The organism is Pseudomonas entomophila (assembly GCF_018417595.1).
Taxonomy (GTDB): domain Bacteria; phylum Pseudomonadota; class Gammaproteobacteria; order Pseudomonadales; family Pseudomonadaceae; genus Aquipseudomonas; species Aquipseudomonas entomophila_C.
On the sequence record NZ_CP070982.1, the window covers coordinates 611062 to 702500 of the forward strand.

The following is a 91439-nucleotide window of genomic DNA, read 5'->3' on the forward strand; positions in this document are numbered from 1 at the left end:
CAGCAGCTCGTGGCTGGCGGCCATCTCCAGCACCAGCGCCTCGTCCAGCGGTTTGACGAAACGCATGTCGACCACGGTGGCGTCGATCTGCTCGGCCACTTGCAGGGCTTCAGTCAATTGCACGCCGAACACCAGCAGGGCGACCTTGCCACCCTGGCGACGGACCACGCCCTTGCCGATTTCCAACGGCTCCAGGTCGCCACTGATCGGCGCATTCGGGCCGGTGCCGCGTGGGTAGCGCACGGCGGCCGGGCCTTTGTAGTGGTGGCCGGTGCTGAGCATCTTGCGCAGCTCGTTTTCGTCACTCGGGGTCATCACCAGCATGCCGGGGATGCAACGCAGGTACGACAGGTCGTAGGCGCCGGCATGGGTCGGGCCGTCCTCGCCGACCAGGCCGGCGCGGTCGATGGCGAACAGCACGTCGAGGTCCTGCACCGCCACGTCGTGGATCAGCTGGTCGTAGGCGCGCTGCAGGAAGGTGGAGTAGATCGCCACCACCGGCTTTGCGCCCTCGCAGGCCATGCCCGCGGCGAAGGTGACTGCGTGCTGTTCGGCGATGGCGACGTCGAAGTAGCGCTCGGGGTAGCGTTCGCTGAAGTCGACCAGGTCCGAGCCTTCCTTCATCGCCGGGGTGATGCCCACCAGGCGGTTGTCGGCGGCGGCCATGTCGCACAGCCACTGGCCGAACACGGCGGAGTATTTCGGGCCGCTCGGTTTTTTCGGTGTGACCGGTTTGTCGGCCGGCTCCAGCTTGGTGATGGCGTGGTAGCCGATCGGGTCGACCTCGGCTGGGGCGAAGCCCTTGCCTTTCTTGGTGACCACATGCAGGAACTGCGGGCCCTTGAGGTCGCGCATGTTGCGCAGCGTGGCGATCAACGTGGGCAGGTCGTGGCCGTCGATCGGGCCGATGTAGTTCCAGCCCAGCTCTTCGAACAGGGTGCCGGGTACCAGCATGCCCTTGGCGTATTCTTCGGTGCGGCGGGCGATCTCCCAGGCACCGGGCAGGCGCGACAGCACTTTCTTGCTGCCTTCGCGCATGCTCGCGTAGGTGCGGCTGGAGAGGATCTTGGCCAGGTAGTTCGACAGGCCGCCGACGTTGCGCGAGATCGACATGTCGTTGTCGTTGAGGATGACCAGCATGTTGGCATCCACTTCCTGCGCATGGTTCAGCGCCTCGAAGGCCATGCCGGCGGTCAGCGCGCCATCGCCGATCACGGCGATCGACTTGCGCGGGTCGTTCTGCAGGCGGGCGGCGATGGCCATCCCCAGGGCGGCGCTGATCGAGGTGCTGGAGTGGCCGACACCGAAGGTGTCGTACTCGCTCTCGCTGCGCCGCGGGAAGGCGGCGATGCCGTCCTTCTGGCGCAGGCTGAGCATGCGGTCGCGGCGGCCCGTCAGGATTTTGTGCGGGTAGGCCTGGTGGCCGACGTCCCACACCAGCCGGTCATCCGGGGTGTCGAAGACGTAGTGCAGGGCGATCGTCAGCTCGATGACGCCCAGGCCCGCGCCGAAATGCCCACCGGTCTGCCCCACGGTATAGAGCAGGTCCTGGCGCAGTTCGTCGGCCAGGGTCTCCAGGTCGGCTTCGGCCAGGCGGCGCAGGCCGGCGGGCGTGTCGGCGCGGTCCAGCAACGGCGTGACCGGGCGTTCGCGGGGGATCTCTTGAAACGTCGTGGGCATCAGGCGTGTCGTTATAGGTGTGAAGACGCGGCAGTTTACCCCATTGTGGGAAAAGCTGCCCATTCGGACGGGTGTGGCGAAGGTACTGGCTTACCTGTGGGAGCAGGCTTGCCCGCGAACACCGGCAGAGCCGGTGCCATGCACCGAGTCGCTTGCTTCGCGGGCAAGCCCGCTCCCACAGGTCAGGTGTTGTCGGGTCTTAATGGCGGCGTTCGACGATATAGCGGGCCAGGGCCCGCAGCGGCTCGGCATTCTCGCCAAAGCCTTGCAGCGCCGCCAGTGCCTGGTCGCGCAGTTCCAGGGCATAGCCCTTGGCCGTTTCCAGCCCAAGCAACGCCGGGTAGGTTGGTTTGTCGCGGGCGATGTCGGCGCCCTGGCGTTTGCCCAGGGTGGCGGTGTCGCTCTCCACGTCGAGGATATCGTCCTGCACCTGGAACGCCAGGCCGATGGCCTGTGCATAGACCTGCAGGGCATCGAGCTGGGCCGGCTCGGCGCGGGCGCTGGCCAGGGCGCCAAGGCGCACGCTGGCTTCGATCAGCGCGCCGGTCTTGTGCCGGTGCATGTATTCCAGGGCTTGTTGGTCGAGCTTGACGCCCACCGAACCCAGGTCGATGGCCTGGCCGCCGACCATGCCGGCGGGGCCGGCGGCCTTGGCCAGGGCCTGGACCATCTGCAGGCGGATACCGTCGGCTTGCGAACTCAGGCGCGGGTCGAGCAGGGCACTGAAGGCCAGGCTCTGCAAGCCGTCGCCGGCAAGGATGGCGCAAGCTTCGTCGAAGGCTTTGTGGGTGGTCGGCTGGCCACGGCGCAGGTCATCGTCGTCCATGGCCGGCAGGTCGTCGTGGACCAGCGAGTAGGCGTGGATCAGTTCCACCGCGCAGGCGGCGCCGTTGGCCTGTTCGGCCGGGGCGCCCAGCGCTTCGCAGGCAGCGTAGGCCAGCAGCGGGCGCACACGCTTGCCGCCGTTCATCACGCTGTAGCGCATGGCGGCGTAAAGGCGTTCGAGTTCTTTCGACGGGGCCTGGAACAGCGGTTCGAGGGCAGCGTCGACCCGCGCCTGGGCGCTTTGCTGGTACTGGGCGATCATGCCTCGGGCTCCGCGTCGAACGGCTGGGCGGCCAGTTCGCCGTCGCGTTCCAGCAGGATCTGCACCTTCTGCTCGGCCTGGGCCAGGGCGCCCTGGCAATCGCGGGTCAGGGCGATGCCTTGCTCGAAGGCGGCCAGCGACTCTTCCAGCGACAACTCGCCGTTCTCCAGGCGCTCGACCAGGGCTTGCAGGTCGGCGAGGGACTGTTCGAAATCGATGGAGGCTTTTTTGCGGGCCATGGCGACGGTCTCGGTGGTGTTCAGAACGGCGCGACACTAGCAGAGCGGGGCAGGGGGAGCAAATTGCCCGGGCCTATCGTTCGTCGCATTTTGTTGCACTTGCCTGTAGCGAACCCTCTTGCATTCTGTGCGATAGCCGCATTGTGAGGGGGCAGGCCCTCTGCCATAATCCGCGCGCTCTGGCCTGCGGGTCAGCGGCCCTCCCTTCTTGATGTCACGTAACGGACTACGTTGTGAGCTTCCTTTCGATCGAATTCGGCCTCTGTTTCACGCTGTTCTTCATGCTTTATTGGTGCCTGTGCTGGAGCGTGCGGTTGCAGAACCTGCTGCTGCTGGCGGCGAGTTATGGCCTGGTGGCGAGTTTCAGCCTGCAATCGCTGTACATCCTGCTGGGCTACAGCACGCTGGTGTACCTGCTCGGGTTGTTGGCGGGGCGCCACCCCGGGCGCGGGTTCAATGGCGTCTTGCTGCTGACCCTGGTGCTGGGCTGCTTCTACCTGTTCAAGTACCAGGAGTTCTTCGTCGGCGGGATCCAGGGCGCGCTGGCCAGTGCTGGGTTCGAGGTGTCGCTGCCGCTGCTGGAAGTGCTGGTGCCGATTGGTCTGTCGTTCTATGCCTTCCATTCAGTCAGCTACCTGGTGTCGATCAGCCGTCGCGAGCTGGCGCCCGCCGCGCCGCTGGACCTGGCCCTGTACCTGGCGTTCTTCCCAAGCCTGGTGGCCGGCCCGGTCAACCGCGCCCTGCACATGCTGCCGCAGATCCGCCCGCAGGTCATGCGCCAGGTGCTGGAGCCGCAGCGCGCCCTGGGGCTGATCGCCATGGCGGTGGTCAAGTTGTTCTTCCTCAGTGCCTGGCTGGGCAGCGAATGGGTCGACCCGGTGTTCGACACGCCCGGCAGCGCCACGCCCGAGCAGGTGCTGCTGAGCGTCTATGGCTACAGCTTCCTGATCTACTTCAACTTCAGCGGCTATACCAACCTGGTGACCGGTATCGCCCTGTTGCTGGGCTTCCGCCTGCCGGACAACTTCGACGCACCCTATGCCGCGCGCAACCTCAAGGAGTTCTGGGGGCGCTGGCACATCAGTCTGTCGCGCTTCATCCGTGACTACGTCTACATCCCGCTGGGCGGCAACCGCAAGGGCGTGTGGCGCGGCAACCTGAACATGCTGCTGGCGATGCTGGTGTCCGGTCTGTGGCATGGGGCGAGCGTGAATTTCATCATCTGGGGCGCGCTGCATGGCGTGGGCCTGGCCATCTCCAAGCTGTTCAATCAATTGCTGCCGGGCTTCGAGCGTTTGCCCGGCGCCGATCTGCTGGCGCGCTTGATGACTTTCCACTACGTGGCGTTCGCCTGGATCTTCTTCCGCAGCCCTACGTTGGACGGCGCGGTCGAGATGCTCGGTGACATCACACAGCTGAGCCTGGCTGGCCTGAACAGTGCCACCGGCGTGATGCTGTTGGCCTGCGTGCTGTTCGTGGCTTGCTATCCGTTGTTGCTGGTGCTGTTGCGTCAGAGCGGCGCTGTATTCCAGCGCTTGCCGTGGCAGCTGTACCCGATCCCGCTCGGGGTTGGTGTGTCGCTGGTGATTTTTGCTTCGCAGTCGGGCGTGCCGGGGTTCATCTATGCAAGCTTCTGATAGCCGTCAGTTGTTCCAGGTACAGATGGGCGCCGCTCGCGCGCTGTATGCGATCGTGGTCACCACCGTGCTGTTGTTCTGGCTGAACCAGGACTCGATCAAGCTCTATTGCCAGCAGAAGTACCACGAGAGTTGCGAGATCCCGCTGCTGGGGCAGATGCCGGCCTGGCGTTTCGGGGCCCAGTTGACCCTGGCGCTGGAAGAGCAACGTGACCGCCTGATCGAACAATGGCAGCCGGCCGAGCAGGTGGCCGAGGCCCCCGCTGCCGAGGTATTGCCTGAATCGGTGCCGGTAGTGACGGTCAATCTGGAGACCCCGGCGGCCTTGGCCAAGCCGTTGCCGCCTGCGGTCGCCCACCTGCCCGCGCACAACACTCCAGCGCCAGTGCATACCCCGGCACCTGTCCCGGTCGCGCAGCCGGTGGTTGCCGCGCCGGCACCTGTGCCGACCGTGTTGCAGCCTGGCAAGGTCGCGGCCCTGGCCGCAGGCGACGATGTGTTCCTCGTGGGTGATTCGCTGATGCAGGGCGTGGCGCCGCACCTGGCCAACACCCTGCGCAAGCGCTACCAGATCCGCACTGTCAACCTCAGCAAGCAGAGCACTGGGCTGGCCTATCCCGGCTTCTTCAATTGGCCCAGGACCGTGGCCGAGACCCTCGACCATGAGCCGAACATCCGCCTGATGGTGGTGTTCCTTGGCCCCAACGACCCCTGGGACATGCCCCAGGGCAAGGGCAAGCCGTTCCTGCGCTTCAAGTCGCCGGAGTGGGAGGTCGCCTACCGTGCCCGTATCGACGCGATCCTCGAACAGGCCCGCGCGCACAATGTGCAGGTGCTGTGGGTCGGCCCGCCTAATATGGAGAAGGCGCGGCTGTCCACGGCCATGAATTACCTCAGCGGGCTGTATCAGGAGCAGACCGCGCTGTTCGGCCAGCACTATGTATCGGCCAACCCGATCCTTGGCTATACCGACGATAGTTTCTCGTACACGGTGCGGACGTCGGAGGGCAAGCGGGTCAAGGTGCGGGTCGACGACGGCATTCATTTCACCATCACAGGCCAGAAGATGATCGCCGAACAGGTGTTGTCGCTGATCAGCTTCCCGGGCCTGACCGTTACAGGACATTGAGATGCGCCAATGGCATCACCTGCTGGGCCTGGCCCTGCTGATCAGCGCCGTGCCGGGTTGCAGCACCGGCGCCAACAGTGTGGCCGCCCAGCCCGTGGCACGGCCCGCTGCCGCGCCGGTCGCACGCCAGGAGGGCAACGTTGCCTTGCTCGCCGGCAAGCTGCGCAACGCCGGCCGGGCGCCGGTTTCCATCGTCCAGCTGGGCGACTCGCACACCGCCGCCGACCTGTTCAGCGGTGAACTGCGTCGCCTGCTGCAGGCGCGCTACGGCGACGGCGGCATCGGTTTGGTGCCGGCTTCGCCGGTGCCGGGGATTCGCAACGACCGGGTGATCATCAAGAGCGAGAAGCGCCAGTGGGAGTTGGTGTCGGCGCGCAACCAGCAGAGCAGCCAGTTCCCGCTCGGAGGGTACCTGTCGCTGCCCCAGGCCAAGCGCTCCAGCGTGGTGATCCAGGCGCGTGACCAGGACAGCCACCGCTACAAGATATCGGCGCTGTACCAGGCCAGTGGCACGGCCTCGCTGCTGGCCAACGGCGGCCAGCGCCGGGTGCTGCCGGCGAGCAATGGGCAGTGGCGGTTCAGCCCGGCGTTCACCAATGTCGGCTTGCCAGTGCAGTTGGCGGTGGAGGGCGGCAACGTCGCGCTGGGGGGCTGGTATATCCAGGGGCAGAAGAATGCCGGCGTGACCTATTCGAGCCTGGGTATCAATGGTGCGCGCCTTGAGGTGGTGGACAAGTGGCAGCCCGGTTGGCGCGACAGCCTCAAGGCGGTGGCGCCGGACCTGGTGATCCTCGCCTATGGCACCAACGAGGCGTTCGACGACACGCTTGACCTGGGGCTTTACCAGGCACAGCTGGATGCAACGCTCAGCAACCTGCGCAAGGACCTGCCACGGGCGGCGATCCTGCTGGTTGGGCCGCCGGATTCGATCAAGCAGCGCAAGGCGGGCAGTTGCACGGCGCGCCAGCCACGGCCGCTGGCGTCGGTGATTCGTATCCAGAAGCAGATGGCGCAGCGGCACAAGGCGCTGTTCTGGGACTGGCAGGGGTTCATGGGCGGGCCGTGCGCGATTGCCGGGTGGCAGGCGAGTGGGTTGGCGCGGCCGGATCTGGTGCACCTGACGGCGGATGGCTATCGCAAGAGTGCGGCGGGGTTGTATGAGTTTTTGAAAGGGCCGTTGGGGTTGCGTTGAGGTTCGGGCGCAGGGCGATAGCCTTGCAGTGTTCTCTGGATCGAGCGCCGCCCGCGCGGCGCTCGATCTCATGGTCGCTGCAACTCTCCCGGCGAGCACCTCGAAAGGCCGACGCCTAACCTCTGTCAGACATTTCCGAATCTGAAACAAAATCCTTCAGCCGGTTAGCGCTTGGGACCTATCCTACGCGCTTGCCGGAAGGCTCTGAATTGGCTGGGAAATGCCCCGGGGGTAACGTCGCTGGGTCGTCATATTTGGCGACCGGGTGTGAGAAGCCTGTTGTGTTTCTAGATTCAGGTTGCCTGTAATGGTAGCCGTGCGCGTGCAGGCTTCGGTCTGGCCGTGGTGTCTGGAACACGGTCTTCTCACCTCGCGTACGGCTGCCACCCTTGTCTGTGAGAAGGATGCCGGTGGTTGCTCTAGAATCCATTTCCAGAGTGACAACAATGAAAAAGATCATTCCAGATCCACCTTACCCAATTCCTTTCGTCACCATCATCAGCGACCTCGACCCTGAGGAAGCCATGGCCCACGCCAACAAGCTGATGCACACCCTCAGCGACACCATTAGCGCCTACACCCACTGCCCACGTGACGAACGCCTGGACGTGATGATGGACAGCGCCGAAATCCTCGCTCAACTGGTCATCGCGTTGGTCCGCCACGCCCGGGCCAAGGGGGCGCCGGTATGAGCGACGACCATAAGCCCGGCCCAACCCAGGGCACGACCACCTGCCTCGAGATCTTCCGTATCCAGCCGGGCATTCCTTTCGATCACGCTTTCAGCGACCTGTCGGTGCTGCTTGGCTGCGTGGCGCATTTCACCACCGAAGCGGAGATGGAGGGGGATCTCATGGCCGCCAGCGCCGCGCGGATTCTCAGCGGGCTGGCCAAGGGGCTGATCGATGACATGGAGTTGGGGTTGAATCGGTAGTTCATCGCGGGAATAGCCCTGTGTGTTCAGGGTGTTCGGCGGAAAAGTTGTAGCGCTCTTTAGATCGCGCGCCGCGCGGGCGGCGCTCGATTTCGAGGCCGCCACAAGGCTGCCGCCTAGCGCCTGGCCGTCGTTACGCGATCAAAAAAACCAACAGGGATCAAGCCGGTTCTACATCCAGCTCAACCATCGCCTCGCGATACCGCGCCAGCTCTTCGATGGTCAGCACCGGCAGGTTGTACTGGCGCGCATACACCGCCACCTCCTCGCCCCGGGCCATGCTGCCATCGGGGTTCATCAGCTCGCACAGCACCGCCGCCGGGCGCAGGCCGGCCAGCCGAGCCAGGTCCACCGAGCCTTCGGTGTGGCCACGACGGGTCAGCACGCCGCCATCACGGGCGCGCAGCGGGAACACATGGCCCGGGCTGACGATATGGCGCTCCTGCGCGGTGGAGCGCAGCGCGGCTTCGATGGTGGTGATGCGGTCCTGGGCCGACACGCCGGTGCTGACCCCTTCGGCCGCCTCGATGGTGACGGTGAAACCGGTGCCATGGCGGGCCTGGTTGTTCTGCACCATCGGCGCAAGTTGCAGGGCGTCGACGGTGGCTTCGTCCAGGCACAGGCAAACGATACCGCTGCAGTCGCGGATCATCATGGCCATGGTCTGCAACGACAGGTTCTCGGCGGCGGCGACGATGTCGGCTTCGTCCTCGCGGTCGTCGTCGTCGAGCAGCAGCACGGGGCGCCCGGCCTGGAAGGCGGCGATGGCGGCGCTGACGTTGGGGAATTGCTGGTTGAGCAAGGTGGACATGAAACGCTCCTCGTGAATGATCGATGAACGTCTCGGGGCGAACAAAATGCGCGCGCAAGGGCGCCTGGATGGCCCCTGCCAAACGCCTTCTTTCATCCGGACTATGACCGTCGGCCCTGGAATCTCACCAGATCTGCTGACCCCCGGCATGGCCGGGGCGCTCGCGGGCTCATCTTTCGATTTACCGCCGGTGGGGACTTTCACCCCGCCCTGAAGACCGGCCAAGCATACAGCACGCTGCCAGCATGCTGGCAAGCCCTACGACTTTAGTTGCTGCCAGTCCAGCCCGAAGCGCGCCAGGTACTTGCGCAGGCGGTCGGCGTCGTTGGGGTTGGCCTTTTCCTGGCGCGACACCGCGAACAGCTGGCGCCCGGCCTCGGACAGGCTCGGGGCGCGGCGGCACACGTCCAGCACCGCCTGTAGCTGCACCTGGTCGAACAGGTCCAGTTCGCGGCCGGCCAGCAGTGGCTCCGCCGCCGGTTCCAGGCCCCAGGCATAACTCAACCGACCAATCTCTTCCTCGACCAGTGCTTCGTCGATGCGTCCGCTGTCGGCCAGGGTCGCCATGCGCGTGATCGATGCCGACAGCTCGCGGAAGTTGCCGGCCCAGCGCGCTTCACTGGCGTGGGCGAAGGCCAGGTAGCGGCGCTTGGCCTCAAGGTTGAAACGCACCTGGCGCCCTTGTTCGCGGGCATGGCGCTGCAACTCGAAATCGAGGTTGGGTTCGATGTCCTCGCGGCGTTCGGCCAGGCCCGGCAGGGCGAAGGTCCACAGGTTGATGCGGGCGAACAGGTCCTCGCGGAACGAGCCGTCGGCGACCTTGGCGCGCAGGTCGCGGTGGGTGCCGGCGATCAGCTGGAAGTCGCTCTCCACCTCGCGATCGGCGCCCAGCGGGAAGAAGCGCTTTTCTTCGATGGCCTTGAGCAGCATGGCCTGTTCGTCGGCACCCAGTTCGCCGATCTCGTCGAGGAACAACATGCCGCCGTCGGCGGCGCGCAGCAGGCCGTCGCGGGCGTTCTGCGCGCCGGTGAAGGCGCCCTTGGCGTGGCCGAACAGGGTCGACATGGCACCGTCGCCACGCAGGGTGGCGCAGTTCACTTCGATGAAGCGCCCGCCGAGTTGGTGGCGGCCGCGCTTGAGTTCATGGACGCGGCGGGCCAGGAACGATTTGCCGGCGCCGGTCGGGCCGACCAGCAGCATCGGCGCCTTCGAGCGCAGGGCGACCCGCTCGATCTGCTCGATGGTGCGGTTGAAGCCCGGGTTGCGTGTGGCGATGCCGGACTTGAGCAGCGACTGCCCCTCGACCTGCTCGCGGCGAAAGCGCGAGGCGATCGGGTCGTAGCGCGACAGGTCGAGGTCGATCAGGGTGGCGATGCCGGCCGGGTCGCTGTTTTCGTCCTGCTTGCGCGAGGGCGAGGTCTGTACCAGGCGCGCCGGCAAGTAGCGCGCCTCGGTGAGCAGGAACCAGCAGATCTGCGCGACGTGGGTGCCGGTGGTGATGTGCACGAGGTAGTCCTCGTGCTCAGTGTCGAAGCTGTAGTCGCTGGCGAAGTCGTGCAGGGCGCCGTAGACCTCCTCGAAGTCCCACGGGTTGCGCAGCGCCAGCGGGTGCAGGCGCACCTCGGTGCCGGGCGAGACCTGCTGGATGTCGCCGCGGATGCGGTCGGCCAGGCTCTGGTCGCGGGCGCTCGGGCCGTGGATCAGCTCCAGGCGGTCGATGGGCAGGTCGGGTTGCTGGCACAGGCCGATGGTCGGCCGCCACTTGTTCCAGCGCGCCGCACCCTTGCCGTTGCGGTCGAGGGTGGTGCCGAGAAAGCCGATGGCGACGAGGGGCTTGGTCATCCGTGATTATCCAAAAAGATAAATGTGTATCGCAGGATATACGAAAAATGTAATCGATATGTCCGTTGCAGTGCGCTAGTGAATTCGCCAGATAAAAATAAATCGTTATAAATCAGATAGTTAAAAAATATTTTAAGACTTGAGTGAAAACCTGGCACGCCGCTCGCTATATCCCTCCCGACCGCATCGCCAGGCAGGCCCTCGGGTCAGGGGATCAACCCCCGCCGGTGCACGTACCCACCTTCAGGTGTCGGTGTCGTGCATGCCGCCGCCGCAACGACCGGTCTTTGCGGCGCAAGCCTTGAACAGGCTTGCGAGGCGCTCGTCGGGCCCTGTCCCGACACTACCCTTCCACGGTAGCTACAAACGCAACACCCGCAGGTGGGGCACAGGCAACGCAACCAGGGCCAGGATGGTCCGCTTTTGCGAAGGACGCCTGGGCCACCGCTGGCCCACCCGGCCCGCCGGCCGGGCCTGGCGCAACGATGGCGGCCACCGGAGCAAACGCTCCCGGCCCCGGACTCCGCCAGGCTTCGCCCACGGCGCTCGGTGAGTCGGCGACCACCCGCAACCAAGGATATTGATAAAAGGATGAGCAAGATGAAACTGTTGAAACGCTTTGTGGTGAAGAAAAACGAACGCGGCCTGTTGATGAGCGAAGGCGACTTCGTGTCGATCCTCGAGCCTGGCCAGTACCAGCGTTTCGACTGGCAAGACCGGCTGACGGTGACCACCTTCAGCCTCCAATCCCCGCTGTTCGACCACCCGCTGGCGCAGTACCTGCGTGGGCATGAGCCGGCACTGGTCGAACAGCATTTCGAAGCCATGGACCTGGCGCAGCACGAGGTTGGCCTGCGTTTCGAGAACGGCCGCCTGGTCGAGCTGCTGGCCCCTGATAGCCGCCGCCTGTACTGGAAAGGCCAGGTCGAGCATGGTTTGCAGCGCATCGACTTGAATCAGGGCCGGCGCCTGGACGATGAACTGGTGGTTCGCCTGAACCGCCCCGGTGTGGTCGGCACGGACCTGGTCCTGCTGGCGCTGGTGCCGGCCTTCCATGTCGGCGTACTGAAGATCGACGGCGTGGTGGCCGGGTTGCTCGAGCCGGGCCGGCATGGTTACTGGCGCTGCGGCAGCCAGGTAGCGGTGGAGATGGTCGACACCCGCCTGCAGGCGCTGGAGGTGAACGGCCAGGAGATCCTCACCCGCGACAAGGTCAGCCTGCGCCTGAGCCTGGTGGCCAACTGGCGCTACACCGATGTGCTCGGTGCCCACGGGCAGATGAGCAAACCGGTGGAGCATCTGTACCGCGAGCTGCAGTTCGGCTTGCGTGCGGCGGTGGGTACCCGCACCCTCGACGAGCTGCTGGAGGACAAGCAGTCCATCGACGGTAGCGTCGCCGAGCACCTGCTGGCACAGCTGCAAGGCAGTGGCCTGGAAGTCAGCAGCCTGGGGGTGCGCGACATCATCCTGCCGGGCGAGATGAAGACCCTGCTGGCGCAGGTGGTGGAGGCGGAGAAGGCCGCCCAGGCCAACGTGATCCGGCGCCGCGAGGAAACTCAGGCGACTCGCTCGCTGCTCAACACCGCCAAGGTGATGGAAGGCAACCCGACGGCCCTGCGCCTGAAGGAGCTGGAAACCCTGGAGCGGGTGGCCGAGCGCATCGACCGGATTTCGGTGTTCGGTGGCCTGGATCAGGTATTGAATGGAATGGTCAGCCTCAAGGCGGGTTGACCCTTTGCGACATGACGTAGCGCAACAAGGAACAAGGCAATGAACATACTCGAAGTGGCGGGCGGCAAGCCGATCAAACTGTGGACCGACGGCGTGCCGGTCGAGGACGACGCCCGCAAGCAACTGATGAACACGGCGAAGATGCCGTTCATCTTCAAGCACCTGGCGGTGATGCCGGACGTGCACCTGGGCAAGGGCTCGACCATCGGCAGTGTGATCCCCACCGTGGGCGCGATCATCCCGGCAGCGGTGGGCGTGGACATCGGTTGCGGCATGATCGCCGCGCGCACCTCGCTGCACGCCCGCGACCTGCCGGACAACCTGCACGGCCTGCGCACGGCCATCGAGAAGGCCGTACCCCACGGCAAGACCTTCGGCCAGCGTGACCAGGGCGCCTGGGACAACGTACCGAGCCAGGCCGACCAGGTGTGGAGCGGACTTGCCGGGCGCTTCAAGGCGATCACCGACAAGCACCCGCGGCTGGAGAAGACCAACAACCGCCAGCACCTGGGAACGCTGGGGGGCGGCAACCACTTCATCGAAGTCTGCCTGGACGAGGCCGACCGCGTCTGGTTCATGCTGCACAGCGGGTCGCGCGGTGTGGGTAATGCCATTGGCAACCTGTTCATCGAACTGGCCCAGGCCGACATGCGCCAGCACATGGTCAACCTGCCGGACCGTGACCTGGCGTACTTCGAGGAAGGCAGCCGCCACTTCGCCGACTACGTCGAGGCGGTGGAATGGGCGCAGGACTTCGCCCGGCACAACCGCGAGCTGATGATGCTGGCGGTGGTCGCCGCCACCCGCAAGGTGTTGGGAAGGCCGTTCGAGGCCAGCCTCGAAGCGGTCAACTGTCACCACAACTACGTGCAGAAGGAGCAGCACTTCGGCCGCGAGGTATTGGTGACCCGCAAGGGCGCGGTGTCGGCGCAGAAGGGCCAGCTGGGCATCATCCCAGGCTCGATGGGCGCCAAGAGCTTCATCGTCCGCGGCCTGGGCAACGAGGAATCGTTCTGCTCGTGCAGCCACGGTGCGGGCCGGGTGATGAGCCGCACCAAGGCCAAGAGCCGCTTCACCGTCGAGGACCAGCAGCGCGCCACCGCCCATGTGGAGTGCCGCAAGGACAAGGACGTGATCGATGAGATTCCAATGGCCTACAAGGATATCGATGCGGTCATGCACGCCCAGCGCGAGCTGGTCGAAGTTGTGCACACCCTGCGTCAGGTGGTGTGCGTGAAAGGTTGAACCCCTGCACAAGGATCGGGGCCATGAATCAGGAAGCATTGCATCCACTGTCTACTGCCATGCGTGAGCGGGTGCTGGATGAATTGCAACGTATCGAGCGCGAGCACCAGGTGACGGTGCTCTACGCCTGCGAGTCCGGCAGCCGGGCCTGGGGCTTCGCCTCGCCGGACAGTGACTACGATGTGCGTTTCATTTACGTACCGCGTGCCGATTGGTACCTGCGCGTGGATGAGCCGCGTGATGTGATCGAGCGGCCCTTGAGCGATGAGCTGGACGTCAGCGGCTGGGAGCTGCGCAAGGCCTTGCGCCTGATGCGCGGCGCCAACCCCAGCCTGCTCGAGTGGCTGGGCTCACCGCTGGTGTACCGCGCCGACGCCGAGGCTGCGCGAGGCTTGCGGGCGTTGGGTGATGAATGCTATTCGCCGCGGGCGGTGCGTCATCATTACCTGTCGATGGCGCGCAAGAACCTGCGCGGCTATCTGCTGGGCGAGACGGTGCGCTACAAGAAGTACCTCTACGTGATCCGACCGTTGCTGGCGGTGCGCTGGATCGACCGCGGGCTGGGCATGCCGCCGACGGCATTTCCGGCATTGATGGCGCGTACCGTCGACGAGCCGGGGTTGCAGGTGGCGATCGATGCGTTGCTTGAGGTGAAGCGGCGCTCGGGCGAGGCTGAGCAGGGGCCGCGTGATGAAGTGCTGCATGCGTTCATCGAGGCAGAGCTCGAACGGGCCGACGGGGCGCAGGAGGTTCCAGTGGCGCGCGGGGATACTGGCAGGTTGGATGTGTTCCTGCGCGAGACCGTTTGGCGGTTTACGCAACCCGTACCTCTTTGATTTGGCGCGAGCCCTGTAGGAGCGGCTTCAGCCGCGATCACCCGCAATGCGGGTGCCAGGCACCGCGTTGCCTGGATCGCGGCTGAAGCCGCTCCTACAGGGATCGCGCAGAGCTCTGGCTCAGCACGTAGTGCAACGACGCCGGCAGCATCGGGCCGTGCCCCAGGCCCTCAAAGCGCTGGAAGGTCAACTGCAAGCCTTCCACCTGTTCCAGATCGCCGACCAAACCACGCATCGGCCGTTCGGCGTCACCCTCCACAGGCCCCCGTGGATTCGCAGGCTCTTGCGAACCACGCATCAGCAACAGCCGCGGGCGGCTTTCGGCTAACCGCTGCTGCAACCCCGTTGCTTCGCGCAGGATGGCGCCGTCGTTCCACCACAGCGAAGGGCTGGCCGCCGCGTAGTCGCTGAACATGCCGGGGCGGGTGAACAGCGCATGCAGCACCGCAAGGCCTCCGTAGGAGTGCCCCCACAGTGTCTGCCGGTGCGGGTCGATGGCGGCGACGCCGGCGACCATTGGGCGCATGCGTTGTTCCAGCAGGTCGAGGAACGCATCGACGCCACCACTGGGCTGGCCGGTCAGGGGATCGCGCTGTTCGGCCAGCCCAGGCACGTTGGGTGTGTAGTCAAAGGTGCGGGCGTTGCGCTCGATGCGCTGGTCGGTCTGGTAGCCGACGGCGACCAGCACCGGGGCTTGCCCGGCGGCGAGCTGCTCCAGCTGCCGCGCCTGCAGGGCGCCGAGGGCGGCGTTGCCGTCGAGCATCCACAGGACCGGATGGCCGGTCGCGGGGGCCGGGCGCTTGGGTTCGCCGATCCACAGGCGGTAGTGGCGCTGGCCGTCCTGCGAGTCCAGGTCGAGGTGGCTGAAGCGGTAGGCGAGGTCCTGGCGTTGCAGCAGGGTGCTGTCCATCAGTTGCTCGGGCTGCGCCTGGGCGAAGGCCGGGGTGCTCATCGCCAGGGCCAGGAAAAGGGGAAGAAGCTTCATGTCGGTGTTCCTGATCTTTGCGAAACCCATGCAGGCTGACCGGTTCAGCGGCTGATGACCACCTGCGTCTTGTCGTCGTTCACCTGTAGCCCGTAGGTCTGGGTGAGCATGGCCAGGGCCAGGGGCAAGTCATCGACGGGGAAGGTGCCAGAGACGCGCAATGTTCCCACACCCGGATCACAAGCCAATGGCCGTGTGGTGTAACGCATCATCTCCTGTGCCCACTGCGCCAGCGGCATGTCGTCCACCAGCAACAGCCCGTTGCGCCACGCGATCAAGGCTTCGCTGGTCGCCTCGATGGGCCCCAGGCGCTCGTGGCTGAAGCGCACCTGCTGCCCGGCGCGGACGATGGCCTCATGGGGCGCGACGTGAACGGCGCCTTCGTAGACCGCGAGCAGGGTTTCCCCGGGCAGCTGGCGTACGCTGAAGCGGGTGCCCAGTGCGTGCAGGATGCCTTGTTCGGCCTGCACCTTGAAGGGTCTCGCGGGTACCTGCGGGTCGCTGGCGGTGACGATGTACAGCTCGCCGCGTTGCAACTGCAGCAGGCGCAGGTCCCTCGTGAAACGCACATCCATGGCCGTGTCGCTGTTGAGCGAGACACTGCCGCCGTCTGCCAGGCGCACGTCTCGGCGCTCGCCCACGACGGTCTGGTAGTGGCTGTCGGGCGCGCCGCGCCGCCAGGCCCACCAGCCCAGCGGCGCGGCGCCGATCAACAGCAGCAACCCGCGCAGCACGGTGCGCCGGTCGTGGCTCGTTGGCCGCGCCAGACTATGCCTGGCCAGGGTCGGGGGCAGGGTGCCGAGGCGATCGAGCAGGCGCTGGGCGCGGTTCCACGCCCGTTCGTGTTCCGGATCGGCTTGCCGCCACTGCGCCAGACGAGCCTTCTGTTCCGCGGTCAGCGGCCCTTCCTGCATCAGCAGCAACCACGAGGCGGCCTGGGCGAGCACTGGGCGAGCGATCGATGTATCAGTCATCAGGCATCTGGCTCAAGCAGGTCAGGTAGCCTTCGTGGATGTACTTCTTCACCGTCGGCAGGGCGATGTTCAGGGCCTGGGCGATGTCCTTCTGTTTCATGCCATCGAGGGTCGCCATCAGGAACGCCTGGCGCACGCGCGGGCGCAGGGTGTCGAGCACGGCGTCGATCTCGTGCAGGGTCTCGAGGATCACGCTTTGCTGCTCCGGGGAGGGATGCTCTGGCGCCGGGACCTGCGCCAGCGCTTCGAGCCAGGCCTGTTCGAGGGAGTGACGACGGCGCCAGCTGACCAGCACGCAGTTGGCGATGCGGGCCAGGTAGGCGCGGGGTTGGCGCAGGGTGTCCGGCTGCGTGGCGTCGCGGCTGGTGAGCACGCGCAGGAAGATGTCCTGGGCCAGGTCGTCGGCCACGCCATGCCCCCACGAGCGCAGCCGATACGCCAGCCAGCCGCGCAACCAGGCGTGGTTCTCGAGGTACAGCGTCGTGACGGCGCAGGGATCGGTGCGCAGGGGAGGGTTTTCGAAGGCGGTCATGGTGGGCTGAATCGGAGTTGTGATTGCGCAAATGAAAACCATTATCACTGGTTTCCTTTGATTCACAAGCCTCCGATGAAAATACGAATCGAGTGCATATACCTTTTTCGATCTCGTGCGACAGAAAGGGTAGAAGCCCGCATCGAGTGCCGGGCGCAAACCCTACGAGCGAGAAAAGCATGCCCGCAGCACGTCGGTTTCCCCCTGTTTCGCGCCCTTTGCCGCGCCCGTCCCCGATCAGTTTCGCCGTACGCTGCGCGATGCTCGGCTGCCTGATGGCAGGCGGCGCTTCCCTGGCCCAGGCCGCTGGCGCGGCAACCAGCGTGGCCACGCGCCTGGACGACGCCACACTGCGCGACTACGACATCGGCCAAGGCCCATTGGGGACTTCGCTGGGGGTGTTCGCCAACCAGTCCGGCCTGCTGCTCTCCTATGACCCCGAGCTGACCCGGGGGCGTGCGGCGCCCTCGCTCAAAGGGCGCTACACGGTGCTGGAAGGGGCGCGTCGCCTGTTGGCGAACACCGGGCTGCAACTGCTGGCGAGCGCGTCGGGCACCTACCTCCTGGCGCCGCAGACCCAGGCATCTTCCACCGCCACCGAGTTGAGCGCGACCGTGGTCGATTCCACCGAACTGCTCGATCCGCAGCAGGACACCTACCGCGCGCCTCGTTCAACGGTGCATCTGTCGCGGGAAGACCTTGACCGCTTCGGCACGGTGTCGGTGGGCGACATGCTCAAGGGCGTGGCGGGCGTGCAGGTGGGCGACAGCCGCAATGGCGGTGCACTCGACGTCAATATCCGGGGCATCCAGGGGCAGAGCCGGGTGGCCGTTCGGGTCGATGGTTCGGAGCAGGCGCTGGATGTTTATCGCGGCTACGGCGGCACCCAGCAGCGCAGCTACATCGACCCGGACCTGCTCAGCAGCGTCACCGTCAACAAAGGCCCGAGCACCCGCTCGGGCGCAATCGGCGGCTCGGTGGAGATGAAGACCCTGGGCGTCGACGACATCCTGGTGGACGGCAAGGACGTGGGCTTACGCCTGACCGGCAACCTCTGGAACAACGGCGTCGAGCCCGACCATCGCAACAGCCATTCCCGGGACGAGGACCTGAGCGCCGCACCCCGTGACAAGCGCAACGGCCTGTTCGGTTCGAAGGCCGAATCTGGCAGCGCGGCCTTCGCCTACAGCAACGAGCGCGTAGACCTCGTGGCGGCCTATGCGCACCGCAACCAGGGCAACTACTTCTCGGGCAAGAAAGGCCAGGACCGCTACCGCCTCTACGATCGCGATGGTGACGAGCAGTCCAGCGTGGCCACCACCTACAACGCCGGCGAGGAGGTGCTCAACTCGTCGGCGCAGACCGACTCCTACCTGCTCAAGAGCACCTGGCGGCTGGCGGACGACCACACCCTGGAGCTGGGCTACCGTCGTTTCGAAGGGCGCATGGGCGAGATCATGCCGTCGGACATCTTCCGCTTCGGCACGGCCGGCATCTATCAGTACCCCCAGTCCGAAATCGACATCGACACCTACACCGCGCGCTACCACTACCTGCCCGAAGGCAACCCGTGGGTGGACCTCACCGGCAACCTGTGGATGACCGACTCGAAGACCAGCACACTGAGCGCGGCCTGGATGGCGCCCAAGTCGCAGCTGTTTCGCACCGACCGCAGCTGGTCGCGCCAGGACGACCGGCGTATCGGTGGCGACTTGAACAACGTGTCGCGCTTCACCACAGGCTACGGCGACTTCAAGCTCGACTTGGGTGGCACCTTCCAGGTCGAGGACTTGCAACCGCAGAAAAACGTGGTCGCCACCCAGCACGACATCAACGCCAACCGCATGCTGCGCGATGCATCACGCCAGGAGTTCAGTTTCAACGGCAAGCTGGAGTACCAGCCCATCGAGCAGGTGACGCTGTGGGGCGGCGGCCGCTACGCCCACTACCGTACCAAGGACAACACCGTGCTGGCCGAGGCCCGCCGCGAGGAGCGCGAGATGCGCTGGCTCACCGCGAGCAGCCCGGGGCATTGGGGCAGCATGATGTGGTTCCCCGACCAGAACGGGCAGTACACCGATGCCACCGACCCACGCCTGAACAACGGCATCGTCTTCGAGAACAGCAACGAGCCGTTCAATGGCGTGCCGTTCAACGAGTCTGGCGCGGTCGACGTGACGGTGTATCCGGAAGACATCAGCAGCGTCGTCACCGGTTACGACTACACCCCGCAGGGCAAGAGCAGCGGTGGCGGCTTCGCGCCGGCCTTCGGCATCAACGTCGAGTTCCTGCCCGACACCTTCGTCTATGCCTCGTACACCCAGGGCCTGCGCCTGCCTTCGTTGTTCGAGACCAGCCAGGGCACCCAGCAGGTCACCCCGGGCAAGCACCTCGAGCCCGAGCGTTCGCGCAGCTGGGAAGTCGGGGTCAGTGCCTTGCGCAGCAACCTGCTGACCGCGGGCGACGAGGCCTCGGCGAAGCTGGCGTTCTTCGACAACGACATCAAAAACTACATCACCCGCTACTACGACCCGAGCCCGGGCAAGTGGGGGCAGATGACCTTCAGCAACACCGACCGTTTCCGCACCCGTGGCCTGGAGCTGCAGTCGCACTACGATGCCGGGCGCGTGTTCGCCGACCTGTCGGCCACCTACTACCTGAAGACCGAAACCTGCGACGCGGCCTTCGCCGCCAAGCTGCGGGCCAGCGCCAATCGTTACCAGCCCACCCACAACACCCCGGACTGCACGCCGGGCAGCTACATGGGCTCGTACACCAACACCCAGAACCCGCCGAAGTTCTCGGCCAACCTCACCACCGGCCTGCGCTTCTTCGACGAGGCGCTGACCGTGGGTGGGCGCATGACCTACACCTCCGGCCCCACCGCGCAGATGGACAAGCCATGGCAGACTGGCGCCACCACGCCGCAGATCGACTATCGCTCGGTGGTATTGTTCGACCTGTTCCTCAAGTACAAGGTGCTGGAGCACACCGAACTGAACCTGTCGGTGCAGAACCTGACGGACCGCTATTACCTGGACCCGCTGGCGCAGAGTTTCATGCCAGCACCGGGGCGGACAGTGCGGGTGGGGATGCAGACACGGTTCTAGCCCCCCCTGCGAATCCGAAAAGCCATCAGTGGGCCCGATGCTGCGCAAGTGTCCGGGCCTGCAACGCCTCCTGTTATTTCCCACGTTTCTTGGTGTTTGTGCTGACACAGATCCGCACACCTGCCCCATATCGCTTGTCGAAATCACGCACATAACGTACGGATTTTCCCTGCCAACTTTCCATACGCTTCGACTTAGAGTTTTTCGCAGCAACGCTCGGATCGCCTGAACGAGCCGCTGACCGTCAGCGGCGCTTTAGACGCTCCCGATGTTTCAACCGTGTCGCAATTCGGAGGTGGCGGGCAGTTCCCACGCCTGCTTGCGAATTGGCCACGGTTGTTTCTCAGTTCATGGCTCGGAGCTCGATCGATGAATCTCGTACACGTTGAAGCACTCTGTGCGCTGGATGACCCCTACCTGGTCGGTGAGCACGCCGATCATCTGTTTGATGCCGCGATGCGTGAAATCACGGCTTACCACCAACAGCATTCACCGGGCTATGCCGAGTGGTTGCGCCAACAGCAATTCGATCCTTCTGCCCCGGGTCTGGAGACGTGGGGGCAGTTGCCACCGATATTCGCCAACTACCTGAAGAAGCACCTGCTGCTCAGCGAGACAGGGTTGGATGCCCTGGAGCTGACCTCGTCAGGCACCACGGGCCAGAAAAGCCGAATGCGCTATGACGCTCGCAGCCTGGGGGCCGCGCAAGGTATGGTCGACCGGATCTATCGGCGGTATGGCTGGGACACGCCGCAAGTGCCCTGCAACTACCTGAAGCTGGGCTACGAGCCCGTCGGGCACAGCGCGCTTGGCACCGCCTATACCGACGATTTCCTTGGCAAGTACGCGCCCGTCAAACAGGCGTTCTATGCCCTGCGTCATAACGGTAGGCAAACAGAGTTCGACCCCTTCGGTGTCATCGAGGCATTGCGGCGGTTCGCGCAGGATGATGCGCCTCTGCGCATCCTGGGATTCCCGGCATTCATGTGGTTCGTCCTCGAACGAATGCGTGAAATGAAGATTGCGCCGCTGGAGTTTGCCGCCGAATCGTTGGCCATGTTCGGCGGTGGCTGGAAAACCCATGCCGACCAGCAGATCCCCAAGGCCCAGCTGTATGCGCGAATGAACGAACAGCTGGGTATACCGACCTCGCGCTGCCGCGACGGTTATGGCTCCGTCGAGCATTGCGTGCCCTATGTCGAGTGCGCGAACCACCGCCACCACGTGCCCACCTACTCCCGTGCCTACACCCGCCACACCGGGACGTTCGCCTTGCAGGGTTACGGGCAGCCGGGGCTCATCCAGTTCGTGTCGCCGTACATCACCTCCAGCCCCGCCCACAGCATCGTGATGAGTGACCTGGCGGTGCTGCATCGCGGTGACGAGTGTGGCTGCGGCATTGCCACCGACTGGTTCGAGATTCTTGGGCGTGCGGGTACCGGCAAGAGCCGCAGTTGTGCGTTGGCCGCCTCCGAACTGATAAGGGAGAACTGATATGTACCTCATTCAAGGGCACTACCTGGCGGACCTGACGCTGGACCAGGCATTGGTGCGGTTGACGGGCGAACTGGCGCACACGTTGAGCCATCCCTGCGGGATCGAGACCGTGCTGGCCTGCGCCGGTCGGTTTGCCGAGAAACTGCTGGACGGTGAGTTCCTGGCCGAGCTCGACGCCGCTTTGCGGGAGCAGCTGCGAGCGTTCTGCCAGCCTGACGTTCTGCGCGCCAAGCTGGAAAACGAATTGGGCGTCAATCCATTCTCCCTGCGTCGTCGCGATTATCGGGTCCCCCGCTTCGAAAGCTGGCGGCCGCTGGGGCTCATCCTGCATATCACCCCCGGCAATGCGCCGCTGCTGCCATTCTTTGCCGTGCTGGAAAGCTTGCTGGTGGGCAACGTCAACTGGCTGCGCCCCAGCGCACGCGACCAGGGCTTGAACACCCGGTTGCTGCAGGCCTTCCTGCAGTGCGACCGATCCGGCGAACTGGCCAACCATGTGGCGGTATTGCCGGTGGCCAAGGCCGAGCTCGCGAGGTTGATGCCCTATGCCGATGGTGTTTCGGCCTGGGGGGGAAGCGAGGCATTGAAGACCATTCGCGACCAGATGCCAGACGGCTGTCGATGGATTCCCTGGGGGCACAAGGTCAGTTTTGCCTGGCTGGTGCCGGAGGCGGTTGATGAGTGTGCGCTCGATGCGCTGGCCGACGAGGTCTGCCGCCTGGACCAGCAGGCATGTTCCAGCCCGCAGGTGGTGTTCGTCGACAGCGACGATGCGGACACGCTGCGAGCGTTGGGCGGGCAACTGGCCGCGGCGATGCGGCGCCGCCATGCCCTCTGGCCTGCGTTATCGCCCGGTGTGCAGGAGGCTGCGCAGGTCACCACCAAACTTGCATTGGCCGAGTTGGACCATGCGTTCGTCGATGGCCGAGGCCAGGTCTGGAGGGGCCAGGGCTGGCAGATTATCCTTGAGCACGTGATGGCGCTTGAGCCCTCGCCACTGTTTCGCACGATCCTGCTTCGACCGTTGCCGCGCCGGGCGGTGATGCATGCCCTTCGCCCTTGGCGCACCCGGTTGCAGACCTGCGGCCTGGTCAGCGCGGGCCACGACATTGCCCACCTCAGCCAGTTGCTCCTGGCTGCCGGGGTCGATCGGGTCACGTCGGTGCAGACAATGCACGACGGCTATAGCGGTGAACCTCACGATGGCGTGTATGCCCTGGGCATGTTGGCTCGCCGGGTTTCCGTGAGCCTGGCGCAGGGCTGCCTGCCCAGGCAGGCGACCTTGGATGCCTGTGGCCAGGCGCCTGCCGGCCTGGAAGGGCAACCGATCATGAGCCGCAGCGCATTCCTGGACAGCTCGATGAGTGCGCAGGCACAGCTGTTCTTCCGGACGGGTGGGACCACGGGAACGCCAAGCCTTGCCGGATATACCTACCGCGATTATCACCGGCAGATGCAGGCTGCGGCCGACGGACTGTTTGCCGCCGGCCTGGAGCCTGGCAAGGATCGGGTCATCAACCTGCTGTACGGGGGCAATCTATACGGCGGCCTGCTCAGTTTCTTCACGGTCCTGGACAAGCTTGGCGCCTGTCACTATCCGATGGCTGGACCCCAAGGTGACGATTACCAGGCGATAGCCCAGCTCATCGTCTCTGAACGTATCGACACTGTGATCGGCATGCCGACCACGGTGCATCAACTGTTCTTCCGCGAGGCCGCAACATTGCGAGCCTATGGCGGGATCCGCAAGGTACTGCTGGGCGGTGAACACCTTGCCCCGGTACAGCGCTCGTTCATCCAGGGCTTTGGCGTCGAGACCATCCGTTCCGCGCTCTATGGCTCCGTCGATGCCGGCCCCCTGGGCTACACCTGCGCGTCCAGCCCGGATGGGGTCTTCCACCTGATGGGCGATACCCAATGGCTGGAAATCGTCGACCCTGACCGCGATGAGCCGGTTGCCCCGGGTGAGGCGGGGCGCTTGCTGTTCACCTCGAAGGCCCGGGAGGGGCAGGACGTTGCCCGTTACGACATCGGCGACATGGGGCGTTGGGTGAGTGGCCAGTGCCCATGCGGCGTGCCGGAGCCACGTTTCGAGCTGCTGGGGCGTCACGGTGCGCGGGTGCGCATTGGTTCGCTGTTCATCCGGCCGCAACGGCTGGCCGCGCTGGCCGAAGCCCCGGTGCAACTGCACCTGGAGCACAACCCTGACAATGGTCTGGAACGTATTCGCCTGCTGGCGGAGGCTGAGCCCGAGGTGGTCAGGGCCAGGGTGTGTGCCGATGCCGAGTTGAGCAAGGCAGTGACACTTGGGTTGTTGGAGCTGGAGGTGTGCCAACGGGCGCAGCAGCACTTCGAGAACCACCCGCAGACTGGGAAGACACCATTGCTTATCGACAAACGTCGCTGACCCACGGTGCCTTTAGAGGAGGCAGCAACATGGATTACTACAGCAAATGCCCGCTTGCACTGGCATGGCTCGTCGATCATGTCCGAGCTCATTCCCCTTACTATGCGCAGCTGTATCGGGGGCTCCCGAAAACGGGCTGGACACTGGCCGACCTGCCGATGGTCGATCCCCACCAGTATTGGGCACGCGGGGCGGTGCTCGAAGGCTGGCCTGTTCTGACAGGGCCGGTAACGGACGCGATCGTCTACAAGACCGGTGGCACGACCGGCGCGGCCAAGCACTCGGTCTACACCCAAGCGGAGTGGGATCGGTTCGTCACGACGTTCGGGCGCAGTCTCTGCGCCTGGCTCGAGCCTGGGGATCGCGTGGCCAATCTGTTCTTCGCGGGTGACCTGTACGCCAGTTTCCTGTTCATTCAAGGGGCGCTGGCCAAGACTCAGGTGCCGATCTGCGTGTTCCCCTTCACCGGGACGGTCGATCCACAGGCACTGGCGACGCAGGTCGGGCAGCACGGGATCAACGTTCTGGCGGGCGTACCGGGAAAACTCCTGCACGCCATCGCCCGTCTCGAACAGGACGGTGTCCAGCTGCCAGGGGTGAGGACGGTCCTGTATGGCGGGGAAAGCGTGTTTGCCGAACAACGCGCGTTGTTCAAGGCAGTGCTGCCCAACGCCAAGGTAGTATCGATCGGCTGTGCCAGCGTGGACGCGGGCCTGATCGGCGCCAGCACGGTCGACTGTGCGCCGGGTGAGCATCGCGTCTTCGAGCCCGACACCCTCGTCGAAATCGTCGATGAAGCCACGGGCGAGCCAATCCACGAGGCCAACCGTACCGGCCTGTTACTGGTGACCAACCTGACGCGCGCCTTGATGCCCGTCATTCGCTACCCCGTCGGTGACCTGGCGCAATGGACCGAAGCCCCCGGGAGCGCCAGCCGCAAGTTCAAGCTCGCAGGGCGCAGCAGCCTCGGTCACCGGGTGCGGGTCGGTTATGCGACGCTCTTCCCGGACGAACTGGCGGTGGCTATCGAGGAACGCCTGGGGCAATGCCAGTGGCAACTGGTGATCGACAGGAAGAACGGCACCGACTTCATCGTGCTTCGTATTGCCCACCCTGGCGACGGCGGATGCGCCGAGGCCTTGCTGCAGTCTCTGAAAGCAGGGGACGCGGCTGTGGTCGAGCTCATGGAGAAGGGGGCGCTGGTGGTGTCGGTCGGTTGGTGCCAACCCTTGGATCTGGTGACGAATCAGCGAACCGGCAAGTTGCTGCGGGTTGTCGACAGGCGAGACTATCAGCCCCTTCCCGAGGAGGCTGCCCGATGATAGTCGTCCGTGGGTTCGAGGAGCACGACGCGGCGCAGGTCAGTGCGTTGTTCAACAGGGTCTATGGCGAAGACTATTTCTACCCGCAGATATACCTGCCCTCCGTCATCTGTCACCACAACCGGACGCGGCACTGGCAATCCGTGGTCGCGTTGCAGGGGGGGCAGATTGTCGGTCATGCCCTGCTGTGGCGCTCATCGGAGGATGACCGTCGTGCCGAGCTGGCCATGATCGTCGTCGATCCCCAGGCGAGGGGGCAGGGCGTCGCCACCCGCTTGGGCCGGCACTTGTGTGACCTGGCCCGTCGGCAACATATGGCTGTGTTGACGATCAAGATGGTCGCCAGCCACGTGTGGACACAGCGACTGGGGGCTGCCCTGGGGTTCCAGGCCACGGGGCTGCTGCTCGATTACGTCGATTCGCCGATCTGCCATCCAGCGCGGGAAACCGCCATCCTGGGTGTGTTGCCTTTGCAGGCGCTACCTCTGCCACTGAGGGGCATGCCAGGCGAGCAGCCGCCGTGGATCGTCCCGCTGATCGAGCGATTCGGAGCGGTTTCGGCCGGCTCTGCCGGGGATCGTGCGGCACTGACGAAAATTACAGTCGAGGATGATCGCCTGGACCTGATCATCGAGTGTGCAAACCACTGCGCGATGATCGAAGCCTCACGATTGTCGTCTACCCGGATGACCCATGTCTGGATCAGGATGGACACCAACCTGCCAATGGCGTTGTCGGTGCTTCATCAGGCAGGTTATGCCGACATGGGGCTTGCCCTGGGGCCTGGGCGGCACTGGTACTGGTTGCTGCAGCGCGGTTTTTCCGGCCGCTCGCTGCAGCTTCACTGCCCGACGGCGCGTGCGTTGCTTGCCAGCGTGAAGCAACAGGCGCACCACGCCGAAGCGTGCTGAGTAGCGTGAATGGTGGGCATTAAAAAGCCGGCTTGTGGCCGGTTTTTTATTCACCTAAAGTACTGTAATTAAAGGGTTTCAACGGTTTCTGTACGGCTGTACCCCCATTTGTTCCCCCAGATGAACCAGGCGTGAGGGATTCGAGGGAGGAAAGGCTGATACAGATGATCGATTTTACCAGAAAGCTGGGCTACGGGATTGTGTGCCATCAGTTCACTCGTCGTGGGCTGGTGGTTCCTGGCTGCATAAAAGGGGCAAGCGAGCTTGCCCCTGTCCTTATGCTTACCTCATGCCGATTGGAGTATCGTTTTCGTCGTAGCAAATAGGGTACTCACAATAGCCCCCGGCAGCGCTGACCTGCTCCGGAGTCACCTGGGGCAGGTAGTCACCTAGCTTTTTCTTGGCCACTTTGTTCTTGTTGATATAGCAATCGTCGTCAGCTTGGGGGTTGCACCAGGCCTCAGTAACTTTGATCTCTTTGCTTTGGTGCTGGGGCTGAGACTTGCCTGACTTGTCTAGCTCGAATTGCTTGACGCCCCCGTCGTAACGGCGATTGAATGTATTTGCAAAAAGCTTATCGTTAACCCCTGCATCTTTATAGAATTTCCAGAGCATTTCACCTGCCTCGGCGTAGCTGACTGGCTTGCCGTTCTTTACATATGGGCCGCCATCGTTTCTATACGCTACAGGCTTCCCGTCAGTGCTTTCTGCTATGTAGTACCAGATCGAAATCTTGAAGTCGGTATTAACTCCCCAATTCCCAACTTGGGCGCTACCATCACTCAACATACAGCGATCATTGATACAGCGTCCTGAATATTGGTTGCTGTAGCTTATGTTTCGGCCTTGGCTTTTGTCGTACTCAACGATGCTTCTAGGGAATTCAAGCCAGGTGCAACTGATGGATTTGTAATCTCCAAAATCGTTGTTTTTACAAGGGATGGCATAGGGGAGCCCTTGTCGCGACTTCTCATCCGGGAAGATTGCTCCATTGGTGTTGTAATTGTCATTGGCGAAAGCGCCAAGCGAAAATAGCGTGAGCATGCTGGCGAATATTTGTTGTTTCATTACTTCTGTTCCTTGTGTTGAGACTCTTTCCTGAACTTCATTTTCTGGTGGTGAATTTTCATTGTCTGGCATGAGGGTCTGGACGCTAGGCAGTCCCTGCTCAGCATCCTCATGCAGGCTTAGATTTCACGTATTGGGTCGTAAATGCCGTGGCCTTATAGGCATCATAGCGGGACGATTTTGCTCATGGCAAGAATCTCCGCAATCCTCGACAATGACGGCAACCTCAAAAAGCTCGGCGCTGCGATACGAGCGCGTCGGTTGGCACTCGATCTATCCCAAGAGGCCCTAGCCGACGCGGCAGGGGTGGACCGTTCTCACATGGGCAAAATAGAGAGAGGGGAGAGAAACGTGACATTCTTGAACATCTTACGAATTGCGGCTGCGGTGCAGTGCAAGCCCTCCGAGCTCCTTATTGACGCTTCGTTGTAGCGCACCTTTTACGCCAAATGCTTTGCGGTATTCAGCTTGGACAGAAATGCCCTTAAGCAGGCACATTGAAGCGATGACCACAGACTAAACAGCCGTTGTTGGCGAGAACGTGGCGATCTAGCTTATTACCTAATTGCGACCCGACCAGACAACCTGTTACACCGCATGTCAGACCTCTTAGAATTGCTTTAGATATAGTATTTAAAGGGATGGCTACACCGCTTAGCCGCAAACTAAGTTGTGTTATAGCCAAGGCAGAGCTTACCCCGCCTATAGCACCACCTAACATGCCGATTGTGGCGGTAATTTTAAGGGCTTGGTGGTGAGTAAAAATCTCCGTTGAATTACAGCGAGGGCATTGCAGTGACATTGATGTTCCCCTTCAGTGATTGGTAGAAAGAGAATGTATGGCGGAAATTTTTTGGGTTGTGTGGAGTTAAAAAACCACTGAAAAACGCCACCTCTACAGCTTGGCATGAGCTGGAATTGCTCAAGCTCATGCCAAGCTGTAGAGGCAGTGGTTTAAATTATGCTATTTTTTTGATAAATCTAGTACAAATATGTCAATTAGTCCCTTAAGATCTTGTGGCAGCATTTCCTCAACGCTATTTTTTAGAGCCTGAGCGGATGTAATACCATGATTCTTACGTTCGGCGACTGATTCCGTCTCGCCGAACCAAAGTATGAGGTATATACCCTGTTCCTCCGCCTCTGGATGAATGGCGTAGCGCTCGAAAAGCTGTGTTGAAGCTGCGCTATAGAGCTCTCTGTGCCATTGTCCTTTTACTTCGGTCACAAGTAGTCGTCGTTTCCCATTGATTATTTTTGCGACGGTGAAATCACTTCGTTTTTCTGATTTGAGATGGTGTTCAGGAGTTATGATGATATTTTGATGCCTAAGAATTAGGCTAAGCCTTTCAGCAATTATCTCGGTGCATGACTCTTCTCCAAGTCTTGCTCCATTGCTATAGAATCGATCTACCGAGTTATATTCGCCTCCAAAAATGTATTTCTGATATTCCTGTAGTTCTTGGATGATGAGTTGCCGCAGACTTTCTACGGTAACTATGGAGTCACGATCAAGTGTGTTAACTATATCTCGTGTTGAGGGCGGATCGAATGCTTCCAGAGATTTTTTACGAACTTGTGCTGCATGTATGCTCTTCAAGTCTGCGTGTGCATCGTGGAACCTTTCGTCTGAGAGGAGTCGATTTAAAACAGGAATTGCTCTAGCTGGAGAATCTGAGCTTATTGACCATGAAATCTCGTTCAGGAAGCGATATGCCTTTTCCCCGGCAGGGCTGTCAGTCCCCCATTGGGTGGGCAAATCAACTTTTGGCCATTGTTCGATAAATGCTCCTAAGATTTTTTCAATTTTTATAGAGTTTAGTTTTGGCCAATGAGTATTGTCATGGCGACTCATATTTCCAGATCGGCTACTAAACACATGAACAATATTTCTGTCAGACTGAAGCCAGTTCCAGTATTCTTCTGGAGGGTTTTCAAGGAAATACCAAGCGCGTAAAAGCCAGAAAGCACGCTTATGTATGGTTTCCTGGCTATCCACGGTGATAAAATTCTCAGGCATTAGGCCTGAACATCGTTGTAAAATTAAGTCATTTAACTCGTCAGGATCGGCTTTTTCGATAACGATGTCAAATAGAGCTTCGAGTGGCTCTAAAGCTATATCGCAGTATTTTTTTAGCCATTCAAAAGAAAGCTCATGACGGAGGTTGCTGAATGCCTCCTCATGTTTTAATAGCCAGACTTTCGCACGAGAGGACCGGGAAGAAAGCTGAGGTTCAACGTATTTTCTCAGGAAGTTTTCTGCGCTCTCAGCATCGATGAAAAGGAGTCTGTCTACTTCTGTTTTTAACGCGTCTCGCTCTTCGCTGGCGACTGAGCTGTAATGCATGTCTATGCCCGCGCGAAGAGACTGCAACAAACCGTGCTCAACATTTTCGAGATGGCCTTGGTCTCTAAGAGTTTCTAAGCATGCAGCGTAGAGTATGACTTCAGATTGATCATACTTTGATGCGCCATGAAGCTCTGAAAGCTCCTCGAGACTAGGTACAGTGGATGATATGAAGCCAAAGCAGTTTCGTAATGATTTTCGCACTAAAGCGTCGTCTTCGAACTCTTCCCTTATTTTTTCAGGTTGCATCAGGGCAAGTTCTGCGAAGCGAACTAGTAGACTCCAATGGCGCCCGTTCTCTATTAGTTCGCGGTTGCTTTTGATGTATTCAATGTTCTGGGCATGGATATTTTTTTCTCTATTCTTGCGGCGTTTAAATCTTCTGCTTTGCAAAAAACGAGAGGTGTTATGCTCACGGGCATGGTGAATTGCTGCACGGTTTGATTTAGCCCACTCACGCATGAATGCAGGTTTGATGTTTGCTTGGTCGCGCATGTGGCTACGCAAGTCGTCAGGCCCACGATCGCTGCCGGTTCTATAAAGATGGTGGTGCGCTATAAAACTGATCCATAGCTGGGGATTATCTATCAAAAAAGCTAGGTCAATTATAAATCTATGATCTTTGGCTGTTAACAAAAGACCAGAATGTGAGTATAGGTTGAAATGATGAAGCTGGGTTTGAAATATTTCTTCTCTGTTGGTAATGCTTGAAAATACATGCGTAATTATTTCATATCGCAGTTTCAGGTCTTTTTGGAGAACATTGACTGCTATGCTTTCGTTTGCGCCATGCTGGTTGTTGAACTTTAAGTTTTTGACCCACTTCCAAATCCTGATGGAGTCAAATGGCGAATCAGCAAGCTCAAAATACCGGTCTAGAAGAGAGCCTATAATTTTACTAAGGCCGTTGCGGCATCTGCATTCAAAAGATTTTTTTCTGCAAGTGCATGCCAAGGATTCGGTTAACGTGTCTAGGACAATTTCAGTGGTTTCTAGGCTAAGTTTCGAGATAAGATCTTTTATGAAGTATCGAGAGCCTATGGTTCGCTCACGATACTCAGTATCGGGATAAAGGTGAGCACAAACTCTCAGGAAAGAAGCAATATAAGAGGGAGTGATTGATGAAGGAAGCAGCTTTTCAATTATTTTGGCTGAAAGGTTAAGCGAGATGTTAGTGGCTTCGAATATTAGAACTCGCAAGTCCTCAAGATAGTCATAGTCGGAAATTTCAAGCAGACATTTAATTGCTAATATTCGAGTGTTTTGGCTTTCCTCGGGTGTCAGCAGCAAGTAGCGAAGCTCTTTTGTTAAGAGGTTAGCTGCGGAGGAGCCTGCCAGAAGCTCAAGTATAAGATTTCGTAAATGGCCGTCGCTTTTTGTCTTTAGTAATAATCTTACGTCCTCAATTGTTTCTCGCGTAAAGAATCCTGCAACGCTAAATCTCCGCCAGAAGTCATTTCGTCGGAAATATGGGTCGGTTGCCTCGATTTCGACAAGCTTATTAATGAGCAGTTTTTTTGATGAGTTCAATAGCTGTGAAGGGTCACCGTTCGCCAGTACTGAGTACGGATCTAGTTCAATTATTTTTTCTTGAGTTGGCTTATCACCCAAGGCGGCCATCCAGCCAAGAAGGCCGCGAAGTTCATCCCTCACAGCTGAGTTCGGTGCGATAATAGGAAGGCACTTTGCCAAATTTAAGGAGTCGCTTGGATCTATTATTCGCTTGGTAAAGTAATCGGCGGCGCAATACTCTGCGACGATTTTGTGTACAGGCCGGTGATGATCCACGCAATCGCCAGGTTTAAATAGTCGGGTTGCTAATATGCTGCTGTTTGACTCCTGGTGAATAAATAAGGTGTCTAATGCCGGATACATTCGCTCTTCGGTAGATTCGCTTATGCATACACCCTCGGAGCCCGCTAGAAGTAGTTTTGCGAACACTTCTGAAGCTAGGTCTATCTTTTTACTGGTGCTAAATGTATCTGTTGTTCTAGCCGCGCCAGAATTTACCTCTTTTGCTAGGCGCTCCACTGCTAAAGAAAAAATAGACTTCTTATCTGGGAAGTGTCGATTGCTTTCAATGTAAGCATCTGCGAAAAGCTTTAAAAACTGAGGGTTCGGAAGTAGGTCTTGTAAATCAAATCTAGAAACTTCGGAACTGAAGTTCAAAAAGCTTTCTTCAGGTGAGTGATTTTCAAAAATTAGTTTCTGCTCTGATTCCGTGAACTCACAGAGCCTTACAATGAATGGCTCGCAGCCAAAAAACTCTTTAAAAGCAATGTTGTTAGCGTTTCCCCACTCGCTTGATCTACTGGACAGATAGACGTGTGTTGGCTTCGACGATTCCGCTTTGCTTAGTAGCGCGTAAATTCCTGAAGGATCAACCTTGGCGAGTTCATCGAATGCATCAATTACTAATGGGGAGTTTTCTTTTATTAAGGGGGAGTGCTTGAAACGATTGGCCGTCAGAACGACCGTGTCTAATTTCTGCGCGATACTCTCCATGAGTACCGTTTTGCCAGCGCCCGGCTCAGCTAGTATTACGACAAATTTTGAGGTTGTTAAGAGTGCGTCTTCGCTGAATAAGTCATTGTTGTTGGATAATTTGCGTGGCAGATAGAAATTAGAATTCATAAGAATCCATCTTGTATTTGCCCGGTCTTGCCGGATAGATTCTGAGCCTGAGTCCAGATAGGCCCGCCCTTCAGAAATCCTACGACATTTCGCTGTTCGAGGGGAGATCCACAGACGACGGTAAGCACAATCTCGGGTCAATGTGGAGACGGTAGGCTTCCAGCCGGTAGCAGCGAGCTTGGGCTGAGGGCTGCCCAACAAACGCGGCGAAGAACCAATTTGTAGGAGTTGGGAACCAAATTTTTGGGCTTCGTCGGAACTAAAATCTACAGGTGCCACGGCACTGTGGTTTTGTTGGCAGTCCCACCTGGGTAGGCTTGTTCTCGTTCGGTGAAGGCGGAGGAAGCCATGGTAATAGTTAACAGCTCAGATCGTGTGTTGCGCTTGAAACAGGTTCAAGAGAAGACTGGTCTTGGTCGGTCTACGATTTATGACCGACTTAACCCACGGTCGGCTAGGTTCGATAACTCGTTTCCTAGGCCCTTTAAGATCGGGCTATCAGCTGTAGGTTGGCTCGAAAGCGGCATTGATGAGTGGATAGCTAAGCGAGCGTCCAATATTAGTATTTATTAATACTGTCACTAATTGTCTTTTTCCCGATTCAGCGATTTCTTTTAAGGTGCGGTGGAGAACTAGGTTGATGCTCCGGCACTGCCGAGGTTTTTTGCTGCTGGGTATTTTGGTTTTTATAAGTATTTATCTTCTCTGAAAGCTATAAGGGGGACGGGCTGTGCTTGCTGAGATATTAATGGATGAGGACCTAATAGAGGAGATGGTTGAGGGGCAATGGGCCTTGATGACCACTACGGAGGGGGATGACCTGTTAATCAAGTCCGATGAGTCAAGTTTGATTTATGATGTGTGCTCCGTGACGCAGGTAGTTATGGGGCTGTTATCCAAAGCAGAGATGCTTAAAGTAGGTAGAAGCGGAAAGCGCAGCTTGACTCCGCTTGGGCGGAAGACTCTGGAATGTCTTCGTATTGACTTTAATCGTCTTGTGGCAGCATTCCCGGGAGGCGCTTTCAATCCCTATGTATACGCATTCGTAGAGGCCACCGGTAGGCTGATGAGTGATGAGGCGTTTTGGGGTGTGTCTGCCTATCCCGATCGTTTGGTAATGGGCGACGCAGTTAAGGCTTTCAGGATATTAGCTGAGGAGGTTTTGGGGGTTGATGCTGGGGGGGCACTGAAAACTACTTTGAGAAATGCTGAGCGTAATGCGAGAAAGAATTTGACTGGTCTTAATGCTTACGTAGACGCTTTGCTGGAACGGTATTCGAGGTTGGTGGTCGTAAGAGTCGATTTAAGATATGCAATCGGAGCGTTTGAGGCTAATGCAGATTTGATTGCTATTGTGAAAAGTGATTTTAATTATTTCTTGAGCTTCGTAAAAGGGAAGCGATTTGGTAAGGATGTTTGCGGCTATGTGTGGAAGTTGGAGTATGGAGCAGTCCAGGGCTGGCATTACCACGTTCTGTTGTTTTTGAATGGTGCGAAGCATAGAGAGGATATTTCCATCGGAAAGGAGCTTGGAGACAAATGGATGGATATCACTCGGCAGAAAGGATGTTATTTTAATTGTAATGCAAGGAAAGAAAAATATAAGAGGCCTGCTCTAGGAGTGGTTAGCTGGCGTGACTTCGAGAAAGTAAATAATCTCAAAAGAGCGGCAGGTTATCTTGCAAAGGCAGACATGCTGATACGCCCGAATCTGGCTGGCGGCGAAAGGGCGTTAGGAAAGGGCCGTATGCCTAAAGGGCATTCTGGGAAAGGTCGGCCTAGGCAGTGAAGCTCACAGCTAAGCAGTTTAGTTTTTAGGCGTACCCTTTCTTTTTCTTTGTACATGCTGCGAGACAGCAAGCGCTACGTCTGGATATTCGCGTGCCCACCGCATGAGTCTAGTAGTGATATCTTCCGGGGTTTTAAGTTTAAGGGTAGTCCTTTCGTAGTTTACGATATGGTCGGATAGCTCTGAGGCAAGATGACTTGTTGTCTTCCAGCCATTTTCTGGGCTTTTTTCATTTATGCACTTGATGAAGTAGCTTCGCGATTCTGTATAGACTGAATTTTTTGCCTTCGCTGCTGCTTCGTTTTTCTCTAATGTATCTATATGTTTGTTTGTAATTATGTCGGATGCTATGCTGGTCGCACCTAGGAAGTAGGCAGACATTATAAGTCCCCAGATAGCTGCAGGCTGATTGCTCTCCCTGTCTAGCTGATCAGCCATGGTTCGGAAAGTTAGACACATTTTTCCGTAGTAATCTAGGTTGCTGTTATGGTTGAGTATATCTTCTTGTAGTTTTTCAAATGCTTTGTTAATGGTTTTTGTCGTATGTTTCTCGTTAAGGATTTTTTTAGAATGTTTTTCTAGTAATTCTGCGTATGGGCGTAATGAATAGATCTCCATAAAGCGTTCCTCGGCCAGCCCATCGAAGTCGTTGAAGACATCATCTAAGCTTTGAGGTGGATTTGACATTAATGACATTATGTCGTTGGGGAGTTTTTTATTTTCTTTCATGGTTTGTTTTCTGCTATGGGACTATTTGCCTTCCCTGGCAAATTTTTATCTGTTTGTCCGAGTTGTAGGCGCAGATTACTTCGTGATATTGCTCAGAGAAAATTTAGCCCACTCATTCATCAATGCTCTGCGTTTGTCAAGGAAGTCTGATCGAGAATATGCACCTTCGGTTTGGTCTCGCTCGTCGTGAGCTAATGCTATTTCGCATACTTCTCTAGGATGATTCGTGCATTCATTTGCCCAGTCTCGAAATGTTGATCGGAAACCATGGCGCGTTATTTCTTTTTCTCCGATGCCATGCAGCAGATTTCGAATAGCATTAGCATGCATCACTCCAGATTTTCCATGGCCAGGAAAAAGGAAGCGACTGCTTTCAATTTTAGGCACTGCTTTGACAAGCGTGATCACTTGTTCGGGTATTGGAATCACGAAAGGCTTGCGCATTTTCATCCGTTCGCCCGGTAGTGACCAGAGCCCAGCCTGTAGGTCAAACTCATCCCAGCTTGCGAATCGCACCATGTGCGATCGGGCGCCTGTGAGGATGAGGAGCTGTGCTGCGATTGAAGTTGACGTTTCAATGCCCTGAAGCGTTGACATCAATGGAGGTATGTCTTGCCAGCGCATTGCCGTGAAGTGCTCTCGTTTCCGTGCTTTTCTTTTCTCGATTCGGCTCAGCAAGCTGTCTAGGTGACCGCGCCAGCGTGCCGGGTTTTCACCCTGGCGAAGCCCACGGGCCTTTGCAGCATCCAATACCTGCTCTATTTGGCCCCGTACCTCGTCCGCTGTCCGGGGCTTAACCGACCAGATCGGTTTCAGGACGGCCAGAACTTCCTCAGTTCCGACTTGATCAGCTGAAAGGGAGCCTATGTGCTCGAATGCATAGAGTTCTAGCTTTCTGAGCCAGCCCTTTCGCCACTTGTCGGACCAGCTACTCCCATGTGCTTCGCAGTAGCTCTTGGCAAGCGTTTCAAACTTGATCCTCTTCGCTTCGCTGGCCTTCTGATGCTCGAGCAAAGCAGCCCGCTCCATGTCACGGGCATGAAGGGGATCGATGCCGTCCACCAGTTGGCGTCGTTTGGCAGCGGCGTCCAAGCGCGCTTCTTTCAGGCTGACCGTGGGGTAAGCCCCTAACCCCATTTCTCTACGTCGGCCAGCAAGTTGGAATCTGAGAACCCAAGATTTTCGCCCAGTGCTTTTCACGACCAGTCGCAGGCCTTCGCCGTCCTCATACGTACCGGCCTCAACCAGATTCTCGACCTGCTTCGGATTTAGCTTTCCCATTCTGTCCTCCGAGGGATGCATATCTGTCCCCCCAGTCGTCCCCCCACATTTACTTCGGATGGCGCAAAACAGAGTTGGACCCCATAAGACGAATGATAGGCTGAGAGGCCCGTAGATCCTAGGGTCTGACGAAGTGGTTTGGACTGGTGGGGATTTCTTCGGACAAATAAAAAGCCGGCTTGTGGCCGGCTTCTCGGGGACGGTCTTGGCTCATTTTTGATGGGCCGCGATCGCCTTAAACGGTTGGCAACATGGCCTGAAAAAGATGGCGGACGGCTGTGTGAGGCGTCGCCAGGCCCTCTGGAATGCGGCTTGCACCATCAGGGGCGTGATGTGCGGCGTAGCATACTAGGGCTCGGGGTCCATGCCCAGCAAAAAATGGCGCGAAGTGTTTCAGCCTGGGCGGGCCGGGCGCAGGCACGACCACCAGAACACCCAGCCGAGGATCTCCAGGCGCTGTGCCCGACGTTGGTACGCGGTGTAGCGCTCGGTGGGGTGGTTGAGGCGGTCGTGGCTGTGCAGGCACAGGGTGCCATGGCGGCCGAGGGTGAGCTGGTGTACGCGCAGCTTGCCATTGTGCAGCAGTGCGTAGCACTCGCCCTCGACGACCCGGGTGAAGCTGCGGTCGACGGCCAGCAGCGCACCTTGTGGCAGGTAGGGCGCCATGTTGTTCGCTGGCATGCCAATACAGAACGCGTGTTGCGTGGCCACGCGGACGCAGTCAAGGGCCTCCCGGGGGATCGGTTGGTGCAGGTCCGGCGCGGCCTCCAGGCTTTCGTCACGCACGTGGTAAAGGGGCAGGGGGACGCTTTCGGTGGCCAGGGCCAGCAACGGTGCAGGCGGTGCCACGCGGGGCCTGGCCGGGCGGGGTGGGGTAAGGGGGCCCGGGTGTTTCGGGCCTTCGCCATTACGCAGCCAGCCGGGGTGCACGCAGAACAATCCGGCGATTTCCTCGACGCGCGCCTGGGGCACGCCACGCTTGAGCCAGTTGTTGACGTGCTGGGGGGTGACCTTGCGTTGGGCGGCAAAGTCCGAAGGGGTCAGGTTGCACTCCTGCAGGAGGGCTTTGAGGCGGTCGCCGGAAGTGTTCATGCGGGCGAGTCTATCGCCCTGATAAACGTGTGGGAATGAACCTGATGTCGAAGGGAGCTGTAGGGTAAATCGCGATTTGCAAGAGATTGCCTAGGACTTTGTAGGGCGATTCCTGCGCCCACAAAAAAGCCCTGCCGAAGCAGGGCTTTGTCTGTCAGCTTCAGCCTTTGTAGGCAGCCACCGACTTGGTGATCGCAGCGCGGGCGGCGTCGGCGCCTTCCCAGCCTTCGATCTTGACCCACTTGCCCTTCTCGAGATCCTTGTAGTTCGCGAAGAAGTGCTCGATCTGCTGGATCAGCAGGGCCGGCAGGTCGGTGTATTCCTTCACGTCGACGTACAGCTGGCTCAGCTTGTCGTGAGGCACGGCGATGACCTTGGCGTCGCCGCCGCCATCGTCGGTCATGTTCAGCACGCCGACCGGACGGGCGCGGATCACCGAGCCTGGGGCTACCGGGTACGGGGTGACGACCAGCACGTCCAGGGGATCACCGTCGTCGGCCAGGGTGTTGGGGATGAAACCGTAGTTGGCCGGGTAGAACATCGGGGTGGCCATGAAGCGGTCGACGAACAGGGTGTCGCTGTCCTTGTCGATTTCGTACTTGATCGGCGCGTGGTTGGCCGGGATCTCGATAGCGACGTAGATGTCGTTCGGCAGGTCTTTGCCGGCTGGAATCTTGCTGTAGCTCATTGGGCAATGCCCCCGTGTTTGATCAAAAAAGTGGCGGCGATTATAGGCACATTCCCACAGTGGGTGCCACGCCCGGCCGGATGTGCGGGGCGATCAGGCGTGGTGCTCACGGTAATGCGGGTGTTCGGCCTGCAACCGGGTAAGCCGGGCCAGTGGGTCCTGGCGGTAGAACAGCGCCAACTGCTGGTAGACCGCCGGAAAAGCCTGGTGCAGCAGATCAGGGGCGCTGAAGAAGTACTCGCTGGTCACGGCAAAGAACTCTGCGGGGTTTTCCGCGGCGTAAGGGTCGATGGCCGTTTCTGTGTCGGGGTCCTGATCGAGCTGGCGGTTCATGGCGTCATAGGCCTGCTGCATGGCCTGCGCCCAGTCTTCCACGCGCATGTCGTTGTGCAGTGGCGGCAGGCCGTTGGCATCGCCGTTGAGCATGTCGAGCTTGTGCGCCAGTTCGTGGATGACCAGGTTGTAGGCTTCCCAGCCCCCGCTGGCCAGTACCCCGGGCCAGGCCAGAATCACCGGCCCCTGTTGCCAGGCCTCGCCGCTGTGCTCGGCGTCCCACACATGTTCCACGCCACTGGCGTCGCGATGGCGCTGTGGGCTGAGGAAGTCGTCCGGGTAGAGGATGATCTCGTGAAAGCCCTGGTACCAGTTCAGCTCACCCAGGTGCAGCAGCGGCAACTGGGCCTGGGCAGCGAGGAACAGGCGCTGCTCGTCGTCCAGTTCGACGCCGGGCAGGGGGGTCAGGTGCTTGTCGTGCAGGAACAGCACGCAGGCTTCACGCAGCCAGCGGTCTTCCTCGTCGCTGAGGCCATCGAGCAGTGGCAGGCGATCGCGGATCACCTGCCATAGCTGATTGTCGACCGGGTAGCGGGCCAGGGTGCGCCGCCGGCGCCAGGCGCTGAACGACCACATGCCGCGGTCAGTGGGCCTTGGCCGCGCGGCTGAAGCGGCCGCGCAGCAGGCCGAGGATCATCGGCACCAGCGACAGGACGATGATGCCGACCACCATCAGCGACAGGTGCTGCTTGATGAATGGCACGTTGCCGAAGAAGTAGCCCAGCGTGACCAGGCCGCCGACCCACAGCAGCGAGCCGGCCACGCTGAAAGCCAGGAAGCGCGGGTAGTGCATGTGGGCGATGCCGGCGACGAACGGCGCGAAGGTGCGCAGGATGGGTAGGAAGCGCGCCAGGGTGACGGTCTTGCCGCCGTGGCGTGCGTAGAACTCGTGGGTGCGTTGCAGGTAGTCCTGGCGGAAGATCTTCGACTTGGGGTTGCGGAACAGGCGTTCGCCTGCGGTGCGCCCGATCACGTAGTTGGTGCTGTCGCCCAGAATGGCTGCCGCCATCAGCAGGCCGGCCAGCAGCACCGGGTCCATGCCGCCGCCTGCGGCCACGGCGCCGGCGATGAACAGCAGCGAGTCGCCGGGCAGGAAGGGCATCACCACCAGGCCGGTTTCGCAGAAGATCACGGTGAAGAGGATGGCGTAGATCCATGGACCGTAGTTGGTGACCAGCAGGTCGAGGTAGGCATCGAGATGCAGGATGAGGTCCAGCGGGTTGAAGTCCATGTACAGCACCTGTGTTCTTGACCCGCTTCTACGGGCGCGCGATGACGGAAAGCGTTCTGGGTGTGGTGGTTTACCTGCGAAAGGTAACTTTTCACACATGACTGGAAGGGGATTATACGGCGAAGTCTCGCTTATGCCCGGAGAGTTTGTAGCGGGGGGTTACTGTGTAGGAGCGGCTTCAGCCGCGATGCAGGCAACGCGGTCTGTGTGGGTGATCGCGGCTGAAGCCGCTCCTACGGGGCCGATGTCCGGCAGGGTTTCAGTCCTGGCTGATCGGCAGGATGTAGCTGTCGAACTCGGTGTCCTTGCGAAAGCCCATGGATTCGTAAGTCTTCCTTGCCACCTCGTTGTCGCTGCTGGTGGACACGCGCATGCGCACGGCGTTGGTTTCCTTGGCCATTTTCTTGGCCTCGCGCATCAGGTTGTCCGCCACCAGCATGCGCCGCGAGTCCTCGGCCACGTAGATGTCGTTGAGGATCCACACGCGCTTGAGCGACAGCGACGAATAGCTTGGGTAGAGCTGGCAGAAGCCCAGCAGACGGTCGTCGGCTTCATCCGGCAGGGCCAGGTAGATGATCGATTCGCTGCGCATGAGGCGTTTTTGCAGGAACTTGCGCGAGCTGTCCGGGTAAGGCAGCTGCCCATAGAACTCACGGTACTTCACGAACAGCGGAGTGAGCAGGTCGAGGTGCTCGAGGGTTGCCTTGATGATGCGCATGTGCGGGCCTCTGAGTCCATGTGGGGGTACGGCGGATTGCCAGCTGCGTCAGTACGCATGCTGCCTAATGCAGGGTAGAAGCGCAATCCGCCTTCCATGACATGTTTCTTACCCTTCTCCGAGTAGGAAATTTCCGCTTTTGGTGCCGGCGTTATCGCTGTCGATACTATGGACCTCCGCTTCGTCCTTGAGGTTCACCCCCGAAAGCTGGCGTCGACAGGCTTCACGCATCAAGTACAGCAGGCGATGGGCGGCCATGCCATAGCTCAGGCCTTCCAGGCGCACGTTGGAGATGCAGTTGCGGTAGGCGTCGGTAAGGCCAACCTTGGGCGCGTAGGTGAAGTACAGCCCGAGGCTGTCGGGCGAGCTCAGGCCCGGACGTTCGCCGATCAGCATCACGGTCATGCGCGCGCCCAGCAGTTCGCCCACTTCGTCGGCCACCGCCACGCGGCCCTGTTCCACCAGCACCACCGGGGCGCTGCGCCAGCCGTCGGCGGCGGCTTGCTCCTCGAAGCGGCTCAGGAAGGGGAGCGTGTGGCGGTGCACGGCCAGGGCGGAGAGCCCGTCGGCGACGACGATGGCCAGGTCTACTCCGCCCGGGTTGGCCTGGGCATGTTCGCGCAGGCGCTGGGCGGAGTCCTCGTGCAGGCGCCGCCCCAGGTCGGGGCGTTGCAGGTACTGGTGGCGGTCAGTGGCGGCACTGTGCAGCAGCAGGCTGTCGCGGCCCCGCGCGCTAAGCTGCTGGCGCAGGCCGGCGTGGTCGAAGGGCAGGTGCACGGCGTCGCGGGCCTGGGCGTGGGCGTATTGGAAGTCCAGCTGGGCGCCGGTGGGCAGGCTGATACCAGTGCGCCCCAGGGCGATGCGCGCGGGGGTGAGGTTGCGCAGCGCCAGCCAGGGGTTGTCCGGGGTGGGAGTATGTCGATCCATGGTCACCTCTAGGCCAGGTGCGCCAGTGCATGGCGGAAGGCCGGTGGCAGGTTGTCGCCGAAGCGCACGCGGCCATCGGCCTGGGTGAAGATGCCAGTACGCTCCAGCCAGGCCTCGAATTCCGGTCCGGGCTTCAGGCCCAGGGTCTGGCGGGCGTAGAGCGCGTCGTGGAACGAGGTGGTCTGGTAGTTGAGCATGATGTCGTCGGAGCCGGGGATGCCCATGATGAAGTTGATCCCGGCCACGCCCAGCAGGGTGAGCAGGGTGTCCATGTCGTCCTGGTCGGCTTCGGCGTGGTTGGTGTAGCAGATGTCGCAGCCCATCGGTACGCCCAGCAGTTTGCCGCAGAAGTGGTCTTCGAGGCCGGCGCGGATGATCTGCTTGCCGTTGTACAGGTATTCCGGGCCAATGAAGCCGACCACGGTGTTGACCAGGAATGGCTTGAAGTGGCGGGCCACGGCGTAGGCGCGGGTCTCGCAGGTCTGCTGGTCGACGCCATGATGGGCGTTGGCCGACAGGGCGCTGCCCTGACCGGTCTCGAAGTACATCAGGTTCTGCCCGACCGTGCCGCGCTTGAGCGACAGGCCGGCCTCGTAGCCTTCGCGCAGCACGTTGAGGTTGATACCGAAGCTGGCGTTGGCCGCCTCGGTGCCGGCGATGGACTGGAACACCAGGTCCAGCGGCACGCCGCGGTTGATCGCCTCGATCGAGGTGGTGACGTGGGTGAGCACGCAAGCCTGGGTGGGGATGTCGTAGCGCTGGATGATGGCGTCGAGCATTTCCAGCAGGGCGCAGATCGAGGCAATGCTGTCGGTGGCCGGGTTGATGCCGATCATGGCGTCGCCGTTGCCGTAGAGCAGGCCGTCGAGGATGCTGGCGGCGATGCCGGCCGGTTCGTCGGTGGGGTGGTTGGGTTGCAGCCGTGTGGACAGCCGGCCGCGCAGGCCCATGGTGCCGCGGAACTTCGTGACCACGCGGATCTTCTGCGCCACCAGCACCAGGTCCTGCACGCGCATGATCTTCGACACCGCCGCCGCCATTTCCGGCGTCAGGCCGGGGGCCAGGGCGCGCAGGCTGTGTTCGTCGGCCTGCTCGCCCAGCAGCCAGTCGCGCAGGCCGCCGACGGTCAGGTGGCTGACCGGGGCGAAGGCCTGTTTGTCGTGGGTGTCGATGATCAGCCGGGTGACTTCATCTTGCTCATAGGGGATCAGCGCTTCGTTGAGGAAGTGCGTCAGCGGGATATCGGCCAGGGCCATCTGCGCCGCGACCCGCTCACCATCGTTGCTGGCGGCGACGCCCGCCAGGTAGTCGCCCGAGCGCGCCGGGCTGGCCTTGGCCATCACCTCTTTGAGGCTGTCGAAACGGTAGATCTGGTGACCGACCGTGTGCACGAAACTTGCCATACAGAATCTCCAGGGCGCCGCAGGGCTGGCCTGCGGCGTGGGTCGGCGCTCAGTGCAGGGCCTCTTCGGCCTGCTGGATCGCGGCGAATTCCTCTTCGGGCGTGCCGGCCACCAGGTGATGGCGGCTGTAGAAAGCAAAGTAGGCAATCAATACGGCATAGATCAAGGCGGCGCCGATCACCACCCGCGGATCGACCAGGAAGCCGGCGACCACGGCGATGCAGGCCAGCACCAGGGCCACGCCCGAGGTGAAGATGCCACCTGGGGTGCGGTACGGGCGCTCCATTTTCGGCCGGCGGATGCGCAGGGTGATGTGCGCGGCCATCATCAGCACATAGGACAGCGTGGCACCGAACACCGCCACCAGGATCAGCAGGTCGCCCTGGCCGGTCAGCGACAAGGCGAAGCCGATGATCCCGGGGATCACCAGGGCCAGCACCGGTGCCTTGCTCTTGTTGGTTTCCGACAGCTTGCGCGGCAGGTAGCCAGCACGGGAAAGGGCGAAGATCTGCCGCGAATAGGCGTAGATGATCGAGAAGAAGCTGGCGATCAGGCCGGCCAGGCCGACCAGGTTGACGAAGCCGCCCATCCAGGTGGAGCCGCCGTAGGCTTTGGACAGCGCCTCGACCAGCGGGTTGCCGGAAGCCTTGAGCGCGTCGGCACCGGCGCCGCCAGGGCCGACCACCAGGATCAGCAGGGCGAAGGCGAGCAGCACCAGCATGGCGCCGATCAGGCCGCGGGGCAGGTCGCGCTTGGGGTTCTTGGTTTCTTCGGCGGCCAGTGGCACGCCTTCGACGGCGAGGAAGAACCAGATCGCGTAGGGGATCGCCGCCCACACGCCGACATAGCCGAACGGCAGGAAGCTGCTTGCACCAACGGCGTCGGTCTTGGCGATGTCGAACAGGTTGGCTGCATCGAAATGGGGCACCATGCCGATCAGGAATACGGCCAGGGCAATGGCGGCGATGGCCGTGATGATGAACATCAGTTTCAGCGCCTCGCCCACCCCGAAGATGTGGATGCCGATGAACACGATGTAGAACGCCAGGTAGATCATCCAGCCGCCGATGCCGAACAGTGACTGGCAGTAGGCGCCGATGAACACGGCAATGGCTGCGGGGGCAATGGCGTACTCGATGAGGATCGCCGTGCCGGTGAGGAAGCCGCCCCAGGGGCCGAAGGCGCTGCGGGCGAAACCGTAGCCGCCGCCGGCGGTGGGGATCATCGACGACAGCTCGGCCAGGGAGAAGCACATGCACAGGTACATGGTGGCCATCAGCAGGGTGGCGAGGAACATGCCGCCCCAGCCGCCCTGGGCCAGGCCGAAGTTCCAGCCGGCGTAGTCGCCGGAGATCACGTAGGCCACGCCCAGGCCCACCAGCAGGACCCAGCCGGCGGCGCCTTTCTTCAGTTCACGTTGCTGGAAATAGTCCGAGCCGACTTTTTCGAAGTCGACGGAAGAGCTCGCCGGCGCGCCGGCGGAGTGATCGCTTGGCATGGTGTTCACCTGTTCTTTTCGTTTTTGAGTGGTGAAAGTTTTGCAGGATGCGGGCCAGGGGGGAGCGGTTCGCCAGCAAGCTGGCTCCTACGGGGTGGACTGCCCCCAAAAACTTGGACAGATCAGCTAGCAGCCTGGGCCCTGTACTCAACAGGGCTTAGGCCGTCCAGCTTCAGTCTGATACGGTCGTGGTTGTAGTAGCGGATGTATTCGTCCAGGCCTGCTTTCAATTCTTCCACGCTTTCGAACCGCTTCAGATAGAAAAACTCTGACTTGAGCGTGCCGAAAAAGCTTTCCATTGCCGCGTTGTCCAGGCAATTGCCTTTACGCGACATGCTCTGCTTCACACCGTGACGCTTAAGCGTGTCGCGGTATTGAGCCTGCTGGTAGTGCCACCCTTGATCAGAGTGGATTACCAGCTTTGGCTCATCGCCCAAACAGCCCAGCGCCTTATCCAGCATGCTTCCAACCAAGCTGTAGCTGGGGCGGCTGGCCGTCTCGTAGGCCACAATCTCGCCGTTGTATAGATCCATCACTGGCGAGAGGTAGAACTTCTGCTGGGCCACTTTGAACTCGGTCACGTCAGTCACCCACTTCTGATTCGGGCGCTGGGCGATAAAATTTCGCTCCAACAGGTTCGCCGCGATCTTGCCGACAATTCCGCGGTACGACCGATATTTCTTGCGGCGCACAACCGATTGCAGCCCCATTCCAGCCATCAGTCGCTCCACGACCTTCTTGTTGACCACTGTCCCTTGGCGCCTGATCGAAAGCGCAACACGGCGGTAGCCATACAGCCCCTTTTCCTCGTGATAGACGCGCTGAACCAACTCTTTGAGCGCAGCATCCTTGTCCGGCTTTTGCTGGATTTTCACTTGGTAGTAGAAGGTGCTGCGAGCCAACTCAACCAGCGCCAGGAGGCACGCCAAGGGGAATCGATCCTTGAGCTTGGCGACGATCAGCGCTTTTTCGTCTGACTTCGCTCTTTTGACTCCCTCAAGGCCTTTAACTCCTTTAGGACAGCATTCTCCATACGTAGATATTCGAGTTCAGCCAGCAATTGCTCGCGAGGTTTGTCCGCATCATGGGCGTCGGTTGGCTTTACAGGCTTGATGTTCTTCGGCACGGCAGTCGGCTTTTTGGGTTGCTCAGGTGTGGGATGACCACTGTAGTACTGCTGCTCCCAAATGCCTATTCGCGAAGACTGGCCAAGGCCAAAATGCGCTGCAGTTTGGCGCATCGAGAGCCGATGCTCGCGCATGTGCCGCACTACTTGCTGCTTGAAGTCATCACTGTAACGAAGGCTCTTTGGCTTAGGCGCAACGCTGGAGTGCGCCTGGTGACTGGCGACCCATCGCCGCAGCAGACTGACATCGATACCAAAATGCTGCGCCACCTTCCTGAAGCCATTGAGGCCTTCAAGGTAGGTGGTGATGGCTGTGAGCTTGAAGCGCTCGGTGTATTTGCTCATAACTCCCCCAAGGGTTGGATTGGTGTCCAACTTCTTGGGGGCAGTCCAGGGACAGGTAGGAGCCAGCTTGCTGGCGAAGGGAGCTTAGAAGAAGCCCAGCGGGTTGATGTCGTAGCTCACCAGCAGGTTCTTGGTCTGCTGGTAGTGGTCGAGCATCATCTTGTGGGTTTCACGGCCGACGCCGGACTTCTTGTAGCCACCGAACGCGGCATGGGCCGGGTACAGGTGGTAGCAGTTGGTCCACACGCGGCCGGCCTTGATGCCGCGGCCCATGCGGTAGGCGCGGTTGATGTCGCGGGTCCACACACCGGCACCCAGGCCGAACTCGGTGTCGTTGGCAATGGCCAGGGCTTCGGCTTCGTCCTTGAACGTGGTGACGCTGACCACCGGGCCGAAGATTTCTTCCTGGAACACGCGCATGCGGTTGTTGCCCTTGAGCAGGGTCGGCTGGATGTAGTAACCGCTGGCCAGTGAACCTTCCAATTGCTCCACCTTGCCGCCGGTGAGCAGCTCGGCGCCTTCTTCCTGGGCAATCTTGAGGTACGACTGGATCTTCTCGAACTGCTGCTGAGAGGCCTGGGCGCCGACCATGGTGTCGGTGTCCAGCGGGTCGCCGCGCTTGATCTGCAGCACCTTCTTCATCACCACTTCCATGAACTGCGGGTAGATCGACTCTTGCACCAGCGCCCGAGACGGGCAGGTGCACACCTCGCCCTGGTTGAAGAACGCCAGCACCATGCCTTCGGCGGCCTTGTCGATGAAGGCCGGCTCGGCCTGCATGATGTCCTCGAAGTAGACGTTGGGCGATTTGCCACCCAGCTCGACGGTGGACGGGATGATGTTCTCGGCGGCGCATTTCATGATGTGCGCGCCGACCGGGGTGGAGCCGGTGAAGGCGATCTTGGCGATGCGCTTGCTGGTGGCCAGGGCCTCGCCGGCTTCGCGGCCGAAGCCTTGCACCACGTTGAGCACGCCCTTGGGCAGCAGGTCGCCGATCAGCTCCAGCAGTACGGTGATGCCCAGCGGGGTCTGCTCGGCGGGCTTGAGCACCACGCAGTTGCCGGCGGCCAGGGCCGGTGCGAGCTTCCAGGCGGCCATCAGCAGCGGGAAGTTCCACGGGATGATCTGGCCGACCACGCCCAGCGGTTCGTGGATGTGGTAGGCCACGGTGTTTTCGTTGATCTCGGCGGCGCCGCCCTCTTGGGCGCGGATGCAGCCGGCGAAGTAGCGGAAGTGGTCGACCGCCAGCGGGATGTCGGCGTTGAGGGTTTCGCGGATCGGCTTGCCGTTGTCCCAGGTCTCGGTGATGGCCAGTACTTCGAGATTCTGCTCGATGCGGTCGGCGATGCGCAGCAGGACGTTGGAGCGGTCCTGCACCGAGGTGCGGCCCCAGGCATCGGCGGCGGCATGGGCGGCGTCGAGGGCCTTGTCGATATCTTCGGCGGTGGAGCGGGGGAACTCGGCGATCGGCTGGCCGTTCACCGGCGAGGTGTTGGTGAAGTACTCACCCTTTACCGGAGGAACGAACTCACCACCGATGTAGTTGCCGTAGCGGCTCTTGAAGGAAACCTTCGCGCCCTCGGTACCGGGATGTGCGTAACGCATGGTGTGTCTCCTGGTCGTTGTGATTGTTGCGGAGTTACCAAGCGTAGAGCAAAGGTCGGGCCAGTGCCGTGGAGCCTTTGCAAATCAGTGACTTGAGTCAGTGTTCGGCGCGCGGCGATGAAGCGCTGTGCCAGGCATGGCACGGGACGGGTGACACTTTGTACCGTTTTCGGCACGCCCATGACTCGGTGGTCAGTGCGGCATTGCAAAGCGTTCGCGCCTGGAGGATGCTGGCGGGACGATCGATCTGCGGAGAACAACAACACATGCAGAGCAATTCGTTCAGCCGCCATGCCCAGCAGGTGCTCACCATCGCCCGCGGGCAGGCCAGCGGGCCGGGCAGCGACCCGTCCATCGCCCGTTCCTGGCTGCGTTGCCTGGAGGATTACCACCTCGACCCCGCACGTGCCCAGGCGCCCGTGGTGCTCGAGCACGGCCGCCTGCTGGAGAGCCGCGAACGCCTGCACCAGGTGCTGCAGATCGCCAACAACGAAATGAACAGCCTGCACCAGCAACTGTCTGGTGCCGGCCACGCGGTGCTGCTCACCGATGCCCGTGGCGTCATCCTCAACTGCGTCACCACGCCCAGCGAGCGGCGCATCTTCGAGCGCGCCGGGCTGTGGCTCGGTGCCGACTGGAGCGAGGCCCGCGAGGGCACCAACGGCATCGGCACCTGCCTGGTCGAGCGTCAGGCCCTGACCATCCACCAGGACGAACACTTCCGTGGCCGGCACACGGGGCTGACCTGCTCGGCCAGCCCGGTGTTCGACCCCCATGGCGAGCTGCTGGCGGTGCTTGATGTTTCATCGGCGCGACCGGACGTGTCGCGGCAGAGCCAGTTCCACACCATGGCCCTGGTCAACCTCTCGGCGAAGATGATCGAGAGCTGCTATTTCCTGCGCCACTTCGAACAGCAATGGTTGCTGCGTTTCCACCTGCAGGCCGAGTCGGTCGGGCTGTTCAGCGAAGGCCTGCTGGCGTTCGATGGTGACGGGCGGATCTGCGCGGCCAACCAGAGCGCGCTGAACCTGTTGGGCACCATCCGTGGCGGCGTGCTGGGCAAACCGCTGGACACCTTCTTTGCGTGCAGCCACGACGAGCTGTTCAGCCGCGCTACGCCACAAGGCAGCACAGCCTGGCCGCTGCATACCCGTGATGGTCGGCAGGTGTTCGCCAGCCTGCGTGGTCAGGCGCGCACGCCGGTCTGGTCGGTGCCGGTGGCGTTGCCCAAGGCCAGCGAGCCCGGCATCTGCCTGCTCGACCCGGCCTTGCAGAACGATTTTCGCCGCGCCGTGCGTGTCTTCGAGCGCGACGTGCCGTTGCTGCTGCGCGGCGAGACCGGTTGCGGCAAGGAGGCCTTCGCCCAAGCGGTGCACCAGGCCAGCGCCCGCCGGCACAAACCGTTCGTGGCGATCAACTGCGCCTCGATTCCGGAAAGCCTGATCGAGAGCGAGCTGTTCGGCTATCGCGGCGGCAGTTTCACCGGCGCGCGCAAGGAAGGCATGCGCGGCAAGCTGTTGCAGGCCGACGGCGGCACCCTGTTGCTCGATGAGATCGGCGACATGCCGCTGGCCTTGCAGACCCGCCTGCTGCGGGTGCTTGAAGAGCGTCAGGTGGTCCCCATTGGCGGCGAGCCACAGGCGGTGGATGTGCGGATCATCAGTGCCACCCACCGTGACCTGCTGGAGCGGGTGGAGCAGGGCGGTTTCCGCGAAGACCTTTATTACCGCCTCAATGGCCTGGAGGTGGCGTTGCCGGCGCTGCGCGAGCGCAGCGACAAGGGGCAGTTGCTGGATTTCCTGCTGGAGCAGGAGGCCGAGGGCCAGGCCATCGGCCTCGAGTCCGGCGCCCGCCAGGCGCTGCTGGACTTCATCTGGCCGGGAAATGTGCGGCAACTGCGCAATGTGCTGCGTACGCTGGTGGCGCTGTGCGAAGGCACGCATATCGGTTTTTCGGATCTCCCTGCAATCGTCCGAAATGGCGCGCCCTCTGTAGGAGCGGCCTTGTGCCGCGAAAGGGCCGCAGAGCGGCCCCAGGATTCCGGCAGCGCTGCTGATTCCGCCGGGGCTGCTTTGCAGCCCATTCGCGGCACAAGGCCGCTCCTACACGCCGAGCGCGATGCACTGCTCGCCATACTGGAGGCAAACCGCTGGCACCTGACCCACGTCGCCGAGCACCTGGGCATCAGCCGCAACACCCTCTATCGAAAACTGCGCAAACACGGCATCGCCCGGGCTGGTTGAGCGAAACAGCGGGTGCGATTTCCCTCGCCGTGGGCTACCCTGCCTCGACGTTTTGCGAGGTCGATCATGCACATTCACATTCTCGGTATTTGCGGCACTTTCATGGGTTCGCTGGCCGTGCTGGCCAAGGAACTTGGCCACCGCGTCACCGGCTCCGACGCCAATGTCTACCCCCCGATGAGCACCCAGCTCGAGGCCCAGGGCATCGAGCTCACCCAAGGCTACGACCCAGCCCAACTGGAGCCGGCACCGGACCTGGTGGTGATCGGCAACGCCATGTCGCGGGGCAACCCGGCGGTGGAATACGTGCTGAACAAGGGCCTGCCCTATGTGTCCGGCCCGCAGTGGCTGGCCGACCATGTGCTGCAGGGGCGCTGGGTGCTGGCGGTGGCCGGCACCCACGGCAAGACCACCACCAGCAGCATGCTGGCCTGGGTCCTGGAGCATGCCGGCATGAGCCCGGGCTTCCTGATCGGCGGCGTGCCGCAGAACTTCTCGGTGTCGGCGCGTCTGGGCGGCACGCCGTTCTTCGTGGTCGAGGCCGACGAATACGACAGCGCCTTCTTCGACAAGCGCTCGAAGTTCGTGCACTACCACCCGCGCACCGCGATCCTCAACAACCTCGAGTTCGATCACGCGGACATCTTCCCGGACCTGGCGGCCATCGAGCGGCAGTTCCACCACCTGGTGCGGACCATCCCGAGCGAAGGCCTGGTGATCCACCCGACCACCGAGCAGGCGCTGGAGCGGGTGATCGGCATGGGCTGCTGGACCCCGGTGCAGACCACCGGTGCTGGTGGCCAGTGGCAGGCGCGCCTGCTCAGCCCCGACGGCTCGCGCTTCGAGGTGCTGTTCGAGGGCGAGGCGCAAGGCGTGGTGGACTGGGCCCTGACTGGCCAGCACAACGTCGCCAACGCCCTGGCCACCCTGGCCGCCGCCCGCCATGTCGGCGTGGCTCCGGCCATGGGCATCGAGGGCCTGAGCGCGTTCAAGAGCGTCAAGCGGCGCATGGAGAAGGTCGCCGAAGTTCAAGGCGTGACCATCTACGATGACTTCGCCCATCACCCGACCGCCATCGCCACCACCCTCGATGGCCTGCGCAAGCGCGTCGGCGAGGCGCCGGTGATCGCGGTGATCGAGCCGCGCTCCAACTCCATGAAGCTCGGCGCCCACCGCGACGGCCTGCCGGAAAGCGTCAACGATGCCGACCAGGTGATCTGGTACGCGCCGCCCAACCTGGGCTGGGACCTGGCCGGCACCGCCGCCCAGTGCAAGGTCCCCAGCGTGGTGGCCGACAGCCTCGAGGCGATCATCGACCGGGTCAAGGGCCAGGCCCGCCCAGGCACCCACGTGGTGATCATGAGCAACGGCGGCTTCGGCGGCCTGCACGGCAAGCTGGCCGAGGCCCTCAAGTGAGCGGGCCGGAGCGCATCACCCTGGCGATGACCGGGGCGTCGGGGGCGCAGTATGGCCTGCGCCTGCTCGACTGCCTGGTGCGTGAGGACCGTGAGGTGCACTTCCTCGTCTCCAAGGCCGCGCAGTTGGTAATGGCCACCGAAACCGACGTAGTGCTGCCGGCCAAGCCCCAGGCGATGCAGGCCTTCCTTACCGAATACACCGGGGCCGCCGACGGGCAGATCCGCGTGTACGGCAAGGAAGACTGGATGTCGCCGGTGGCTTCGGGCTCCGGCGCGCCGGCGGCAATGGTGGTGGTGCCATGTTCCACCGGCACGTTGTCGGCCATCGCCAGCGGTGCCTGCAACAACCTGATCGAGCGCGCCGCCGACGTGACGTTGAAGGAGCGTCGGCAGTTGATCCTGGTCCCGCGCGAGGCGCCATTGTCGACCATCCACCTGGAAAACATGCTCAAGCTGTCGCAGATGGGCGCAGTGATCCTGCCGGCGGCGCCGGGCTTCTACCACCAGCCGCAAACCATCGACGACCTGGTCGACTTCGTCGTGGCGCGCATCCTCAACCTGCTGAACATTCCCCAGGACATGCTGCCGCGCTGGGGCGAGCACCACCACGGGGTCGACGATTGAGGCGGGCGCTGCTGGGGTTGCTGGTGCTGATGCAATTGGCGGGCTGCGCCACGGTGCGCACCCTGGACGCCAACAAGCCCGGGGCGCCGGTGGTGTACGCCGGCACGCGGCTGGACCTGTACGTGATGAACGGCGGCTGTTGCCCCGAAGACCGCTTCGGGGCCGTGGCACCGGCCTATCCGGGGCTGGACCTGCCAGGCAGCGCTTTGCTGGACACGTTGTTGCTGCCCTTGTCCTTGCTGACGGCGGCGGGGGTGGGCTTCAACGCCACGGGCGGGCTTTGACCCTCCGGGGGGCTGCACCTACGCTGATCTTCAAGTGCGCCGCATGCCTGCACGGGGCGGTGGCCTTCTGGATCACGGAGTGTCCGCATGCGCCTGATGCTGTTGACGATGCTGGCGTTATCCTGGGGGGCCAGCGTTCGCGCCGAGCCCCTGCCCAGTTACCTCGATGCCAATGAAACCGAAAGCCGCCTGCCCACGGCGAACCTGCCGGTGGCTGCCTACCGTCCGGGGCAGCCCTTCGTCCAGGTGGTGGCGCCCGACACCCTGCGCCAGCAACCCTTGGCGATGGACACCCGGGTGCAGGTGCGCAAGGTGCGATTCGAGGGTGGTACCGTCTATGCGTTGAGCGAATTGCGCGATCACTACCAGCCCATCATCGGTCAGACGCTCAGCCTGGCCGAGCTGAGCGAACTGACTCAACGCCTCACCCGGCGTTACCGGCAGGATGGTTACCTGCTTTCCTACGCCTACCTTCCGCCACAGGACTTCGCCGATGGTCGAGTGCAAGTGGTCTTGGTCGAGGGCCATGTCCACGACTACCGGATCGAGGGTGAGATCGGTCCGGCGCGCGCCTACCTGGTCAGGCTGCTGGAGCGCCTCAGGGCCGAACGCCCGCTGACCCGGCAGACCCTCGACCGCTATGTCAGCCTGATGGGGCGTACACCCGGTGTGACCTTGCAGGCCAGGGTCGAAGCCACTGGCGCCGACGATGGCGCCGCCCGGCTGGTCATCCAGGTAGCGCGAAGGCCCGTTGCCGGCAATGTGATCGTAAGCGACGGCAGCCGCGCTGACCCGCAGGCATTGCTCAGTGTTACCAGCAACGCCCAGACTCGCCATGCCGAGCAGGTGCGCGCCAGTGTGCTGGTGCCTCCCGGCGAGGACCAGGCGCATTACGCTCGCCTCGACTACAGCCAGTTCATCGATGACCAAGGGTTGCAGCTGCAACTCTCGGCTTCGCGCTACCGCAGCGAGCCAGGCACACGTGTGCGGCTGGACGAGGGCACCGACCTGCGTCAGCACCGTGACAGCGACCGCTATGCGATCGGTCTTGGCCAGCCGCTGATCGCTGCGCCCGACGAATGGCTGGAGGTGGTGGGGCGCTTCTACGTGGTCAAGGAACGGATCGACTATCAAGGGGCGGCGCAGCAAGCGGACACCGCGACCGACGTTCGTGCGTTGTCCTTCGAAGGTGACTGGCGCAAGGTCGAGGTTGGGCGCCTGCGCATCGTCAGTGCCGGGGTCTACCAGGGCATGGACTACCTCGGGGCGCGTAGCAATGCCGGCTACGACCTGGACTTCCTGCGCCTGCGCGTGTCTGGCCTGCAGAGCGATGATTTCTCCGAGCACTGGCAGGGCGTGGCGTCGGCCGCTGCGTACTGGAGCGGTGACAATCTGCCCGACAGTGAGCGCGTGGTGTTCGGTGGCCAGGGGTTCGGTCGGGGTTACCCCCGTGATCAGGCGAGCGGTGACAAGGGATGGGGAGTGGCCTACGAGGTCAACTACAGCTTCAGGCGCGGCGGCGAATGGTTGAAGGTGGTGCAGCCCTACGTCGTGGTCGATGCGGCCAGGACCTGGTTCAACGAGGTGGATGTGCATGAGGCGCAGCTTTCGTCTGTCGCGCTGGGGCTGCGTATGGGGTATGGGCGCGATTTCAACATCGCTGTGGAGTTGGCCAAACCGCTGGCGGACATCGCCCTGGACAGCCTCGACCGTCGACCCAGGTTTACGCTGAGCTTCAGTTGCCCGCTATGAGGGGACCGCACTGGTCCGCGGTCCCTGCAGGAGCGGCCTTTAGCCGCGAAAGGGTTGCGTAGCAGCCCCAGGAATTCGGCCTTGAGCAGGACCGCCGGGGCCGCTTTGCGGCCCTTTCGCGGCACAAGGCCGCTCCTACAGGGCATGGGTAAATCCTGAACACCTTGCTAATTCACCGCCTGCAACAGCGGCTTGGGAAACAGGTTCTCCAGGGTCTCCAGCAAGCGCGCGTGGTAGATCGGTTTGCGGAACAGGTCGAGCACCTGCAGGCGCAACAGGTCGCTGACGTCATCCATGTCGGCATGCCCGGACATCACGATCACCGGCAGGTGCTGGCGGGCGGTGTGGTCGCGCAGGCGCTGGATCAGGCCGATGCCGCTTTCCTCCGGCATGCGCAGGTCGGTGATGACCAGCGCCACGTCCGGGTGACGGGTCAACTGTTGCAGGGCGGCCTTTACGGAGCTGGCGGTGTGGCAGGCGAAGCCTTCGTTTTCCAGTAGCTCGGCCAGTTCCAGCAGGGCCTGCTCGTCGTCGTCCACCAAGAGAATCTGCTGACGCAATGCAGAGGTCGGCATGCTCGGCTCCCGGGCTGTCGGTCAGACGTCCTGGCCTGCGATCACTGGGTGATGGCGGTCTTGATGCTGGTCATGATGGCGCTGACTTCGGTGCCGATGGGGGTGACGAAGCCCGCCAGCACCACCGCGACCATGGCGGCGATCACCGCGTACTCGATACCGGAGGCGCCATCCTTGCGCTGGAGGAAGTGCTTGCAGTGAAGAAGGATCAGTTGCAGCAGCATGGCATGTCTCCTTGCGCTCGTGTGGCGCCGGTCGCGGGGCTTGAAAAGTGACACCCCTTTGCCATCACAGAATCGTCAAGCCATGGCCGGCTGCAAATGTAACAAGGCATTAATACAAAAGTATTGGTCACAATCGGCGAGGCTAAGTTTCTGTTTTGTCAGTGCGTCAATTTCATGGCTCGAAAAACGCTAACCAGTTAATGGCGAATCGGCAGGGCTCGGCTACCGTGCAATAGCGAAATAGTTACTTTTTGCCAGCATCGATCACGGGCGCAGGGAGGGCGGGAATGAGCAGTCGCTTGACCATGATCCTGGCTGGCCTGTTCCTCCTCGCGGCATTGCTGGCGGGTTATTGGGGGCTGCGCCTGAGCCGCCCGCCCGAGCCGCCGGCACCGTTGGTGCCCGCCGCCGATGCCCTGCCAGCGCCGGTTCCCGCCTCTGTCCCCGCGCAACCGCCCGAACCGCCACGCTCACCCATCGTGGTGCTGCGCAAGGCAGTGCCGGCCAACGTGCCGCTGACCGAGGACGATGTGCTGGTCGAGCGTTTGCAGGTCGTGCCCGCAGGCGCGTTCCAGCAGCTCGACCAAGTGCTCGGGCGCAGCAGTTCGCGGCCGTTGGCGGCCGGCAGCTGGCTCGACGAGTCGAGCTTCCAGGCCGGTGGCCCGTTGGCGCGGATGATCCGCGCCAACGAGCGTGCCGTCGCGGTGGCGGTGGATGACGTGAGTGGCGCCGCCGGGCAGTTGCGGCCAGGGGATTATGTCGATGTGCTGTTGTTCCTGCGCGAGGAGAACAACAACCCGCAGTCCTCGGCCCAGGTGGTGCTGCCGGCCCTGCGCGTGCTCAGCGTCGACCAGCAGACGGGCCTGGCCAACGATGGCCGCCCGGCACAGACCGCCGAAGAACAGAAGGCCCGCCGCGACCAGCAATCGCTGAACAGCAACGCCACCCGCACCGTCGGCCTGGCCGTGCCTGAGGCCCTGGCCAGCCGCCTGATGCTCGCCGCTCAGGCCGGCACCTTGCGCCTGGCAGTGCGCAGCGCCGACGAACAATTGCTTGCGCGCTACTGGTCCGGCGAAGACGCCAGCCCCCAATTGGCCGCAGCGAACCGCGATCTCTACCGCTTCAGCCAGCTGTCCCAGGTGCCGCTGGCCAACCCGGCCGCCGCCGCAGGCGCGCCCGGCATGCAGATCATTCGTGGCGCCCAGGCGGCCAACGATCTGAACAAGACCCCCTGACCAGGCAAGGATGCAGCTATGCGTAGTTCCGTGCAGGTTTCCAAATGTCTGTGCCTGGTTGTGCCATTGATGCTGCTGATGCCGCAGGCGCTGGCGACGGGCAAGGGTTGTGCGGCGTTCGACCAGATGCCCACGGTGATCGAAATGGACCAGGGCCTGCAGCAGGAACTGCGCCTGCCCGTGGCCATCACCCGGGTGGCGGTAGGTGAGCCGAAGGTGGCCGATGTCCAGGCCAGCGGCGAACGCGCCGTGCTGCTGACCGGGGTGGGGCAGGGCAACACCAGCCTGATGCTGTGGACCGACTGCGCGCCGAAGCCGCACCGGGCCATGGTGTTCATCAAGGGCCGGGCCAGCGCCGACATGGCCGAGGTGGCGCTGGCCGCCACCGAGCAGCCTCCGCTGCCGACCCAGGTGCAGGCCGACATCCGCTTTGTCGAAGTGCGTCGGCTCAAGTACAAGGAGGCCGGCGCCAAACTGTTCTTCAAAGGCTCCAACAACAGCCTGTTCGGCTCGCCCGGCACGGTGCCCAACACCGTGGTCCGGCCTGGTTATGTGCCGGGCATCCAGACCGGCACCAACCCGGTGACCTACGCCGACGTGCGCCCCGGTATCCCCCTCGACAACGATGTCTTCAACATCGTCTGGGGCGGAGGCAGCAGCCGCTTCCTGGCGATGATCAATGCCCTGGAGAACAGCGGTTTCGCCTACACCCTGGCACGCCCCAGCCTGACCGTGCTCAGCGGCCTGACCGCCAGCTTCCTGGCCGGCGGCGAGATCCCCATCCCGGTGCCCAGCAGCGGCAGCGACAACGTCTCGATCGAGTACAAGGAGTTCGGCGTGCGCCTGGCCCTGACCCCCACCGTGGTCAGCGGCAACCGCATCAACCTGAAGGTGGCGCCGGAGGTCAGCGAGCTGGACTACAACAATGCGGTGGTGATCGCCGGCACCCGGGTACCGGGCCTGAGCGTGCGCCGCACCGACACCAGCATCACCCTCGCCGATGGCGAGAGCTTCATCATCAGCGGCCTGATCACCAGCAACGTGCGTTCGGGCGTGGACAAGATGCCCGGGCTGGGCAACCTGCCGATCATCGGCGCGTTCTTTCGCCAGACGGCGCTCAACCGCGAGGAGACCGAGCTGCTGATGATCGTCACCCCGCACCTGGTCCAGCCGCTGGCGGTCAATGCCAAGCTGCCGGAACTGCCGGGCGAAGGGCTGCGCACCTACGACCCCAGCTGGGGTCACCTGTTCTTCATGGAAAACGGCAGCTTCGATGGCCGTGGCGGGTTGTCGCGATGAACGAGAGCCTTAACCAGACCTACCTCGCGTTGACCCGCAACGAGGACGACCTGCACTGGCTGCAAGGCGCGCTGGCGCCGTTGGGGCAGGTGATCGGCGCCAGCAACGGCAGCCTCGACGAGTTGCTGGCACTGGTCGACATGACTTTCAGCAACCTGGTGTTCATCGGCCTGGACCGCGAGCAACTGGTCAGCCAGTGCGCGCTGATCGAAGGCATGCTCGAGGCCAAGCCGATGCTGGCCATCGTCGCCCTGGGCGATGGCATGGACAACCAGCTGGTGCTGCACGCCATGCGTGCCGGTGCCCGCGACTTCGTCGCCTACGGCTCGCGGGCCAGCGAAGTGGCCGGGCTGGTGCGACGCCTGGGCAAGCGCCTGCCCACGGTGGCCAGCAACCCCAGCCTGGGTGGTTTGACCGTGCTCTACGGGGCCCAGCGCAGCGCCGATGGCGCGTTGCTGACCACGCACCTGGCGCGGGTGGTGCAGGACAGCGGCCAGCAGACCCTGCTGCTCGACCTCGGGCTACCCCGCGCAGACAGTCTGGCGCTGCTGGGGCTGGAGGCGTCGTTTCACTTCGGTGATTCGCTGCGCCACCTGCGCCGGCTCGACGCGACCCTGATCGACAGCGCCTTCACCCGTGACAAGGGCGGGCTGCGCATCCTCGCCTACGCCGACAGCGACGACGCCCTCGAGCAGACCAGCGCCGCCGAGCTGTACATGCTGCTCAGCGCCTTGCGCCAGCACTTCCAGCACATCGTGGTCAATCTTACCGGGCAGGCCGACAGCGAAGCCCTGCGTACCATCGTCAGCCACTGCGACAAGCTGATCTTCTACACCGACCAGAACATCCTCGACTGCCGGCGCAACCTGGAGGTGCTCGAGCAATGGCGTGACCGGGGTATCAAGCTGGAGCACGCCAGCCTGCTGGTCGACCGCTTCCTGCGCCATGTGGCGCCGGATGCCGAGACCCTGGCCAAGCGCTATGGGCTACCGCTGCTGAAAGTCATGCCCTACAGCCCGGAGGTGCGCCTCAACGCCAAGAACCAGGGGCTGAGCCTGTTCGAACTGGCCCCGCGCGAGGGGCTGACCCAAGCCCTGCGCGGGCTCGGCGAACGCCTGGCGCAGCGCTCCGAGAACCTGGCCGCGCCCAGCCACCCATGGCTGCGGCGCCTGTGGGGTAGCCGATGAGCAGCGAAGAACCCTTTGGCGGGCCGCGCCACGCGGCCAGCGACCCCCAGGTACTCAAGCGCGCATTGCACCGTCACGTGATCGACGCCATCGAGGACAGCGGCCGCAACCTGCTGGAGGGCGCGCGCCCGGTGCTTTCGCAGTTCGTCCTCGAACAGGTCGGCGACTATGTCGCACGCCTGCGCCTGGCCCTGTCGCGCTATGAGATGGAGCGCCTGGGCGAAGAGATCGTCGACGAGCTGACCGGTTACGGCCCGCTCGAGGTGCTGCTGCGCGACCCGAGCGTCACCGAGATCCTGGTCAACGGGCCGTACCGGGTGTTCGTCGAGCGCGGCGGCCTGCTGCAGCAGACCGACCTGCGCTTCATCGATGCCCACCATGTGGAGCGGGTGATGCAGCGCATCCTCGCGCCGCTGGGGCGGCGCCTGGACGAGTCCTCGCCGATGGTCGATGCGCGCATGCCCGACGGCAGCCGGGTCAACGCGATCATTCCCCCGGTGGCGCTGGACGGGCCGTGCCTGTCGATCCGCAAGTTCCGCCAGGACATGCTCAAGAGCGCCGACCTGCTGGCCACCCGGGCCATCGACCAGGCGATCTTCGACTTCCTCGAACGCGCCGTGGGCCGGCGTTGCAACATCCTCGTCAGCGGGGGCACCGGCACCGGCAAGACCACGATGCTCAACATCCTCAGCCAGATGATCGCACCCCAGGAACGCCTGGTGACCATCGAGGACGTGGCCGAGCTGCAGATGCACCACCCCCATGTGGTGCGCCTGGAGACCCGCCCGCCGAACGCCGAGGGCCACGGCGAGATCAAGGCCAGCGAGCTGATCCGCAACGCCCTGCGCATGCGCCCCGACCGGATCATCCTCGGCGAGATCCGCGGCGCCGAAGTGGTCGATGTGCTCACCGCGATGAACACCGGCCACGACGGTTCGATGAGCACCGTGCATGCCAACAACGCGCAGGACGCCCTGCTGCGTCTTGAGACCCTGGTCGGCCTGACCGGCCGCCAGGTGGCCGAGAAGACCCTGCGGCAGATGATCTGCGCGGCGCTGGACGTGGTGATCCAGCTGACCCGCCTGGCCGATGGCCGGCGTTGCGTGAGCGAGGTGCTGGAAGTGGTCGGGGTGCGTGACGACGTCTACGTCACCAGTACCCTGTTCCGCCTGGACCGGCGCAGTGGCGATGGCTTCCTGCGCGACGCGCCGCACCCCTCGGGGGCCAAGCTGCGCCATGAGGGGATCCTGTGATGGGCCCGCTGCTGCTGGCCCTTTCGCCGTTGTGCCTGGGCATGGCGCTGTTGATGTTTCGCCTGGGCCTGCACAAGCGGGGCGAGGAACGCATCCTCCTGCGCCTGGGGCGGGCCTATCGCGCGGTGCGCCTGGGCAGCGCCCGGCGCGACTGGCTCGACCCGCTGCTGCAGCGCGCGGGCCTGGCCCATGGCGAGTTCTCCCCACGCAACTGGCTGCTGGTCTGGGGCGGGCTGACCTTGCTGGCGGCGTTGGCCGCGGGCTGGGTCGCGGCGTTGATGACGCTGCTCGGCCTGCCCCTGCTGGGCTACTTCTACCTGAGCTGGCGCTGCCGGCGCCAACTGCGCCAGATCATCGAACAACTGCCGGGCCTGCTCGACTACAGCGTGCGCAGCCTCAAGGCCGGGCGCACGCTCAGCGACGCGGTGCTCGGCGGCATCGAGGCCACCCGCGAGCCACTGCGCTCGGCGATGCTGCGGGTGCGTCGCAGCGTCCAGCTGGGCGTGCCGCTGGACGATGCGGTCAGCGAACTGGCCGAGCTCTACGGCCAGGACGAATTGCGCATGTTTGCCCTGGGCCTGCGCATCAACCAGCGCCATGGCGGCAATGCCAGCGAGTTGATGGAGAACCTGATCAAGCTGATCCGCGAGCACGAGCAGGGCGACCGTCAGCTACGGGCGATGACCGGCGAGACGCGCATCACGGCGTGGATCCTCGGTGCCTTGCCCTTGGGCATGGTCGGCTACTTCCTGTTCGCCAACCCCGGTTACCTGATGGCCATGTGGCGCGACAGCCACGGGCAGATGATGCTGCTGTTCGCCTTTGCCCTGCAGGCCGTCGGTTGCCTGGTGCTGTGGCGCATGATGAGGAGCCTCTGACCATGGCCTTGATGCTCAGCGCGCTGTGCCTGTTCGCCGGTTTCGTGCTGTTGGCGCTGCAACTGGCCTGGCAGTGGCGGGCGCGGCAGCGTGTCGCGCGGCGCCTGCAAGGGCGCATGGCCCGTGACGAGCGGCTGGGCGACTGGTTGCAGTGGCTGGGCAGCAGCCCCCTGGGGCGGCGCCTGCAGCGGCTCGACGGTGAAACCCAGGCGCTGCTCGACCGCCTCGGCTGGCGACGCAGCCGGCAGCGCGCGCTGTTCGCCGCGGTGCAACTGGGGTTGCCGTTGCTGGCGATGGTCGTGGTGCTGGTGATGGTGCATGGCTTGCCGGGAGAGCGGCGCGGGCATTGGGTCGTGCTGGTGCTGTGCGCGCTGGGCGCCGGCTACCTGCTGCCCAAGCGCCTGCTGGCGGCCGCGGCGGCGCGGCGGCAGCGGCGGATCGCCCAGGAGGTGAGCGTGCTGATCCCCTTGCTGCGCATCCTCTTCGAAACCGGGCTGGCAGTGGAGCAGGCCCTGCGCGTGCTGGCCCAGGAAGGGCGCAGCCTGGTGCCGAACATCAGCGACGAGCTGCGCCTGGTGTTGCAGCGGGTCGACTCGGGTCTGGCCCTGGGGCCGGAGCTGGAGAAGAGCGCGCGCCTGCTGGCAGTGGACGAGCTGATCGACACCTGCGTGATCCTTCAGCAATTGCTGGTGCAGGGCAGCGGCTCGATGAAGTCGCTGCTGGCGCTCAAGGAACTGCTCGACGACCGGCGCCTGACCGGCTTGCAGGAGCGAGTGTCGAAGATGTCGGCGAAGATGTCGGCGGTGATGATGGTGTTCCTGTTCCCGGCCTTGCTGATAGTCCTGGCCGGGCCGGGCTTTTCCGCCTTGGCGCGGGCATTGGGGTCCTGAGGGGGAGACGGATGAGAGCGATCATGGTGTTCACCGGCCTGTTGCTGCTGACCGGCTGCGCCGGGCAGCAGCCCGACGGCCTGGCCCGGCTGTTCAATGGCGGCGCATGCGGCAAGCCCGACGCCGACCAGCAACTGAGCCTGGACATGGCCGACCAGATGATCGACGAAGGCCGCCCCCATGCCGGGCTGGCGCATCTGGAGCAGTTGCCCGACACGCTGGAAGCGGTGCGCCTGCGCAAGGCCAAGGTGCTGCGCCAGCTCGGGCGCAGCGACGCCGAGCCGCTGTACCGCAGCCTGCTGGGCGGCTGCCTGGCGGCCGAGGGCGAACATGGCCTGGGCCAGCTGGCCTCGGCGCGTGGCGACGATGTGCAGGCCCTGCGTCACCTGCAGCGCGCGGCGCGCCTGGCACCCACCGACGAGAAGGTGCGCAACGACCTGGGGGTGGTGCAGATGAACCTGGGGCATCACGAGGAGGCCCGTTTCGAACTGCTCACCGCCATCGAACTGAAGGATGACAATCCGCTGCCAGCACTCAACCTGGTGACCTTGGCGTTGGTGCAGGACAACTGGCGCCAGGCCGAGGACCTGGTGAACCGGCTGCGCCTGGGGCCGGCGCAGTTCGCCGAGGCCCAGGCGCGGGCGCAGCAGATCAGGTCCACCGGGCGCGGTCCGCTGGCCAGCACGGCGCCGTCCACTTCGTCGCTCAATTGACCGGAGGTGATCATGTGCAAACCCTGGATCGTCCTGGCTTGCCTTGCCCTGTCGCAAGCCAGCTGGGCGCAGGAGCCGCCCCGGCAGCCACGCCCGCAGACCGCCACCGAAGCGCTTTTGCAGGTGCAGGCCAGCAACCGTCAGGGCTCACGGATACCCCAGGTGCAGACCGACAAGGAGCGTGACCAGGCGATGCAACGCTGGCTGGACAGCTACAAGTACGCGATCCCGGACTTCTACCGCTGGACCAAGGTCAACTCCTCGAACAACTGACGTGTAGGAGCCAGCCTTGCTGGCGAACCGCGGCTCACACCGGACTACCGCGTGGAACCGTTCGCCAGCAAGGCTGGCTCCTGCAGGTTCGCGTCTGGACTGCCGACGAACCGTTGCCTGCCTGAAATGCGGTGTTGTGGTGGGTGAGACTCAATGCGTGGTGAACCGCTGGTGCACCGGCGACGACCGCGGCGTCAGGGCCAGGGCCAGTTGCGTGCGGTTGTGCATGTGGGTCAGGCGCAGCACCTGCGAAACATAGAGCTTCACGGTGTTCTCGGTGATGCCCAGTTCGCAGGCGATCTGGTAGTTGGTCTTGCCCTTGCTCACCAGCTTGGCCACTTCCAGCTGGCGCGGCGACAGCTTCTCGAACGCCGGTGGCAGTTCGGCCTCGCCTTCGTCGGTGTCGGTGGCACGGCGGTGAGCGCCCTGTCCACGGGCTTTCTCCAGGTCCTGATAAAGATCGTCGATGGACTCGGCCAGCTCCTGCAGGCGCTGGTTCAGGCTGCCCAGCTCGCGGAAGTTGCGCCGCCGCTCCAGCAGCGCCTGCTCCTGGCGGCGCACGCCTTCGAGCAGCTCGTCGAGGTCCATGGGTTTTTGGTAATAATCTGCAAAACCTTCGCGCAAGGCGCGGATCACATCCTGCTTGTCGGCTCGGCCGGTCAGCATGATCGCCTCGAACATGCGCTGCGGCCCGGTCATCTGTTTCAGCGCACGGACCAGCTCGATGCCATCGCGGTCAGGCATGTGCAGGTCGCAAAGAATCAGGCCGATGGCTTCGTCGGCCTTGTAGCATTCGATGGCCTCGGCCGTGGAATGGGCCCCTATGCAGCGATATCCCTCGCTTTCGAGGAACTCGCATAACTCTTCGACGATCATCGGCTGGTCATCGACAACCAGCATCTTCACCTCACTGATGGTTTTGCTCACGTTCAACTCCCTGTGAATGCGGCCCTGCTCCCGGGCCAGACGCTCTGGCAGGAAGAAAAGTAGTCGCACTTTGCAATTATGTATATGGACTGTAGCCCGGTTCCGACCGCTGGGCCGATTATTGGATCCACACGGCGGTCAGCAGGAAGCCCGCCAGCACATAAGGCGCAAAGGGCTGCTTGTCACCGACTTCTTCGGCGAGTTTTTGCAGGCGTTTCTTCACTTTCGGGTTGAGCAGGGTCCATAGCCGGCGCCTGCCCAACAGCCAGGCCAGCACCGTGATCCCGGCGCCGATGAAGGTGCCGAGCACGTATTGCGGGCTGGTGGCCAGGGCCAGGGCGCCCATCAGCTTGACGTCGCCGGCACCAAAGCGGCCGAGCATGTAGCCGGGCAAGGTGAGCAGCATGACGATGGCCAGGGCCCAGCCGGCCTCGCTGGCGTCGGCGCCAATCCAGCTGTGGCCGGTGGCGAACAGCCAGGCCAGGGCACAGCCCGCGACACCCAGAGTGAGGGTGTTGGAAATCTGCCGTTCACGGACATCTTGTTCAGTACACAAGGCAAGCCACATCAGGAGAACAATGCTTTGCATTGGCAGAATGCCATCCCTATTCGTTGAACGGTTCTATGCTGTCAGACAGGTCTCACAGTCAGGGTAGACGCGATCATGAAAGCAAGCCCGGCGGGACGGCAAAAAGGCGCGGCAGCCATCGAGTTTGTCGCGGTATTCATGGTGTTTTTCGCGGTGTTCTACGGCCTGGTGAGCTACACCCTGCCGATGCTGATGCTGCAGTCGTTCAACCAGGCCAGCAGCGAGGCGGTGCGCCGCTGCGTGGCGGTGGACCCGAGCAGCCAGACCTACGAGCTGGACGTGCAGGGCCTGGCCCGGCAGGTGATCGGCCAGCAGCTGTCGTGGATGCCCAATGCGCTTGGCTTCAACCTGCTCACCGACACACGCATCAGCGTGGGCACCGACAAGGTGCTGACCGTGGTCATCGACTATCCGCGCACGCGTCTGACCCGTGTGCTGCCCAGCCTGGTACTGCCGGTGGTCGGCGAGGTGCCCAAGCTTCCCGACCGGTTGCAGGCCCAGGCGAGCCTCCAGCTATGAGTGGTGGGCTGTTCGACCGCTGGCGCGCAGCGCCTCCCCCCGCCGTTGAACCACCATCCTTGCCCGCAGTGGGCCTGCAACTGCTGCTTGACGATCAGGCGCAGGTCCTGCGCCTGTCCGGGCCGTTGCGCACCTTGCTGGCCTTGCCGGGGCGGCCGGGCGCACGCCTGCACGACTACCTGCAACGGCGCAGTTGGCTGGTGATCGAGGGCGAGCCTGGCGATTGGCAGGGGCAGCCGTTGGACCTTGATTTCAATACCGTGGTGGGCCATGCATTGCACACCCGTGGTTGGTTGCAGCGTCACGGGCAGGCCTGGTTGCTGCAATTGTTCGATATCGGTGATCTGTTGCGCGAGCAGCGCTGGGATCGCCAGCGGCCACTGCTTGGCGAGATCGGCCACGCCCTGCGCGAATGCGGGTCACAGCGTCTGGCGCAGACCGCCAGCGCTCAATTGCAGGCACTGGCCGAGCACTGGCAGGCGGCGTCGCTGCGCCTGATGTTGCGCGAACCGGATGGCTGGCGCCATTACGCCAGCAGTGACAGCACATGGCCTTGGCCGCAGGACAGCCGCCTGCAGGCCCGGTTGGACCGCTTGCCAGCGGCCACCCTGCTTGACGTGAGGGACGATCCGCAATTCCAGGCGTTGTGTGGCGGTGCTTCACTGCTTCTGCTGCCCTACCGCCAGGGGCAGGATGCCGAAGCCTGGTTGCTGTGCGCCGGCGCCACGCAGGTGCCTGAGGCCGACATGGCACTGGCGTTGGTCCGGACCCTGGTCGAACCACTGTTGGCCCGATTGTGGCGCCAGCAGTGGCAGCAACAGTCCACACACCTCGACGAACTGCAGCGGCAGTTGGGGGCGGGGTGGTGGGAATGGCCGGCGCAGGGGGATCTGCAGCTGGATCCGGGGTTGGCCCAGGCGCTCGCCCTGCCGCACCAGGCCAGCCTCGGGCAATGGCTCGCCCGCCTGCACCCGGCTGACCGCGAGCCCGCGCAGCTTGCGCTGGCACAGGCCCGTGAAGGGCACGCACTGAACCTGAGCCTGCGCTTGCTGGACGACGGAACCCTGGAAACCCCACGCTGGTGGCAGTGGGTGGGGCAGTCGCAGGGGCAGCGGCTGCATGGCTTTCTGCTCGACATCAGCGCGCTCAAGGCCCAGGAGCAGCAGGCCGGAATGGCCCGCGCACGCCTGGAAAACCTGATCGCCAGTTCCCCTGCGGTGATCTATGTGCAGCGCTACGCCGAAGGCGCGTTGCACAGCGACTTCTTCAGCGCCAGCCTGGCACCGTTGCTGGGTTGGGACGTCGATGGCGAGCTGGCGCGCCAGCCCGGCCTGGCCGTGCACCCGGACGACCGCCCGCTGTGGCTGGCCCGCACCCGCAGCCTGTTGCGCGACGGCCAGGTGCGCTGCCGCTACCGGTTGCGTGACCAGCTCGGTGGCTATCACTGGATGCTCGACGAAGCCCGGCTGCTGCGCGACGAGCTTGGCCAGCCGGTGGAAGTGGTGGGGTTGTGGCTGGATGTCAGCGAGGCGACCGAGGCCGCCGAGCGCATGCGCCAGAGCGAGGAGCGCTACCGCGTGCTGGTGGAGGACTCGCCGGCGATGATCTGCCGCTATCGCCCGGACCTGACCCTGGTGTTCGGCAACCGGCCGCTGGCCGACTACCTGCAATGCACGCCGGAACAGCTGTTGGGCGCCAACCTGGGCCAGTGGCTATCCGACGCCCAGCGTGAGGCCTTTTTCGAACGCCTGCGGGCATTGACCCCGGAGCAGCCCCTGAGCAGCGCGGAAATCTGCCTGCAACTGCCAGGCCGTGAGCATGCGTGGTGGGAATGGGCCGACCGTGGCCTGTTCGACGCCCAGGGCCAACTGCTGGAGATCCAGGCCGTGGGCCGCGACAACACCGAACTGCGACGTAGCCAGCAACAGCTGCTGCAGGGGGCCAAGATGGCCACCCTCGGCGAGCTGGCCACCGGCCTGGTGCACGAGATCAACCAGCCGCTCAACGTGATGCGCATGGCGGTGGTGAACGCCCTCAAGCGCCTGGAGATGGGCACGGCGGACCCGGCGTACCTGGGAGACAAGCTGCGCCGCATCGAGGCCCAGGTCGAGCGCGCCTCGCGCCTGGTCGAGCACATGCGGGTGTATGGCCGACGCTCGGCGCTTGAACCCGTGCCGTTCGCCGCCTGGAGCGCGGTGGAGGGGGCCCGTGCGCTGCTGGACGAGGGCCTGCGTGGCAAGGGCGTGGACTTGAGCCTCGAGCCGCCGACATGGCAGCCGCAGGTGCTCGGGCAGCAGGACCAGCTTGAGCAGGTACTGATCAACCTGCTGGTCAATGCCCGCGACGCCTTGCTCGAACAGGGGCGTGCGGGCGCATGGATCCGGGTGCGCCAGCAGCAGGTGGGCGAGTGCCTGTGCCTGCTGGTCGAAGACAACGGTGGCGGCATCGACCCGCAGTTGCACCAACGCATTTTCGAGCCGTTCTTCACCACCAAGCCAGCGGGCGTCGGCACCGGCCTGGGGCTGTCGGTCAGCCATGGCATCGTCAGCCAGATGGGCGGCCGCCTGACCGTGACCAACAGTGCCGAAGGCGCCTGCTTCCGTATCGAGCTGCCGCTCTACAGCACCAACTGAGCGTGGCCGCTGGAGCAGCTCAGGTTGGCGCCGACCTGGGCATTGGCCAGGTCGACCCCCAGGGTCTTGAGCAGGCCGTTGACCAGCGGGTCGAGCACCGGGCTGAGCAGGTTGCGGATCAGCGGTTCGAGAATGTTCTTCACACCGTCCAGCAGGCCTGCGGTCAGCACCAGCACCTGACCGAGCCCGCTGTTGGCGGTCGGCCGGTAGGCCTCCAGGTGGATGCCGGCGAGGGTATCGGACAGGCTGGCGACGACCTGGGCCTGGTCGCTGTCCATCGGCTGGTAGGTGGGCGGCTGGCCGATGTCGGTGGGGGCGGAGGTGCCGGTGAACACCAGGGGTTTTTCCGTGGGGTTGTTGCCCAGCAGCTTGCTGTCCACTCGCAGGCCGATGCCACCGCCCGCGAAGGGCACCCGGGTCCCGCACGAGGGTGGCAGGATCAGCAGGCGGCTGCAGACATTGGTGCCGATGTCGATCAGCGGCAGGGCCTTGACCACGGTGGTGCCCTGGTTGAGGAAGTCGGCCGGGGTGTCGAACTTGCCCACTGCGATCCTCGCCGCCGAGCGCTGGGTGAGGGTGGTCAGGCTCTTGGGCGAGCAGGTGTAGTTGTCCGGTGGTGCCGGGCGCAAGCGGCTGGTGGCCTCGGCCACCTCCACGCCGATATCGATATGGACCTTGTCTTCCAGCAGCTTGATGTCGCTGACCTTGCACGGCACCCCCAAGGCGCAGGTCAGCGATTGCACGGTGCCCAGCAGGTTCAGGCTAAGCAGGTTGTTGAGCACGTTGGTCAGCGGCGCGGCCAGGTCCAGCACGGCGTTGGCCAGGCCGGCGATGCCATTGAGCAGAGGCAGGTCGAGAGACACCAGTGCCCGCACCTGGGCGGTGTGCACCCGCAGCTCGTCGGTGCGCGGGTCGCCGATGGCGGAAAGCTGCTGCGGTTCGATCACCCGCACCTGCACCCGGCCACTGGCCACGCCCAGCAGGTTGATCGGCAGGTCGGCGTTGACCGCGCGCTCCTTGGCCGACAGCTGGATCACCCCCTGCACCAGCTGCAACAGCTGGATACTCGCATCCAGGCCGGCCTGGGCGGTGCCGTTCTGCAGGTCCAGCAAGTCGCCCAGTTGCAGGCCGGTGATCGGCAGATCGAGGGCGAGCTTGCCCAGGTTGGTGACCACATCGGCGGCGGCGCCACCTTGCTGCAGCACTTTGACCGCCGCTTGCAGCAAGGTCGTGGCGCTGGTGTCGAGGCTGAGCAATTTCTGGTAGTCGCCTACTTCGACGTTCAGGTCGATGGCCAGCTGGTCGAGGTAATGCAACAGGTTGAGCTGGGTGTTGGCAATGCCCTGCCAGCCCAGCAGGTCGAGCTGCAATGTACCGCCCAGGGCCTTGGTCAGTGCGTTGAGCAGCGAGCCCTGGCTGGCATTGACAGTGGCCAGGCTGCTGCGAATGCTCAGCATCGCCAGCGGCGGCATGGGGCTGGCGGCCACCGCGCTGGCATGCAGGGTGGTGGTGCGCGGCACGGTGTTGCCCTGGACCATGGCGAACACCCCGGCGGCGACGCTGGTGACCACCACATTGCTGACCTCGACCTTGATCGCCTCGTTGCGGGTATTGTCGGCGACGAAGCGGCGCAGGTTGTCGTTGCCGGTGCGCAGGTAGCCGCAGCTGGCGATCAGCGGGTCGGTGACGGCCAGGCCGTTGCGGGTGGCGGCGTTGCGTGCCAGGGCGAAGGCTTGCGGGCCGCTGCCGTTGCAGCTGGCCGAGTGCTCGGCCGCTTCCAGCGCCGCCATGTCGGCGATGCGCTGGAGCTTGCGTTGTTCGAGGTAGAGGCGACCGCTGTCGACCGACAGCAGCATGAACAGCAGGGCCAGGCCCATGGTCAGCGCGGCCATCAGGCCGATCGCGCCCTGTTGGCGGGCGGCGGAACGAGGAACCACGGGCACTCCTTTGCCGGCCTTCGGCCCGGCAGCGCGGCGGCGGTCAAAGGAGTGTAGTCAAGGTGATGGCAAGTTGCCTTGACCTGGGCGCTCGTGGAACGACTGTCCTGCCTCTGTAGGAGCGGCTTTAGCCGCGATCCAGGCACCGCGGTGTCTGGCACCCGCTCAGCGGGTGATCGCGGCTGAAGCCGCTCCTACAGGCGCTCAATGCGGCGGATACTGGCTCAACACCTGCGCCACCGTCTTCTGGATCGCCACGTTGCGCTCCTGCGGGCTGGGCGGGTAGTTGTTCATGATCTGCTCGGCGCTGCCGCGCCACACCAGCTTGCCGTCGCGACCGTCGAACAGGTCGATCTGGATGGTCGCCACCTTGTAGTCGACGCTGCGGGTCTCGTTGTACATCGGGCCGCCCCAGTAGCCCCCCCAGTAACCGCCCCAGGCACCACCGTAGTTGGTGGTGATCTGCTGCTGGCGGTCCTCCACGATCAGGTAGACGCGCACCCTCACATCAGGCTTGGCGTTGGCCTGGGCCGGGCGCAGGCCACGCTGGTCGAGCTGCTCGGCCACCGCCTGGCGGATGCGTTGCTCGGTCAGGTCGCTCTTGATGCGCGGATCGTCCGGGCGATACTGCAGGCCGGGTTCCTGCCAGGCCCAGCTGCGATAGGCGGCGAAATCGCGACTGGCATCGAAGTCCTGCTGGACGTTGTTGCTCGAGCAGGCCGCGAGCAACAACGCGAAAGCAAGTAGAACGTGGCGGCGCAACATGATGGTTCTCCAGGGCGAAGTTAACTGGGAGGATAGCCGCTCAGCGCCTTGCCCACCGATTCGCGCAGGGCGCTTTCGCGATCACGCGGCGAGTCCTTGCCACTGCCACTCTCGGCGCTGGCGCTCCATACCGGCTGGCCGTTGCGGGCATCGAACAGGTCGATGCGCACCACCAGCACCTCGACTTCGTAGGTGCGCACGATCGGTACGCTGCCATAGGCGCCATAGCCGTTGCGGTAGCCACCGTAGCCGATGCTGCCGTAGGGGTACGGGCCGTAGTAGGGGTCGTAGTAGTCGTAGTCGCGCACCTGGCGCAGGCGCCGCTCCAGGCGCAGGTCAGCGCTCACCAGTAGGTCCGCCGGCCCACTGCGGGCCGGGCGCAGGCCATGCTGGTCGAGGGCGCTGCTGACCGCGTCGGCGAGTTGTGCGGGGTCGGCGCTGGCCATGCCGCTGGGCAATTGGTTGTTGCGCCAGCTCCAGCTGCGATAGCGGCCGTAGTCGCGTGGCGCAGCCGGGTAGGCGCTGGCGTCGAAGGTGCTGGCCGCCTGGGGCGGTGCCGGTGGCAGGGGCTTGCTGCTGGCCACGTAGGGGTTGCTGCCCTGGCAGGCGGCCAGGGCGAGGGGCAGCAGGGCCAGGCAGAGCGAGCGATACAACATGGTGTCTCCTGGCCGGGGTGTCAGTGGGGGCGGCAGATCCAGTGCAGGTAGCGGCCCAGCCCGGCAAAGCCTGGGTGGCGACGGTGGGCCAGTTCCATTTCCAGCAGGTCGAGCAGCTCGGCCTTTTCCTGGAACTCCTTGGGCATGTAGTCGTGGAACACGCGCACGCCACTCTCGCTTTCGACCTGCCACAGAGGTTCAAGTTGCGCCTTGAGGTCCCGTGGATCAAGTGGTTTTTGCGGGGTCAGGCTCTGTTTCTCGCCGGCCATGCGGTTGCTGCGCAGCTTGCGGAAATGCCCCTTGAGCAGGTTGCGGTAGACCAGCGCGTCGCGGTTGTAGAAGGCCAGCGAAAGCCAGCCTCCGGGCGCGGTCAACTGGTGCAGCACCGGCAGGATGCTCTCGGGTTCGGCCAGCCATTCCAGCACGGCGTGGCACAGCACCACGTCGTAGGGTTCGGTGAGCTGGCCCAGCAGATCCTGCCAGGGCGCCTGGATGAACTCGGCGGCCTGGCCGGCTTCCTTGAAGCGCTCGCGGGCGCCGTCGAGCATGGGCGCGGCGGGTTCGGCGAGGGTCAGGTGATGGCCGCGCTGGGCCAGCCACAGGGCCATGTGGCCCAGGCCCGCGCCGATGTCGAGAATACGCAGCGGGCGGTCGGGTAGCGTCTCGGCGAGGTCGGCCTGGAGCACCGCCAGGCGGATGGCACCCTTGGCGCCACCGTAGATCTTCTCGGCGAAACGGGTGGCCAGTTCATCGAAGTGACGGTCGTTCATTTGGCGAAGCGCCTCTCGCTGTCGGCCAGCTTGGCTCGCACCACCTCGTTCATGTCCAGGCCCAGCTCGCTGCACAGCAGCAACAGGTACAGGACGATGTCGCCGACCTCCTGGCCGGCGTGGGCGAGCTTGTCGGCAGGGAGCTGGCGCGATTCGTCCTCGCTCAGCCACTGGAAGATTTCCACCAGTTCGGCCATCTCGACGCTGGCGGCCATGGCCAGGTTCTTCGGGCTGTGGAAGCCGCGCCAGTCATTGTTGTCGCGAATGCGGTGCAGGCGCTCGGTCAGTTCTTGCAGGTTCATCGGGGTCTCCTCGTGGCGCATAGCTTCCGGCGAGGGGCACCGCAAAGCAAGCGCCAGTGGCAACCGGCTTTGCCAGCGAAGGCCGAGGCAGCGTTCAAAGCGGCTTCCACCCTCCGGTCATGTGCAGCAACCCCCCGTGCCCATCCAGCCGCAATTCGCCTGCCTCACCGGCGTCGCTGGCACTGAGCACCACTTCAGAAGGCAGGCGCACCGGTTTGCGGAAATCCACCGCGAACTCATAACCCGCCGCAGGTAAATGCCCCTGCAACGCCGCCAGCGCCATCGCCTTGCTCCACATGCCATGGGCGATGGCCTTGGGAAAACCGAACAGCCGGGCCGTGACGCTGCTCAGGTGGATGGGGTTGTAGTCGCCGCAGACCCGGGCATAGCGCCTGCCGATGTCGCTGTCGGCATACCAGCGGGTGGCTTCGGGCAGGACGGCGGGCTCGGTTTCGGGCGTTTCAACGCCCTGATAATCGAGCTTGAGGCCACGCACCAGCATGCGGCTGGTTTCGCGCCAGAGCAGGCCCAGGCCGTCTTCGGCCTCGGTGACCAGGTCGAAGGTGCCGCCTTTCTCGTGGGGTTGCAGGTTGTCGGCGTACACCGCAAAACGCAGGCCGTCGATGCCGCCGAGCGGGCGCAGGACCTGGATGGCATTATGCAGGTGCACCAGGCCCAGCAACGGGAAGGGGAACTCATGGGCAGTCAGCAGCTGCATCTGCAGGGCGAACGCCAGGACATGGGGGTAGGTGCCCGGCAAGCGGCCGTCGTCGACGAAGTGGCAAAGCCGACGGTAAGCCGCCAGCTGTTGCGGGTCGACCCGCAGGAAGCAGCGCAGGCCCTGCTCGGGCAATGTGCTGCCATGGATCTTGCGTTTGGCCAGCGCCCGCAGGTACAGGCTGGTGCTCGAATCGGGGCTGTGCAGTTCATGCCAGGGTCGGTTCATGCTCAGGCCCCCATCAATGCCTGGCCACAGACCCGCAGCGCCTGGCCATTGACCGCCCCCGAGCCCGGCTGGCTGAGCCAGGCGATGGCCTCGGCGACATCCTGCGGCAAGCCACCCTGGCCCAGCGAGCTCAGGCGCCGCCCGGCCTCGCGCAGGCCCATGGGCATGGCGGCGGTCATGTGGGTCTCGATGAAGCCCGGCGCCACGGCATTGATGCTGGCGCCGCGCTCGGCCAGTGGTTTCGCCCAGGCCTGGGCGAGGCCGATCAGCCCGGCCTTGCTGGCGGCGTAGTTCGATTGGCCACGGTTGCCGGCGATGCCGCTGACCGAAGCGAGCAGGGTGATGCGCGCGTCGTCGCGCAGCGTACCGGCCTCCAGCAGTGCCTGGGTCAGCACCTGCGGCGCCTTGAGGTTGACCGCGAGCACCGCGTCCCAGTACTCCGGGGTCATGTTGGCCAGGGTCTTGTCGCGGGTGATACCCGCGTTGTGCACCAGGATATCCAGGCCGTCGGGTAGTGCCTCGACCAGTTGCGCGGTAGTGTCGGCGGCGCAGATGTCCAGGGCCAGGGCGCGGCCACCGAGGCGCGCGGCCAGGGCGTCGAGGTCCTTTTGTGCCTGGGGCACGTCCAGCAGGGTGACCTCGGCGCCATCACGGGCCAGGGTCTCGGCGATGGCCGCGCCGATGCCGCGGGCGGAGCCCGTGACCAGCGCGCGGCGCCCGGCCAGCGGACGCGTCCAGTCCTCGACCTGGGCGGCGCATGCGTTCAGGCGCAACACCTGGCCGGAAACGAACGCGCTTTTGGGGGACAGGAAAAAGCGCAAGGCGCCGTCCAACTGGTCTTCGGCACCGGCGCCGACATACAGCAGGTTGGCCGTGGCGCCATTGCGCAGTTCCTTGGCCAGCGAGCGACTGAAACCTTCGAGCGCGCGCTGGGCGACGCTGGCCTGTGGGTCGTCGAGGCCCTCCGGCGGGCGACCGAGGATCACCACGTGGGCGCAGGGCGCCAGGCTGCGCAGCAAGGGCTGGAAGAATTCGCGCAACTGCTTGAGCTGGTCGCTGTCGGACAGGTGACTGGCGTCGAACACCACGGCCTTGAGCTTCGGCCCGAGGCCGGCGACCCAGGGTGCGCAGACCAGGCTGTCGTCATTGAAGCTGTAGCAATCGGCGGTCAGGCGCGGGGCAATTGTCTCGACATGCCTGGCCAGCGGCCCGCCACCGAGCACCAGCGCACCCTCCACCGGGCGCAGGCGGCCGGCTTGCCAGCGCTCCAGCGGCACCGGGCGCGGCAGGCCGAGGGCATCGACCAGGCGGCGGCCGAGGGCGGAGTTGGCAAAACCGATGTAGCGATCGCTCATGGGGGTTCTCCCTGAAAGGCAAGCATGCAGTGTGGACCAAGTTTGTCGCAGGGGCGTTCGAATGCTGTAAAAGAACCTAGTCTTACGGATCAATTTGTTTCAGGAGGAACAGGCATGCGTTCAACTCGCCGGGTCGCGATCCTGGGTGGAAACCGGATCCCTTTCGCCCGCTCCAATGGCGCCTATGCCAAGGCCAGCAACCAGGCGATGCTCACCGCCACCCTGGAAGGGCTGATCGAACGCTTCCGCTTGCATGGCCTGTGCCTGGGCGAAGTGGCCGCAGGCGCGGTGCTCAAGCATTCCCACGACATGAGCCTGACCCGCGAATGCGTGCTCGGCTCGCGGCTGGCGCCGCAGACCCCGGCCTACGACATCCAGCAGGCCTGTGGCACGGGGCTTGAAGCGGCGTTGCTGGTGGCCAACAAGATCGCCCTTGGGCAGATCGACAGCGGTATCGCCGGCGGTGTCGACACCACCTCCGACGCGCCGATCGCGGTCAACGAGGGTCTGCGCCAGATCCTGCTGCTGGCCCATCGCGGGCGGAACCTGGGCGAGCGGCTCAAGCCGTTTCTCAAGCTGCGGCCCAGGCATCTGATCCCGACGTTGCCGCGCAACGGCGAACCGCGTACGGGGTTGTCCATGGGTGAGCACTGCGAGCAGATGGCCCAGGCCTGGCACATCGAGCGCGCCGAGCAGGACGAGCTGACCCTGCTCAGCCACCAGAACCTGGCGACGTCCTATGCCGAAGGCTGGCACGACGACCTGCTAACCCCGTACCTGGGCCTGGCCCGCGACAACAACTTGCGCCCGGATCTCACGCTCGAACAACTGGCAGCGCTCAAGCCGGTGTTCGACCGCAGTGGCCTGGGCACCCTGACCCCAGGCAACTCCACGCCGCTCACCGATGGCGCCTCGCTGGTGCTGCTGGGTAGCGAGCAATGGGCCGAAGAGCACGATCTGGAGGTCATGGCCTACCTGGTCGATGGCGAGAACGCCGCAGTGGACTTCGTCCATGGCCAGGAGGGGCTGCTGATGGCACCGGTGTACGCGGTGCCGCGCCTGCTGGCGCGCAATGGCCTGACCCTGCAGGATTTCGACTACTACGAAATCCACGAAGCCTTCGCCGCCCAGGTGCTGTGCACGCTCAAGGCCTGGGAAGATGCCGACTACTGCCGCACCCGGCTGGGGCTCGAGGCGCCGCTGGGGGCCATCGACCGCAGCAAGCTCAACGTTCATGGCAGCTCGCTGGCGGCAGGGCATCCGTTCGCCGCGACCGGGGGGCGGATTCTGGTCAACATGGCCAAGTTGCTGGCCAGGCGGGGCAAGGGGCGCGGGTTGATTTCGATCTGCGCGGCGGGGGGGCAGGGGGTGACGGCGATCGTAGAGCGCTGATCGACCAGGGTCCGAGTCGATCCTTTCGCGGGTAAACCCGCTCCCACAGGAGCACCGCTGAACCTGTAGGAGCGGGTTTACCCGCGAAAGGGCCAACGCCGACCGACACCTGTTACGCTTGTCTGGTCAGCGCCACAAGAAGCCCTCATGCCGAGTATCGGACATCCCCGCCCCATTCCCGACCTGGACCGACTCCCCCGGCCACTCTACGCCCGCGCCGAAAGCCTGGGCGCCGGCTCCTGGACCACCCGTCACCAGCACGATTGGGTGCAGTTCTCCTACGCCATCAGCGGCGTGCTCGGCGTCTACACCAGCGACGGCAGCTATTTTGCACCGCCGCAGTGGGGCGTGTGGATTCCCGCCGGCACCGAGCATGAAGTGGTGACCTCGATGCAGGCCGAGATGCGCAGCCTGTACGTGCGCCACGATGCCTGTACCTGGGCGCCAGCGGAGTGCCGGGTGCTGGAAGTCACGCCGTTGGCGCGGGAACTGATCAAGCAGTTCTGCACTTTCGCGGTGGACTATCCGGAGGGGGAGAGCACCGAGGCGCGATTGGTTGCGGTGTTGCTGGACCAGTTGCAGACCTTGCCGCAGGTGGGGTTTTCCCTGCCGTTGCCCCGTCACCCGGGGTTGCTGGCGTTGTGCAATGGCCTGATCGCCGAACCAGATCAGCCCCAGACCCTGCAGCAATGGGCGCTGCAGTTGGGCGTCTCGGAGAAGACGTTGATGCGCCTGTTCCAGCGCGAGACGGGCTTGAGTTTTCGCAACTGGCGCCAGCGCATGCGCCTGCTGTCGTCGCTGGCGCTGCTGGAGGCGGGAGAGAGCGTGACCCAGGCGGCGCTGGGCTGCGGGTATGACTCGACATCGGCATTCATTGCGGCGTTCAAGCAACTGTTTGGCGCCACCCCCGGAGAGCTCAAGCTCTGAAGCCAGCCCCTGCAGGTCTGTCGCGAATCGACCTTTAGGGGCAGTCTGTTGCGGCGCCAGGCACCTCAGGTCCTGAACCTGCGCACCAAGGCATCCAGTTCGTTGGACAACCCCGCCAAACTCTCGGAATCCTGCCGCGCCGCCTGGGCCAGCTCTGCCACCAGCTGGGCATCCCCGTGGATCTGGCTGATGTGCCGGTTGATGTCCTCGGCCACCTGGTGCTGCTCCTCGGCGGCGGTGGCGATCTGGGTGTTCATGTCGCGAATGATGTCCACCGACTCACGGATCTGCCCGAAACTGTCGCGGGCCATACCGATACGGCTGACCGACTGCTGCGACACCTCGATGCTCGCGTGCATCTGCTCGGCTACCTGCGCGGTGCGGCTGGCCAGGTTGCCCAGCAGGCCATCGATCTCAGCGGTGGAGTCAGCGGTGCGCTTGGCCAGGGCGCGTACTTCATCGGCCACCACCGCAAAGCCACGGCCTTGTTCGCCGGCGCGGGCCGCCTCGATGGCAGCGTTGAGTGCCAGCAGGTTGGTCTGCTCGGCGATCGAACGGATGGTACCGAGAATCGACTGGATCGCGTTGCTGTCGCGCTCCAGCTGCTGGATCGACTGTGCCGACTGTTCGATTTCCTGGCTCAGGCGATCAACGCTCTGTACTGCCGCGTCGATCTGCTGCTGGCCTTCACGGGCCTGCTGCTGGCCGCTGTCGGCCGACATCGCCGCCTGGCTGCAGGAGCGGGCCACTTCGTTGGCGGTGGCGACCATCTCATGGAACGCGGTGGAGACCATGTCCACGGCTTCGCGCTGGCGTCCGGCGGCCTCTGCCATGTCGCCGGAAACCCGGGTCGAACTGCTGGAGGTGCTGAGGATCTTGTTGGCCGCCGTACCGATATGCTGGATCAGGCTGCGGATGGCCCCGAGGAACTGGTTGAACCAGCTGGCCAGCTGGGCGGTTTCGTCGCGGCCACGGATCTCCAGGTTGCGGGTCAGGTCGCCTTCACCTTGGGCGATGCCTTCCAGGCCACTGCTGACGCTGTTGATCGGGCGCACGATGAGCTTGGCGAACGCCGCGCCGACAGCCGCGAACACCGCTGCCAGGACCAGCGCGACGGCACCGATCAACCAGGTCAGGCGGGTGGTGGTCTGCATGACCTCGTCCTGCTGGATCAGGCCGATGAAGGTCCAGCCCAGTTGCTCGTCGGGATAGACGTTGGCCATGAAACGCTCGCCGTTGATCTCGACTTCCGCCAGGCCCTTGCCGGCCTTGGCCAGGTCGGCGTAACCACCGCCCAGGCTGGCGAGCTGCTTGAAGTTGTGGCTGGCATCGCGCGGGTCGACCATCACGTTGCCGTTGTGCTCCATCAGGATCAGGTAGCCGCTCTCGCCCAGCTTGATCTGCTTGACGATCTCGGTCAGGCCCTTGAGCGACACGTCGATGTTGACCACCCCGCCCGGGTTGCCCAGCTGGTTGGCCACCGCGCGCACGGTGCTGACCAGCACTGCGTCGTCACCGGCCCAGTAGTAGGGCGCGGTGCGCAGGGTCTTGCCGGGGTTGGCCATGGCGGCCTGGTACCAGGGGCGGGTGCGCGGGTCGTAGTTGGCCATCTTCGGGTCGCCGGGCCAGAACGCGTAGCCGCCGTCCTTCAGTCCGTAGGAGACGTAGGCGTAGTCCGGGTGGCTCTGAGCCAGGCGCGAGAACAGGTCGAACAGCGCCTTGTCCTGCTCGCCGGGCACGATAGTGGCGGCGTCCGCGCTGATGTGTTTCTTCACGTTGTCGGTTGTGGCGGCCACCAGCGGTTGGGCGGCCAGGTAGTCGACGTTCTGGGTGATGCCCTGGAAGAAGATGTCCATGGCGTTACCGACCTGGCGGATTTCCCGGCTGCTGTTGTCGAGGAAATCGTCGCGGGCTTCGCCGCGCAGGTTGAGCACCACCAGGGTGGCGACCAGGACGATGGGCAGGCCGGCGATCACGGCGAAGGCCCAGGTCAGTTTCTGCTTGATGTTCATCCACGCTCCCAGATTTTTTCTTGTCGATGCTTGAGGCCGGTATCAGGGCATCGGCACGGTCTGGGTTTCTTGAAGGGGAATGCCAGTATTTATTGGGCGAAAGTCAGGTTTGAGGGGGTATCGGTCGGCGCAAGGCTAATATGGCATACCAAATGCCCGTTGTAGGAGCCGGCTTTGGCGGCGAGCCATCCACCGCGTCGCTTGGTTCGCCAGCAAGGCTGGCTCCTACAGGGGCCGGGTCAATGGCAGCAACCGCTGCCATTGGCCAGGTCCTTGAGGATCGGGCAATCCGGCCGGTCATCGCCCTGGCAGTGGCTCACCAGTTCACCCAGGGTATCGCGCAGGCTCACCAGCTCCTCGATGCGCCGGTTCAATTCATCGATATGTTGCATGGCGAGCGCCTTCACATCGGCACTCGCGCGTTGGCGGTCCTGCCAGAGGGTCAGCAACTTGGCCACTTCTTCCAGGGAAAACCCCAGGTCACGGGAGCGTTTGATGAATGCCAGGCTGTGCAGGTCTTCCTGCTGGTACAGGCGGTAGCCGCTGTCGCTGCGCTTGGCCGGGCGCAGCAGGCCGATGGACTCGTAATAGCGGATCATCTTGGCGCTGAGCCCGCTGCGGCGGGCGGCCTGGCCGATGTTCATGGCGCCTCCTGGTCGATCGTGGTGGGTTTCCAGGTTTTCAGCCACAAGGCATTGCTCACCACGCTGACGCTGGACAGGGCCATGGCCGCCCCGGCCAGTACCGGGTTGAGGTAGCCCAGGGCCGCCAAAGGGATGCCCACCAGGTTGTAGATGAAGGCCCAGAACAGGTTCTGGCGGATCTTCGCGTAGGTCTTGCGGCTGATCTCCAGGGCGGCTGGCACCAGGCGCGGATCGCCGCGCATCAGGGTGATGCCGGCGGCCTGCATGGCCACGTCGGTGCCACCGCCCATGGCGATGCCGATATCGGCGGCGGCCAGGGCCGGGGCATCGTTGATGCCGTCGCCGACCATGGCCACCACGCCGTCCTGCTTGAGCGCGGCAACGGTGGCCGCCTTGTCGGCCGGCAGCACTTCGGCGTGCACGTCGTCGATGCCCAGGGCATCGGCTACCACCTTGGCGCTGCCACGGTTGTCACCGGTCAGCAGGTGGCTGCTGATGCCACGGGCATGCAGCGCCTCGATGGCCTGGCCGGCGCCGGGCTTGAGGCTGTCGCCGAAGGCGAACAGGCCCAGTACTCGAGGCTGGTCGCCACGCTCGATCAGCCATGACAGGGTGCGGCCTTCTGCTTCCCAGGCGTGGGCGCTGGTCGCCAGCTCGCCGGGTTGGAGCAGGCTTTCATCGAGCAGGCGACGGTTGCCCAGCGCCAGCTCCCGACCCTCCACCTGGCCGGCGATGCCCCGGCCGGTGAGGGACTGGCTGTCGCTTACCGTCGGTACATCCAGATGCTGTTCAGCGCAGGCGTCGAGCACGGCCCTGGCCAACGGGTGTTCGCTGCCGCGTTGCAGGGCACCGGCCAAACGCAGCAGTTCGCTGCCATCGCCGTTGCTTGCCTGGCTGTGGACAATCCGTGGGCTGCCCGAGGTGAGGGTGCCGGTCTTGTCGAATACCACCCGGTTCACCGCGTGGGCGCGTTCCAGGGCTTCAGCATCCTTGATCAGGATGCCGTGGCGGGCGGCGACGCCAGTACCGGCCATGATCGCGGCGGGCGTGGCCAGGCCGAGGGCACAAGGGCAGGCGATCACCAGCACGGCCACGGCGTTGATCAAGGCGGTTTCCAGCGGCGCACCGGCCAGCCACCAGCCGATCAGGGTGATCAGCGCCAGCACCAGCACCGCAGGGACGAATACCTGGCTGACCCGGTCGACCAGTTTCTGGATCGGTGCCTTGGCCGCCTGTGCGTCCTCGACCAGGCGAATGATGCGGGCCAGCACAGTCTCGGTGCCCAATGCCTGGGTCTTGACCAGCAGGCGGCCTTCACCATTGATCGCGCCCCCGGTGACGGTGTCGCCGGGTTGCTTGGGCACCGGCAGGCTCTCGCCGCTGATCAGGGCTTCGTCGGCGTGGCTGCTGCCTTCGAGCACTTCGCCGTCGACAGGGAAGCGTTCACCGGGCTTGACCAGGACCAGGTCGCCCAAGCGCAGCTGGCTGATCGCGACGTCCTCCTCGCGGCCCTCGACGACACGCAGAGCCCGCTCGGGGCGCAAGGCTTCCAGGGCGCGGATGGCGCTGGCGGTCTGGCGCTTGGCGCGGCTTTCAAGGTACTTGCCCAGCAGCACCAGGGCGATCACCACCGCCGAGGCTTCGAAATACAGGTGCGGCTCCATGCCGGCGTGGGCATTGGCCCATTGGTAGAGGCTCAGGCCGTAACCTGCGCTGGTGCCGAGGGCCACCAGCAGGTCCATGTTGCCGGCACCCGCGCGCACGGCTTTCCAGGCGGCCACGTAGAAGCGCGCGCCGAGGATGAACTGCACGGGCGTGGCGAGCAGGAACTGGGCCCAGGCGGGCAGCATCCAGTGCAGACCGAAGGGTTGCACCAACATAGGCAGCACCAGAGGCAGGGCCAGCAGCAACGCGGCGCCCACCGCCAGGCGCTCGTTGCGCAGCCGCCGTTTTGCTTGCGTGTGGTCGTCGTGAGCCGTGCGTGGCAGGCTTGCGCTGTAGCCCGCTTTTTCCACCGCGTTGATCAAGACGCCGTCATCGACCGCCTGCAGTACTTCAAGATGGGCGCGCTCACTGGCCAGGTTGACGCTGACCTGCTCCACGCCCGGCAGCTTGCCGAGGGCGCGTTCGACACGGCCGGCGCAGCTGGCGCAGGTCATGCCGCCGATCTGCAGTTCGAGGGTGCGGGTGGGTACGCTGTAACCGGCCTCGCGCACCGCGCCGACCAGGGCGGGCAGGCTGTCGGCCGGGGCCTGGACCCGGGCCTGTTCGGTGGCGAGGTTGACGCTGACGTGTTCGGTGCCTGTGACCTTGCGCAAGGCGCGCTCGACGCGACCGGCGCAACTGGCGCAGGTCATGCCGGCGATCGGCAGGTCGAAGGTGGTGGATGCGGGCATGGCTCTCTCCTCCGTGGACTGGCCTCCAGCATCAACCTTGCCATGCGGTCAAGGTCAATAGCCCAGGTCGGCTCGCTTCAACACCAGGCCATCATGCCCCATGGCAATGCGGTACTTGTTGATCTGGCCCGCCTGCAGCGTCAGGCGCGTGCTGCGCTGGTCCTCGACGCCCGGGGCGCAGCCCGGCACCTGCCCAGGCAGCAGGCGCAGGCGCACATCGACCGGGCCTGGCGGCAGGTTGAACGAAGTCGACTGTTCCTGGAACACGCGGCCGGACAGCTGATCGTTGAGGTAGACGCCGATCTCGCAGCTGGTGGCCACTTCCAGGCGCTCCCGGGAAATGATCAGCACGCTGTAGTCCGCGTTGCCCTCGGCGCTGGCCGGTGGTACCACGGCCAGCGCACCCAGCAATCCGGCGAGGGTCAATGCAGCCCTGATCATGATGAATCTCCTGCTTGGCTAAATCGTCAAAGGCGCAGCTTGGCCGAGCCGCGCGCGGATTTCCAGCCCGGCCGTTTCAGCCAGAACTTGACCTTGCCCCGATGGCAAGGTCGAAACTGCGGCAAACCCTGAAGGAGGCAACCTCGATGCAAGTGTTCAACGTACAAGGCATGACCTGCGGCCACTGCGTGAAGGCCGTGACCCGGGCGGTGCAGGAGCAGGACGCGGCGGCGCGGGTGGAGGTGGACCTGGCGGCCCGTCAGGTCCGTGTGCAGAGCGCGCTGGACGCCGAGCGCATCCTTACCGCGATTCGTGACGAGGGCTACCAGGCCGACGTGGCCTGACCGGGTTGACGTGGCCTGACCGGGTTGACGTGGCCGGCCGGCTGTGCCGGGCATCGCCAGCAACGCTGGCTCCTAGCGGTATTGCACGGTACCTGTGGGAGCGGGTTTACCCGCGAATGCGGTAGTGAATTCACCTCCTTATTCGCGGGCAAGCCCGCTCCCACAGGCTCTTGCAGCGCTGGAATAACCCCTCAACTGTTACAAAGGTTTTCATCGTAAGGCCCCCATGCAGGTAGACTAACGGCACTTGCTTAGCCTGCTATGGATTCCCCATGAACCTGCGAACCTTGCTGATCCTGGGCGCCCTCAGTGCGTTCGGGCCCTTGGCGATCGACTTCTACCTGCCCGCTTTCCCCGCCATGGCCCATGCCTTCGGCACCGACGAGAAGCATGTGCAGACTACGTTGGCCGCCTATTTTCTCGGCCTGTCCCTCGGTCAGCTGGCCTATGGCCCGATCGCCGACCGCTTCGGCCGCCGCATCCCGCTGCTGTTCGGCGTCGGCCTGTTCACCTTCGCCTCGCTGGTTTGCGCCTATGCCCCCAACCTCGACAGCCTGATCCTGGCGCGCTTCGTCCAGGCGCTGGGTGGTTGCGCCGGCATGGTGCTGTCGCGGGCGATCGTCAGCGACAAATGCGACGCGGTAGCTTCGGCCAAGGTGTTCTCGCAGTTGATGCTGGTGATGGGCCTGGCGCCGATCCTCGCGCCGATGCTTGGTGGCGTGCTGGTGAACCTGGCCGGCTGGCAATCGATCTTCCTCGCTTTGAGCCTGTTCAGCGCCGTGTGTCTGTTGGCCGTGGCGCTTGGTTTGCCGGAAAGCCTGCCGGCCTCGGTACCGCGCCAGCCACTGTCCGGCGCCCTGCGCCAGTACCTGCGGCTGTTGGGCGATCGCGTGTTCATCGGCCATGCCTTGACCGGGGGCATCGCGATTGCCGGGATGTTTGCCTACATCGCCGGGTCGCCTTTCGTCTTCATCAAGCTCTACGGTGTGCCGGCCGAGCACTATGGCTGGCTGTTCGGCACCAATGCCGCTGGGTTCATCCTCATGGCCCAGGTCAACGCACGCCTGTTGTCCAAACGTGGCCCGGCGTTCCTGCTGGCGCGCGCAGTGTGGCTGTACCTGGCAGCCGCCATGGCGTTGCTGGCGGTAGCGGCGTGGCACCCGGACGCGTTGTGGCCGCTGTTGGTGCCGCTGTTCATTTGCATTGCCAGCCTGGGTTGCATTGCCCCCAATGCATCGGCGTGCGCCATGAGCGGGCAGGGCGCGCGCGCCGGCAGCGCCTCGGCACTGATGGGCTGCCTGCAATTCAGTGTCGCCGCTGGTGCGGCGGCGCTGGTCGGGTTGCTGCATGATGGCAGCGCGGTGCCCATGGCCCTGGTGATCAGCCTGTGCGGCGCACTGGTGGTCAGTGTCGCAATGCTGACCCGGCGCTGGCAGTCCAGTCGGCCGGCGTGAGTGGGTGTGGCGCCTTCAGGCGGGTTTCCAGCACGGCGACGAATGCCCGCGCTTCGGCTTCGCTGCGGAAACTCACCACGTGTTGATCGAGCTGGACCTGCCAGGGGCAGTTCGGGTTTCGGTTCGACGCACTGACGACAATCTTCATCGCGATCCACCTCCAGTGAGCGAAAGCGGATGAAGTTTAGCGCCACTGTGGGCGCCCGGCATGACCGTGGTCAGGACTCAGACTGACGGTCATGGTGGGGAGGTGGCGGGAAGCTTTCTGTTTTATCCCTGGTATTTGGTGTAGCGACTTGTCGGTCTTGTCGGGCGGCCTGCGTACGGTGGCCGCACCTTGTCAGGCGGTAGCCAAGGTATTCCGGGAGTATCGGGCACAATGCGCGGGCTGGCACCCTGAAGTTTCAGGCAACGCATGCCGCGCGATACCACGGGAGCGGCCTACTTAACGGGTTGGGCGAGCAGCTTATACTGCCGCCGCAATCCAGCGCCCCGGGGAGGCCGGTTGTCGCTATCCGACGAGATCATTCAGGGAGCTCCACAGTCATGAACGCAGTCCGCACCATCAGTCAGGTCGCCGGCCTGATGGCCGACCCCAAGCGCAGCGCCATGCTATGGGCGTTGATAGATGGTTCACCACGGGCGGCGGACGAGCTGGCGCTGACCACAGGGCTGAGCCTCGCTTCGGCTTGCGCGCACCTGTCGCTGTTGTCGTCGGCCGGTTTGCTCAAGCTCGAGATCCGCAGGCGCAAGCGCTACTTTCGCTTGGCGACACCGCAGGTTGGCGCGGCAGTGGAGGCGCTGGCCAGTGTGCAGGTGAACGGGCATTCGCCCGCGTCCCGGGTGGCGCCGGCCCAGGTCCCTCTGTCGATGCGCAGGGCGCGCTTGTGTGGTGATCATCTGGGCGGTGAAATGGCTGCCGATCTGTTCCAGCGACTGTTGAACGCGGGTTGGCTGGAGGGCAGCGAACAGCGTCTGTGTGTCAGCCAGCAGGGCAGGGAGCAGTTGGGTGCGCTGGGTCTCTACATCGATGGGTTGGCACCGGGGCATCAACGCGGTTGTGTCGTCTGCCACTGCAGCGAGTGGAGCGACCAGGGCCCGCACCTGGGCGGCAGCCTTGGGCAGGCGCTGCTCACGTTGTTCCTGCAGTCGGGCTGGATCCGCGAACAGGAGGGAAGCCGGGCGGTGCAGATCACCGCGCTCGGCATCCAGCAGATCAACGGCATCGCCCGTCTGCCTGCGCTGCAGGCGGGTTAGCGCACCAGGCGGGCGTCCAGGCTGTTCTGCGCCAGGCGTCGGGCCTGGTCCTGGGTCATGCCGAGGTGTTCGTACAGGGCATGGAAGTTCTCGGTGACATAGCCACCGAAATAGGCCGGGTCGTCCGAGTTGACCGTTACTTTCACGCCACGCTCGAGCATGTCGAGGATGTTGTGCTGGCTCATATGCTCGAACACGCACAGCTTGGTGTTGGACAGCGGGCAGACGGTCAGCGGAATCTGCTCGTCGATGATGCGCTGCATCAGGCGCTCGTCCTCGATGGCGCGCACGCCATGGTCGATGCGCTGGATCTTCAGCAGGTCGATTGCCTCCCAGATGTACTCGGGTGGGCCTTCCTCGCCGGCGTGGGCCACGGTCAGGAAGCCTTCGCTGCGGGCGCGGTCGAAGACACGCTGGAACTTGCTGGGCGGGTGGCCTTTTTCCGAGCTGTCCAGGCCGACGGCGACGAAGGCATCGCGGAAGGGCAGGGCCTGGTCGAGGGTCTTCTGCGCTTCGTCCTCGCTCAGGTGGCGCAGGAAGCTGAGGATCAGGCCGCTGCCGATACCCAGTTGTTCACGACCATCCTTCAAGGCCTGGGTGATGCCGCCCAGCACAACCTCGAAAGGGATGCCCCGGTCGGTGTGGGTCTGCGGGTCGAAGAACGGCTCGGTGTGGATGACGTTCTGCGCCTTGCAACGTTGCAGGTAGGCCCAGGTCAGGTCGTAGAAGTCCTGCTCGGTGCGCAGGACATCGGCACCCTGGTAATAGAGGTCGAGGAATTCCTGCAGGTTGTTGAAGGCGTAGGCACTACGCAGGGTTTCCACATCCGCCCAGGGCAGGGCGATCTTGTTGCGTTCGGCCAGGGCGAACAGCAGTTCGGGCTCCAGCGAGCCCTCCAGGTGCATGTGCAGTTCCGCCTTGGGCAAGGCGTTCAGCCATTCATACATGTGTGCAGTCTCGATCAGGTACGGTTGGCCGACATTCTACAGGGCCTGGCCGGGCATTGCGCTCGGCCAGGCCCTTGATCGGTCAACCGGCGATCAGGTGGGCCGCGGCCTGGCGGTGGTCGGCGATCAGGCCTTGAACGTCCAGCCCTTCGATCTGGCCGTCGATGACGCGCCACTGGCCACCGACCATCACCCGGTCGGCGCGATCGGCAGCGCACAGCAGCAAGGCCGAGAGTGGGTCGTGGCTGCCGGAGAAACGCAGTTCATCGAGCTTGAACAGCGCCAGGTCCGCCTGCTTGCCCACGGCAAGTTCACCGATGTCGCTGCGGCCCAGCAGTCGCGCCGATCCACGGGTGGCCCAACCCAGGGCGCGTTCCGGGGTGATCAGCTCGGCGCCGTAGCGCAGGCGTTGCAGGTACAGGGCCTGGCGCGCCTCGAGGATCATGTTCGAGGCGTCGTTGGATGCCGAGCCGTCGACGCCCAGGCCCACCGGCGCGCCAGCTGCTTCCAGGTCGACGGTCGGGCAGATGCCCGAGGCCAGGCGCATGTTCGAGCTCGGGCAATGACAGATGCCCGTGCCGGCCGCGCCCAGGCGGGCGATTTCATCGGGGTTGAAGTGGATGCCGTGGGCCAGCCAGGTGCGCGGGCCGAGCCAGCCGACGCTGTCCAGGTAGTCCACGGTGCGCAGGCCGAAGCGTTGCAGGCAGAAGTCTTCTTCGTCGAGGGTCTCGGCCAGGTGGGTGTGCAGGCGCACTTCCAGCTCCTCGGCCAGTTCGGCGCTGGCGCGCATGATTTCTGGCGTGACCGAGAACGGCGAGCAGGGCGCCAGGGCGATCTGGATGCGCGCGCCGTCACCGCGCTCGTGGTAGCTGTGGATAAGTCGTTGGCTGTCGGCCAGGATCACTTCGCCCTGTTGCACGGTCTGCTGCGGCGGCAGGCCACCGTCCTTCTCGCCCAGGCTCATCGAGCCACGGGTGAGCATGGCGCGCATGCCCAGCTTGCGCACCGCCTCGACTTGCACATCGATGGCGTTGTCCAGGCCTTCGGGGAACAGGTAGTGGTGATCGGCGGCGGTGGTGCAGCCCGACAGCAGCAGCTCGGCCAGGGCGACCTGGCTGGCCAGTTCCAGCTTGGCTGGCGTGAGGCGCGCCCAGACCGGGTAGAGGGTCTTGAGCCAGGGGAACAGGGGCTGGTTGACCACGGGCGCCCAGGCGCGGGTCAGGGTCTGGTAGAAGTGGTGGTGGGTGTTGATCAGGCCGGGCAGCACCACGTGCTCACGGGCGTCGAATACCTGGTCGCAGGGGGCGCTGGGGGCTTGGCCGGCGGCGAGCAGTTCAGTGATGCGGCCGTCTTCGATCACCAGGCCGCCACGGGCGTCCTCGTTGTTGGCGGTGAAGATGGCGAGCGGGGATTTCAACCAGATGCGGGTCGCAGGCATGTTGCCGGCTCCTCTGAAAGTGGGTTCAGGTTAGCCAGCTCAGTGTTGCCCTGTCTGCTGATCCAGGTCCGCCGCGGGGGCGAGGTTTCGAGTCTACTGCCTCGCCACGCGGCTTTCAATTCACCAGGTGAGCGCTTCGCCCTTGTAGTTGATGAAGCGCAGCCCGCCCTTGCCGCTGTGCGCCTTGACCTGCTCGAGCATGCCACGGGTGCTGGTGGGCACGTCGATCTCGGCGTTCTCGCCGCCCATGTCGGTCTTCACCCAGCCCGGGTGCATGGCCAGCACGCACAGGTCGGGGCGTTGCAGCTCGACCACGAAGCTGTTGATCATCGAGTTGAGCGCGGCCTTGCTGGCCTTGTACAGGCAGATCTCGCCACCGTCGGGGACGGTCACGCTACCCAGGATCGAACTCATGAACGCCAGCACGCCATTGCCTTCGCGAATCTGCCCGGCCAGGCGGCGGGCGACACGGATCGGCGCCACGGCGTTGGTCATGAACAGGTCGCCGATTTCCTGCACCTGGACGCGCTCCAGGTCTTGCGGCAGCGGGCCCATCACCCCGGCGTTGACGAACACCAGGTCGAACACTTCACCGTGCAGGCGCTGCTTGAGGCCGTCGAGCTGTGCGGTGTCATTCATCTCCAGGCGCTCGATGCGCACCCCAGGGATGTCACCCAGGGCACCCGGCTTCTGCGGGTCGCGCACGGTAGCGACGATGTTCCAGCCATCCTCGTGCAGGCGTTGCACCAGGCCGAGACCGAGGCCTCGGGAGGCGCCGATGATCAGGGCGGTCTTGTTCTGGGTCATTTCGATGCTCCTTTCAATGATGAGCCTTATGTACAGGCGATGCTGCGCACACGGTAACGGCAGGCCAGGGTGACGAGCATAGCCCAGGTGCCCATCCGCTGATCAAAAAATGAGCGGCAGGCTGGGAGGCCGATGCCACCGGCCTTTGCCGGGGTGTTCAACGGGTTATCCACAAGCTGCTCCACAGTAATTGTGTGCAAGCCCAGCCGTATGGAAATACTTGTTTCTGAGCGTCGAGGCCGTCTGGGCTGGGGATAACTCACAGGCTTTCAGTCACTTGGGTCACTGTCACACAATTGTGATCAAAATATGCTCAACCTTCTGGAGGCCTAGAGGCACAAGGGCTGCATAAGAGTGCCCAAAGCTTATCCACAGGCAGGCCCACAGTAGATGTGAGCAACGTTCATTGCCGCTCCAACAGGATGCGCCCGCGGCTGATGTCCGCATACTGTTGTTGCAGTGTGTCCAGGTGGGTATCGCCAAAAGCGATGCGCAGGTCCACGCCGTTGGCGGTGAACTGCTCATCCAGCACCAGCCCATCCACTTCCGCCAGGCGCAGCTTGACCAGCGCCAGTTCGCTGAAAGTGCAACTGCAACTGAACTCGCTGCGTTGCACCAGCAATCGCTTGGGTGCCTGCTGCAGGCATTTGTTGGCGCCGCCGCCATAGGCGCGGGCCAGGCCGCCGGTGCCCAGCTGGATACCGCCGTACCAGCGGATCACCAGTACCACTACCTGGTCGCAGTCCTGGGCCTCGATGGCGGCGAGGATCGGCCGCCCGGCGGTGCCGCCAGGTTCGCCATCGTCGCTGCTGCGGTACTGGCCGCCCAGTTTCCAGGCCCAGCAGTTGTGGGTGGCCGCCAGGTCGCTGTGGCGTTCGATGAAGGCCATCGCCTCGGCGGCGCTGCTGATGGGGCCGGCGAGGGTGATGAAGCGGCTCTTGCGGATGTCCTCGCGGAACTCGCAGAGGTCGAGCAGGGTAGAAGGCATAGGTCCGGGTCAGGCGCGCGTGATGATGCCGCAGCCTTTGAGAATGATGTGGATAAGGTTGTTGCTGGCGTCTTCCATGTCCTGCTTGGTCAGGCGGGTACGGCCGGTCACCTGGCAGATCTGGGTGGCGAAGTCGGCGTAGTGCTGGGTGCTGCCCCAGAGCAGGAAGATCAGGTGCACCGGGTCCACCGGGTCCATCTTGCCGGCGTCGATCCAGGCCTGGAACACCGCGGCGCGGCCACGGAACCATTCGCGGTAGTCGGCGCTGAAATATTCGCTCAGGCATTCGCCGCCGCTGATCACTTCCATGGCGAAGATCCGCGAGGCCTGTGGGTTGCGTCGTGAGAACTCCATCTTGGTGCGAATGTACTGGCTCAGCGCCTCGGCCGGATCGTCCTCGACGCTCAAGGCGTTGAAGGTGCTGTCCCACAGCTCGATGATGTTGCTCAGCACCGCGATGTACAGGCCCAGCTTGTTGGTGAAGTAGTAATGCAGGTTGGCCTTGGGCAGCCCAGCCTTGAGCGCGATGGTGTTCATGCTCGTGCCCTTGTAGCCGTGGCGGGCGAATTCGTCTTCGGCGGCCTGGATGATGGCCTGCTCGTTCTTCTGGCGGATGCGGCCGGCGGGCTTGCCCGAGGCGGGGGAGCGATGCGCTGGGACTTCTAGGGTCATGGACGATTCCGGACGGGTCGGTGACAACGAATGTTGGACAGATTACCTGCCTGCGCCGAAGTGACAAGCATTAGCGTCAGGCACAGGCATCAGCGTGTCGCAGACAGGCTCTCGAGGAAGCTTTCCAGGACCAGGTTCGGCCTGCGCCCCTTGCGTGTCACCCAGCTCAGGCTCAGGTCGTAGAAGCGTTGCGCCGGCTTCAGCGCGCGCAGGCGGCCTTGTTGCACCCAGAACATCGCGTAGTGGTCGGGCAGGTAGCCGATGTAGCGGCCTGTCAGTATGAGGAAGGCCATGCCTTCGCGGTCCGAGGCGCTGGCGGTGCAGTGCAGGGCCTGGTAGTGCGCCTGGATGTCGGCAGGCAGGCGGAAGGTCGGGGCGATGGCGTCCTGGCTGTTGAGTCGCGCGTCATCGATCTGCTGGTCATCGGCATAGAACAGTGGGTGTCCGACCGCGCAGTAGAGCAGCGAGCGCTCGCTGTAAAGTGGCTGGTACTCGAGCCCGGACAGTGGGCTGGTCTGCGGCACCACCCCGACATGCAGGCTGCCGTCGAGCACCCCTTGCTCGACCTGGCTGGGTGCGATCATGCGGATCTGGATGTGCACGTCGGGACCACGGTCCTTCAGTTCGGCCAAGGCGTGGGTGATGCGCATGTGCGGCAGGGTGACCAGGTTGTCGGTCAAACCGATGTTCAACTCGCCGCGTAGGTGCTGGTGCAGGCCGTTGACCTCGGTGCGGAAGGTTTCCAGGGCGCTGAGCAGTTGCAGCGCCGAGTGGTAGACCTCGCGGCCCTCCTCGGTCAGCGAGAAACCGGCGCGACCGCGCTGGCACAAGCGCAGGCCCAGGCGTTGCTCGAGGTCGTTCATCTGCTGGCTGATCGCCGAGCGGCCGATGCCCAGCACGTTCTCCGCCGCAGAGAAGCCGCCGCACTCCACGACACTGCGGTAGATCTTCAACAGGCGGATGTCGAAATCGCTGACCTGGGCAAGAGGATCGGGGCGTCGGCTCATTAGTTTAGTTATCCGCTGACTGAAGGTTAGAAATGTTGGGTTTTTCGAACTTTATCCCCGTGACAACTTAGCTGCAACAACACCCATCGTTGCCTAATCGTCTTCCGAGGAACCGCCGATGAACATGCCCGAAAACGCCCAGGCCGGCCTGGCCAGCCAGCTCAAGCTGGATGCCCACTGGATGCCCTACACCGCCAACCGCAACTTCCAGCGCGACCCGCGCCTGATCGTGGCGGCCGAAGGCAACTACCTGGTCGATGACAAAGGCCGCAAGATCTTCGACGCCTTGTCGGGCCTGTGGACCTGCGGTGCCGGGCATACCCGCAAGGAGATCAGCGAGGCGGTGGCTCGCCAGGTCGCCACCCTCGACTACTCACCCGCTTTCCAGTTCGGCCACCCGCTGTCGTTCCAGCTGGCCGAGAAGATCGCCAACCTCGCGCCGGGTGACCTGAACCATGTGTTCTTCACCAACTCCGGTTCCGAATGCGCCGACACCGCGCTGAAGATGGTCCGCGCCTACTGGCGCCTGAAAGGCCAGGCGACCAAGACCAAGATCATCGGCCGCGCCCGTGGCTATCACGGCGTGAACATCGCCGGCACCAGCCTGGGCGGCGTCAACGGCAACCGCAAGCTGTTCGGTCAGTTGCTGGATGTCGACCACCTGCCGCACACCGTGCTGCCCGCCAACGTATTCAGCAAAGGCATGCCGGAGGAGGGCGGGATCGCCCTGGCCGACGAGATGCTCAAGCTGATCGAGTTGCATGACGCCTCGAACATCGCCGCAGTGATCGTCGAGCCGCTGGCCGGCTCCGCAGGCGTGCTGCCGCCGCCGAAGGGTTACCTGAAGCGCCTGCGCGAGATCTGCACCCAGCACAACATCCTGCTGATCTTCGACGAAGTCATCACCGGCTTCGGGCGCATGGGGGCCATGACCGGTGCCGAGGCCTTCGGTGTCACCCCGGACCTGATGTGCATCGCCAAGCAGGTCACCAACGGCGCGATCCCGATGGGCGCGGTGGTGGCCACGGGCGAGATCTACCAGACCTTCATGAACCAGCCGACGCCTGAGTACGCGGTGGAGTTCCCCCACGGCTACACCTACTCGGCGCACCCGGTCGCCTGCGCCGCCGGTATTGCCGCCCTGGATCTGCTGCAGAAAGAGAACCTGGTGCAGTCCGCCGCCGAACTGGCGCCGCACTTCGAGAAGTTGCTGCACGGTATCAAGGGCACCAAGAACGTCGTCGACATCCGCAACTACGGCCTGGCCGGCGCCATCCAGATTGCCGCGCGCGACGGTGACGCCATCGTCCGCCCATACGAGGCGGCGATGAAACTGTGGCAAGCCGGCTTCTACGTGCGCTTCGGCGGCGACACCCTGCAGTTCGGGCCAACCTTCAATACCCAGCCGCAGGAACTGGATCGCCTGTTCGACGCGGTGGGCGAAGCCCTGAACAAGGTCGACTGATCGTTGTGAATTCGATGTCAGGCGCGTGAGCTTTGCGCGCCTGCTTTCACCTTCTTTATCTGGAGTTCTGCATGAGCATTGTTCAG

General features: G+C 63.5%; 82 protein-coding genes, 1 pseudogene and 1 riboswitch (2 of these 84 only partly in view). Of the genes and pseudogenes, 38 read left to right on the top strand and 45 right to left on the bottom strand.

Translation table 11 applies throughout. From position 1 onward, the window contains the following. The 3 genes from dxs to JYG34_RS02770 form a co-directional block, all read right to left on the bottom strand. On the bottom strand, positions 1 to 1680 hold the 5' portion of the coding sequence (gene dxs, locus JYG34_RS02760) for a 1-deoxy-D-xylulose-5-phosphate synthase (RefSeq protein ID WP_213659376.1). 216 nt of this gene lie to the left of the window's left edge; 1680 of the gene's 1896 nt are visible here — the first part of the coding sequence; its start codon is at positions 1678 to 1680; its stop codon lies beyond the left edge, outside the window. A gap of 199 nt (positions 1681 to 1879) precedes the next feature. Further along, positions 1880 to 2767 carry a (2E,6E)-farnesyl diphosphate synthase gene (ispA, locus tag JYG34_RS02765; RefSeq protein ID WP_213659377.1) on the bottom strand — a complete coding sequence of 296 codons (888 nt, stop codon included), beginning with the start codon at positions 2765 to 2767 and terminating at the stop codon, positions 1880 to 1882. Then, positions 2764 to 3006 carry an exodeoxyribonuclease VII small subunit gene (locus JYG34_RS02770; protein WP_011531978.1) on the bottom strand — a complete coding sequence of 81 codons (243 nt, stop codon included), beginning with the start codon at positions 3004 to 3006 and terminating at the stop codon, positions 2764 to 2766. Before JYG34_RS02770 ends, ispA begins: the two co-directional genes overlap by 4 nt. Before the next feature lie 233 nt (positions 3007 to 3239). Here JYG34_RS02770 and JYG34_RS02775 point away from each other — a divergent pair, with 233 nt between their 5' ends. The 5 genes from JYG34_RS02775 (at position 3240) to JYG34_RS02795 (ending at position 7898) form a co-directional block, all read left to right on the top strand. After that, entirely contained in the window at positions 3240 to 4643 is a 1404-nt protein-coding gene (locus JYG34_RS02775) for an MBOAT family O-acyltransferase (protein ID WP_213659378.1), read from the top strand. Continuing rightward, on the top strand, positions 4630 to 5772 hold the full coding sequence (locus tag JYG34_RS02780; protein WP_249746208.1) for an SGNH/GDSL hydrolase family protein: 1143 nt from the start codon (positions 4630 to 4632) through the stop codon (positions 5770 to 5772). The genes JYG34_RS02775 and JYG34_RS02780 overlap by 14 nt, the downstream gene beginning before the upstream one ends. Before the next feature lies 1 nt (position 5773). Continuing rightward, complete coding sequence (locus JYG34_RS02785; protein WP_213659379.1) at positions 5774 to 6964, top strand: SGNH/GDSL hydrolase family protein; 1191 nt, start codon at positions 5774 to 5776, stop codon at positions 6962 to 6964. 446 nt (positions 6965 to 7410) lie between these two features. Next, the gene (locus tag JYG34_RS02790; RefSeq protein WP_213659380.1) at positions 7411 to 7656 is read left to right on the top strand and encodes a hypothetical protein; all 246 of its coding nucleotides are present in this window, start codon (positions 7411 to 7413) and stop codon (positions 7654 to 7656) included. Next, entirely contained in the window at positions 7653 to 7898 is a 246-nt protein-coding gene (locus JYG34_RS02795) for a DUF3077 domain-containing protein (RefSeq protein ID WP_213659381.1), read from the top strand. The genes JYG34_RS02790 and JYG34_RS02795 overlap by 4 nt, the downstream gene beginning before the upstream one ends. A 160-nt stretch (positions 7899 to 8058) precedes the next feature. On the opposite strand, the gene ribB is transcribed toward JYG34_RS02795, so the two are convergent. Both ribB and rtcR read right to left on the bottom strand, forming a co-directional pair. Then, entirely contained in the window at positions 8059 to 8709 is a 651-nt protein-coding gene (ribB, locus tag JYG34_RS02800; protein WP_213659382.1) for a 3,4-dihydroxy-2-butanone-4-phosphate synthase, read from the bottom strand. Between the two features lie 80 nt (positions 8710 to 8789). Next, positions 8790 to 8931, bottom strand: a riboswitch (FMN riboswitch). Between the two features lie 36 nt (positions 8932 to 8967). Beyond that, positions 8968 to 10551: an RNA repair transcriptional activator RtcR gene (gene rtcR, locus JYG34_RS02805; protein ID WP_213659383.1), complete on the bottom strand. Its 1584-nt coding sequence runs from the start codon at positions 10549 to 10551 to the stop codon at positions 8968 to 8970. Positions 10552 to 11151: 600 nt separating this feature from the next. Here rtcR and JYG34_RS02810 point away from each other — a divergent pair. Genes JYG34_RS02810 through JYG34_RS02820 form a run of 3 tightly spaced genes read left to right on the top strand, consistent with a single transcriptional unit; the run spans position 11152 to position 14363 of the window. Continuing rightward, positions 11152 to 12282 carry a slipin family protein gene (locus JYG34_RS02810; RefSeq protein ID WP_213659384.1) on the top strand — a complete coding sequence of 377 codons (1131 nt, stop codon included), beginning with the start codon at positions 11152 to 11154 and terminating at the stop codon, positions 12280 to 12282. A gap of 39 nt (positions 12283 to 12321) precedes the next feature. Next, complete coding sequence (locus JYG34_RS02815; RefSeq protein ID WP_213659385.1) at positions 12322 to 13527, top strand: RtcB family protein; 1206 nt, start codon at positions 12322 to 12324, stop codon at positions 13525 to 13527. Positions 13528 to 13550: 23 nt separating this feature from the next. Next, positions 13551 to 14363, top strand: coding sequence for a nucleotidyltransferase domain-containing protein (locus tag JYG34_RS02820; protein ID WP_213659386.1), 813 nt, complete (start codon positions 13551 to 13553; stop codon positions 14361 to 14363). Positions 14364 to 14457: 94 nt separating this feature from the next. Here the strand turns inward: JYG34_RS02820 and JYG34_RS02825 are convergent, their stop codons facing one another. From JYG34_RS02825 to JYG34_RS02835, 3 genes are read right to left on the bottom strand one after another with little or no spacing between them, the layout of a single operon-like run. Then, entirely contained in the window at positions 14458 to 15348 is an 891-nt protein-coding gene (locus tag JYG34_RS02825) for an alpha/beta hydrolase (RefSeq protein WP_213659387.1), read from the bottom strand. Between the two features lie 44 nt (positions 15349 to 15392). Then, positions 15393 to 16322 (bottom strand): FecR domain-containing protein, encoded by a 930-nt coding sequence (locus JYG34_RS02830; protein ID WP_213659388.1) that lies wholly within the window; start codon positions 16320 to 16322, stop codon positions 15393 to 15395. Next, entirely contained in the window at positions 16315 to 16854 is a 540-nt protein-coding gene (locus JYG34_RS02835) for a sigma-70 family RNA polymerase sigma factor (RefSeq protein WP_213659389.1), read from the bottom strand. Before JYG34_RS02835 ends, JYG34_RS02830 begins: the two co-directional genes overlap by 8 nt. A gap of 179 nt (positions 16855 to 17033) precedes the next feature. On the opposite strand from JYG34_RS02835, the gene JYG34_RS02840 reads away from it, so the two are divergent. The 5 genes from JYG34_RS02840 to JYG34_RS02860 all read left to right on the top strand — a co-directional run bounded on the left by JYG34_RS02840 (position 17034) and on the right by JYG34_RS02860 (position 26101). Next, positions 17034 to 19964: a TonB-dependent receptor gene (locus JYG34_RS02840; RefSeq protein ID WP_283811797.1), complete on the top strand. Its 2931-nt coding sequence runs from the start codon at positions 17034 to 17036 to the stop codon at positions 19962 to 19964. Between the two features lie 369 nt (positions 19965 to 20333). Further along, positions 20334 to 21458: an acyl-protein synthase gene (locus JYG34_RS02845; protein WP_213659391.1), complete on the top strand. Its 1125-nt coding sequence runs from the start codon at positions 20334 to 20336 to the stop codon at positions 21456 to 21458. Position 21459: 1 nt separating this feature from the next. Further along, the gene (locus tag JYG34_RS02850) at positions 21460 to 23868 is read left to right on the top strand and encodes an acyl-CoA reductase (protein WP_213659392.1); all 2409 of its coding nucleotides are present in this window, start codon (positions 21460 to 21462) and stop codon (positions 23866 to 23868) included. A 29-nt stretch (positions 23869 to 23897) separates the two neighbouring features. Continuing rightward, positions 23898 to 25190, top strand: a complete 1293-nt coding sequence (locus tag JYG34_RS02855) for a phenylacetate--CoA ligase family protein (RefSeq protein WP_213659393.1) — start codon at positions 23898 to 23900, stop codon at positions 25188 to 25190. Then, positions 25187 to 26101: a GNAT family N-acetyltransferase gene (locus JYG34_RS02860; RefSeq protein ID WP_213659394.1), complete on the top strand. Its 915-nt coding sequence runs from the start codon at positions 25187 to 25189 to the stop codon at positions 26099 to 26101. Before JYG34_RS02855 ends, JYG34_RS02860 begins: the two co-directional genes overlap by 4 nt. Positions 26102 to 26383: 282 nt before the next feature. Here the strand turns inward: JYG34_RS02860 and JYG34_RS02865 are convergent, their stop codons facing one another. After that, a complete protein-coding gene (locus JYG34_RS02865; protein ID WP_181126787.1) occupies positions 26384 to 27241 on the bottom strand; it encodes a hypothetical protein in 858 nt (285 codons plus the stop codon). Between the two features lie 114 nt (positions 27242 to 27355). Between JYG34_RS02865 and JYG34_RS02870 the strand changes: the two genes are divergently transcribed. Then, on the top strand, positions 27356 to 27601 hold the full coding sequence (locus tag JYG34_RS02870) for a helix-turn-helix domain-containing protein (protein WP_023660923.1): 246 nt from the start codon (positions 27356 to 27358) through the stop codon (positions 27599 to 27601). Between the two features lie 532 nt (positions 27602 to 28133). On the opposite strand, the gene JYG34_RS02875 is transcribed toward JYG34_RS02870, so the two are convergent. Next, entirely contained in the window at positions 28134 to 32429 is a 4296-nt protein-coding gene (locus JYG34_RS02875) for a hypothetical protein (RefSeq protein ID WP_241285915.1), read from the bottom strand. 69 nt (positions 32430 to 32498) lie between these two features. Here JYG34_RS02875 and JYG34_RS02880 point away from each other — a divergent pair, with 69 nt between their 5' ends. Beyond that, on the top strand, positions 32499 to 32723 hold the full coding sequence (locus JYG34_RS02880) for an AlpA family phage regulatory protein (RefSeq protein WP_073657730.1): 225 nt from the start codon (positions 32499 to 32501) through the stop codon (positions 32721 to 32723). Between the two features lie 157 nt (positions 32724 to 32880). Then, on the top strand, positions 32881 to 33939 hold the full coding sequence (locus JYG34_RS02885; protein WP_213659395.1) for a YagK/YfjJ domain-containing protein: 1059 nt from the start codon (positions 32881 to 32883) through the stop codon (positions 33937 to 33939). An 18-nt stretch (positions 33940 to 33957) separates the two neighbouring features. Here the strand turns inward: JYG34_RS02885 and JYG34_RS02890 are convergent, their stop codons facing one another. The 12 genes from JYG34_RS02890 to exaC form a co-directional block, all read right to left on the bottom strand. Next, positions 33958 to 34668, bottom strand: coding sequence for a hypothetical protein (locus JYG34_RS02890; RefSeq protein WP_126679781.1), 711 nt, complete (start codon positions 34666 to 34668; stop codon positions 33958 to 33960). Between the two features lie 75 nt (positions 34669 to 34743). Beyond that, complete coding sequence (locus JYG34_RS02895) at positions 34744 to 35949, bottom strand: tyrosine-type recombinase/integrase (protein ID WP_213659396.1); 1206 nt, start codon at positions 35947 to 35949, stop codon at positions 34744 to 34746. A gap of 393 nt (positions 35950 to 36342) precedes the next feature. After that, positions 36343 to 37041: a LexA family transcriptional regulator gene (locus tag JYG34_RS02900; RefSeq protein ID WP_213659397.1), complete on the bottom strand. Its 699-nt coding sequence runs from the start codon at positions 37039 to 37041 to the stop codon at positions 36343 to 36345. 160 nt (positions 37042 to 37201) lie between these two features. Continuing rightward, complete coding sequence (gene ppa / locus JYG34_RS02905) at positions 37202 to 37729, bottom strand: inorganic diphosphatase (protein ID WP_003255365.1); 528 nt, start codon at positions 37727 to 37729, stop codon at positions 37202 to 37204. Positions 37730 to 37822: 93 nt separating this feature from the next. After that, entirely contained in the window at positions 37823 to 38638 is an 816-nt protein-coding gene (locus JYG34_RS02910) for a zinc-dependent peptidase (protein WP_213659398.1), read from the bottom strand. A gap of 7 nt (positions 38639 to 38645) precedes the next feature. Beyond that, positions 38646 to 39293: a DedA family protein gene (locus JYG34_RS02915; protein WP_213659399.1), complete on the bottom strand. Its 648-nt coding sequence runs from the start codon at positions 39291 to 39293 to the stop codon at positions 38646 to 38648. A 259-nt stretch (positions 39294 to 39552) separates the two neighbouring features. Then, complete coding sequence (locus tag JYG34_RS02920) at positions 39553 to 40011, bottom strand: GNAT family N-acetyltransferase (protein ID WP_213659400.1); 459 nt, start codon at positions 40009 to 40011, stop codon at positions 39553 to 39555. Between the two features lie 108 nt (positions 40012 to 40119). Beyond that, the gene (gene eutC, locus JYG34_RS02925) at positions 40120 to 40938 is read right to left on the bottom strand and encodes an ethanolamine ammonia-lyase subunit EutC (RefSeq protein WP_213659401.1); all 819 of its coding nucleotides are present in this window, start codon (positions 40936 to 40938) and stop codon (positions 40120 to 40122) included. Positions 40939 to 40946: 8 nt separating this feature from the next. Continuing rightward, on the bottom strand, positions 40947 to 42341 hold the full coding sequence (locus JYG34_RS02930; protein ID WP_213659402.1) for an ethanolamine ammonia-lyase subunit EutB: 1395 nt from the start codon (positions 42339 to 42341) through the stop codon (positions 40947 to 40949). Positions 42342 to 42390: 49 nt separating this feature from the next. Further along, the gene (eat, locus tag JYG34_RS02935) at positions 42391 to 43839 is read right to left on the bottom strand and encodes an ethanolamine permease (protein WP_213659403.1); all 1449 of its coding nucleotides are present in this window, start codon (positions 43837 to 43839) and stop codon (positions 42391 to 42393) included. Between the two features lie 122 nt (positions 43840 to 43961). Further along, positions 43962 to 45310, bottom strand: a protein-coding gene (locus tag JYG34_RS02940) for an IS3 family transposase (RefSeq protein ID WP_434011162.1) whose coding sequence is annotated in 2 segments (ribosomal slippage) — positions 43962 to 44851 and positions 44851 to 45310 — 1350 coding nt in all. Because the reading frame shifts where the segments join, the coding sequence is not laid out codon by codon here. Positions 45311 to 45394: 84 nt separating this feature from the next. Then, positions 45395 to 46915, bottom strand: coding sequence for an acetaldehyde dehydrogenase ExaC (exaC, locus tag JYG34_RS02945; protein WP_213659404.1), 1521 nt, complete (start codon positions 46913 to 46915; stop codon positions 45395 to 45397). A 266-nt stretch (positions 46916 to 47181) separates the two neighbouring features. Between exaC and JYG34_RS02950 the strand changes: the two genes are divergently transcribed. From JYG34_RS02950 to JYG34_RS02970, 5 genes are all read left to right on the top strand, one after another. Then, positions 47182 to 49158: a sigma-54-dependent Fis family transcriptional regulator gene (locus JYG34_RS02950; RefSeq protein WP_213659405.1), complete on the top strand. Its 1977-nt coding sequence runs from the start codon at positions 47182 to 47184 to the stop codon at positions 49156 to 49158. 66 nt (positions 49159 to 49224) lie between these two features. Continuing rightward, entirely contained in the window at positions 49225 to 50574 is a 1350-nt protein-coding gene (mpl, locus tag JYG34_RS02955; protein ID WP_213659406.1) for a UDP-N-acetylmuramate:L-alanyl-gamma-D-glutamyl-meso-diaminopimelate ligase, read from the top strand. Further along, positions 50571 to 51200 (top strand): flavin prenyltransferase UbiX, encoded by a 630-nt coding sequence (gene ubiX, locus JYG34_RS02960; RefSeq protein ID WP_213659407.1) that lies wholly within the window; start codon positions 50571 to 50573, stop codon positions 51198 to 51200. The genes mpl and ubiX overlap by 4 nt, the downstream gene beginning before the upstream one ends. Next, positions 51197 to 51484: a YceK/YidQ family lipoprotein gene (locus JYG34_RS02965; RefSeq protein ID WP_213659408.1), complete on the top strand. Its 288-nt coding sequence runs from the start codon at positions 51197 to 51199 to the stop codon at positions 51482 to 51484. Before ubiX ends, JYG34_RS02965 begins: the two co-directional genes overlap by 4 nt. Before the next feature lie 87 nt (positions 51485 to 51571). Beyond that, positions 51572 to 53236, top strand: coding sequence for a ShlB/FhaC/HecB family hemolysin secretion/activation protein (locus tag JYG34_RS02970; RefSeq protein WP_213659409.1), 1665 nt, complete (start codon positions 51572 to 51574; stop codon positions 53234 to 53236). Positions 53237 to 53403: 167 nt separating this feature from the next. Here JYG34_RS02970 and JYG34_RS02975 read toward each other — a convergent pair whose 3' ends face one another. Then, the gene (locus tag JYG34_RS02975; protein WP_213659410.1) at positions 53404 to 53811 is read right to left on the bottom strand and encodes a response regulator; all 408 of its coding nucleotides are present in this window, start codon (positions 53809 to 53811) and stop codon (positions 53404 to 53406) included. A gap of 41 nt (positions 53812 to 53852) precedes the next feature. Next, the gene (locus JYG34_RS02980; RefSeq protein ID WP_011532013.1) at positions 53853 to 54035 is read right to left on the bottom strand and encodes a Flp family type IVb pilin; all 183 of its coding nucleotides are present in this window, start codon (positions 54033 to 54035) and stop codon (positions 53853 to 53855) included. A gap of 287 nt (positions 54036 to 54322) precedes the next feature. On the opposite strand from JYG34_RS02980, the gene cpaB reads away from it, so the two are divergent. From cpaB to JYG34_RS03020, 8 genes are read left to right on the top strand one after another with little or no spacing between them, the layout of a single operon-like run. Beyond that, positions 54323 to 55270 carry a Flp pilus assembly protein CpaB gene (cpaB, locus tag JYG34_RS02985; protein ID WP_213659411.1) on the top strand — a complete coding sequence of 316 codons (948 nt, stop codon included), beginning with the start codon at positions 54323 to 54325 and terminating at the stop codon, positions 55268 to 55270. Between the two features lie 18 nt (positions 55271 to 55288). Next, complete coding sequence (locus JYG34_RS02990; protein ID WP_213659412.1) at positions 55289 to 56569, top strand: type II and III secretion system protein family protein; 1281 nt, start codon at positions 55289 to 55291, stop codon at positions 56567 to 56569. Next, positions 56566 to 57756 (top strand): pilus assembly protein, encoded by a 1191-nt coding sequence (locus tag JYG34_RS02995; RefSeq protein ID WP_213659413.1) that lies wholly within the window; start codon positions 56566 to 56568, stop codon positions 57754 to 57756. Before JYG34_RS02990 ends, JYG34_RS02995 begins: the two co-directional genes overlap by 4 nt. Then, a complete protein-coding gene (locus tag JYG34_RS03000; RefSeq protein WP_213659414.1) occupies positions 57753 to 59009 on the top strand; it encodes a CpaF family protein in 1257 nt (418 codons plus the stop codon). Before JYG34_RS02995 ends, JYG34_RS03000 begins: the two co-directional genes overlap by 4 nt. Then, a complete protein-coding gene (locus JYG34_RS03005; protein ID WP_213659415.1) occupies positions 59006 to 59887 on the top strand; it encodes a type II secretion system F family protein in 882 nt (293 codons plus the stop codon). The genes JYG34_RS03000 and JYG34_RS03005 overlap by 4 nt, the downstream gene beginning before the upstream one ends. 2 nt (positions 59888 to 59889) lie before the next feature. Further along, positions 59890 to 60777 carry a type II secretion system F family protein gene (locus JYG34_RS03010; RefSeq protein WP_213659416.1) on the top strand — a complete coding sequence of 296 codons (888 nt, stop codon included), beginning with the start codon at positions 59890 to 59892 and terminating at the stop codon, positions 60775 to 60777. Between the two features lie 11 nt (positions 60778 to 60788). Next, complete coding sequence (locus JYG34_RS03015; protein WP_213659417.1) at positions 60789 to 61490, top strand: tetratricopeptide repeat protein; 702 nt, start codon at positions 60789 to 60791, stop codon at positions 61488 to 61490. Positions 61491 to 61502: 12 nt separating this feature from the next. Further along, positions 61503 to 61763 carry a DUF3613 domain-containing protein gene (locus JYG34_RS03020; RefSeq protein WP_213659418.1) on the top strand — a complete coding sequence of 87 codons (261 nt, stop codon included), beginning with the start codon at positions 61503 to 61505 and terminating at the stop codon, positions 61761 to 61763. A gap of 150 nt (positions 61764 to 61913) precedes the next feature. Here JYG34_RS03020 and JYG34_RS03025 read toward each other — a convergent pair whose 3' ends face one another. Next, the gene (locus JYG34_RS03025; RefSeq protein ID WP_213661102.1) at positions 61914 to 62663 is read right to left on the bottom strand and encodes a response regulator transcription factor; all 750 of its coding nucleotides are present in this window, start codon (positions 62661 to 62663) and stop codon (positions 61914 to 61916) included. Positions 62664 to 62808: 145 nt separating this feature from the next. Continuing rightward, positions 62809 to 63279 (bottom strand): A24 family peptidase, encoded by a 471-nt coding sequence (locus JYG34_RS03030; RefSeq protein WP_213659419.1) that lies wholly within the window; start codon positions 63277 to 63279, stop codon positions 62809 to 62811. A 75-nt stretch (positions 63280 to 63354) separates the two neighbouring features. Between JYG34_RS03030 and JYG34_RS03035 the strand changes: the two genes are divergently transcribed. Together JYG34_RS03035 and JYG34_RS03040 are read left to right on the top strand one after the other, a co-directional pair. After that, complete coding sequence (locus JYG34_RS03035) at positions 63355 to 63798, top strand: TadE/TadG family type IV pilus assembly protein (protein WP_213659420.1); 444 nt, start codon at positions 63355 to 63357, stop codon at positions 63796 to 63798. Further along, positions 63795 to 66431, top strand: coding sequence for a PAS domain-containing sensor histidine kinase (locus tag JYG34_RS03040; protein WP_213659421.1), 2637 nt, complete (start codon positions 63795 to 63797; stop codon positions 66429 to 66431). Before JYG34_RS03035 ends, JYG34_RS03040 begins: the two co-directional genes overlap by 4 nt. On the opposite strand, the gene JYG34_RS03045 is transcribed toward JYG34_RS03040, so the two are convergent. From JYG34_RS03045 to JYG34_RS03075, 7 genes are all read right to left on the bottom strand, one after another. After that, positions 66416 to 68368, bottom strand: coding sequence for a pilus assembly protein TadG-related protein (locus JYG34_RS03045; protein ID WP_249746209.1), 1953 nt, complete (start codon positions 68366 to 68368; stop codon positions 66416 to 66418). The genes JYG34_RS03040 and JYG34_RS03045 overlap by 16 nt on opposite strands. 204 nt (positions 68369 to 68572) lie before the next feature. After that, positions 68573 to 69133, bottom strand: coding sequence for a DUF4136 domain-containing protein (locus JYG34_RS03050; RefSeq protein WP_213659422.1), 561 nt, complete (start codon positions 69131 to 69133; stop codon positions 68573 to 68575). A gap of 20 nt (positions 69134 to 69153) precedes the next feature. After that, positions 69154 to 69789 carry a DUF4136 domain-containing protein gene (locus JYG34_RS03055; protein WP_213659423.1) on the bottom strand — a complete coding sequence of 212 codons (636 nt, stop codon included), beginning with the start codon at positions 69787 to 69789 and terminating at the stop codon, positions 69154 to 69156. A gap of 20 nt (positions 69790 to 69809) precedes the next feature. Then, the gene (locus JYG34_RS03060; RefSeq protein WP_213659424.1) at positions 69810 to 70559 is read right to left on the bottom strand and encodes a methyltransferase; all 750 of its coding nucleotides are present in this window, start codon (positions 70557 to 70559) and stop codon (positions 69810 to 69812) included. Continuing rightward, positions 70556 to 70861 carry a MazG-like family protein gene (locus JYG34_RS03065; protein ID WP_213659425.1) on the bottom strand — a complete coding sequence of 102 codons (306 nt, stop codon included), beginning with the start codon at positions 70859 to 70861 and terminating at the stop codon, positions 70556 to 70558. The genes JYG34_RS03060 and JYG34_RS03065 overlap by 4 nt, the downstream gene beginning before the upstream one ends. A gap of 94 nt (positions 70862 to 70955) precedes the next feature. Beyond that, a complete protein-coding gene (locus JYG34_RS03070) occupies positions 70956 to 71807 on the bottom strand; it encodes a MaoC family dehydratase (protein WP_213659426.1) in 852 nt (283 codons plus the stop codon). Positions 71808 to 71809: 2 nt separating this feature from the next. After that, on the bottom strand, positions 71810 to 73162 hold the full coding sequence (locus tag JYG34_RS03075) for a 3-oxoacyl-ACP reductase (protein WP_213659427.1): 1353 nt from the start codon (positions 73160 to 73162) through the stop codon (positions 71810 to 71812). A gap of 114 nt (positions 73163 to 73276) precedes the next feature. Between JYG34_RS03075 and JYG34_RS03080 the strand changes: the two genes are divergently transcribed. Next, positions 73277 to 74554 carry an acetyl-CoA C-acetyltransferase gene (locus tag JYG34_RS03080; protein WP_213659428.1) on the top strand — a complete coding sequence of 426 codons (1278 nt, stop codon included), beginning with the start codon at positions 73277 to 73279 and terminating at the stop codon, positions 74552 to 74554. Between the two features lie 147 nt (positions 74555 to 74701). Beyond that, positions 74702 to 75481 carry an AraC family transcriptional regulator gene (locus tag JYG34_RS03085; protein WP_213659429.1) on the top strand — a complete coding sequence of 260 codons (780 nt, stop codon included), beginning with the start codon at positions 74702 to 74704 and terminating at the stop codon, positions 75479 to 75481. A 65-nt stretch (positions 75482 to 75546) separates the two neighbouring features. On the opposite strand, the gene JYG34_RS26540 is transcribed toward JYG34_RS03085, so the two are convergent. The 5 genes and pseudogenes from JYG34_RS26540 to JYG34_RS03105 all read right to left on the bottom strand — a co-directional run bounded on the left by JYG34_RS26540 (position 75547) and on the right by JYG34_RS03105 (position 80974). Beyond that, positions 75547 to 76314, bottom strand: coding sequence for a methyl-accepting chemotaxis protein (locus tag JYG34_RS26540; protein ID WP_420806620.1), 768 nt, complete (start codon positions 76312 to 76314; stop codon positions 75547 to 75549). A gap of 90 nt (positions 76315 to 76404) precedes the next feature. Further along, positions 76405 to 77493 (bottom strand): annotated as a pseudogene (locus tag JYG34_RS26545) (HAMP domain-containing protein); the annotation flags it as partial. Positions 77494 to 77732: 239 nt separating this feature from the next. Then, complete coding sequence (gene cueR, locus JYG34_RS03095; protein ID WP_213659431.1) at positions 77733 to 78137, bottom strand: Cu(I)-responsive transcriptional regulator; 405 nt, start codon at positions 78135 to 78137, stop codon at positions 77733 to 77735. Further along, positions 78134 to 80533, bottom strand: coding sequence for a heavy metal translocating P-type ATPase (locus JYG34_RS03100; protein ID WP_213659432.1), 2400 nt, complete (start codon positions 80531 to 80533; stop codon positions 78134 to 78136). The genes cueR and JYG34_RS03100 overlap by 4 nt, the downstream gene beginning before the upstream one ends. Before the next feature lie 54 nt (positions 80534 to 80587). Beyond that, positions 80588 to 80974, bottom strand: a complete 387-nt coding sequence (locus JYG34_RS03105) for a hypothetical protein (RefSeq protein ID WP_213659433.1) — start codon at positions 80972 to 80974, stop codon at positions 80588 to 80590. A 146-nt stretch (positions 80975 to 81120) separates the two neighbouring features. On the opposite strand from JYG34_RS03105, the gene JYG34_RS03110 reads away from it, so the two are divergent. Then, entirely contained in the window at positions 81121 to 81318 is a 198-nt protein-coding gene (locus tag JYG34_RS03110; RefSeq protein WP_213659434.1) for a heavy-metal-associated domain-containing protein, read from the top strand. A gap of 272 nt (positions 81319 to 81590) precedes the next feature. Next, positions 81591 to 82772, top strand: coding sequence for a multidrug effflux MFS transporter (locus JYG34_RS03115; RefSeq protein ID WP_213659435.1), 1182 nt, complete (start codon positions 81591 to 81593; stop codon positions 82770 to 82772). On the opposite strand, the gene JYG34_RS03120 is transcribed toward JYG34_RS03115, so the two are convergent. Then, a complete protein-coding gene (locus JYG34_RS03120; protein WP_213659436.1) occupies positions 82723 to 82920 on the bottom strand; it encodes a hypothetical protein in 198 nt (65 codons plus the stop codon). The genes JYG34_RS03115 and JYG34_RS03120 overlap by 50 nt on opposite strands. A gap of 398 nt (positions 82921 to 83318) precedes the next feature. On the opposite strand from JYG34_RS03120, the gene JYG34_RS03125 reads away from it, so the two are divergent. Continuing rightward, complete coding sequence (locus JYG34_RS03125; RefSeq protein ID WP_213659437.1) at positions 83319 to 84029, top strand: ArsR/SmtB family transcription factor; 711 nt, start codon at positions 83319 to 83321, stop codon at positions 84027 to 84029. On the opposite strand, the gene JYG34_RS03130 is transcribed toward JYG34_RS03125, so the two are convergent. From JYG34_RS03130 to JYG34_RS03155, 6 genes are all read right to left on the bottom strand, one after another. After that, a complete protein-coding gene (locus tag JYG34_RS03130; RefSeq protein ID WP_213659438.1) occupies positions 84026 to 84976 on the bottom strand; it encodes an adenosine deaminase in 951 nt (316 codons plus the stop codon). The genes JYG34_RS03125 and JYG34_RS03130 overlap by 4 nt on opposite strands. Before the next feature lie 82 nt (positions 84977 to 85058). After that, the gene (locus JYG34_RS03135) at positions 85059 to 86414 is read right to left on the bottom strand and encodes an 8-oxoguanine deaminase (protein WP_213659439.1); all 1356 of its coding nucleotides are present in this window, start codon (positions 86412 to 86414) and stop codon (positions 85059 to 85061) included. A gap of 120 nt (positions 86415 to 86534) precedes the next feature. Next, the gene (locus tag JYG34_RS03140; protein WP_213659440.1) at positions 86535 to 87221 is read right to left on the bottom strand and encodes an SDR family oxidoreductase; all 687 of its coding nucleotides are present in this window, start codon (positions 87219 to 87221) and stop codon (positions 86535 to 86537) included. Between the two features lie 403 nt (positions 87222 to 87624). Continuing rightward, on the bottom strand, positions 87625 to 88209 hold the full coding sequence (locus JYG34_RS03145) for an IMPACT family protein (RefSeq protein WP_213659441.1): 585 nt from the start codon (positions 88207 to 88209) through the stop codon (positions 87625 to 87627). Between the two features lie 9 nt (positions 88210 to 88218). Continuing rightward, positions 88219 to 88881 carry a TetR/AcrR family transcriptional regulator gene (locus JYG34_RS03150; RefSeq protein ID WP_213659442.1) on the bottom strand — a complete coding sequence of 221 codons (663 nt, stop codon included), beginning with the start codon at positions 88879 to 88881 and terminating at the stop codon, positions 88219 to 88221. 89 nt (positions 88882 to 88970) lie between these two features. Next, a complete protein-coding gene (locus JYG34_RS03155) occupies positions 88971 to 89888 on the bottom strand; it encodes a LysR family transcriptional regulator (RefSeq protein WP_213659443.1) in 918 nt (305 codons plus the stop codon). A gap of 118 nt (positions 89889 to 90006) precedes the next feature. Here JYG34_RS03155 and JYG34_RS03160 point away from each other — a divergent pair, with 118 nt between their 5' ends. Both JYG34_RS03160 and JYG34_RS03165 read left to right on the top strand, forming a co-directional pair. Further along, positions 90007 to 91353 (top strand): aspartate aminotransferase family protein, encoded by a 1347-nt coding sequence (locus tag JYG34_RS03160; protein WP_213659444.1) that lies wholly within the window; start codon positions 90007 to 90009, stop codon positions 91351 to 91353. A 71-nt stretch (positions 91354 to 91424) separates the two neighbouring features. Then, positions 91425 to 91439, top strand: the 5' end (the start) of a protein-coding gene (locus JYG34_RS03165) for a CoA-acylating methylmalonate-semialdehyde dehydrogenase (protein ID WP_213659445.1). Its footprint extends 1479 nt past the window's final position; only the first 15 of its 1494 coding nucleotides appear in the window; the start codon lies at positions 91425 to 91427; its stop codon lies beyond the right edge, outside the window.

What these genes read in the sequence shown, in the direction of transcription:
- ispA (WP_213659377.1), bottom strand. Translation starts at nt 2,767, where the DNA reads ATGATCGCCCAGTACCAGCAAAGCGCCCAGGCGCGGGTCGACGCTGCC.
- JYG34_RS02770 (WP_011531978.1), bottom strand. Translation starts at nt 3,006, where the DNA reads ATGGCCCGCAAAAAAGCCTCCATCGATTTCGAACAGTCCCTCGCCGAC.
- JYG34_RS02780 (WP_249746208.1), top strand. Translation starts at nt 4,630, where the DNA reads ATGCAAGCTTCTGATAGCCGTCAGTTGTTCCAGGTACAGATGGGCGCC.
- JYG34_RS02785 (WP_213659379.1), top strand. Translation starts at nt 5,774, where the DNA reads ATGCGCCAATGGCATCACCTGCTGGGCCTGGCCCTGCTGATCAGCGCC.
- JYG34_RS02790 (WP_213659380.1), top strand. Translation starts at nt 7,411, where the DNA reads ATGAAAAAGATCATTCCAGATCCACCTTACCCAATTCCTTTCGTCACC.
- JYG34_RS02795 (WP_213659381.1), top strand. Translation starts at nt 7,653, where the DNA reads ATGAGCGACGACCATAAGCCCGGCCCAACCCAGGGCACGACCACCTGC.
- ribB (WP_213659382.1), bottom strand. Translation starts at nt 8,709, where the DNA reads ATGTCCACCTTGCTCAACCAGCAATTCCCCAACGTCAGCGCCGCCATC.
- rtcR (WP_213659383.1), bottom strand. Translation starts at nt 10,551, where the DNA reads ATGACCAAGCCCCTCGTCGCCATCGGCTTTCTCGGCACCACCCTCGAC.
- JYG34_RS02810 (WP_213659384.1), top strand. Translation starts at nt 11,152, where the DNA reads ATGAAACTGTTGAAACGCTTTGTGGTGAAGAAAAACGAACGCGGCCTG.
- JYG34_RS02815 (WP_213659385.1), top strand. Translation starts at nt 12,322, where the DNA reads ATGAACATACTCGAAGTGGCGGGCGGCAAGCCGATCAAACTGTGGACC.
- JYG34_RS02820 (WP_213659386.1), top strand. Translation starts at nt 13,551, where the DNA reads ATGAATCAGGAAGCATTGCATCCACTGTCTACTGCCATGCGTGAGCGG.
- JYG34_RS02825 (WP_213659387.1), bottom strand. Translation starts at nt 15,348, where the DNA reads ATGAAGCTTCTTCCCCTTTTCCTGGCCCTGGCGATGAGCACCCCGGCC.
- JYG34_RS02830 (WP_213659388.1), bottom strand. Translation starts at nt 16,322, where the DNA reads ATGACTGATACATCGATCGCTCGCCCAGTGCTCGCCCAGGCCGCCTCG.
- JYG34_RS02835 (WP_213659389.1), bottom strand. Translation starts at nt 16,854, where the DNA reads ATGACCGCCTTCGAAAACCCTCCCCTGCGCACCGATCCCTGCGCCGTC.
- JYG34_RS02840 (WP_283811797.1), top strand. Translation starts at nt 17,034, where the DNA reads ATGCCCGCAGCACGTCGGTTTCCCCCTGTTTCGCGCCCTTTGCCGCGC.
- JYG34_RS02845 (WP_213659391.1), top strand. Translation starts at nt 20,334, where the DNA reads ATGAATCTCGTACACGTTGAAGCACTCTGTGCGCTGGATGACCCCTAC.
- JYG34_RS02850 (WP_213659392.1), top strand. Translation starts at nt 21,460, where the DNA reads ATGTACCTCATTCAAGGGCACTACCTGGCGGACCTGACGCTGGACCAG.
- JYG34_RS02855 (WP_213659393.1), top strand. Translation starts at nt 23,898, where the DNA reads ATGGATTACTACAGCAAATGCCCGCTTGCACTGGCATGGCTCGTCGAT.
- JYG34_RS02860 (WP_213659394.1), top strand. Translation starts at nt 25,187, where the DNA reads ATGATAGTCGTCCGTGGGTTCGAGGAGCACGACGCGGCGCAGGTCAGT.
- JYG34_RS02865 (WP_181126787.1), bottom strand. Translation starts at nt 27,241, where the DNA reads ATGCCAGACAATGAAAATTCACCACCAGAAAATGAAGTTCAGGAAAGA.
- JYG34_RS02870 (WP_023660923.1), top strand. Translation starts at nt 27,356, where the DNA reads ATGGCAAGAATCTCCGCAATCCTCGACAATGACGGCAACCTCAAAAAG.
- JYG34_RS02880 (WP_073657730.1), top strand. Translation starts at nt 32,499, where the DNA reads ATGGTAATAGTTAACAGCTCAGATCGTGTGTTGCGCTTGAAACAGGTT.
- JYG34_RS02890 (WP_126679781.1), bottom strand. Translation starts at nt 34,668, where the DNA reads ATGAAAGAAAATAAAAAACTCCCCAACGACATAATGTCATTAATGTCA.
- JYG34_RS02895 (WP_213659396.1), bottom strand. Translation starts at nt 35,949, where the DNA reads ATGGGAAAGCTAAATCCGAAGCAGGTCGAGAATCTGGTTGAGGCCGGT.
- JYG34_RS02900 (WP_213659397.1), bottom strand. Translation starts at nt 37,041, where the DNA reads ATGAACACTTCCGGCGACCGCCTCAAAGCCCTCCTGCAGGAGTGCAAC.
- ppa (WP_003255365.1), bottom strand. Translation starts at nt 37,729, where the DNA reads ATGAGCTACAGCAAGATTCCAGCCGGCAAAGACCTGCCGAACGACATC.
- JYG34_RS02910 (WP_213659398.1), bottom strand. Translation starts at nt 38,638, where the DNA reads ATGTGGTCGTTCAGCGCCTGGCGCCGGCGGCGCACCCTGGCCCGCTAC.
- JYG34_RS02915 (WP_213659399.1), bottom strand. Translation starts at nt 39,293, where the DNA reads ATGGACTTCAACCCGCTGGACCTCATCCTGCATCTCGATGCCTACCTC.
- JYG34_RS02920 (WP_213659400.1), bottom strand. Translation starts at nt 40,011, where the DNA reads ATGCGCATCATCAAGGCAACCCTCGAGCACCTCGACCTGCTCACTCCG.
- eutC (WP_213659401.1), bottom strand. Translation starts at nt 40,938, where the DNA reads ATGGATCGACATACTCCCACCCCGGACAACCCCTGGCTGGCGCTGCGC.
- JYG34_RS02930 (WP_213659402.1), bottom strand. Translation starts at nt 42,341, where the DNA reads ATGGCAAGTTTCGTGCACACGGTCGGTCACCAGATCTACCGTTTCGAC.
- eat (WP_213659403.1), bottom strand. Translation starts at nt 43,839, where the DNA reads ATGCCAAGCGATCACTCCGCCGGCGCGCCGGCGAGCTCTTCCGTCGAC.
- exaC (WP_213659404.1), bottom strand. Translation starts at nt 46,915, where the DNA reads ATGCGTTACGCACATCCCGGTACCGAGGGCGCGAAGGTTTCCTTCAAG.
- JYG34_RS02950 (WP_213659405.1), top strand. Translation starts at nt 47,182, where the DNA reads ATGCAGAGCAATTCGTTCAGCCGCCATGCCCAGCAGGTGCTCACCATC.
- mpl (WP_213659406.1), top strand. Translation starts at nt 49,225, where the DNA reads ATGCACATTCACATTCTCGGTATTTGCGGCACTTTCATGGGTTCGCTG.
- JYG34_RS02970 (WP_213659409.1), top strand. Translation starts at nt 51,572, where the DNA reads ATGCGCCTGATGCTGTTGACGATGCTGGCGTTATCCTGGGGGGCCAGC.
- JYG34_RS02975 (WP_213659410.1), bottom strand. Translation starts at nt 53,811, where the DNA reads ATGCCGACCTCTGCATTGCGTCAGCAGATTCTCTTGGTGGACGACGAC.
- JYG34_RS02980 (WP_011532013.1), bottom strand. Translation starts at nt 54,035, where the DNA reads ATGCTGCTGCAACTGATCCTTCTTCACTGCAAGCACTTCCTCCAGCGC.
- cpaB (WP_213659411.1), top strand. Translation starts at nt 54,323, where the DNA reads ATGAGCAGTCGCTTGACCATGATCCTGGCTGGCCTGTTCCTCCTCGCG.
- JYG34_RS02990 (WP_213659412.1), top strand. Translation starts at nt 55,289, where the DNA reads ATGCGTAGTTCCGTGCAGGTTTCCAAATGTCTGTGCCTGGTTGTGCCA.
- JYG34_RS02995 (WP_213659413.1), top strand. Translation starts at nt 56,566, where the DNA reads ATGAACGAGAGCCTTAACCAGACCTACCTCGCGTTGACCCGCAACGAG.
- JYG34_RS03000 (WP_213659414.1), top strand. Translation starts at nt 57,753, where the DNA reads ATGAGCAGCGAAGAACCCTTTGGCGGGCCGCGCCACGCGGCCAGCGAC.
- JYG34_RS03010 (WP_213659416.1), top strand. Translation starts at nt 59,890, where the DNA reads ATGGCCTTGATGCTCAGCGCGCTGTGCCTGTTCGCCGGTTTCGTGCTG.
- JYG34_RS03015 (WP_213659417.1), top strand. Translation starts at nt 60,789, where the DNA reads ATGAGAGCGATCATGGTGTTCACCGGCCTGTTGCTGCTGACCGGCTGC.
- JYG34_RS03020 (WP_213659418.1), top strand. Translation starts at nt 61,503, where the DNA reads ATGTGCAAACCCTGGATCGTCCTGGCTTGCCTTGCCCTGTCGCAAGCC.
- JYG34_RS03025 (WP_213661102.1), bottom strand. Translation starts at nt 62,663, where the DNA reads ATGCTGGTTGTCGATGACCAGCCGATGATCGTCGAAGAGTTATGCGAG.
- JYG34_RS03030 (WP_213659419.1), bottom strand. Translation starts at nt 63,279, where the DNA reads ATGCAAAGCATTGTTCTCCTGATGTGGCTTGCCTTGTGTACTGAACAA.
- JYG34_RS03035 (WP_213659420.1), top strand. Translation starts at nt 63,355, where the DNA reads ATGAAAGCAAGCCCGGCGGGACGGCAAAAAGGCGCGGCAGCCATCGAG.
- JYG34_RS03040 (WP_213659421.1), top strand. Translation starts at nt 63,795, where the DNA reads ATGAGTGGTGGGCTGTTCGACCGCTGGCGCGCAGCGCCTCCCCCCGCC.
- JYG34_RS03050 (WP_213659422.1), bottom strand. Translation starts at nt 69,133, where the DNA reads ATGTTGCGCCGCCACGTTCTACTTGCTTTCGCGTTGTTGCTCGCGGCC.
- JYG34_RS03055 (WP_213659423.1), bottom strand. Translation starts at nt 69,789, where the DNA reads ATGTTGTATCGCTCGCTCTGCCTGGCCCTGCTGCCCCTCGCCCTGGCC.
- JYG34_RS03060 (WP_213659424.1), bottom strand. Translation starts at nt 70,559, where the DNA reads ATGAACGACCGTCACTTCGATGAACTGGCCACCCGTTTCGCCGAGAAG.
- JYG34_RS03065 (WP_213659425.1), bottom strand. Translation starts at nt 70,861, where the DNA reads ATGAACCTGCAAGAACTGACCGAGCGCCTGCACCGCATTCGCGACAAC.
- JYG34_RS03070 (WP_213659426.1), bottom strand. Translation starts at nt 71,807, where the DNA reads ATGAACCGACCCTGGCATGAACTGCACAGCCCCGATTCGAGCACCAGC.
- JYG34_RS03075 (WP_213659427.1), bottom strand. Translation starts at nt 73,162, where the DNA reads ATGAGCGATCGCTACATCGGTTTTGCCAACTCCGCCCTCGGCCGCCGC.
- JYG34_RS03080 (WP_213659428.1), top strand. Translation starts at nt 73,277, where the DNA reads ATGCGTTCAACTCGCCGGGTCGCGATCCTGGGTGGAAACCGGATCCCT.
- JYG34_RS03085 (WP_213659429.1), top strand. Translation starts at nt 74,702, where the DNA reads ATGCCGAGTATCGGACATCCCCGCCCCATTCCCGACCTGGACCGACTC.
- JYG34_RS26540 (WP_420806620.1), bottom strand. Translation starts at nt 76,314, where the DNA reads ATGGCAGAGGCCGCCGGACGCCAGCGCGAAGCCGTGGACATGGTCTCC.
- cueR (WP_213659431.1), bottom strand. Translation starts at nt 78,137, where the DNA reads ATGAACATCGGCCAGGCCGCCCGCCGCAGCGGGCTCAGCGCCAAGATG.
- JYG34_RS03100 (WP_213659432.1), bottom strand. Translation starts at nt 80,533, where the DNA reads ATGCCCGCATCCACCACCTTCGACCTGCCGATCGCCGGCATGACCTGC.
- JYG34_RS03105 (WP_213659433.1), bottom strand. Translation starts at nt 80,974, where the DNA reads ATGATCAGGGCTGCATTGACCCTCGCCGGATTGCTGGGTGCGCTGGCC.
- JYG34_RS03110 (WP_213659434.1), top strand. Translation starts at nt 81,121, where the DNA reads ATGCAAGTGTTCAACGTACAAGGCATGACCTGCGGCCACTGCGTGAAG.
- JYG34_RS03115 (WP_213659435.1), top strand. Translation starts at nt 81,591, where the DNA reads ATGAACCTGCGAACCTTGCTGATCCTGGGCGCCCTCAGTGCGTTCGGG.
- JYG34_RS03120 (WP_213659436.1), bottom strand. Translation starts at nt 82,920, where the DNA reads ATGAAGATTGTCGTCAGTGCGTCGAACCGAAACCCGAACTGCCCCTGG.
- JYG34_RS03125 (WP_213659437.1), top strand. Translation starts at nt 83,319, where the DNA reads ATGAACGCAGTCCGCACCATCAGTCAGGTCGCCGGCCTGATGGCCGAC.
- JYG34_RS03130 (WP_213659438.1), bottom strand. Translation starts at nt 84,976, where the DNA reads ATGTATGAATGGCTGAACGCCTTGCCCAAGGCGGAACTGCACATGCAC.
- JYG34_RS03135 (WP_213659439.1), bottom strand. Translation starts at nt 86,414, where the DNA reads ATGCCTGCGACCCGCATCTGGTTGAAATCCCCGCTCGCCATCTTCACC.
- JYG34_RS03140 (WP_213659440.1), bottom strand. Translation starts at nt 87,221, where the DNA reads ATGACCCAGAACAAGACCGCCCTGATCATCGGCGCCTCCCGAGGCCTC.
- JYG34_RS03145 (WP_213659441.1), bottom strand. Translation starts at nt 88,209, where the DNA reads ATGCCTTCTACCCTGCTCGACCTCTGCGAGTTCCGCGAGGACATCCGC.
- JYG34_RS03150 (WP_213659442.1), bottom strand. Translation starts at nt 88,881, where the DNA reads ATGACCCTAGAAGTCCCAGCGCATCGCTCCCCCGCCTCGGGCAAGCCC.
- JYG34_RS03155 (WP_213659443.1), bottom strand. Translation starts at nt 89,888, where the DNA reads ATGAGCCGACGCCCCGATCCTCTTGCCCAGGTCAGCGATTTCGACATC.
- JYG34_RS03160 (WP_213659444.1), top strand. Translation starts at nt 90,007, where the DNA reads ATGAACATGCCCGAAAACGCCCAGGCCGGCCTGGCCAGCCAGCTCAAG.